At 41.3% G+C, this 115,343-nt stretch carries 117 protein-coding genes (2 of these 117 cut by a window edge); 59 read left to right on the top strand and 58 right to left on the bottom strand.

Features of this window, described 5'->3' with window-relative positions; translation table 11 throughout:
* The 6 genes from thiM to DI077_RS14715 all read right to left on the bottom strand — a co-directional run.
* A protein-coding gene (gene thiM, locus DI077_RS14740) for a hydroxyethylthiazole kinase (protein WP_109021084.1) crosses the window boundary here: on the bottom strand, positions 1–752 show its 5' portion. 49 nt of this gene lie to the left of the window's left edge; the window shows 752 of its 801 coding nt (coding positions 1–752); its start codon is at positions 750–752; its stop codon lies off the left edge, out of view.
* 23 nt (positions 753–775) lie between these two features.
* On the bottom strand, positions 776–1,171 hold the full coding sequence (locus DI077_RS14735) for a response regulator (protein ID WP_109021085.1): 396 nt from the start codon (positions 1,169–1,171) through the stop codon (positions 776–778).
* A 127-nt stretch (positions 1,172–1,298) separates the two neighbouring features.
* On the bottom strand, positions 1,299–1,442 hold the full coding sequence (locus DI077_RS14730) for a hypothetical protein (RefSeq protein ID WP_167837180.1): 144 nt from the start codon (positions 1,440–1,442) through the stop codon (positions 1,299–1,301).
* Between the two features lie 85 nt (positions 1,443–1,527).
* On the bottom strand, positions 1,528–2,283 hold the full coding sequence (map, locus tag DI077_RS14725; RefSeq protein WP_109021086.1) for a type I methionyl aminopeptidase: 756 nt from the start codon (positions 2,281–2,283) through the stop codon (positions 1,528–1,530).
* A 5-nt stretch (positions 2,284–2,288) separates the two neighbouring features.
* Positions 2,289–2,492 carry a hypothetical protein gene (locus DI077_RS14720; protein ID WP_109021087.1) on the bottom strand — a complete coding sequence of 68 codons (204 nt, stop codon included), beginning with the start codon at positions 2,490–2,492 and terminating at the stop codon, positions 2,289–2,291.
* A 17-nt stretch (positions 2,493–2,509) separates the two neighbouring features.
* Positions 2,510–5,752: a SpiroCoCo family coiled-coil protein gene (locus tag DI077_RS14715; protein ID WP_109021088.1), complete on the bottom strand. Its 3,243-nt coding sequence runs from the start codon at positions 5,750–5,752 to the stop codon at positions 2,510–2,512.
* Positions 5,753–5,916: 164 nt separating this feature from the next.
* On the opposite strand from DI077_RS14715, the gene DI077_RS14710 reads away from it, so the two are divergent.
* From DI077_RS14710 to DI077_RS14695, 4 genes are read left to right on the top strand one after another with little or no spacing between them, the layout of a single operon-like run.
* A complete protein-coding gene (locus DI077_RS14710) occupies positions 5,917–6,792 on the top strand; it encodes an ABC transporter ATP-binding protein (RefSeq protein ID WP_167837181.1) in 876 nt (291 codons plus the stop codon).
* A 1-nt stretch (position 6,793) separates the two neighbouring features.
* Positions 6,794–7,519 (top strand): ABC transporter permease, encoded by a 726-nt coding sequence (locus tag DI077_RS14705; protein WP_109021090.1) that lies wholly within the window; start codon positions 6,794–6,796, stop codon positions 7,517–7,519.
* Positions 7,516–9,141, top strand: a complete 1,626-nt coding sequence (locus DI077_RS14700; protein WP_109021091.1) for a GldG family protein — start codon at positions 7,516–7,518, stop codon at positions 9,139–9,141. Before DI077_RS14705 ends, DI077_RS14700 begins: the two co-directional genes overlap by 4 nt.
* Before the next feature lie 2 nt (positions 9,142–9,143).
* Positions 9,144–10,121, top strand: a complete 978-nt coding sequence (locus DI077_RS14695; protein ID WP_109021092.1) for a hypothetical protein — start codon at positions 9,144–9,146, stop codon at positions 10,119–10,121.
* Here the strand turns inward: DI077_RS14695 and DI077_RS14690 are convergent.
* From DI077_RS14690 to DI077_RS14680, 3 genes are read right to left on the bottom strand one after another with little or no spacing between them, the layout of a single operon-like run.
* Complete coding sequence (locus DI077_RS14690; RefSeq protein WP_109021093.1) at positions 10,102–10,737, bottom strand: rubrerythrin; 636 nt, start codon at positions 10,735–10,737, stop codon at positions 10,102–10,104. The genes DI077_RS14695 and DI077_RS14690 overlap by 20 nt on opposite strands.
* Positions 10,738–10,772: 35 nt before the next feature.
* A complete protein-coding gene (locus DI077_RS14685) occupies positions 10,773–11,420 on the bottom strand; it encodes a hypothetical protein (protein WP_109021094.1) in 648 nt (215 codons plus the stop codon).
* The gene (locus tag DI077_RS14680) at positions 11,420–12,676 is read right to left on the bottom strand and encodes a lysophospholipid acyltransferase family protein (protein ID WP_109021095.1); all 1,257 of its coding nucleotides are present in this window, start codon (positions 12,674–12,676) and stop codon (positions 11,420–11,422) included. Before DI077_RS14680 ends, DI077_RS14685 begins: the two co-directional genes overlap by 1 nt.
* Before the next feature lie 46 nt (positions 12,677–12,722).
* Between DI077_RS14680 and lmtA the strand changes: the two genes are divergently transcribed.
* From lmtA to DI077_RS14655, 5 genes are all read left to right on the top strand, one after another.
* On the top strand, positions 12,723–13,484 hold the full coding sequence (lmtA, locus tag DI077_RS14675) for a lipid A Kdo2 1-phosphate O-methyltransferase (RefSeq protein WP_109021096.1): 762 nt from the start codon (positions 12,723–12,725) through the stop codon (positions 13,482–13,484).
* Between the two features lie 216 nt (positions 13,485–13,700).
* Positions 13,701–14,210 carry a DUF1564 family protein gene (locus DI077_RS14670; protein WP_109021097.1) on the top strand — a complete coding sequence of 170 codons (510 nt, stop codon included), beginning with the start codon at positions 13,701–13,703 and terminating at the stop codon, positions 14,208–14,210.
* Between the two features lie 14 nt (positions 14,211–14,224).
* Positions 14,225–15,133 (top strand): DUF1853 family protein, encoded by a 909-nt coding sequence (locus tag DI077_RS14665; protein ID WP_109021098.1) that lies wholly within the window; start codon positions 14,225–14,227, stop codon positions 15,131–15,133.
* Between the two features lie 9 nt (positions 15,134–15,142).
* Positions 15,143–15,400 carry a hypothetical protein gene (locus DI077_RS14660; protein WP_109021099.1) on the top strand — a complete coding sequence of 86 codons (258 nt, stop codon included), beginning with the start codon at positions 15,143–15,145 and terminating at the stop codon, positions 15,398–15,400.
* Positions 15,401–16,297 carry a phytanoyl-CoA dioxygenase family protein gene (locus DI077_RS14655; RefSeq protein WP_109021100.1) on the top strand — a complete coding sequence of 299 codons (897 nt, stop codon included), beginning with the start codon at positions 15,401–15,403 and terminating at the stop codon, positions 16,295–16,297.
* Here DI077_RS14655 and DI077_RS14650 read toward each other — a convergent pair.
* From DI077_RS14650 to DI077_RS14620, 7 genes are read right to left on the bottom strand one after another with little or no spacing between them, the layout of a single operon-like run.
* Positions 16,206–17,261, bottom strand: coding sequence for an AAA family ATPase (locus DI077_RS14650; RefSeq protein WP_109021101.1), 1,056 nt, complete (start codon positions 17,259–17,261; stop codon positions 16,206–16,208). The two genes, DI077_RS14655 and DI077_RS14650, sit on opposite strands and share 92 nt — an antisense overlap.
* 29 nt (positions 17,262–17,290) lie before the next feature.
* Entirely contained in the window at positions 17,291–18,673 is a 1,383-nt protein-coding gene (locus tag DI077_RS14645) for a phenylacetate--CoA ligase family protein (protein WP_242935222.1), read from the bottom strand.
* Positions 18,674–18,677: 4 nt separating this feature from the next.
* The gene (locus DI077_RS14640; RefSeq protein ID WP_109021102.1) at positions 18,678–19,235 is read right to left on the bottom strand and encodes a hypothetical protein; all 558 of its coding nucleotides are present in this window, start codon (positions 19,233–19,235) and stop codon (positions 18,678–18,680) included.
* The gene (locus tag DI077_RS14635) at positions 19,198–20,910 is read right to left on the bottom strand and encodes a vWA domain-containing protein (RefSeq protein ID WP_109021103.1); all 1,713 of its coding nucleotides are present in this window, start codon (positions 20,908–20,910) and stop codon (positions 19,198–19,200) included. The genes DI077_RS14640 and DI077_RS14635 overlap by 38 nt, the downstream gene beginning before the upstream one ends.
* Positions 20,907–21,854, bottom strand: coding sequence for a hypothetical protein (locus tag DI077_RS14630; RefSeq protein WP_109021104.1), 948 nt, complete (start codon positions 21,852–21,854; stop codon positions 20,907–20,909). Before DI077_RS14630 ends, DI077_RS14635 begins: the two co-directional genes overlap by 4 nt.
* Positions 21,851–23,434, bottom strand: coding sequence for a MoxR family ATPase (locus DI077_RS14625; RefSeq protein WP_109021105.1), 1,584 nt, complete (start codon positions 23,432–23,434; stop codon positions 21,851–21,853). The genes DI077_RS14630 and DI077_RS14625 overlap by 4 nt, the downstream gene beginning before the upstream one ends.
* Positions 23,435–23,443: 9 nt before the next feature.
* Positions 23,444–24,031, bottom strand: coding sequence for a hypothetical protein (locus tag DI077_RS14620; protein WP_109021106.1), 588 nt, complete (start codon positions 24,029–24,031; stop codon positions 23,444–23,446).
* Between the two features lie 75 nt (positions 24,032–24,106).
* Here DI077_RS14620 and DI077_RS14615 point away from each other — a divergent pair, with 75 nt between their 5' ends.
* From DI077_RS14615 to DI077_RS14590, 6 genes are all read left to right on the top strand, one after another.
* On the top strand, positions 24,107–25,021 hold the full coding sequence (locus tag DI077_RS14615; RefSeq protein ID WP_109021107.1) for a TIGR01777 family oxidoreductase: 915 nt from the start codon (positions 24,107–24,109) through the stop codon (positions 25,019–25,021).
* 62 nt (positions 25,022–25,083) lie between these two features.
* The gene (locus DI077_RS14610; RefSeq protein ID WP_109021108.1) at positions 25,084–25,491 is read left to right on the top strand and encodes a c-type cytochrome; all 408 of its coding nucleotides are present in this window, start codon (positions 25,084–25,086) and stop codon (positions 25,489–25,491) included.
* Positions 25,492–25,549: 58 nt separating this feature from the next.
* Positions 25,550–25,774: a hypothetical protein gene (locus tag DI077_RS14605; RefSeq protein ID WP_109021110.1), complete on the top strand. Its 225-nt coding sequence runs from the start codon at positions 25,550–25,552 to the stop codon at positions 25,772–25,774.
* Between the two features lie 42 nt (positions 25,775–25,816).
* The gene (locus tag DI077_RS14600) at positions 25,817–26,167 is read left to right on the top strand and encodes an STAS domain-containing protein (protein WP_109021113.1); all 351 of its coding nucleotides are present in this window, start codon (positions 25,817–25,819) and stop codon (positions 26,165–26,167) included.
* A 58-nt stretch (positions 26,168–26,225) separates the two neighbouring features.
* Complete coding sequence (locus DI077_RS14595; RefSeq protein ID WP_109021116.1) at positions 26,226–27,506, top strand: citrate/2-methylcitrate synthase; 1,281 nt, start codon at positions 26,226–26,228, stop codon at positions 27,504–27,506.
* 20 nt (positions 27,507–27,526) lie between these two features.
* Positions 27,527–29,647 (top strand): SpoIIE family protein phosphatase, encoded by a 2,121-nt coding sequence (locus tag DI077_RS14590; RefSeq protein WP_109021118.1) that lies wholly within the window; start codon positions 27,527–27,529, stop codon positions 29,645–29,647.
* Positions 29,648–29,655: 8 nt separating this feature from the next.
* Here DI077_RS14590 and DI077_RS14585 read toward each other — a convergent pair whose 3' ends face one another.
* Genes DI077_RS14585 through DI077_RS14570 form a run of 4 tightly spaced genes read right to left on the bottom strand, consistent with a single transcriptional unit; the run spans position 29,656 to position 32,996 of the window.
* Positions 29,656–30,588 carry a TPM domain-containing protein gene (locus DI077_RS14585; protein ID WP_242935221.1) on the bottom strand — a complete coding sequence of 311 codons (933 nt, stop codon included), beginning with the start codon at positions 30,586–30,588 and terminating at the stop codon, positions 29,656–29,658.
* Positions 30,536–31,201, bottom strand: coding sequence for a TPM domain-containing protein (locus DI077_RS14580; RefSeq protein WP_109021123.1), 666 nt, complete (start codon positions 31,199–31,201; stop codon positions 30,536–30,538). Before DI077_RS14580 ends, DI077_RS14585 begins: the two co-directional genes overlap by 53 nt.
* Before the next feature lie 48 nt (positions 31,202–31,249).
* Entirely contained in the window at positions 31,250–32,104 is an 855-nt protein-coding gene (cyoE, locus tag DI077_RS14575) for a heme o synthase (protein ID WP_109021126.1), read from the bottom strand.
* On the bottom strand, positions 32,097–32,996 hold the full coding sequence (locus DI077_RS14570; RefSeq protein ID WP_109021128.1) for a COX15/CtaA family protein: 900 nt from the start codon (positions 32,994–32,996) through the stop codon (positions 32,097–32,099). The genes cyoE and DI077_RS14570 overlap by 8 nt, the downstream gene beginning before the upstream one ends.
* 303 nt (positions 32,997–33,299) lie before the next feature.
* Here DI077_RS14570 and DI077_RS14565 point away from each other — a divergent pair, with 303 nt between their 5' ends.
* The 6 genes from DI077_RS14565 (at position 33,300) to DI077_RS14540 (ending at position 39,471) form a co-directional block, all read left to right on the top strand.
* A complete protein-coding gene (locus DI077_RS14565; protein ID WP_109021129.1) occupies positions 33,300–34,145 on the top strand; it encodes an SCO family protein in 846 nt (281 codons plus the stop codon).
* Positions 34,146–35,111 carry a cytochrome c oxidase subunit II gene (coxB, locus tag DI077_RS14560; RefSeq protein WP_109021132.1) on the top strand — a complete coding sequence of 322 codons (966 nt, stop codon included), beginning with the start codon at positions 34,146–34,148 and terminating at the stop codon, positions 35,109–35,111.
* Between the two features lie 10 nt (positions 35,112–35,121).
* Positions 35,122–36,738, top strand: coding sequence for a cytochrome c oxidase subunit I (locus tag DI077_RS14555; protein WP_109021134.1), 1,617 nt, complete (start codon positions 35,122–35,124; stop codon positions 36,736–36,738).
* Positions 36,725–37,498, top strand: a complete 774-nt coding sequence (locus tag DI077_RS14550) for a cytochrome c oxidase subunit 3 family protein (RefSeq protein WP_109021136.1) — start codon at positions 36,725–36,727, stop codon at positions 37,496–37,498. Before DI077_RS14555 ends, DI077_RS14550 begins: the two co-directional genes overlap by 14 nt.
* A gap of 13 nt (positions 37,499–37,511) precedes the next feature.
* Complete coding sequence (locus DI077_RS14545; RefSeq protein WP_109021138.1) at positions 37,512–38,105, top strand: cytochrome C oxidase subunit IV family protein; 594 nt, start codon at positions 37,512–37,514, stop codon at positions 38,103–38,105.
* An 82-nt stretch (positions 38,106–38,187) separates the two neighbouring features.
* Positions 38,188–39,471, top strand: a complete 1,284-nt coding sequence (locus DI077_RS14540; RefSeq protein WP_109021141.1) for an SGNH/GDSL hydrolase family protein — start codon at positions 38,188–38,190, stop codon at positions 39,469–39,471.
* Between the two features lie 32 nt (positions 39,472–39,503).
* Here DI077_RS14540 and DI077_RS14535 read toward each other — a convergent pair whose 3' ends face one another.
* The 9 genes from DI077_RS14535 to lsa14 all read right to left on the bottom strand — a co-directional run bounded on the left by DI077_RS14535 (position 39,504) and on the right by lsa14 (position 47,006).
* Positions 39,504–40,151: a class I SAM-dependent methyltransferase gene (locus DI077_RS14535; RefSeq protein WP_109021144.1), complete on the bottom strand. Its 648-nt coding sequence runs from the start codon at positions 40,149–40,151 to the stop codon at positions 39,504–39,506.
* Positions 40,132–41,535, bottom strand: a complete 1,404-nt coding sequence (sthA, locus tag DI077_RS14530; protein ID WP_109021146.1) for a Si-specific NAD(P)(+) transhydrogenase — start codon at positions 41,533–41,535, stop codon at positions 40,132–40,134. Before sthA ends, DI077_RS14535 begins: the two co-directional genes overlap by 20 nt.
* Before the next feature lie 198 nt (positions 41,536–41,733).
* Positions 41,734–43,053: a thiolase family protein gene (locus tag DI077_RS14525; RefSeq protein WP_242935220.1), complete on the bottom strand. Its 1,320-nt coding sequence runs from the start codon at positions 43,051–43,053 to the stop codon at positions 41,734–41,736.
* A gap of 26 nt (positions 43,054–43,079) precedes the next feature.
* Positions 43,080–44,081: a ketol-acid reductoisomerase gene (gene ilvC / locus DI077_RS14520; RefSeq protein ID WP_109020569.1), complete on the bottom strand. Its 1,002-nt coding sequence runs from the start codon at positions 44,079–44,081 to the stop codon at positions 43,080–43,082.
* A gap of 230 nt (positions 44,082–44,311) precedes the next feature.
* Positions 44,312–45,217 (bottom strand): hypothetical protein, encoded by a 906-nt coding sequence (locus DI077_RS14515; protein ID WP_109020568.1) that lies wholly within the window; start codon positions 45,215–45,217, stop codon positions 44,312–44,314.
* A gap of 4 nt (positions 45,218–45,221) precedes the next feature.
* Entirely contained in the window at positions 45,222–45,875 is a 654-nt protein-coding gene (locus DI077_RS14510) for a hypothetical protein (protein ID WP_109020567.1), read from the bottom strand.
* 48 nt (positions 45,876–45,923) lie between these two features.
* Complete coding sequence (locus DI077_RS14505; protein ID WP_167837153.1) at positions 45,924–46,271, bottom strand: TRL domain-containing protein; 348 nt, start codon at positions 46,269–46,271, stop codon at positions 45,924–45,926.
* Positions 46,271–46,579 (bottom strand): TRL domain-containing protein, encoded by a 309-nt coding sequence (locus DI077_RS14500; protein ID WP_167837152.1) that lies wholly within the window; start codon positions 46,577–46,579, stop codon positions 46,271–46,273. Before DI077_RS14500 ends, DI077_RS14505 begins: the two co-directional genes overlap by 1 nt.
* A gap of 13 nt (positions 46,580–46,592) precedes the next feature.
* Complete coding sequence (gene lsa14 / locus DI077_RS14495) at positions 46,593–47,006, bottom strand: adhesin Lsa14 (RefSeq protein WP_109020564.1); 414 nt, start codon at positions 47,004–47,006, stop codon at positions 46,593–46,595.
* A 200-nt stretch (positions 47,007–47,206) separates the two neighbouring features.
* On the opposite strand from lsa14, the gene DI077_RS14490 reads away from it, so the two are divergent.
* A complete protein-coding gene (locus DI077_RS14490; protein ID WP_135354890.1) occupies positions 47,207–47,626 on the top strand; it encodes a hypothetical protein in 420 nt (139 codons plus the stop codon).
* A gap of 49 nt (positions 47,627–47,675) precedes the next feature.
* Here the strand turns inward: DI077_RS14490 and DI077_RS14485 are convergent, their stop codons facing one another.
* Positions 47,676–49,409: a PP2C family protein-serine/threonine phosphatase gene (locus tag DI077_RS14485; RefSeq protein ID WP_109020562.1), complete on the bottom strand. Its 1,734-nt coding sequence runs from the start codon at positions 49,407–49,409 to the stop codon at positions 47,676–47,678.
* 166 nt (positions 49,410–49,575) lie between these two features.
* Here DI077_RS14485 and DI077_RS14480 point away from each other — a divergent pair, with 166 nt between their 5' ends.
* The 5 genes from DI077_RS14480 to epsC all read left to right on the top strand — a co-directional run bounded on the left by DI077_RS14480 (position 49,576) and on the right by epsC (position 54,145).
* Complete coding sequence (locus tag DI077_RS14480) at positions 49,576–50,178, top strand: glutathione S-transferase family protein (RefSeq protein WP_242935219.1); 603 nt, start codon at positions 49,576–49,578, stop codon at positions 50,176–50,178.
* Positions 50,127–51,278, top strand: a complete 1,152-nt coding sequence (locus DI077_RS14475) for a winged helix DNA-binding domain-containing protein (protein WP_242935218.1) — start codon at positions 50,127–50,129, stop codon at positions 51,276–51,278. Before DI077_RS14480 ends, DI077_RS14475 begins: the two co-directional genes overlap by 52 nt.
* Positions 51,279–51,418: 140 nt before the next feature.
* A complete protein-coding gene (locus DI077_RS14470) occupies positions 51,419–51,811 on the top strand; it encodes an STAS/SEC14 domain-containing protein (RefSeq protein WP_109020560.1) in 393 nt (130 codons plus the stop codon).
* A 10-nt stretch (positions 51,812–51,821) separates the two neighbouring features.
* Positions 51,822–53,084 (top strand): methyl-accepting chemotaxis protein, encoded by a 1,263-nt coding sequence (locus DI077_RS14465; RefSeq protein WP_109020559.1) that lies wholly within the window; start codon positions 51,822–51,824, stop codon positions 53,082–53,084.
* 119 nt (positions 53,085–53,203) lie between these two features.
* Positions 53,204–54,145 carry a serine O-acetyltransferase EpsC gene (gene epsC / locus DI077_RS14460; protein ID WP_109020558.1) on the top strand — a complete coding sequence of 314 codons (942 nt, stop codon included), beginning with the start codon at positions 53,204–53,206 and terminating at the stop codon, positions 54,143–54,145.
* On the opposite strand, the gene DI077_RS14455 is transcribed toward epsC, so the two are convergent.
* The 4 genes from DI077_RS14455 to DI077_RS14440 form a co-directional block, all read right to left on the bottom strand.
* Positions 54,142–55,815, bottom strand: a complete 1,674-nt coding sequence (locus DI077_RS14455) for a family 2A encapsulin nanocompartment cargo protein cysteine desulfurase (protein WP_109020557.1) — start codon at positions 55,813–55,815, stop codon at positions 54,142–54,144. The two genes, epsC and DI077_RS14455, sit on opposite strands and share 4 nt — an antisense overlap.
* Positions 55,802–56,737 carry a family 2A encapsulin nanocompartment shell protein gene (locus tag DI077_RS14450; RefSeq protein WP_109020556.1) on the bottom strand — a complete coding sequence of 312 codons (936 nt, stop codon included), beginning with the start codon at positions 56,735–56,737 and terminating at the stop codon, positions 55,802–55,804. The genes DI077_RS14455 and DI077_RS14450 overlap by 14 nt, the downstream gene beginning before the upstream one ends.
* A gap of 410 nt (positions 56,738–57,147) precedes the next feature.
* A complete protein-coding gene (locus tag DI077_RS14445) occupies positions 57,148–59,004 on the bottom strand; it encodes an ABC-F family ATP-binding cassette domain-containing protein (RefSeq protein ID WP_109020555.1) in 1,857 nt (618 codons plus the stop codon).
* A gap of 48 nt (positions 59,005–59,052) precedes the next feature.
* Positions 59,053–63,435, bottom strand: coding sequence for a PAS domain-containing hybrid sensor histidine kinase/response regulator (locus tag DI077_RS14440; RefSeq protein WP_109020554.1), 4,383 nt, complete (start codon positions 63,433–63,435; stop codon positions 59,053–59,055).
* Positions 63,436–63,727: 292 nt separating this feature from the next.
* Between DI077_RS14440 and DI077_RS14435 the strand changes: the two genes are divergently transcribed.
* The 4 genes from DI077_RS14435 (at position 63,728) to DI077_RS14420 (ending at position 69,202) form a co-directional block, all read left to right on the top strand.
* A complete protein-coding gene (locus tag DI077_RS14435) occupies positions 63,728–66,337 on the top strand; it encodes a tetratricopeptide repeat protein (protein ID WP_109020552.1) in 2,610 nt (869 codons plus the stop codon).
* A gap of 248 nt (positions 66,338–66,585) precedes the next feature.
* Entirely contained in the window at positions 66,586–67,962 is a 1,377-nt protein-coding gene (locus DI077_RS14430) for a hemolysin family protein (protein WP_109020551.1), read from the top strand.
* 2 nt (positions 67,963–67,964) lie between these two features.
* Positions 67,965–68,498: a phosphopantothenoylcysteine decarboxylase gene (locus DI077_RS14425; RefSeq protein WP_109020550.1), complete on the top strand. Its 534-nt coding sequence runs from the start codon at positions 67,965–67,967 to the stop codon at positions 68,496–68,498.
* Positions 68,499–68,524: 26 nt separating this feature from the next.
* Positions 68,525–69,202: a phosphopantothenoylcysteine decarboxylase domain-containing protein gene (locus DI077_RS14420; protein ID WP_109020549.1), complete on the top strand. Its 678-nt coding sequence runs from the start codon at positions 68,525–68,527 to the stop codon at positions 69,200–69,202.
* Here the strand turns inward: DI077_RS14420 and DI077_RS14415 are convergent.
* Positions 69,188–69,544, bottom strand: coding sequence for a DMT family protein (locus tag DI077_RS14415; protein WP_109020548.1), 357 nt, complete (start codon positions 69,542–69,544; stop codon positions 69,188–69,190). The genes DI077_RS14420 and DI077_RS14415 overlap by 15 nt on opposite strands.
* Positions 69,545–69,561: 17 nt before the next feature.
* Positions 69,562–70,260, bottom strand: a complete 699-nt coding sequence (locus tag DI077_RS14410) for an SIR2 family NAD-dependent protein deacylase (RefSeq protein ID WP_174705638.1) — start codon at positions 70,258–70,260, stop codon at positions 69,562–69,564.
* Between the two features lie 114 nt (positions 70,261–70,374).
* On the opposite strand from DI077_RS14410, the gene DI077_RS14405 reads away from it, so the two are divergent.
* Complete coding sequence (locus DI077_RS14405) at positions 70,375–71,535, top strand: aminotransferase class I/II-fold pyridoxal phosphate-dependent enzyme (RefSeq protein WP_109020547.1); 1,161 nt, start codon at positions 70,375–70,377, stop codon at positions 71,533–71,535.
* A 161-nt stretch (positions 71,536–71,696) separates the two neighbouring features.
* On the opposite strand, the gene DI077_RS14400 is transcribed toward DI077_RS14405, so the two are convergent.
* The 5 genes from DI077_RS14400 to DI077_RS14380 all read right to left on the bottom strand — a co-directional run bounded on the left by DI077_RS14400 (position 71,697) and on the right by DI077_RS14380 (position 76,542).
* Entirely contained in the window at positions 71,697–72,209 is a 513-nt protein-coding gene (locus DI077_RS14400; protein WP_242935445.1) for a cytochrome c-type biogenesis protein CcmH, read from the bottom strand.
* A gap of 177 nt (positions 72,210–72,386) precedes the next feature.
* Positions 72,387–74,594, bottom strand: a complete 2,208-nt coding sequence (locus DI077_RS14395; RefSeq protein ID WP_109020545.1) for a heme lyase CcmF/NrfE family subunit — start codon at positions 74,592–74,594, stop codon at positions 72,387–72,389.
* Positions 74,591–74,983 (bottom strand): cytochrome c maturation protein CcmE domain-containing protein, encoded by a 393-nt coding sequence (locus DI077_RS14390; protein ID WP_109020544.1) that lies wholly within the window; start codon positions 74,981–74,983, stop codon positions 74,591–74,593. Before DI077_RS14390 ends, DI077_RS14395 begins: the two co-directional genes overlap by 4 nt.
* Positions 74,984–75,310: 327 nt before the next feature.
* A complete protein-coding gene (locus DI077_RS14385) occupies positions 75,311–76,087 on the bottom strand; it encodes a YdcF family protein (RefSeq protein WP_109020543.1) in 777 nt (258 codons plus the stop codon).
* Between the two features lie 74 nt (positions 76,088–76,161).
* Positions 76,162–76,542 (bottom strand): hypothetical protein, encoded by a 381-nt coding sequence (locus tag DI077_RS14380; protein ID WP_109020542.1) that lies wholly within the window; start codon positions 76,540–76,542, stop codon positions 76,162–76,164.
* Positions 76,543–76,711: 169 nt separating this feature from the next.
* On the opposite strand from DI077_RS14380, the gene DI077_RS14375 reads away from it, so the two are divergent.
* Complete coding sequence (locus tag DI077_RS14375) at positions 76,712–77,677, top strand: MBL fold metallo-hydrolase (protein WP_242935217.1); 966 nt, start codon at positions 76,712–76,714, stop codon at positions 77,675–77,677.
* 52 nt (positions 77,678–77,729) lie between these two features.
* Positions 77,730–79,196 carry a sodium:proton antiporter gene (locus DI077_RS14370; RefSeq protein ID WP_109020540.1) on the top strand — a complete coding sequence of 489 codons (1,467 nt, stop codon included), beginning with the start codon at positions 77,730–77,732 and terminating at the stop codon, positions 79,194–79,196.
* An 87-nt stretch (positions 79,197–79,283) separates the two neighbouring features.
* Here the strand turns inward: DI077_RS14370 and DI077_RS14365 are convergent, their stop codons facing one another.
* Together DI077_RS14365 and DI077_RS14360 are read right to left on the bottom strand one after the other, a co-directional pair.
* Complete coding sequence (locus DI077_RS14365) at positions 79,284–80,270, bottom strand: DUF368 domain-containing protein (protein ID WP_109020539.1); 987 nt, start codon at positions 80,268–80,270, stop codon at positions 79,284–79,286.
* A gap of 27 nt (positions 80,271–80,297) precedes the next feature.
* Positions 80,298–81,374, bottom strand: a complete 1,077-nt coding sequence (locus tag DI077_RS14360; RefSeq protein WP_167837151.1) for an MraY family glycosyltransferase — start codon at positions 81,372–81,374, stop codon at positions 80,298–80,300.
* Between the two features lie 78 nt (positions 81,375–81,452).
* Here DI077_RS14360 and dapA point away from each other — a divergent pair, with 78 nt between their 5' ends.
* From dapA to DI077_RS14340, 4 genes are read left to right on the top strand one after another with little or no spacing between them, the layout of a single operon-like run.
* Positions 81,453–82,337 carry a 4-hydroxy-tetrahydrodipicolinate synthase gene (gene dapA, locus DI077_RS14355; protein WP_109020537.1) on the top strand — a complete coding sequence of 295 codons (885 nt, stop codon included), beginning with the start codon at positions 81,453–81,455 and terminating at the stop codon, positions 82,335–82,337.
* Complete coding sequence (dapB, locus tag DI077_RS14350) at positions 82,330–83,133, top strand: 4-hydroxy-tetrahydrodipicolinate reductase (protein ID WP_109020536.1); 804 nt, start codon at positions 82,330–82,332, stop codon at positions 83,131–83,133. Before dapA ends, dapB begins: the two co-directional genes overlap by 8 nt.
* A gap of 2 nt (positions 83,134–83,135) precedes the next feature.
* Positions 83,136–83,957 carry a diadenylate cyclase CdaA gene (cdaA, locus tag DI077_RS14345; protein ID WP_109020535.1) on the top strand — a complete coding sequence of 274 codons (822 nt, stop codon included), beginning with the start codon at positions 83,136–83,138 and terminating at the stop codon, positions 83,955–83,957.
* Between the two features lies 1 nt (position 83,958).
* The gene (locus DI077_RS14340) at positions 83,959–85,020 is read left to right on the top strand and encodes a CdaR family protein (RefSeq protein ID WP_109020534.1); all 1,062 of its coding nucleotides are present in this window, start codon (positions 83,959–83,961) and stop codon (positions 85,018–85,020) included.
* A 1-nt stretch (position 85,021) separates the two neighbouring features.
* Here the strand turns inward: DI077_RS14340 and DI077_RS14335 are convergent, their stop codons facing one another.
* Positions 85,022–85,921 carry an alpha/beta fold hydrolase gene (locus tag DI077_RS14335; RefSeq protein ID WP_109020609.1) on the bottom strand — a complete coding sequence of 300 codons (900 nt, stop codon included), beginning with the start codon at positions 85,919–85,921 and terminating at the stop codon, positions 85,022–85,024.
* 133 nt (positions 85,922–86,054) lie between these two features.
* Here DI077_RS14335 and DI077_RS14330 point away from each other — a divergent pair, with 133 nt between their 5' ends.
* Together DI077_RS14330 and DI077_RS14325 are read left to right on the top strand one after the other, a co-directional pair.
* A complete protein-coding gene (locus DI077_RS14330; protein ID WP_109020533.1) occupies positions 86,055–86,459 on the top strand; it encodes a DUF4332 domain-containing protein in 405 nt (134 codons plus the stop codon).
* A gap of 70 nt (positions 86,460–86,529) precedes the next feature.
* A complete protein-coding gene (locus tag DI077_RS14325) occupies positions 86,530–89,091 on the top strand; it encodes an adenylate/guanylate cyclase domain-containing protein (protein WP_109020532.1) in 2,562 nt (853 codons plus the stop codon).
* A 58-nt stretch (positions 89,092–89,149) separates the two neighbouring features.
* On the opposite strand, the gene fliF is transcribed toward DI077_RS14325, so the two are convergent.
* From fliF to DI077_RS14310, 3 genes are all read right to left on the bottom strand, one after another.
* Positions 89,150–90,850, bottom strand: a complete 1,701-nt coding sequence (gene fliF / locus DI077_RS14320) for a flagellar basal-body MS-ring/collar protein FliF (protein ID WP_109020531.1) — start codon at positions 90,848–90,850, stop codon at positions 89,150–89,152.
* A 91-nt stretch (positions 90,851–90,941) separates the two neighbouring features.
* The gene (locus tag DI077_RS14315; protein ID WP_109020530.1) at positions 90,942–91,172 is read right to left on the bottom strand and encodes a hypothetical protein; all 231 of its coding nucleotides are present in this window, start codon (positions 91,170–91,172) and stop codon (positions 90,942–90,944) included.
* Positions 91,156–92,319 carry an LIC_13076 family protein gene (locus tag DI077_RS14310; protein WP_135354889.1) on the bottom strand — a complete coding sequence of 388 codons (1,164 nt, stop codon included), beginning with the start codon at positions 92,317–92,319 and terminating at the stop codon, positions 91,156–91,158. The genes DI077_RS14315 and DI077_RS14310 overlap by 17 nt, the downstream gene beginning before the upstream one ends.
* A gap of 133 nt (positions 92,320–92,452) precedes the next feature.
* Here DI077_RS14310 and DI077_RS14305 point away from each other — a divergent pair, with 133 nt between their 5' ends.
* Complete coding sequence (locus DI077_RS14305) at positions 92,453–93,382, top strand: MBL fold metallo-hydrolase (protein WP_109020528.1); 930 nt, start codon at positions 92,453–92,455, stop codon at positions 93,380–93,382.
* Entirely contained in the window at positions 93,383–93,886 is a 504-nt protein-coding gene (locus DI077_RS14300; protein ID WP_242935216.1) for a hypothetical protein, read from the top strand.
* Here the strand turns inward: DI077_RS14300 and fliE are convergent.
* Entirely contained in the window at positions 93,879–94,265 is a 387-nt protein-coding gene (fliE, locus tag DI077_RS14295) for a flagellar hook-basal body complex protein FliE (protein WP_109020527.1), read from the bottom strand. The genes DI077_RS14300 and fliE overlap by 8 nt on opposite strands.
* Before the next feature lie 59 nt (positions 94,266–94,324).
* Between fliE and DI077_RS14290 the strand changes: the two genes are divergently transcribed.
* From DI077_RS14290 to DI077_RS14260, 7 genes are all read left to right on the top strand, one after another.
* Complete coding sequence (locus tag DI077_RS14290) at positions 94,325–94,579, top strand: DoxX family protein (protein ID WP_109020526.1); 255 nt, start codon at positions 94,325–94,327, stop codon at positions 94,577–94,579.
* Between the two features lie 65 nt (positions 94,580–94,644).
* Positions 94,645–95,142, top strand: coding sequence for a Spy/CpxP family protein refolding chaperone (locus tag DI077_RS14285; RefSeq protein ID WP_135354888.1), 498 nt, complete (start codon positions 94,645–94,647; stop codon positions 95,140–95,142).
* A complete protein-coding gene (locus tag DI077_RS14280; RefSeq protein WP_167837150.1) occupies positions 95,135–95,653 on the top strand; it encodes an RNA polymerase sigma factor in 519 nt (172 codons plus the stop codon). Before DI077_RS14285 ends, DI077_RS14280 begins: the two co-directional genes overlap by 8 nt.
* Positions 95,622–95,966 carry a hypothetical protein gene (locus DI077_RS14275; protein ID WP_109020523.1) on the top strand — a complete coding sequence of 115 codons (345 nt, stop codon included), beginning with the start codon at positions 95,622–95,624 and terminating at the stop codon, positions 95,964–95,966. The genes DI077_RS14280 and DI077_RS14275 overlap by 32 nt, the downstream gene beginning before the upstream one ends.
* A 47-nt stretch (positions 95,967–96,013) precedes the next feature.
* A complete protein-coding gene (locus DI077_RS14270) occupies positions 96,014–96,502 on the top strand; it encodes a hypothetical protein (protein WP_109020522.1) in 489 nt (162 codons plus the stop codon).
* Positions 96,489–96,812, top strand: a complete 324-nt coding sequence (locus tag DI077_RS14265) for a hypothetical protein (RefSeq protein ID WP_109020521.1) — start codon at positions 96,489–96,491, stop codon at positions 96,810–96,812. The genes DI077_RS14270 and DI077_RS14265 overlap by 14 nt, the downstream gene beginning before the upstream one ends.
* The gene (locus tag DI077_RS14260; RefSeq protein WP_109020520.1) at positions 96,809–97,141 is read left to right on the top strand and encodes a hypothetical protein; all 333 of its coding nucleotides are present in this window, start codon (positions 96,809–96,811) and stop codon (positions 97,139–97,141) included. Before DI077_RS14265 ends, DI077_RS14260 begins: the two co-directional genes overlap by 4 nt.
* 9 nt (positions 97,142–97,150) lie before the next feature.
* Here DI077_RS14260 and DI077_RS14255 read toward each other — a convergent pair whose 3' ends face one another.
* The 5 genes from DI077_RS14255 to DI077_RS14235 all read right to left on the bottom strand — a co-directional run bounded on the left by DI077_RS14255 (position 97,151) and on the right by DI077_RS14235 (position 101,762).
* Positions 97,151–98,662, bottom strand: a complete 1,512-nt coding sequence (locus DI077_RS14255; protein ID WP_109020519.1) for a hypothetical protein — start codon at positions 98,660–98,662, stop codon at positions 97,151–97,153.
* A gap of 83 nt (positions 98,663–98,745) precedes the next feature.
* Positions 98,746–99,207: a flagellar basal body rod protein FlgC gene (gene flgC / locus DI077_RS14250; protein WP_109020518.1), complete on the bottom strand. Its 462-nt coding sequence runs from the start codon at positions 99,205–99,207 to the stop codon at positions 98,746–98,748.
* A gap of 25 nt (positions 99,208–99,232) precedes the next feature.
* Entirely contained in the window at positions 99,233–99,664 is a 432-nt protein-coding gene (gene flgB, locus DI077_RS14245) for a flagellar basal body rod protein FlgB (RefSeq protein WP_109020517.1), read from the bottom strand.
* A gap of 15 nt (positions 99,665–99,679) precedes the next feature.
* Entirely contained in the window at positions 99,680–100,543 is an 864-nt protein-coding gene (locus tag DI077_RS14240) for a sterol desaturase family protein (protein ID WP_109020516.1), read from the bottom strand.
* Positions 100,544–100,667: 124 nt separating this feature from the next.
* Positions 100,668–101,762 (bottom strand): AraC family transcriptional regulator, encoded by a 1,095-nt coding sequence (locus DI077_RS14235; protein WP_242935214.1) that lies wholly within the window; start codon positions 101,760–101,762, stop codon positions 100,668–100,670.
* A 93-nt stretch (positions 101,763–101,855) separates the two neighbouring features.
* Here DI077_RS14235 and DI077_RS14230 point away from each other — a divergent pair, with 93 nt between their 5' ends.
* The 8 genes from DI077_RS14230 (at position 101,856) to DI077_RS14195 (ending at position 108,520) form a co-directional block, all read left to right on the top strand.
* Complete coding sequence (locus tag DI077_RS14230) at positions 101,856–102,980, top strand: MlaE family ABC transporter permease (RefSeq protein WP_109020515.1); 1,125 nt, start codon at positions 101,856–101,858, stop codon at positions 102,978–102,980.
* Entirely contained in the window at positions 102,980–103,744 is a 765-nt protein-coding gene (locus DI077_RS14225) for an ABC transporter ATP-binding protein (protein WP_242935213.1), read from the top strand. The genes DI077_RS14230 and DI077_RS14225 overlap by 1 nt, the downstream gene beginning before the upstream one ends.
* Positions 103,741–104,688, top strand: coding sequence for an MlaD family protein (locus tag DI077_RS14220; protein WP_109020514.1), 948 nt, complete (start codon positions 103,741–103,743; stop codon positions 104,686–104,688). Before DI077_RS14225 ends, DI077_RS14220 begins: the two co-directional genes overlap by 4 nt.
* 17 nt (positions 104,689–104,705) lie before the next feature.
* Positions 104,706–105,323, top strand: coding sequence for an ABC-type transport auxiliary lipoprotein, LBF_0736 family (locus DI077_RS14215; RefSeq protein ID WP_109020605.1), 618 nt, complete (start codon positions 104,706–104,708; stop codon positions 105,321–105,323).
* A gap of 100 nt (positions 105,324–105,423) precedes the next feature.
* Positions 105,424–105,723 carry a hypothetical protein gene (locus DI077_RS14210; RefSeq protein WP_109020513.1) on the top strand — a complete coding sequence of 100 codons (300 nt, stop codon included), beginning with the start codon at positions 105,424–105,426 and terminating at the stop codon, positions 105,721–105,723.
* An 84-nt stretch (positions 105,724–105,807) separates the two neighbouring features.
* Entirely contained in the window at positions 105,808–106,446 is a 639-nt protein-coding gene (locus DI077_RS14205; RefSeq protein WP_109020512.1) for a GNAT family N-acetyltransferase, read from the top strand.
* A gap of 112 nt (positions 106,447–106,558) precedes the next feature.
* Positions 106,559–107,326 (top strand): hypothetical protein, encoded by a 768-nt coding sequence (locus DI077_RS14200; protein WP_109020511.1) that lies wholly within the window; start codon positions 106,559–106,561, stop codon positions 107,324–107,326.
* 48 nt (positions 107,327–107,374) lie between these two features.
* Positions 107,375–108,520 carry a sterol desaturase family protein gene (locus DI077_RS14195; RefSeq protein WP_109020510.1) on the top strand — a complete coding sequence of 382 codons (1,146 nt, stop codon included), beginning with the start codon at positions 107,375–107,377 and terminating at the stop codon, positions 108,518–108,520.
* 183 nt (positions 108,521–108,703) lie between these two features.
* Here the strand turns inward: DI077_RS14195 and DI077_RS14190 are convergent, their stop codons facing one another.
* A complete protein-coding gene (locus DI077_RS14190; protein ID WP_217351559.1) occupies positions 108,704–109,402 on the bottom strand; it encodes an aquaporin in 699 nt (232 codons plus the stop codon).
* Positions 109,403–109,437: 35 nt separating this feature from the next.
* The gene (locus DI077_RS14185) at positions 109,438–110,556 is read right to left on the bottom strand and encodes a methyltransferase domain-containing protein (protein ID WP_242935212.1); all 1,119 of its coding nucleotides are present in this window, start codon (positions 110,554–110,556) and stop codon (positions 109,438–109,440) included.
* A gap of 306 nt (positions 110,557–110,862) precedes the next feature.
* On the opposite strand from DI077_RS14185, the gene DI077_RS14180 reads away from it, so the two are divergent.
* On the top strand, positions 110,863–111,285 hold the full coding sequence (locus DI077_RS14180; protein WP_109020508.1) for a VOC family protein: 423 nt from the start codon (positions 110,863–110,865) through the stop codon (positions 111,283–111,285).
* A gap of 21 nt (positions 111,286–111,306) precedes the next feature.
* Here the strand turns inward: DI077_RS14180 and chrA are convergent, their stop codons facing one another.
* Positions 111,307–112,524: a chromate efflux transporter gene (chrA, locus tag DI077_RS14175; RefSeq protein WP_109020507.1), complete on the bottom strand. Its 1,218-nt coding sequence runs from the start codon at positions 112,522–112,524 to the stop codon at positions 111,307–111,309.
* 109 nt (positions 112,525–112,633) lie between these two features.
* On the opposite strand from chrA, the gene DI077_RS14170 reads away from it, so the two are divergent.
* Positions 112,634–113,863, top strand: coding sequence for a BaiN/RdsA family NAD(P)/FAD-dependent oxidoreductase (locus tag DI077_RS14170; protein ID WP_109020603.1), 1,230 nt, complete (start codon positions 112,634–112,636; stop codon positions 113,861–113,863).
* Here the strand turns inward: DI077_RS14170 and DI077_RS14165 are convergent.
* Both DI077_RS14165 and pyk read right to left on the bottom strand, forming a co-directional pair.
* Entirely contained in the window at positions 113,856–114,320 is a 465-nt protein-coding gene (locus tag DI077_RS14165; protein WP_109020506.1) for a MaoC family dehydratase, read from the bottom strand. The genes DI077_RS14170 and DI077_RS14165 overlap by 8 nt on opposite strands.
* Positions 114,321–114,341: 21 nt before the next feature.
* Positions 114,342–115,343, bottom strand: the 3' portion of a protein-coding gene (gene pyk / locus DI077_RS14160) for a pyruvate kinase (protein ID WP_109020505.1). Its footprint extends 432 nt past the window's final position; the window shows 1,002 of its 1,434 coding nt (coding positions 433–1,434); its start codon lies beyond the right edge, outside the window; its stop codon occupies positions 114,342–114,344.

Here is a 115,343-nt window from a genome sequence, read left to right as displayed (position 1 = left end):
AGAGCATCCAAAAAATGAAGTTGGAAACTGCCTGGGCCTGAAGATTTTACTTTTGCCATTTCTCCGGCAATCCCCATGACAGCCATCGCGGAAAAGGCAGCTCTTTGGTAGTCTTTTTGAACGGCCGCAAATGCGCCGCAAATCGCCGTCGCAGTGCAACCCATCCCGGTTACCTTTGTCATAATGGGATCTCCATTCAGGGTTTTTCGGATATCGGTATCTTTTACGATATAATCTGTCGCACCGGAAATAACTACGACTCCTTTGGTGACCCGGCTCAGCGATTGCGCGGAACCGATTGCCGATTCGGAGGAATCGGTTGATTCTACCCCTTTCGTTTTTCCCGAAGAGGATAATGTTGCCAAAATTTCAGAAGCATTTCCTCTAATAATGCTCGGGGAACCTGCATCCAGTATTCGCCGAATCGCTGTATTGCGGTAAGCGCTTGCTCCTGCCCCCACCGGATCGAATACGATCGGTTTTGACAGAGTGCTTGCCTTTGCAATTGCTTTTTCCATGGACTGGACCCAAGGTTCGGATAAGGTTCCCATGTTGATTACCAAAACGCCGGAGATAGTTACCATATCTTCCACTTCATCAATGGAGTGTGCCATAATAGGGGAGGCGCCTACGGCTAACAAGGCGTTAGCTGTATTGTTCATGACTACATAGTTTGTGATATTGTGAACGAGAGGAGAACTTTTCCGAATGAGTGAGAGATCTTCTATTATTTGTTGAGTGAGGTTTGACATTTTCTAAGCTTCTAGAGGGAAACTTAGGCAATTTTTGCTATAGCGTCTTCCACTTTTTTAATCAGATCCGTCTCGGACCAAGGTTTGTTTAAAAAACTATGTAAATTTACCTCGCCTTTGAGTTTATTCAAAGAATTTTCATCAATATGTCCGGAGATAATGATCTTTTTGATCTCAGGATGTTTTTTATGTACATCCCGGAGAAACTCATCTCCTCTTTGGTTCGGCATGAGCCAATCGGAAATAATAATAAGTATATAAATTCCTTCCTCGACTAACTCCTCTATGATGGACCAGGCTTCTTCCGTATTTTGAGCAGTTTCGTATCTATATTCGTTTCCGAAATGTTTTTTCAACTGAGACTTTAAACTCATTAATATAATTTGTTCATCATCTACAAATAAAATCGCTTTTGACATGGCTTATTAAATCCCCAAATAGAAAATCTGATAATAGGAAGGAATCAAGAAAAATTTATAGGAAACTAACAAAGAAACTGAATCGAAGTGATAAGAATTCTTTAAAAGAAGAGCGCGAAGAAAAAAATTATTTTCCGTCACCTGGACAGAATTCTACGTACTTATCTTTTCCCGGACAGGATTCGCTGCGTTTTTCTTTTCCCGGGCAAATGGCGGAAACAGACGCGAAACTAAATCCAACGAGTAAAATGCTGAGCAATACCTTTTTCATAATAAGCCTCTATTGATAGTTAGACTTAGTTTTTTCTAATTTTCCAGCCGTTTTTTAAGGGGGAGAGATTTTGTTTTTGAGAAATCTACGATTCTTGGGTAAGAATTTCGTAACCTTTGTCAGTTACAAGAACTGTGTGCTCAAACTGAGCCGACCATTTTCCGTCTTTGGTTCGGACAGTCCATTTGTCTTGTTTGTCAAAATTGACTTCCCAGGTTCCTAGGTTTACCATCGGTTCCACAGTGAAAATCATTCCCGGTTCGATTTTGGCGAGTTTGCGGTGCATTCGAAAATGTGGTACCTGCGGCTCTTCATGGAAGTTCCTTCCCACTCCATGCCCCATTAAATCGCGTACAATCCCATAACCGAGAGGAGTCAGGTAATCATCGATCGCATTTCCGATATCGTCGATCCGATTTCCCGGTTTGATTTGCTCAATTCCGATCCACATGGATTTTTCAGTATCTTCTACTAGCTTGGCTATCTCAGGAGCAACATTTCCTACAAGGAAAGTGCGGGAAGTATCTCCAATGTATCCGTCTACGATGGGAGAAACATCCAAATTGATGATGTCGCCTTCCTTCAGGACTTCCTCTTTTTTGGGAATTCCGTGGCAGACGACCTGATTGATGGAAGAACAAATCGACTTAGGAAAACCTTTGTAACCCAAAGGAGCGGAGCGGTGTCCGTGTTTTTTGGTAAAAGCTTCGGCTAAATCGTTCAACTCCAGGGTATTCACCCCTGGTTTTACAAATTGACCTAAGTAGTTAAGGAGTTTGGCGGCAAAAGCGCCAGCCAACCTCATTTTCTCTATTTCAGACTTGTTCTTAATGTAAATCACGAAAATTAGAAGTCTGTAGACCTTGCAGTTGTACGTTTATTGGAACCGGTTCTTTCTAATGCTTTGTCGATCAAACGGTAAACTTCTTCATTTAAACCTTCAATTGCGTCTCCCGCTGTCATAAATCCTTTGGATTTGATGTAAGCTTTGACTTTGGATGCGACGATTAGGGTTTCTTTCGACGTAGATTCATTTTGTTCTTCTGACATGGTGTCCTCGGAGGATTTTATTTCTTTCTAGCTCCGAGGATTGTATCCACAAGGGATTTTTCAATATTTAATTTTTCGCTAATTGCCTCAGGAGTCCATTGGTAGTTGTCGTGGAGGCTTAAAATCGTCGATTTTTTTCGCTCTATTAGAGAATTTTGCCCCGATTTGGAACCGGAATTCTGGGTTTTTACCGTTTCTCTTGGGGAAACTACCATCGCTCCCTGGACTATGTCCAAAAACTGAGATAGTTTTTCAAAAGTTTCATCCGCTTCACCCAGTAAGGATTCCATATCTTCTTTGGTTTCCGAAGAGGATTCTCGTAATTCTTCCAATCGTTTTTGGAGAGTGAGGATTTGTTTGTGGCGATCGGAAAGATCTCCCATAAGTTCTTCGATTTTGTCGAATTTTCGCTCTACGGAATCGATCTGAGCTTCTCTTTCCGCGAGGAAGGAAGTTCTGTTTTCCGCAAGTCGGATGGTTTCCGAAAGTTCCTTCTCTCTTGCTTCGACCACTTCGATTTCCCTCTCCATGACATCGAGTCTGGCTTGTAGTTCGCGGGAATTGTGTTTTTGGGCTTCCAGTCCGGAGGAAAGGTGTAAGACGGAATCTTGGGATTCGGAAAGGGATTCCAAAAAGTTTTCGATTTTGGATTGTTCTTCCGCAATCTTCGAAAGTTTGGATTCGATTCCTTCCACTTCCGGCAACAGATCACCGAAGGAGGACAATCTTTCTGTTACATATGTTAGGTTGGAGGCGAGAATCTGAACTTGTTTGTCGATGTCGGATGTCCGGTCTTGATTTTGGATCAAATTCTCCAATTCTTCCGCGATCTGAGTTTGCAATTCTCTGAAAGTTTCGACTGAGTTCTGGTATGCAACCAGGTTCGGTTTTTCGTCTTCTAATTGTTGTAATGCGGAAGAGATTTCTTCCATGGCTTTTTCCGCTTGTTTGGAAATTTCATTTGCCGATTGGAAAAGATCCGTGTGTTCCTTTACTGTTTCCAGTTGTTCCGTCAGATTGGAAATGGATTCACCGAGAGAAGATATTTCTTCCTGGAATTCCGCAAGGCTTTCCCGTTTGATGTCCCTCGCATCACTGAGTCCTGTTTCGATATCCTCTTTTAAGTCGATAAATTGAATGCGGGTTTCTTTTAAAAAGTCCTGACTGTCTTTTGCAATCTCTTTGAAGGATTTTTCATAATCACGTTGATAGGTTTCGATTTGTCTTTTGGAATCTTCTTTGGAACGTTTGATGCTTTCTTCCAGGTTTTTGCGAACGGTATTGAGATGAGTCGTGATTTTTTCTTCTAGCTGACCCAATTGCAAATTTCCTTTGTCTAAAAGTTTTGCCAATTGATAGGAGATTTTCGAATCGATGGTTTCATTGAGTCTATCCATCTTTTCTTCTTGTCTGCTGAAAAAGGATTCTCCTGATTCTTCCAGATTCCCGAGAATTCGCTCCACTTCTTCGCGGGCGAATTTGGTTTCCGTTTCGATTTTGGAAATGATTTCTGCTGATTTTTTTTCGGCAGTTTCGTCTAACTTTGATTTTATGGAGCTGTATTCTTCCTGGAATCGGGTGAGTAGTTCCCGACCTTCCACATGGATTTCTTTCAAACGATCTTGTAATGTATCGATTGAATCGGTTTGATCGTCTTTGAGGCGGGAAAGTTCATCTTCCCATTTCACTACGAATTGTTCCAGGTTGGCATTTGCGATTCTGATTTTTTCAGAGACGATTTCTTCGGAAGATTTCGCTTTTTCCTCTACCGTCTCAAAGATTTCGGAAGCTGTTTCTCTGAGAGCCGATTTCAAGTCTTCTACATAAATATCAACGTCTTTGGTATGGGAAGAAATGGTTTCGTTCAATTCCCCCACTTGGTCTTCGATACCTCGGATTTGAGAAAGGATTTCGCTCTCTTTGTTTCCGAAGTCGGTTCTCATCTTTTCTTCCAATTCGGACTTCAAAGAAAGGAGGGAGGTTTTGATGAGATTTTCCTGATTTTCTCGGACAAGTTCCAGATCCTTATCAAATTCTTTTAATTCTTGTAAGGCGCTCTTTTTCAAAGTGGAAGCTTCTTCTTTCAGGTCTTCCGAAATTCTATGGAATTCGTCGCTGAATGCTTCGATTTCACGAATTAACTCTTGTTTGCGGGTGTCGGCTTGGCGAAGCAGTTTGTTTTCCGCTTCCACATATTTTTCCTGGAAGGTAATGATGGTTTGGTTGATTCCGTCCGCTTGCCTTCTGGTTTCGTTTATGATTTCGTCCCGTTTGGAAAGTGTTTCGAGAGAAAGACCTTCTATCTCGCGTTTGATCGTTTCCGTTTCCTGGCTTAGACCCCTCATAAAGGAATCTTTCGTATGGCTGACTTGTTCGAAAATTGCGTCGAATCTTTCCTGGATCTTCTTTTCGAGCAAATTTACTTTTTCATCTAACTTTTGTGAGACGCGAATGTATTTGTCTTCGATCTTTTCGTCAAACTTGTCCACTTTATCCGAAAGTAAGGAAGAAGTATCTTCGAACTTGGTCAATTTTAAGTCGATATCGTTTTGTGCGTCTTTCATGGACTCAAGTAAAGAATCCATTTCCTTTCGGGCATGATCCAATCTACCTGTAGTTTCCTGTACCATCACATCTGCGTGGTTCAGCAATTTGTCTTTTGCAGACTCCGCGATATGGCGGATGGACTCGTCTAACGAATCCGATTTGACTTCAAGTAATCCTTCCAATTCCACCATCTTGTGAGCAACTGATTGTAAAATTTCATCGGAGCGCAGATTCAATTTGGATTGAAAGGCATCAAGTAGAGAGCTGCTTTCTTCATGCAAACGATCCATATCTTCAGCTACATGTTGCAGTTCTCTTTTATGAGAATGGATTTGATTCAGGCTGGCTTCCATATTGGAAGTTTCCCGCCTAACTTCCATTCCCAGTTGGCTGACTTGAGACATCTCTCCCGAAAGTGAGGAAAGATATTCTCTGCTTGCTTTGATTTTTTCGAACAGGTCGCGGGATTCGGAACTTAAGGACTGGATCTCTTCCGCAACTTTGCGGGATTGTTTTACCAGGATGTCCAGGTCTATGCCTGCATCCTTAACCACTTGCATTTTTTGAAGTGCCGAATTATGGATTTCGTCCGTTAATTTGGACGCATAACGTTTGAGTTGCGATAGTTTTGCATTGGATTTGTCAAGACGGCGTAGTCCGATTGTGACTGCGATACTCGCTAAAAAGGGGAGGAGAATGATTTCTAGGCCCATCGTGGGAATGATCCAATCATGGAATTATGTCTCATGAAGTATGGGGAGAAAATTGCCTTCTAGTAGAATTTCGGCAAGCCATTTTTTATACTTGGAATTCCTGTGAGGTAAGAGTTCTTACATTTATGCAGGCAGTTCGCCTTTTTAAACAATTTCCGGGGAAAATGGCAGTCAGTGACCTCAATTTTTCCCTGGTTCCGGGCAGATTGACCGCTCTCCTCGGCCCCAATGGTGCCGGAAAGACCACAACCATGAGGCTTTTGAGTGGTTTTTTGGATCCTAGTTCCGGAGAGGTGAGAATGGGTGGGGTGAATCTTTCCACTTCCCGAAAGAGTTTGCTGAAAAAAATCGGTTACCTTCCTGAAAACGGACCTTCTTATAAAGATTTAACCGTGCTTGAGTTTTTGCATTTTTTGGCACGGGTTCGTGGATTCGATTTGAACAAATCCACAAAGGTGATTCATTCCGTAGTCGAAGAGCTTGTATTAGGTGATGTTCGTAATTCGATCATAGGAAATTTATCGAAAGGTTACAGGCAAAGGGTAGCGCTTGCGGGGGTACTACTCGGAGATCCCGACTATCTGATTTTGGATGAACCGAGTTACGGATTGGATCCGAAACAAATGACCCAAATCCGAAATTTGATCCGTTCTTTGTCCAAACAAAAAACGGTTCTGATTTCCACTCATAGTTTGGAAGAGGTGGAAGAAGTTTGCGATCATGTGATCATTCTTGCCAACGGCAAAATCGTTGCGGATAGTTCGGTTGAAACTTTGCGGAAAAAAGACAAGCTGTACATAGAAGTGAAAGCGGATTATCAGGTGATCGATTCCCTATTTCAAAAATACGGGTTTGCCGGTTTAACATCGATTCAAACTCCGAAAGACGGGTTTGGTAAATACGAACTATCTTTAGGTGAAAAAAGTCCCGAAGAAGTATTTCGAATTTTGGCGACCACAAATCTTTCCGTGCGGGAGATGAGAAGATCGGAAGATTCCCTGAAAACCATCTTTGATTCCATCACGAGTGGAAAAGGCTGATATGCAAAAAATCAAAGCATTATTCCGAAAGGAAATTCTTCAGAATTTCAATACACCAATAGGATATACTTTTATCATCTTATTTTTGTTAATCGAAAGCTTTGTTTTTTTCTACGGATTTAAAAATGCTTCCTTTTGGGATCGAAACAGTTCCGAGATGGAAATCTTTTTTATGTCTGCACCCGTTCTGTTTCTGGTATTCATTCCTTCCATCGGAATGCGTATTTGGTCGGATGAAAAAGAAACGGGAACCTGGGAGCTGCTATTTACTCTTCCTCTTACCGAATGGGAAATCGTGATCGGAAAATTTTTGGCTACATGTTTTTCATTTGCTGCGGCACTGGCTTGCACGATCTTTATTCCTTTGACCATCTCAGTATTGGGAGATCCCGACTGGGGGATCATTTTTTCCGGTTATGTGGGCATGATTTTACTCGGACTTACATTTACTTCCATGGTTTTGTATATTTCTCTTTTTGCAAAAAGTCAGATCACTTCCTTTCTTGTCGGATTTGTTTTTTTGGGGATCATCTATTTGCTCGGGATTCAAAAACTCATCGATCTTTTAGGTTCGGAATATTTCGGTTGGCTCGGGATTTTTTCGATTTCCAAACATTATGAAACATTCCGGTTGGGGATCTTCGATCCCAGATCTTTTTATTTCTTTCTATCGTTGACTGCTACTTTTCTCTATCTCTCGGTTATCCATTTGCAAAAGAAAAGATGAGACTACAGATTTTACATAAATGGAAAAGATCGGGAAGATTTCTTGTCTTTCAGGTTATCTTGTTTTTTGTTCTCTCCAATGTTCTATTGGATCGTTTTGTCATTCGGGCGGATATTTCCGCATCCAGTAGATTGAGCTTCTCCAAATATACCGAATCGATTTTGCGTTCCATTAACAAACCGTTGGTGATAGATGCTTATTATTCTTCCGACCTTCCTTCGGAGTACCAAGTTCGTTTGGATGTGATTCAGGAATATTTGATGGAATTATCCAAACGAAATTCCGCACAAATCAAATTGAACTTTTATGATCCCGATAGTTCTCCGGAGGCCAAACAAAAGGTAAAAGATTCGGGACTCATTCCGAATGAGATTCGTAAGGCGGGAGTGAGTTCTCCTTTATTCTATGAAGCTTATATGGGGATTGTCATTCATTATGACGGTGAATCCGAAGTTGTTCCCGATTTTTTCTTTGTAGAAGAAGCAGAATCCCAATTCGTCCGTGCGATTCGTCGCATCGAAGAAAGAAAACTGGGACAAAGAATCGCAGTCATCTCCGATCCGGGTTGTTTTTATTACCCCAAACCGGGCGAAGGTTCGGGCAAGGATACATGGGGAGTCTTCTTTCACCAAGCACTTGCTAAAGAATACGGTTATCCTAAAGAAATATCTTTAAATAAACAAAAGATAGGCGATGAGGTCAAACTGATACTTGTCATCGGTTCTCCTCAATGGTCGACACAAGGTAAAAGGAATTTGGAAGAATACCTTCTTCGGGGAGGAAGAGCGATTTTTCTTTTGGGTTCGATGGAGTTTCGATTGAATCCGGTTCGCGGTGCAAAAGGACTTAGTTTCGAAAAAGCAAGTCCAGCCATACCGAATGCGAATAATTCCTTTTGGATGGATATTCTTTCCCATTACGGGTTTCAATTGGAAACGGATTTGGTTTTGGATTTTCAGCATCCTGTTCACTTGGCGGAACAAAAAGGAGGAAGACTTCCGGGTTATTATCCGTTTTGGCAAGTGATTACCAAACATGACGGAGATATACATTTGGGAAACGAAATATCCAATCTAACGGATGTTTTGCTGGTTCCTTGGGTTTCCTCTTTTTCCATGGATATTTCCAAACAAAGAACTATGAAATACGAGACTCTTCTTTGGTCCGGGGAAAGGATTTCGCTTGTTCCAAATTTGGTTCCAGTCAATGGAACGAATCTCGCTTCGAAAGGGATTCCCGCAAAAAATAGAGCTCCTATTGCGGTTCTTCTGGAAGGCAGATTAAATCCTTTCTTTAAAGAAAATTCGGAAAAGAAAAAGGAGTTAACAAAAATTATGCTCTTTTCAACACCTTATTTCGTATCGGATATTTTGGCTCTCCCCGAATTTCGAATCTATCTAAGAGACGCGAACGTACCTTTTATGTTAAACGCCATCGATTTTTTTCTGGAGGACAGAAATCATTCTTCCATACGCAAGCAGAATCTGGCGATTTTACCTCTTCGTGCTTTTTCCGTTTATGAAAGGAATCTTTACTCGGCATTCAATACTTTTTTTATACCGATGGCTTTGTTTTTATATGCGTTGCGGCGAATCAAAAAAAGACAATCAGCGCGTGAGTGAAAATGAAAAAAGCGAATAAGACATTTCTTTTTTTGAATCTGACTTTGGGATTGCTGATTTTACTGGCTTACGATGTATTTCATTTTTTTCCTACGACTTATGAAGAAGCTCGGTTATGGTTGGGGGAAAAGGCATTAGGTGCCGATTCCATCGTGGTCAAGGTAAAAGAACCAAGCACAGATCAGAATACCGAATTTTCAATATTCAAAAAATATAATATTTGGTTTGTTTCCGGAAAAGAAGAAGATGGTAGGGCACATTATTTTGCAGATTTGGAAAAAATCCAATCTTTATTGGATGGTATGGCCGTTATTCGCAAATTCGGAAAAACGGCAAAAATAATGAGTGATTCCGAATTTAGAAAAGACGGCAGATCTTTCCGTTTGATTTTAAAGGAGCAAAACAAGGAAATAGCCGATTTAGAGTTAGGCGACTGTTCCTATACCAAGTCGGAATGCCTGATTCGCCATTTGAATACCAAACTTGCCTATTCCGTTTCCACGGACATTGTTTCGCGAACCGGAGAAGGGGGACTTGATTTTTTCTTAACTACAAAACCTTTTTCTTTTTTGTCCATCGGAGATTTGGAATCTTTTGTTTATAAAAAGAAAGATCAGGTTATTTTATCTTTCCGTAAGAAAAATAATATTTGGTTTTCCGAATATCCTATTTCGAAAGCCAAACTCTCCAATAGTAAAATAGATAATTTATTATTGCGTGTGGTTTCTTTGTCCGGGCTTTCTGCCGCAACGGAATCTTCTTTATCTCAATTCAAACTGAAAGATACAAATACCGGAGAGTCTTTGAGTTTAGTGCGGAGAGAGGCTGGCTCTGAAAAAGAATACAGCCTGACGGATAGGGGGAGTTTGAACGGAACAGGGAGGGTTTTGCAATTTTCACCAAACGGGCAATATGTGATCATGCCGTTCTACGTTTGGGACTATTGGCAGAACTTTGATATCAGGCAGCTTGAAGAGTGAGTGCTTTGAAAAACCGATTGAAGATTTTTTGTTCCTGACCCAACATATTTACGAGTCTTGTCTTGTAATCTTTGTCGAGTTTCGCCAGTTCGTTTGACATTTCATCCAAATGACCTTCTTCTTCCATGATCAAATTGTTTAAGTTTAGAGAATGATTTGATTCTTCCAATACGGAATTGTAAATCCTGTAAACAATCATCGCTCTCTCTTCAATCACGGTAGTTGTATAGAGGTATGCCAGATAAGTGAAAGTTTGACCGCTATAGCCCGCATTTTTCAGGTTTTTTCGGACGCTAGCATCCAATTTTGCGAAATAAATTTTGGCGGAACCACCTTGCAGTAGTTCGGTGGCACGGTATCCCGAATCAAAATCGGATTTTATGGAACGCGCCGCTTTTTTGAAAAACAAGGCATGTCTAGCTTCTTCCGTGGCATGACGTAAAATCATTTCCGAAGTTTCTTCACTGGATTGGGTCATTAGAATTTTACGTGAACCGATATGTTCGAGTAGAGATAAAGTATTAAGCCAAAGGGAATGTTTGTCTGTTTGAGGAATGAGTTCTTGAAAGAATGATCTTAATTTTTGTTCTTCTAAAGAATGGGCCGGGGAAATCATAACTTATCCCAGATTTGCAAACCTCCTTAGAATTTCTAGTGTTTCTTTAAGGGGATTTTGACTTTGGCTACTGTTTCCTTGTCTGTACTCATGATTTTGAAATTTTCTACGGGAAGCTTTTCTCCTTTGAGTAAGATCACACAAAGAGCAATTCCGATTCCTTCTCCTTCCGAATTATCACCCCGTTCGATATAGTATTCCATAATATCGTTATAATTTTGAGCATAGGTGAGAGATGTTTTGATTTTTTGCATTTCCCCTTTCACCAAACGATTGTTATTTGTAACTGTCACTTCGATGAAGTCGGAATTGTGCTCGATCCTGGTTTCCACAAAATAGTTTTTTTCCCTGGCTAACTTTTCATAGGTTTCGCTTTTGCCGGAAAGAATGAAACTTTTGTACATCCGAACTCCCAATTCGTAATCGGCGCCGGATTCGATTTCCAGACGGTTTTCCGAAAAGAAGATTCTTTTGAAATTTGCTTTGAATCCGTTTAGAATCAAATCCTTTACGATTGTAAAGAAAACGGAAGAGAAATCGGAAATATTATAAAATGCTGTCAGATTATCAAGTAAGAGTAATAATTTTTCATCGAACAAAGTGGAAGGACCGTATTCGGTGAGTACGATCGGCTCACCTGTTTTGATCTTTTCCAGGAATGGGTTTTCGTGTTTCAGATTCATTAGAATATATAGTTGGAAGGAAAGAGGGGAACGGATTTCTTTTTTTCCGTTTCGAGTAGGGATTCCATTTCTTTACGGAATCTGTCCGTCAATTTATCTACGGTTCCTCGTTTGTCTTTCTTATAATCCTCATAAAAATCATTCATGGAGAAAGGTTTTGCAAAACTAACGATTGCTTTGTGGGGTCTGTTGGAAGATTCCCCGAAAATTTCGGATTCGTATCGGTATAAGAATTCGTATAATCTTTCTGCGGAAGGTAATTCTTTGATATAATTTGTTTGAATGGAAATATAGTCGTATGCTTTGGTTGCGGCTTTGCGGGCCCAATTCGCCATTTCGATGGAAGGCAATTCCCCGTTCGGATCGGAAGCTCCGATGGACACGAGTTCCAAAGTGGTGAGGATCTTTCTTAACTTTTCGATTGCGTTCGCTTCCTTGTCCCAGTTCGGGATCTTTGCCTTGTCGGCGATGTTGTCCAACATAACATGGCGAATGCGACCGATTCTGAAATCGAAATCTTCCGTTTTGTCATCGGGGACGGAAAGATGAAATTCTCTTTCTTCCCTTTCGATCATCCGTTTGCCGATGGATAAAAAACGATGAACTATGTCTTTACCGGTTTTTGCAATTCCGAATTTCTCCTCCATTCTGGTAAGAGAGAGATCAATGTCTTTTTGCATCCATTCGATCGAATTTGTCATCCGGTATTTTACAAAAGAAAGTATCACTGAAATTTTAACATCGGTGCCCTTTTTTAAAGCATCTTCCAAACCCCAAAAACTCAATTGGGAAACTCCCGGTTGGAAGGGGAGTAATGTGTCGTTCATTCCGCTTGTCGGTTCTCCCTCTGGGAATAACACGAGTTTGCCGCCGGGACTCGCGAGAATTTCTCTTGCCGCTTTCACCGACTCTCTGTCCGGAGCACCGGCTAATACGGAAAAGGCGCCAATCGATTGGATGAATTCCCCGACGAACCCTGCAGCCCAATCGAAAACCTCTCGAGCTGCCATATAGAAAAACCGGGAAGACATGATATTTGCGGAATGATAGGCCACGGGAGGTTCTTTCGTCGTGGGATGGTTGGAAATATATAAAATCCTCTCGTTTTTGAAGGATTTTAACATTTTCTGATCTTCGGAGGAAACCTCGATTCCTTCTAAATTATGCGCGAGTTTCAGGATCAGGGGCAAAGAAAGATCGGTAAACCAGAGCGCAGGCAAATTCAATTTAGCGGGAATAAAGGATTTGATTGACATAGACGAAAGCTATAAGCTTTTAGAAAGGAATCAAGTACGATTTCATATGGCACTTATAGAAGAACTCAACCAACAAGGCAATTTTCTCTTTCGCTGGCGCTCCTACATTCCGGGACTGGTTTTAGCGTTGTCGTTTTATTATTTACCCTTTGTTCCTTTTTTGAACGGAAATTACAAACACAATCTATATTGGTTGGGATTTGCGTTTTTAATTAGTTTTTTAGGGCTTGCTGTCCGTTGTTTTACCATCGGATACACTCCGGCGCGCACTTCGGGAAGGAACACCAAACAGCAAGTAGCTGATCTTGTCAATCAAACGGGAATTTATTCCCTTGTACGTCATCCCCTTTATGTCGGAAATTTTTTAATGTATCTGGGACCTGTTTTGATCGTAAGGGATATTGCTTTCACGCTTGTGTATGTAATGTTCTTTTATCTTTATTACGAAAGAATTATATTTACGGAAGAGTTTTTCCTTCGTGGTAAGTTCGCAAACGATTATCTTGCTTGGGCGGACAAGACACCTGCGTTTATCCCCCGCCTTTCCGGTTATGTGAAGCCGGATCTTGCTTTTTCTTTTAAGAATATTCTAAAAAGAGAATATCCTAGTCTTTTCGGAATCATCGTCGTTTTTACGATTCTTGATCTGGTTCAGATTTATTTTCAGGAACCTTACATTCGGATTGGGAATTTTGCCGGGATTTGGAAACCGTTTCATACTTATTTTTTCGGGTTTGGGGCTTTGTTTTATGTGGTAACTCGGACACTCGTAAAAACTACAAAAGTCTTGGATGTGGAGGGGCGTTAGGGCGCCTGAACCGCGCTTTCCGCTTCAATCTGCCTGCGGCAGGATTTTCGCTGCAATCGCTGGCGCGGGTTGGGGTGGGAGGTACCACATTTGTTCTTTTGTCACGGATGTGAGGGGATTATTTTGAACTGTGGTACCTCTTACATCGCTTAAATCCTACCAATCGTTTAAAAAAAAAGAACCAACTGAGTTTTTATTTAACCTATTCAGGTTAATATGGAAAAAAGAGAAATTTTCGTTAACGACTCCTTGGAGTTAACTACCTTATGTCGCATTGGTAAGAGTTCCAATACCTCATTTCTAATTCCGGTAAGGCAAATGAAACAGCTCACTGTTTCGATGAAGTTTTACAGTTCATTTGCAACTAGAATTAGTCGATTATTGACAGAATCCTCCGATTTGATTTATTTTGGATTGATTCCTCGAAAGAGGTGGAAAGTAACTTGTTCTTATCAGGAACAGGGCTTGGAATTACGGAAGGTAAGCTGTCGGGTTTTTAACGATAGTATAGTTGAGATGGATGTAATGGCTAGATCTCTTGGAATTTCCAGATGTAGATTATTTGTTCTACTTTTGGAATTGGAAGCAATCGGTTGGCTTCGACTTATGAAGGAGTTGGGCTTAGTCAGACATACCACACCTTCCACTTCCAAAATCTTTTCGATACACAATCAAACTAGATCCAAAATCCAAGTTTTGAAAATCTGGAAGCTGATTCCAAGTTAGAATACAAAAATATTATGGATAAGGCGTCTCTTCTTCTTGATCTACTTTGGGCACTCGATTCCAGATATTTGATCCAACATGCTTCTAATTTTCCCGATGCGAAAAGAGAAAGTCTTCGTTCCGATCTTATCCCGAACCTAACAAATGGCAATGGAAGTAATTTGGCAAATCTGGAATTCTTCCCTATTTTGGAATCCGGCCGACTTGGTAGGTATTTTGAATCGCTACTTGAATTCATTTTTTTACAAAGCAATCATGTTCAAGTGCTCGGTAAGAATGTTCCGATTCGCAATTCAGAAAGAACGTTAGGTGAATTTGATTTTCTACTAAAATGGGAAGAAGAAAATATCCATTTGGAAGTAGCTTTAAAGTTTTATCTTAAATTGAAAAAAGAGCCCAATCTTTCTTCTTATATTGGACCAAGCGGTGTTGATCGCTTGGATTTAAAATTAGCAAAATTACTCGATAACCAAATGGCCTTATCTCAGAGATCGGAAGGTAAGGAATACTTACGAGTCAAATATGGTAAAACATTCATACCGATGATTTGGTTTGTTGGGTTTTTATTTTATCCTATAGATGAATATCTGTCCGGCGATTACAGAAAATCATTGTTAAATGATATAAATTTCGATCACAGGTCTGGGTTTTGGATTCTCTGGGAAAATCGGTTGCAGGTACCACAAACAAAATCAAATTCTTATTTTTCCATTCCTTCACGTTTGTCATGGCTTATGAGTTATTCTTCGCACTCGGATATTTATACTTACAATGAGTTAATTCAATTTTTGAGAAATTTAGACGATCCCGGTTTTTCCGTCCTTATAGTGGAATGGGAGCAGGTAGGCATTATTCCTAAAGAATTATCTCGAGGATTTTTGGTTTCTCGAAAATTAATTGAATCCGTATCTCTTATAAGCTAATCTTGAAATATGAGTCGATTGAGTAATGGTTGGAAAATTCCAGGAAGTTTGGAAGAAATGCACGAAATGTTAAACTCCTTTCAAAAAACAATCTCAGAGATGGAATCGGAAAATCCTCTGGTCATCTTTCGAGAACATATGGAAAACGGTCTACTTTTCAAAGCTGGCTTACAAGATGCTCTCAATCAAATTAATACTTACGCCAACCTTTATGCCAGTGCAAGTGAACTAAAAGAAGCGATTGTTAAATGGGAGAAAGGACCTTAGTTGGATCTAAAACCTGAGCTTCAGTCGATTTTACTTGGCAAAACGAAGAAGTTTGACGCACCGAAATCATTTCCACCTTTTTTGAAATTGATTCAGTCTATTGTAGCTACCACATTTTCAGAGGCCGACCCCCGCTATTTAGTTTCCCAACTTTCTCAAAAAGAATTTCTTTCTCGGATGATTCACCTACGGTCGCAGGTGAAAGATAATATTGTGGTACCTACCGCATTCTTTCCCGTCTGGCAAGAACTAGGTCTAAATCCTCAAGAAATCTACTTGGACGCTATTCGAATTCGGTGTGTTCCGGATCGGTTCCAGGAAATTGAAGAAGCAGGTCCGGTTGCTTTTATACATAGGGATCCATGGTACGCCAATCCCCAATGCCAGTTCAATTTATGGATTCCTGTTTATTCAGTTCCCAAGGAAGCGGGCTTTAGGATCTATCCATCTTATTTTGATAAACCAATTCTTAATAATTCGAACCGTTTTGATTATAAAGAATGGCTGGACGCAGGGGGATTTCAATCAACTAGCAAAAATAGTGTGGTACCTCAAACATTCCCTTCACCCCAAACCAACCCCATCGAACCCAGCCCTCTGGACGTATTTGCTGATGAAGGGGAAATGTTCCTTTTTTCTTCTCACCATCTACATGGAACCTCTCCCAACACCTCGGGCCTCGCCAGGTTCAGCCTGGAAATCCGTTTTGTATTGGAGAGTCATTTGGTAGACGGGCTCGGTCCCCCGAAAATCGACAATCAATCGAAAGGTAGCACTTTACTACATATGTGTCGCCTAACGGACTCTAAACCTGTTTCAGATCAATTGATAAAACATTACGAAGGGAAATTTGTTTCGGATCGAAGTAAATCGGATTCATCGGCTCCTTCAGGATAGATTCGATTTTTTCCATCGCATTCTTTTCCCGGTCGACAAAACTTCCGCGAATCATATGAAATTTTCTTTTTGCGGATTTCATTTCGTTTATAAATTTATTTTTCATTTCCGAACGAATGTGGCCAAGATCCCGTAACGGATCTTCTTCCCAAGGAACATCGATATCTAAAAATAGAGAATCGTCATATTGCAACTGATAGGCGCTATCTTTCAGCCATTCGGGACAGAAATCAAAATAATGTTCCGAATAGATTTTGGTAGTGAGTAAGTCCGTATCTAAAAATAAAATCCGATTGGCATTCTTTGCAAATTCGATTTCCGATTTCAAATGACCGAAAGCGATATAAGGAATATCTTCCCGGATCACAAATCTTTTTTTTTCCTCCAGATACTCTCTTGCATACTCGGGAACCCAATTGGTTTGAAATTGTTCGGCTAGTTTTTCGGAAAGAGTCGTTTTTCCTACAGACTCACTTCCTGTGATTACAATTCGTTTTAAAAAATATGGTCTTTCTATCTCAGGGATAAAATCCCAGTAGAGGGACGGTGCATTTCTTATCTTGGAAGCGGAAATAGGAAAGGTCTTTCTTTCTATATCAATTAATCTATGTTTGGTGTTTAGAATTTCGGCTAAAGGGTCTCCGTAATGTTCGGAAGTAAATATAATATCAATCTTTGCAGGAGAATGCTTAAGTATTGTTTGTTTCCAAATATTCCAAAAGTCCGGGTGTTCGTGAGGTTCTTGTGGATTTTCATCTTGAACCCAAATCACTTGCGCATCCAGATTTTTCGTTAATTCTTTCATCCATTCCCATCTTAACTTTCCGGGAATGATTTCCCGATTCAAGGTTGCAACTAAAATGGTTAGGTGATTGCATTCCTTTCTAGCTTCTTGAATCAAATGCAAGTGCCCAGCATGGGGTGGGAAAAACTTCCCAAGTATCAATCCGTGATTTGGTTTCATTACTTTCAATTAGAATCCGGTTTTCATACTTACGATTTCAAATCTATGTTTTCGTTAATAAAAACGGTAATCTTTTTCCCATCGTTCGGAAGATCGAAATCAAATAAAATATCCGCACTTTCTCCCAGAAGATTTTGAAAAAGAATTTTTAATTCCTCTCCCCAACTTTTTCCGGGAGGCAGGTAAGTGGAAAGATTTACAATATAGGAACCGTTTTTTTTCTGAATGAATTGATGCCGTAAAACGTTCGTTTGTCTCCTTAAGATGCGGGAGATATCTACTGGATTAATCCTTCTTCCCTTTGTATCCGTAAAAAAAATCGGCTTTCTTCCTTTGAGTAGTTGTACTTTCGGGGAAGCTTCTCCGCACAAACAATTTCCGTATTTGATCCTTCCCCAATCGCCGGTTTTGTATCTAAGTAACGGTAGAAACGGATTTCTTCCTCCCGTGATTACGATTTCTCCCAATTCATCAGGTTCTCCTTCTTCGTTCAGAATTTCCATATGAATATCGTTCGGTAGGATATGCATCCAGTCAGGATCAATAGGACAAGAATAAGCAATCGGTCCCGTTTCATTTAACGAGTAAAAGTTGACAATCGGGCATTGAAAGTATAAGGCTAACTGGTCCCGCAAATTATCTTCCAGCTCCAGTGCTGTGGAATGAAGTGCCTTTGGTTTGAAATTGATTCCGGTCTTCATCGCGGATTCGAAAGAGTAGGGATCTCCCGATAAAAATATCGGATCGGACTCAAATAGAAATGTATTGATATCCGATGGGTTTTGCCATTCCTTTTCTTTTAAATTGATTTTGGCAAACAATGAACCTTCCGCCAAACTATGAGTAGTTGCATAGACGATCGTTTCGTTCTGGTGGCAAATCTGAATTCCCGAAGTAATATTCGATTTATGAGGAACGTCGACTCCGTGTTTTTTCAAAGAATATTCTATCAATGGCACATAACAGCCGATTGCTCTAGGATGATTGGGAGCAAGAATCGGTTTTCCCGTGGTCCCTGATGTAGGATTGACCACCATTCTTGTAAAATCCGTATTGGTCGGTAAAATCTCGGTGATTCTATTTTGCAAATCCTCTCTTGTCATCGGCCGGATTTTAAGAAATTCTCTTTCCAAAGAAATGTTTTTCAACCTTTCATAAAAATAATAAGAACTGAATTTATGTTTTCGAATCCATTCTATGATTTTGGAATTTGGTTCTTGTGAATGGAATTTTCGATCTTCATAGAGCTCTTTTTCATACTCTTTCACAAAAAGATAGTCTTCCTTTGTGATCCGATCTCCTATGATCGAATTCCACTTAGGAGCATACTTCGATTCTATAAGTCTTTGCAAAGATAAGAACCACTCTTCTTTCATCAACGGAGTGGATAAAAAATATTTCTCCCTATCCAATGGGTCACTCTCGATTGTACTTGGACGCGGCTTCTTCTTCCTCCGCGCGTTTCATTCTTTCCAGTATTTCTTTGGCACGTTCTTGCGCTTTCTTCGATTCTTCCAAAATTTTTATTCTTTCAATCGTATCAATCGAGCGAAGTCTGTCTTCGAAATATTTTTTATCTTCTTGGTCAGGTAACAATTCCAAGGCGGAAAATAAAGCCCGGATCAATTCTTCCGACCTCTCGTTATCATGAATCCATTCCGTATAGGGAGAAACCGATTTTGCAAGTTCGGGCAATTTGGTAATAAGAAATTCCATCAATCTGGTAGTGGGGAAGCCGTCCTTTTCCCATTCCTTATCGGAAATAATATAAATAATGACTGTATGTAATCCTTGTAAGTTCTTATCGGAAGGAAGGGATGATTTAAGCCGGCTTAGGTGTTTCGAATTGTTGATCTCGTTTGTAAAACGGATCAAAGCATCATTCCATAAGGCAAGTAGGTCCAGAGTATTCGGATCCGTTTGGAATTTCGGAAACTCAGCGATTCGTTTGACGTAGTATCTTATTTCTTTCATATGTTTTTTTCACAAAAGTTTTACTGAACTCTATCAATTGTTCCCAGTTTGAGATAGGATAAATCTGCCATCCGTCTTCTTGCATTGTTTTGATCGTTCCGTGTAAATTCGGATTGTAAAGATTCAATACCATGGAACCGCCGCCGCCTGCTTTCTCTAACATGGATTTGACGAGAGACCTTGGGTTTTCGGAATACGGTTGGTCGTACATGGTGTCAATTCCTTCGTCGGATATTACCAGAATATGGGATTTCCGTGCGCTCGGCGGTCGGTTGGAATATTCATTCTTTAACAAGTTTAAGGGGAAACATGTTCCTCCTCCTATGAATCCTGTCAAAATTTCCATAATATCTTTTTCGTTTCTGGTAAATGTCTCGGTGGATTTATATTCGTTTTCTCCGGACCAAAGAGTTGTACGAACCGCGGAACCGACTCTCAAGGCGGAAAGTGCAATAATTGCCCCAGCAAGAGTCAGAAAGGAAGTTTCAACGAGAGGATTCGGCATGGAACCGGAACAATCAACAAACAAGTCTAAGTCGATCGGATTGAAATCCGTTTCATAAGAAGGCATTTCACTGAAATAATTCTCAACGGTTGTATAACCCGGAATGACTACCGGACTTTTTATAACCGATTCCACCCAATTGATGTCTTCGATCGGAGAGCCCAAGTCCCATTCGTCACTTCCTTCCAAAACCATTTCAGGCGCACCCGGAGTGAGAAGCTGCGGAAAGGAAACCAGGTGTGGCAAAGCTTTTTCCTTATAAAATTTATAAGCCATTTCCGATTGACTTACTTTTATACCTAACGCCTGACAGATGGAAGAGTATTGTGCGGGGGTTAGGGAAGGCTGTTTCGGTTTCTGATTCGGCTGGGATTTGTCTTCCGTTCTGTTCCCTCCAAGAGAAGGATCTTTGCCGGAGTCGAAGATGGATTCGATTTCCACGTCGGTGATGCCAGAAGGAATCTCTCCGTCTTTTCCGGCATCCGAAGTATCATGAATTACTCCCAAAACCTTAATGGTTTCCGCGCTGTCCTTTCCCATAAAATAAGGATAACAGATATTTCCAAAGTCATAGGCTCCTCTTACCCAATCATTCGGATAATTACGAATGATCCGGTTTACAAGTATGGCGTCCGAGTTCGCAGTTGTTTCCACCTTACTAAAAGTTAACGTTTCTTCCGGTAAGGCCCAAAGAATTTCGTAAGTTCTCATATAGAAATTCCAAAACGGGTCTTTTTGTTTTCCTATCTTTTGATACACTTCTTCCATTCGAAGACGATTGTATCTTTTCAAATGATCGTTGATGAAAAGGTCCGTATATACATTTACAATAAGTCCTGCGATATGTTCGAATCTTGGCATTGCAGTTTGAACCAGATAGATGAGCTTTCCGTGATCGGATAGATCTCCCGGACAATACACATGATGTCCTATTTCATGACCCATAATTTCCAAGGGATAATCTTCCAATCCCAGGTCTTTGATTTTGCGGAGAGACAATAATACTTTATGATCTGTTAGTCGAATTGCCGCAAAGGAAGTAGTGAATCCTTCTTTTCCTTCCATGTCCTTTGTCAGAAGAAAATGAGGTAAGGATAATTTTACGTAGTCACTCCAAAGTGCCAATGCTTCGGGCCATTTTTCTTGCCAAAGCCGAATCACATCATTCATGATGCGACCTTGTAAAAAAGAAATATGGAATAGGAATAACTTACCGTTAATAAAATAAAATTTTCTTCGGCTACGACGGATGTGATTTCGGAAAGGGAGATGGATTTTTCCAAAACAACTTTCCAAAACGGATGATCGATTTTGACAGGACCGGGTTTTTCGGAAATTGATTCGCCGTACAGACTGTCTCCAAACAGATCGAAATAAAGCCGATATTGATTTTTCCCGGAAATCGCATAGTATCCTTCCTTGTCTTTACCTACTAACGGTTGTTCAAAGAAATCTCCTCCCAGAAGAGGATATCCTGAAATCAGCTTGTATTTGATTTTGGAGCCACCGGGTTGAACATTTTCGCCGAAGGGAGATTTTTGAAAGACGGATTGAAATGAAGAAAAATCCCCTCCCCATTCGCTTACCAAAGAGTTTTTCAATTCCGGAGAAAGTTCCTTCATTTCTTCCAATGAAATTTCCCTGTATTCCGGTTTCCCGCCTACCCAAGCCAGGAAAGCCATGATTTTTTTTAAATCCCGAATCGATTTGATTTCAGGACTAATCGTAGTTAATCGGTTCAGGAAAATCGTTTCTTTTTGCTGATTGAACTTTGATGTAACATTTACTAAATAAGATAAGGTAGTTTTTATATCTTCCTGCAAAGGTGACTTTAATCGGGAGATCAACCTGAAAAATCGATTTTCTTTTTCTCCTCCGGGTTCTCTCAGAATTCCCTTTAACAATAGATTTAATAATAATTCAAAGGATGTTAAAATTTGTTCGGAAGTAGGATTGTCTCCTAATGCAGTGCCGAATGCGTTGTAGTAAGGTTCCAATACGGATTTCAAATTCTCTTCTGCAAAGTTTGCATTGGATTGTTTGATCATTCGGACCAATTGATTGCAATTGTCCTTCTCCGCGAGCAGCCCTTTTCTCCAACCTTCCGAAATCATTTACCGGCTTGGATCCAATTCAAATAGTTCGTATATCTTTGATGCAGGTATTTGAGTTTTAAAAGATCGTCGTATACATGTCCGTATAACTTTCTTTGTTTGCTGATCTTTTCCACTTCCAATTCGATTGCGAGAATCCTCTCTTTCGTATCTCCCGGTGATAGACCTTCTAACCCTTGTTCGAAGATTTTGCTCATCTCCGCTACCGGATCGTTTTTATCCATACCGAGACGATCATACTCTGAACAGGAAAGTTCGAATAATTTTCGAATCCAACTGATCCGGTCACTCCGATAGACTTGGAAACCGGGTTCTTCAAAAAAAGGAGAGTCCGAGTTCTGAACCAGTTTATCGTGCAACACGAACGGCAATATATGGGAAAGATCGTCCAAACTCACGGAAGATTCTCCTCTGAAATAAGCAAGCGCCTTCGCATAATTGATGCAGGTGAAGATGGCGCGCACAGACAATCCGTTTTTAGTTTGAGAACCAAGGTCTTTCTTTTTGTCTTTTCCCTGGTCAAGTGCGGAGAGTGTGGAAAAATCGATTCCGGAAAGTTTTACTGTATCTTTGGTTTTGTATTCGATCTGTTCTCCTGCAGGTTCGAAAAATTCAAACTGAGAAGCGAAAAATTCCATCCTTCTTCTCAATGCTTCCGGAAATTCTATGTTACGGATTTCTTCTCCGATGGATTCGATTTCGGTTTCATTGAAAATGATTTCCGGAGGAACCATTGTTTCCGGTCGGAAATTATCCTCCACTCTTTGCAACAGATCTTTGATGAAACGAGTGTTAAAGTGAAGAGCTTTGACTACCACATCGATTCTATCCTTCAATGCTTCTATGACTTGATAAGTTCCTCCTCCCGCGTCGTCGTTTGCAGTCAGATACCACGCCGCATCCGGACATTCGAATACTTGGTCGAATAACTCCGCATAGTTGTCTCCAAGTACGGTGAGAAGTGCTGATTGCGTTCTCGTAGGAATACGGTTGTATTCATCGATGACTTTCACCCGCATTCCGAGCCACTTCCGCCAGGAAATTTTAATATCTTCCATGGACTTTGCATTCATGAGATCCGAAGGAAGAGGGTTGCCTAGTAGATCGGTGATAGTCATTTGAGGTTGACCGTGTTGGATGGAGCGTTTGATTTCTTTAAGCGGATAACCTGCAAGCACCGCCATTAGAATGGCGGAAGCAGTTTTCCCGCGACCCGGTCCACCTACCAGAAGGCATTTTCCTCGCACAACTAATGTTAGGAGGGGCAACAATACGAAACTAGAGTAACTTTGTCCGGATGGTAGGACGATTTGTGTTTTGAAATCGCCGATTGTAAATTTGGCAGGAGGAGTGTTATTGTATTCTATATCGTAAAACGGATTGATGATTGCATAATTGGTAATCCAAAAATAGGCCTTTCTTAGTTTCTCATCAAGTCCCGATGCTTCGCCCCCGGTTCCTTCTACGGAAAGAGGTCCTTCTTCCAAAAGGGAAGCCAGATCAAATTTTTTTTTGTTATCCTTTTTGCCGGGAAGGGTAGGGGACTGCGAAACTTTTTTAGCCGCAATTTTTAAATCCATCGGATCTCCTTATTTTTCAGAGAGAATGATTTCCGAAAAACAGTTGTTAGCTGACTTGTCGTCGGTTAGTTTTACTTCAACCGTTAAAATCGAAATACCGACCGGATATTTTTTTTCCGGTTTCAAATTGAGATATTGTCGAATCGGAAAATCGGTTGTAGTTTCGTTTTTTTTATCGAAACGATAGACCGCAATCAGCTTGTCATTCGGCATTCTCAACTCTTTGTCCACGTTGATGCTTTCGCGTAGCAATAGTTTTGCTTCAAAAGGAGGTAAGGTTTGACCTTTGCAGGCTTTCCATTCCAGAGATGTAAAATTTCTGGGAGAAAAAACAACTCCATCCCAAAAATGAGATAACTTCATCTCCAGGAAAAAATCCCAATCGGCGGAGCTCGGTAATTTTTTTACCCAAATCGTTTCGGAATCGTTGTCTAGTAAGTTGCCGAGTCCTCCGGATTTTGTAGCATCTTCAATTCGAAAGGGAGGAAAATTATGATAGCGATCAATGTTTCTCTTTGTACTGGAGAAAAGATAATAATTAGCTGATAAAATCGCAAAAAAACAAACCAAAACGGGAGCAATCGTGGAAACTTTCATGAAATCTAAAAATATTTGCTTCCCCAAAAAAAGTTCTACTTCTTTTTTATGGAAAGGATAAAGTCTAAGTTATAAATGAAAATCGGAATCATTGGCGGAACCGGACTTGTAGGTATGGAATTCATACCTTACGCAATCAAACGCGGTCATACATTTCGTATTTTCACTCGTAAAAAAGAAATTCCTTCCGATTTGAAACAATTGGGTGAGATTGACTTTGTCACCACCACTCTTCCTACTTCGGCCCAACTCGAAGGTATGGACGCCATCATCAATTTAGTCGGTGAACCTATAGCAGGTGTTCGCTGGACTGACGAAAGAAAAACATTAATCCGCACATCCCGTGTTGAATTTACAAGAGGACTTGCCGCGCGTATCCGGGACTGTAAAAGACCTCCGTCCGTTTACATGCAGGCTTCCGCCATAGGCTATTACGGTATGTCCGAGACGGAACATGACCCATATGATGAAAATGCGAAACCTGGGGATGATTTTTTAGCTTCCATTTGCGTGGATTGGGAAAATCAATCAAATCCTATCCGGGATACCGGCATTAGAACAGTCGTTATTCGGACAGGAATCGTGCTTTCTCCCAAAGGAGGAGCATTGGAAAAAATGATCCCTCCTTTCAAAATGGGAGTAGGCGGACCGATCGCTTCCGGCAAACAGGGAATGAGCTGGGTTCATATCGCCGATTTGGTTTCCGCTATGTTGTTTTTACTCGGCAAACAGTCTTCGTCGGGAAGTTATAATATAGTTTCGCCTTATCCTTGCAGTAATGCTTATTTCGCGGAGGAATTGGCGAAAGTGTTGTTTAGACCTGCACTTATGCGTGTTCCCGCTTTCGCGATACAAATGTTATATGGTGAGGGGGCTCAGGTCATTACCCAAGGCCAGTACGTATACCCGAAACGACTTCTGGAAGAAGGTTATGAGTTTCAATATCAATACCTTCGGGATTCATTGACAAATCTCATCAAGGGGAACTGAATTCTTCTTTTCAAATCCCTATCTCATGCTAGTCTGGGAGCATCCTTATCTGGGAGATAGAAATGAATTCTACAAAAATAATCAGTTTAGTTTCTGTTTGCCTTCTTTCACTTGCAATCGTTGCTTGTGGAGGAGACAAACCTCAAGAGACTACGCCACAAGAAGCCGTCGAGGCAGCTGCCCCGGTTGACCCTGAAATTGCAAAAGGGGAAGAACTGTTTTTACAAAATTGTTCCTCTTGCCACGGAGAAAAGGGTTTGGGTGACGGACCTGCAGGAACTGCGCTCAACCCGAAACCTCGTAACTACAAATCACCGGCTAACGAGTGGAAGAATGGTAACACCCTTGCGGGCATTACAAAAACTCTGAAACAAGGAATTAAAAATTCTCCGATGGTGGCCTATACCCATTTGGGAGACGAAAACCTTGCCGTTCTTGCAAAATACGTTGAGTACCTTGCCAAAAACTAATTTTTGAAAATCTCCGATCTTACTCGTTTTTTAAGGGTAGGGTCGGAAATATGTCATCATGAGCACAAATTCCTTAAAAAAAGCAGATCGTCCCAGTTGTGATTGTGGTACCTCCCACGATTCCCCCAATGCTAGGAAGGTAGTGAAGTATTCTTTTTGGGGATTGGTCGCTATGGGACTTGTGGGAATTTCCGCGACCCCCAAAGACGTGTATTACGTTTGCCGTGTTTGCAAACAACCCTTTGGCCGGGTGCCCAAAGCGGAAAGAAAAGGAGCACGTTAATTTTGATTGACCCATCTCTCCGTATGATTTCCCTGGAAGCAAATGATCGAGGAATTTAAGATTCGGCTGGGCTTTGAGAACGGTGGCGCCTTGCCAGTGATTCACATTGCAGGTGAAATTACCTCGGAAGCCGAAGAGGAAATCGTTCAATCTTACGATTCCATCCCTACGGACAAAAAAAATAGAGTGATCCTCAATTTTACTGAGACTTCCTATATCAATTCCGCAGGCATTGCCACTTTGATCAGCCTGATTACAAAATCCTCCGAAACGCAAGGAAAAATCGAATTTGCCGGGCTAAATACTCATTTCCGCAAAGTGATGGATATTGTCGGGCTTACGGATTTTGTTTTAATTCACGACTCTTTACAATCTGCACTCACTCAATCTTAAATTATTCTAGATTCCTAACTTCCCTTCCCGAGTATAGGAAGGGAGAGAGGCTTTCTGAATGAACCAAGTGGAAATCCACATAAAAGGCAAAACATATCAATTCCCCACCATCATCGGAACGGATGGAAAAGAGGGTATAGATCTTTCTGATTTTTATCGTAAGACCGGACTTGTCACTGTAGACCCGGGCTTATTTAATACAGCGCTCGGTCTTTCCAAAGTTTCCAGACGTGATCCCGAAAAAGGAGAATTGTCCTATCGCGGTTATGATATTGCGGAGCTTGCACACCAATCTACATTCGTAGAAACTTCCTATTTATTGATTTACGGAGACCTTCCGAATAAACAAGAGTTAGCTGATTTTTCCAAAAGACTTTCAAAACACTCGATGATTCACGAAGATATGTTGAATCTGTTTGACGGATTTCCGGGAGTAGCGAATCCTTTGGCGGTTTTGTCCGTTATGGTAACTTCTTTATCCAGTTATTATTTGGAAGACTACGAAGAAAAACTGGATATGGGAGTCGATTTGATCACTCGTTTGCTTGCAAAGATCAGAACCATTGCCGCATTTACTTACAAACATTCGGTGGGTCATCCTTTCGTATATCCTTTGGACAAAAATCCTTATTGTACAAACTTTTTATATATGATGCATTCCGTTCCTGCCGGGGCTTATAATGTTCCCGAAGAATTCGATCGTATCTTAAATCAACTTTGGATTTTACATGCGGATCACGAACAAAACGTATCCAACACCGCAGTACAAGCAGTAGGTTCCACTCAGGCAAATATATTCGCTTCTATCTCCGCAGGCATTATGGCACAGTGGGGAGCGAGAGAAGGCGGAAGGCCGACTGCTGCGATTGCACTAATCGAAGATATCATCAAATCCAAAACGGATGTGAAACATTACTTCGAAAGATTCAAAACAGGCGAAGCAAAACTTCACTCCAACGGATTCGGACAAAAAGCTTATGATACCGTAAGTCCGCGTGCCAAAGTGGTTCGTGGTATTGTTCAGGAATTTTATAAAAACCGCAAACTCAATGCTGTGGAAGAAACAGCTCTGAAAATCGATGAACTTGTTTGGAATGATTCCTACTTCATTGAAAATCTATTGTATCCGAACTTGGAGTTTTATTCGGGAGTTGTTTTCCAGACTTTGGAAATTCCAAAGGAAATGTTCTCGGTTATGCAAGTGATCGGAAGATTGCCCGGATGGCTTGCCCATTGGAAAGAACAAAGAAAAAAAGGCGACTTCAGTAAGTTTCGTCCGAAACAAATTTATGTCGGAGAAAACCAACGTAAATACGTTCCGGTGCAAAGCCGAATCTAGTTCTAGTTCCCAAAGAGAAAATGAAAAACAAATTCCGGTTCTGTCTTCATTTTCTCTTTGTATGCATCACCCTTCTCGCTGCTTCCTGCGGTAAAGCCGCTCCGGCACCTGTTGCCAAATCGGGAGTCTTGGAAGCAGCAAAGTTTCTGGAAGATGATTCTCATATTCTAAAATTAGTTGGTGATTGGCAATACTATCCATGGTTGCTAGTTAGCCCGACCGATTTGCCTACTCTGGACACCCAACTAAATAAGGAATATTTCACAGTGCCGGGGATCTGGTCCGAAAGTTTTTGGAATAGGGGTTTTCTGGCAGGGGATGGATATGCCAGTTTTCGTATTCTCATCAAACACAATCTGAAGAACCAAGCTCTCTCTTTGAAAATTCCCGAAATGGAAACCGCTTATGTTTTGTTTGCTGACGGAAAAAAATTGGCTAATAACGGAATTGTTTCCAGTTCCGAATTGAATTCCAGACCTGAATACCGTCCTTTGATTGCGGACTTCGTACCTTCTTCGGATCAAACCGAAATCATATTACAGATATCCAACTATCATCATAGGAAAGGGGGCCCCGGACAAATCATCAGTTTGGGACATGCAAAAGCAATTCACTCTCAGTTTGATACGGAAATTCTCAAGGATATGCTCCTCGTCGGTAGTATTTTGTTTATGGGAATCTATCATCTTCTTTTGTACTTTAATAGAAAGAAAGACCGTCATACTTATTGGTTTGCCCTGGCTTGTTTGCTGATTTGCCTGAGAGTCTTTATTACAGGAAACAAATACATTACTTTGTTTTTTCCCAATTTGCCTTGGGAGTTGCACTTAAAACTCAGTTATCTTTCTTTCTTTTTGATTCCTCCCGTTTTTTGCCGTTATATATTTCTGCTTTTCAGACCTCAGTTTTCAAAGATCGGTTATAGTATTATCTTTAACGTCGGTTTGTTGTTTTCACTGCTCGTTTTATTGACAAGATCTTCTTTTTACACCTATTTGATGATTCCTTATCAGGTATTTACTTTGATAGGTGCTCTCTATGTAATGATTGTAATTTTTAAGGTGATACGGGATAAACAAGTCGGATCGGTTCTATTTCTGTTCAGTTTTCTAGTCTTTCTCACGACGTTTCTAAACGATATTATGGTGAACAATATCATCATTACTACTCCTCTTATGGTGCACTACGGAATTTTCATGATGTTCTTATTTCAATCTTTGTTTATTGCACGCGGATTTTCCAAGGGATTTCAAGATGCGGAAAATCTTGCCAATGAGCTCATTGATAAGAACAAAGACTTGGAAACAGTCAGATCACAACTCACCAATCTGAATGAAAAACTGGAAGATAAAGTGAATGAAAAGACCAAAGAGCTTCAATCCAAACTGGATCAAATCGGAAAGGACTTAAAACTTGCAAAAAGCATTGTCAATAGTCTAACAACGATTCCCAACTTATCTCCTTATTTGAATGCGCAAATCCTCTACCAACCTCTCTCCGAAGTCGGCGGGGATATTTTTTCAGTCAAAAAGATGCAAGATACTTACTTCCGGTTTTTCCTCGTGGATGCAACCGGCCATGGTTTGCAGGCTGCCCTCTATACTATGATGATTCAATCCGAATTCGAGAGATTGAATGAAATCGCACTGAAACCGAACGATTTGCTTTTTTATCTGAACCAACATTTTTACGATAAAAACGCCGATCTTCAGATTTATTTTCCGGCTGTTGTTTTGGATTTTGATTTTGCCCAGTCTACTCTTCGTTTTGCCTGTGCCGGAATGCAAAACCATCTTCTTCAGAAAAAAAACGGGGATGTAATTTTTCTCGAAAACACAGGGCCTATCATCGGCATTTTGGAAAATTACCGGTTTGGAATGGTGGAACATAAAGTGGAAGTAGGAGATCGGATTTTTATCTATACGGATGGAATCTTTGAAGAACTCAATGAAATGGATGGTAGCGCCGCCTTGCGCGAGTTTACCGATGCATTGAAAAATACAACTCATCTTCCCATCGAAGAAGTGATATCCGATCTTACCGAAAACCTTTTCGATAAAATGAAAAAATCAAAATGGAAAGATGATGTATCTATGATCGCTTTGGAAGTAGGTTTGAAGTTCAAATCATCGGAGAGTTAAACAAAACACTACCAATCTCCACTGGATCCACCACCACCGGAATCACCTCCGCCTCCGGACCAACTGTCGTCCGAACTAGAAGAAGACCAGGAATCATCCGACGAAGAATACCCTCCTCCGTAAAAGCCCCCTCCCGAGCCACCGCCACTACTAGGCCAAATCAACTTTAACAAAAGATAGCCGACCCCGATCGCCACGGTGATAAAAACCGCGACAGCCGATTCGAAAAACCCGAGTAAACCCTGGTACCAAATGCTTACCGTAAATAGATAAGTGACGATTCCTGCCATCAAAGAAGGCATAAAAAGTCCCACAAACAGGATAACAGCTGCTACAATCAGATAAACGATATGATTTTCCGCTCCGCTGCCCGTTGTGGAAACATCATCTTCGCTTGGCGAATACTCACCCGAGATCGTACCGATGATTGCATCCACTCCGGCTTCAACGCCGGCATTCATATCCCCCGCTTTGAATTTGGGTTTGATTTCTTTTTGAATGATGCGGTAAGCTTGAACGTCCGTAAGTGCTCCTTCCAACCCGCGACCCACTTCGATTCTCATCTTTCTTTCCGTAGGTGCGATTAAAAACAATACTCCGTTGTTTTTCGATTTTTGACCCAATTTCCACTTATCAAAAACTTGAATGGCAACTTCTTCGATCGCTTCTCCTTCCAAGCTGGGAAGGGTGAGTATTGCAATTTGATTGGAAGTGGATGCTTCCTGAGCTTTTAATTTTGTTTCCAGATTGACGATGGTTTCTTCGGAAAGAATGCCTGCTTTGTCCGTGACTCGTTTGGACAACTCAGGAACGTCTATCGCTTGTAAGCTGGTAAAATAAGAAAGTCCTAATATAAAAACTAAACTGTAAATTTTCACTTCTTTTTTCCTAAAGTTGAGTTCCGCCATCTCTGATTTCATCGGAGATTTCGTTTTTATCATCTTTTTGGATTTGAAGTCCGTACTTAACAAGCAAATTGCCGCAAAAAAGTATGGAGGCAACGATTCCTTCTTTTTTGCGTTTTGATTTCATTCCTTCCACAATCAAACGAACCGCTTCTTCCCAATCGGACTGGGGAACGATTTTTGCGATGGCAGTGTCCGGAAGCACGCGTACCATTTTTTCCCGCAAAGAAATATAAATCAAAATACCGGTTCTGTTGTTTGTGCGAAACACTTCTTCTTCCAAAAAAGCTTCTTTTGCTTTCAGGTTTACAAAGAATTTTTTTGCACCGAACGGAACAATTGCTAAACGTAGGGAAGAAAGAAAATAAGGAAGAATGAATCCGGCAAAAGCACCTAACCATACGAATACGATTGAATCCAATGCGCCGTAGTCCCATCCTTTGAAACCGAATCTGTCTAAAAAGAAAAGTGCCGATCCTCCCAATCCGCCTCCGATAAAAGAGCCGAACCAATTCCATTCTTTGTAATGGTGAGAGGCTTCCGCAAAATAAGGAACGATTTCTCCGGAAGTTTTTTTCTCCGCTTCTTGGACAGCGAGTTTGATTTCTGTTAGATCAGTTGTGGAAAAGTAACGAGATAAAATACCCATGGGGCAAAGTTTGGGTATTTTTATATCTCTCTGCAATCAAAAAATTATCTAAATTCTGGAATCGACTACAATGGCAATGCTCACAAGGAAAAGGTGAAGTATGCTGAAAAAGAAAAACTTTTTAGCAAAAACCGCTTCTTTGATCTGCAATAATTTATAGGCGAAGCTCAAAAACAAAATAGTCAGCAGTATCGCCGAAGTAAGATAAATCATTCCCATTCTATCTTCTGCAAAATAGAATCCCAGAACCGTAACCGAATAGGCGATGGAATATAAGAAAATCTGCTTCACTGTTTTATCTACGCCGGAAACCACAGGCATCATGGGAATCCCAGCGAATTCATAATCTTTTTTAAGGAAAATCGCCAAAGCCCAGAAATGCGCAGGTGTCCAGAGAAAGATCATTAAAAATAAAACCCATGCAGGTAATGGAAGAGAATTTGAGACCGCCGCATAACCGATCAAAGGTCCTATGCAGCCGGAAATTCCCCCGATCACAACATTTTGTTCCGTCCTGGGTTTCAACCAAAGAGTGTAAAGAAATACATAAAGTAATAATGCGGCCCAAGCACAAATGGCTGTGAGAAGATTTACATAATAATGCAATATCCCGAAAGCAAGAAGCATAATCACTGTTCCCAAAAAGAGTGCCGTCTTGGGAGTGATGATTCCTTCCGGGATCGGTCTTTTTTTCGTTCTGTACATCACGGCGTCTTTTTCCCATTCGATGTATTGATTGAATATGAAGGATGCGGAACTCATCAGATAGGTTCCGAGCATTGTGACTAGTGTCAAGGAAAGGGAAGGTGTTCCCTCCGTTCCCAGATAAAGGCCCGGAAAAACAGTTGCGAGCACAAGGATCGTGACCCTTGGTTTGGTGAGTTGGTTCCAGGTTTTAAGCATGATAGTCTACTTTCTCAGATCCGGTTTCGCTTTTTCGAAACTGGTGGAAACTGGCGATATAACATGCGGTAAAAACAAAAACTCCGTTTAATGTATGAAACCCGGTCAGAAGCTTTGGCAGCTGATAAAGAACGTTTAGCGCACCAACTAATATCTGTAAAATGATCAGATAGGACGCTGCTTTCAGATAAAACTTCACTTTTGTATCTTCCAATCGGAAGATGGAATAGGCGGTCGTTCCCAGGATCAGAAGTGCAGTGATGTATCCGAATATTCTGTGTTCCATTTGGAATCTGATCGTGCCGTGCATCTTGGGAATCCATTCTCCGAAACAGGTAGGAAAATCGGGGCAGGCAAGTCCTGCATAATGGGAACTCACTTTTCCTCCCAGAAAGAGTTGGTATAGAACAAAAGCTAGGATCAGTACGAATAAAAGCCGTGCTTCAGGCTTTGCGTGAAAAACAGATTTACCTTCTTCCTTTGCTTGCAATGCAATCGTCAGGCATGTAGTGAGAAGCAAAACCGCATTGATCAAATGAAGGTTAACCGTAGTTGGGTGAAGAAGTTTTGTTACCGTTAACGCACCCAAAGTCACTTGGGAAATAAGAAAAATAAGGGATAATGTCGCAGGGATCGCATAATTCTTTCTATGTTCTTTGTTTTTGAGAACGAATATCAATGCGGCAAAGATCAGTATCCCTAAAATACCCGAATAATACCGGTGTCCTACTTCCATAAAGATATGAAAAGTCCAGGTAGGTACAAATTGCCCGTTGCACAAAGGCCAATCGGGACAAGCAAGACCTGAATCCGTGGCTCGCACAAGCGGTCCGTAGATCATATTGAAGAGGATTAAGACGGAGAGGGCGGTGTATATTTTTTGTATTTTCATCTTCAGTCTGTTTCCTCCAGGATTGAAGACTGGATTGTCAGGAAAATAAATTTAATCAAAGTAAATCTAAAAATTGTTGGAGATTTAAACCGATTTCATTTATAGTCTTAGACAGGAACTATTTATATGAACAACCAAGACCTCTATAACAGAAGTGGATACTTGACTTTTCTTGTGACACTCGTTTTTAACCTTGTTTTCTTTGCCTATATCTCCTTTGTTCACCCGGGCACTCCTGATAACCCAGGACAAGGGACACCTTCGAGCCATTCCAAATAACACCGGAATTCAGCAAAAACACTCGTGTTATTTTCCAAATCCGCACTTTATCTTCTCTACTTTGCCTGGGTTTTGCCTACGGTTTTGTGGGCCTATGACCCTCATTCCAATCTGACAAAAGAGAACAAACTTCCCAAAGAACTTTCTGAAATTGGGATTTCGGATGTAACCGGAAAACAAATCGATTTCCACATTCCATTTATAAACGAAGAAGGAAAAGAAGTCCTTTTGTCCGATTATTTCAAAAAAGGCAAACCGGTTCTTTTTTCTCCTGTTTATTTCAAATGTCCTACACTTTGCAATCATCATATGAACGGAGTGATGAAGGGCTTGAAACGTTTGGATTGGACTGCGGGAAAAGAGTTCCAATACATCGCAGTGTCGATTGATCCCAGAGAAACGGAAGAGATTTCCGCGCCGAAAAAACGAGCATATGTTCAAGAATATGATCGTCCCGGGGTGGAGACAGGCTTTCATCTGTTAACTGGCAAAAGCGAATCCATCGCCGCATTAATGAAACAATTAGAATTTCGCTATACTTGGGATGAAACAGCCAAACAGTTCATTCATGCAAGCGGAGTATATGTATTTACACCCGAGGGAAAGGTTTCTCGTATCTTCCAAGGCATCCAGCTTTCGGAAAGAGACCTGAAGTTAGCCTTTCTTGAGGCAGCTGATGGTAAGATTGGGAGTTTTGCAGACAAGTTTGCTTTATTTTGCTTTCAATTTGACCCATACAAAAATAAATATACGATATACGCTTACAGGATAATGCAAATGGGCGGGGGTGTTACACTCCTGATCTTGGGCTCGTTTTTATTCATAAACTGGCGAAAAACAAAAAATAATCACCGTCAAGGAGTCATGTAAATGTCTTGGTTTACCGCCTTCCCAGCGACCTCGTCGTTCATGCCAATACAGGCTACGGAAATCGCAAAAGAAGTAGATCTTCTTTACGCGTTTCTGCTCGTATCGAGTCTCGTTTCTTTTGTGATCTTGGTGGGAGGAATGACTTGGTTCCTCATCAAGTTCAAACGCACCTCTGTCGACCAAAAGTCTGCCTACATTACTCATAATAATTTTGCAGAATTTTTATGGTCTTTTATCCCTCTCGTGATCATGGTCGGGATATTTTACTGGGGTATGGTCATCTTCGAAAAACTTCGCACTCCGCCTGAGGATATCGCAACGGAGATCCATGTAACTGCAGAGCAGTGGGCATGGACTTACCGTTACGCAAACGGTAAAGAATTCTACAGTTCTGCGAATGATCCTCTGATTGTACCTGCGGGAAAAGCCACAAAGATCATTCTCACTTCTAAAGATGTCATTCATAGTTTCTTTGTTCCTGCTTTCCGCGTGAAACAAGATGCTGTTCCGGGAAAGTACACTCAAATATGGTTTGAACCAAAAGAACCGGGAACTTTCGTTGTTTTCTGTACTGAGTATTGCGGAACCAAACACTCCGGAATGTTGATTACGATCAAAGCACTTCCTGCGGATGAGTTTGCTGCTTGGTTCCATGCCGAGAAAAAAGGCGCAGACACTCCGGCTGACAAAGGTAAAACTTTGTTTGCACAGAAAGCTTGCGCTAGTTGCCATTCCTTAGACGGAAGCAGAATCGTGGGTCCATCCATGAAAGGTCTTTTCGGAAGTTCTAAAAAGTTTGCAGACGGATCCGGTGCTAAGGCGGACGAAACTTACCTTCGTGAATCTATTCTTGTATCTACTGCAAAAATCGTAGAGGGCTATGCTCCAGCGATGCCGGTATTTCAAGGGCAACTTTCCGATGAAGACGTCGAAAATTTAATCGAATACATCAAAACTATAAAATAAGGAGACGGATATGAGCTCAGCACATACAAACACAGCACATGATCACTCCACTGATCATCATTATCTGAACCATCAATCAGGAATCTGGTCTTGGCTCACTACGAAAGACCATAAACGAATCGGTTTGATGTATTTCATCACTATCATTGTTACTTTCGCATTGGGTGGTTTTTTCGCTTTGGGAATTCGTTTGCACCTCGCAAAATTCGGTGCAACTCCTCTTTTGGATCCTGATACTTATAATAAGTTCATGACCTTCCACGGTGCCATCATGGTATTCATGGTAATTATTCCCGGAATTCCCGCCTTTCTAGGAAACTTCGTTCTACCCATCCAATTGGGCGCAAAAGACGTTGCCTTCCCTAGATTAAACCTTGCTTCTTATTATATTTTCCTAGCGGGAGCGGCACTTGCTGCAACTTCTATGATTTATAATCAAGTGGATACCGGTTGGACGTTTTACACTCCGTACTCGACATCGAAAACATCTAGCGGTGTGATCTTTTTGGTAATGGGTGCTTTCACGATGGGATTTTCTTCCATTTTGACCGGACTCAATTTCATTGTTACTACCCACAAGCTAAGAGCTCCGGGGATGACAATGGATCGCATTCCACTTATGGTTTGGGCACTTTATTCCACTTCTATCATCCAAATTCTTGCAACACCAATCCTTGCGATCACTCTTATGTTGATTGCTGCGGAAAAAGTGATAGGAATCGGGATTTTTGATCCGGACTTAGGCGGAGATCCTGTTTTATTCCAACACTTCTTCTGGTTCTACTCTCACCCTGCGGTTTATATCATGATTCTTCCGGCGATGGGTATCATTTCCGAACTAGTAACTGCATTTTCCAAAAAGACGATTTTCGGATACCGTGCGATTGCTTATTCTTCCGTTGCGATCGCTGCAGTATCCTTTTTGGTTTGGGGACATCATATGTTTGTTTCCGGTCAGTCTACTTTGGCAGGGATCATATTCTCCATCATCACTATGTTTGTCGGGGTTCCGACGGCGATCAAACTTTTCAACTGGCTTTCCACGATGTATCGCGGAACGATCAGTTTTGAAGCTCCAATGCTTTATGCAATCGGGTTTATGTTCTTATTTACCATCGGCGGTTTGACGGGAGTTTTCCTTGCTTCTACCGGTATGGACGTTCACTTTCACGATACTTACTTCGTGGTAGCTCACTTCCACTATGTGATGGTGGGGGGAACTTTGATGGCATTAAACGGTGGGATTCTTTACTGGTTCCCTAAGATGTTTGGAAAAATGACATCCGATTTAGGCGGAAGGATTTCCTGGGTTTTGATCTTCACCGGATTCAACGTAACATTCTTCCCTCAATTCGTATTGGGTGCAATGGGAATGCCAAGACGTTATTTTGACTATCTTCCCGAATACACAAACCTAAACCAAATTTCTACAGTTGGTTCTTGGTTGATCGGAAGCGGATTCGTTGTGATTCTAATCACATTGATTCACGGTCTTCTAAAAGGACCAAAATCCGGAGACAATCCTTGGGGAGCAAAAACTCTCGAATGGCAAACTTCTTCTCCTCCTCCACACGAAAATTTTATTGAAACACCAACAGTAACTGCAGGGCCATATGACTTCCGTTAGTTCAACAAGTGAATTCCATCATCAGCACCACTTTAAGAGTGCTGAGCACCAATACGCTTCCTCTAAGCAAGGTATTTGGTTGTTCTTATGCACAGAGATTCTTATGTTCGGTGGTCTATTCGTAGGCTACCTGATCTACCATTCTCTTTATCCGGCCGTCTTTAAAAACGGTTCTCATACCCTCGATTGGAAAATGGGTGCGGTCAACACGGTTGTCCTTCTCATCAGTTCCTTTACGATGGCTGCGGCAATCAACTTCGTACAACGGGGATTGCATAAGATCGCATCGATTATGCTGATTCTTACAATCGCTTGTGCAGCAGCGTTCATGGTAATCAAATACTTTGAATACACTCACAAGTTTCATGTAGGAACCGTTCCAGGCAAATTTTCGCTTGTAGATCCTACTTGCGGAACCGGTGGTAACAGAGCGGATTGCGAAACAAAGATCGGAGCTCTTCTGAAATCGGAAAAACTTCGTCATGAAAATCATGTTTCCGAAGAAGAAGCTGCTCGCTTGCAAGCTGTGATCTCCCGCCCGAAATGGGAAATGTTTTACGGATTTTATTTTATCATGACCGGTCTTCACGGGGTTCACGTTGTTGTGGGAGCTCTTATGATTTTCTGGATTTTGATCAAAACTCTTCGAAGAAAAGTAGGTCCTGAATACTACACTCCAGTGGAAGGCGTCGGTCTTTTCTGGCACGTTGTGGATTTGGTATGGATTTACCTCTTCCCATTACTCTACTTAGTCGGATAAAGGACGAAACAGAATGGAATACGTAATTAATTATAGCCTTTGGTTCATCGCATTTGCTGCGGTGGCCACTCCACTTTTAGGATTTGGTGTATTTGCTCCGGTGATTGCAAAGACAACCGTGCTTGCTTTCATCGTGAATTGGTTTTCTCAATTTTTTCAAACGGATCGAGTTACAAAATTCAAAGAAGAAAATAAAGATAACAAACTTCTTAAATTTGTAACCGGAGAAGAAGCACACCAGGAAGATCACGCTTCCGCATCCATGTGGGTGGAAGACGGAGACGGTGGTGAAGAAGAAGAACACGAACATCATGTGATTTCTATCAAGACATATATTTATGTTCTACTCGCTTTGTTTTTGGGAACATTCATCACTGTTTGGGTGGCTCAATACGATTTGGGCAAATTGAACATGATCGTTGCTATGGGCGTGGCTACTTGCAAAGCTTTCTTTGTATTGGCTTACTTTATGCACTTAAAGTATGATAACATGCTCAACCGTGTGATCTTTCTTTCCGCATTTGCTTTCTTGGCATTACTCTTCGCTTTTACTGCAGGAGATATCGCTTCCCGATTGCTTCCTGTCTTCGGTTTCGAAGGAAAGTAAAACAAACTCTAATAGATTATTTTCTCGCGTTTATGCGGGAAAATAAAAACAATGAACCTCACTCTTCGGTGGGGTTTTTTTTATGAAAAAAACATTCTTCTATTTTGTTTTAATCTTAATTCTATTTTTCTCTTTTCGAGCTTTGGACTTTTTCGCTTTTTGGATATTGGATCTTACCAAGAAGGAAAATGTAGTCAAACTTCCGGTGAATACCGAGTTTATCTCCGTCAGCTCCGATTATGTATATCTAACCAAATCCAATTCTCTTGGAATTCGAAATCCGGAACTTCCCGCTAAAAAGAAAAAACGGGTTCTTATGCTCGGAGATTCCTTTGTTTTCGGGATTGGGGTGGAAGAGAAGGACTCTATGGTTCGCCTTGTGGAAGAAAAACTTCGTTCACAAGGTTATGATTATGAATTGGTAAATGCGGGCATCATCGGTTATGCACCCAAAGACAGTCTGAATTTATTTCGTCAATTGAAGGACAGGATTCAACCTGATGTTGTCGTACTATGTGTTTTTACAAATGATGTTTTTGAATCGGGAAAGTCCATTGTTTGGATTAAAACCAGAGAAAGAATTTATCGTAAAACTTGGGTTAGGGTGGCTGGTTTTGTATTCCCCAAAACAACTGAATATCTTGTGCAGTGGCAGATGGCTTCCAAAGCAAAAGCATTACAAACGGATGCGGATGCTACTTTTACCGCAAAGGTTGAGTATGAGCTAAAGAACAAAAGCAAATATAAAAATAAAAATCATTCGGAAGAAGAAACGAAAGCTTTGGTGGATGGATTTCTGTTGCAACTGAAAGATTTCGGGAAATTTGCGGGTTTTCGCGATGAAAACTTCGAGAAATGGTATACTAACATCGATAAGAATATTATAAAGAATGCCGCATCCGGAATGGTGAATTCTTTTTACGTATTGTACGGACTGATTGAACCGAATTATTTCAAACAATCCTTGGATCTTACGGGGGAAGGCGAGATACGGTATCAGAAACTCATCGAAGATATCGGGACTCTTCGCGAAGAATCGAAACAGCATGCGAATGAGTTTCTGCTTGTTTATGTTCCCAGCGAATTTCAATTTTCCAGAGAGAAATTGGAGTTGGGAAAAAATGTAGGGTATTCGGTCGAAAAACGTTGGTTAACCGGAGTTTCGAATTTGGAAAAGTCTTTGGGTGATTTTTCCAAAACAAATTCGATCCCTTTTCTTTCGTTAACGGAAACTTTCAGAAGTAAACCGAAAGAAAAGTTGGTATTTGATTTTGATCTTCATTGGAATGAAAAGGGCAATATTCTTGCTGCGGAAGAAATTTCCTCTTTTCTCATTAGAAATACGAAACAATCAACTTCGGAGTGAACGGATTGGATCGTATTTTACGTGTTATCTTTTTATAACGAAAATTGAATCAGCCTTCCCTTTTTTTCGTAAGAGTGAAATTGAAACCGGCTTGAAATATATTCCAAGGCTTTTTCATGGTAGAAAAATATATGGGTTAAATCTCGTCTATAATGCCAGTTGGGAAAGTCGATGGATTCGGAGAAAGTATCCGTCATACACAAGAGTTTCCCTTTTGGATTTAAAAGGTTTTTTAATAATTCGAATTCTTTTTTCGGATTTTGGAAATGTTCCATGACTTCCGTGCAGATGATAAAATCATATTGAGTTTGTAAGGTGGTCGGGTCGTTCCAAAAGAAAAGATCATATAAGTTTACGGAGTATCCTTTTTGTCTTAAATGATTAGCTAAGATGGGGCCGGGTCCCGCTCCGAAATCGAGTCCGAGTTTATCCTTTGTAAAATTTGCCTCAACGGCCTCCACGACCGGTGTCAAAAAATTCAAGTATCTTGGATCATTTATGTCGTTGTTGTGTAAAAGATACCTTTCTTTTTCGGCTTCTTTTGTTATGTGGTAATCTTTGTTCAGATAAACCGAATGGCAATTTTCGCATTGAAAGTAGTTTCCTCTTTTTTCATCTTTCCAAAAAGGTACCGCGGAAGAATCGCAAAGAGGGCAGGAGTCATTTGATTTTGTGTCCACTTAGATTTCCCAATCCGTCATAAGCTGCATATTTGTATAAATCATGCAAAGTCGGGAAGTTGAAAGCGATCGAGATAACATCATTTAATGTTTTTTTAGATTCTACCAAACTTAATCCGAAATGAATGAGTTCCGTTGCCTGGATACCGATGATATGAACACCGAGGATGATTTGAGTTTGTTTCTCGAAAACCAATTTTAAGAAACCATCCTGCGCTCCCAATATCTTTCCTCTGGGCATATCGGAGTAATGAGCTTTTCCCGTTAGGTGGGGAATGTTCTTTTCTTTCGCTTCCTTTTCGGAAAGCCCAACCATGGAAACCTCGGGAATAGTATAAATTCCATAAGGGAAAACCCTCGCCAACTTATCAAATCCGTCTGTTGCGAACATATGTGTCACCGCGATTCTTCCTTGGTCCATACTCGTGCTGGCAAGAGCCGGAAAACCGATCACATCTCCTACGGCATAGATGGATTCTATATTGGTTTGATAGTGCTCATTCACTTCCACAGCTTCTCTCTTTCCTACTTTAACACCTAACTCTTCCAGTTTGAGTCCCGCCGTTCTGCCGCTTCTTCCCGCCGCAAATAAAAACATATCTACTTTTAGTTTTTCTCCGGAGGTTAATACGATTTCAAAATCGTCTCCTTCCTTTAAAGGAGAGTTGATTTTATCAAGCCCGGAATTGAAAATAACTTGGATTCCGTCTTTTCGCATTTGTTCTACCAGGCTTGCGGAAAGCTCACTGTCTAAAAAAGGTAAGATTTCATCTCTGGTGTCTACTAAATAAACAGGTATACCCATTGCGCCGAATATAGTAGTGTATTCGCAACCGATTACACCTGCACCTAAAACACAAAGAGATTTGGGAAACCGTTTAAGATTTAAAATCGTATCCGAGTCATGAATCCGTTCTCCATCGAATGGTATGTTAGACGGTCGAAAAGGATAGGAGCCAGTAGCGACTAAAATAAAGTCTCCTCCTATCAGTTCTTCTTTTTCTTTTACCACCTTTATTATGTTAGCGGTTTGGAATTCGGCTTTGCCGTAAAAAAGAGTGATCTTGTGTTTTTCGATGTTCTTGTTGATCGCATCTACTTCGGATTGTTTCACATAATCTCTGCGGTAATAGAAATCTTCGATGGAAGCGTTTCGCCGCAGATCTTTATCTACTCCGAAGATACCTTTATCGTTTTTTCCGGATAGAAAGATGGCAGTTTCTTTTAAGGTTTTGGAAGGAAGTGTTCCTGTATGTACTCCCGCTCCTCCCGGCGCCTCCGCCATTTCAATGAGAGCCACTTTTTTGCCGAAATAAGATGCTTTCGCGGCGGCTTTTTCCCCAGCGGGACCAGCGCCAATGATGATAAGATCGAAGTGTAGCATAGCGCTCCTAGGGAAGGGATGTGAATCTTTAGTATCCCCGCCCTGCTTGGGTGGGGAACTAGACCCGCCACCCAATGCCTTCCTCGTATCATGAGCCGGCTTAATTTACGACCCCGATTTCAAATCTCTAAAAAAATCTTTCGAAAAGTTCACCTTTTTGCCAACAAATAGTATTATCTTTATCGAATAGGAAGAGGGCTAAGCCCTTTCCAGAATCATTGCGCCTGCGGTTCCACCGTGTGCACAAGCAGTCACAAGAACTTTTTTAGCATCTTTGTTCTCTGCAAAGTCCATGATCGCATTGTGAAGTAGTCGAACGCCAGTCGCCCCGAACGGGTGACCGATGGCAATAGAACCACCGTTAGGATTGATCTTCTTTTCATCGAAACGTTTTTCCCAATCAAATCCTGTTCTATTTTTGATCTCTTCCAAAGCAGCGACAGCGGTAGCAGCAAAAGCTTCGTGGATTTCGATGATGTCCATATTTTCGATTTTTTCGCCGAGTTCTTCCAAAAGGGAAGTAGTTGCTTCCGCTTGGCTAAGGCCCATAAGGTTCGGATCAATGCCTTTCATCTTGAAGCCGTTTAGCTGTGCTTCGGATTTCAATCCGAGAGCCTTTGCCGCTTTTTCGGAAGCAACGATAAGACCGGCAGCTCCATCGGAACGAGGGCTAGCATTGAAGATGGAAAGAGTAGGTCCGTGAGTTTTCTTCAAGTAAGAAGCATACTTTTCTTTGAACTGGTCAAACTTCATTTGCGGATTGTCGAAAAGTAGCATAGCGCGTCCCATACGAGTCGGGTTTTTTACAAGACCTTCGCGAAGTAGAACAGCCTCATCCGCTTGTAGAGGATTCCCTTCATCGTCTTTGACTTCCATAATATACGGTTTGTAACGACCTTCCTGAGTCGCTTCAAATGCTCTTTTGAAAGACTCGAATGCTACCTTGTCCTGTATTTCTCTTGATAAAGAATAGTTTTGTGCGAGAATCTCCGCAGTCACTTGCATACCGAAGCTGGTTTCGCCGTCACCTAATCCGTCTTCGAGTGTGTCTCTAACTTCTACACCTTCAGGAAGATCATTCGGAAGAAGTTTTAAAAGTGAATCCAAGCTGTTTGTTTTTTTATTCAATCGTGCATTTTTAACAACGAAAGGCATGGAAGTTTGAGATTCTTCACCGATGACAAGGAATACTTTTCCTTCTCCAAGTAAGATTCTTCTGGTTGCTTCCGCGACTGCTTCCAAACCGGATACGCAGTTGTTTGCAACTGTAAGACAAGGAATGTCCATCGGAAGACCGAGCAGGTTTGCGATGACTCGTGCGGAGTTTGGTGCGTTGGAAAATCCTTCTCCCACGATCACTCCGTCGATATCGGTCGGCTTCAAACCGCTTCTTTTCATTACTTCTTCACCAACGATTTTGCCTAAGTGGTGACCGGTATATTGCGAAAGCGCCTTGCCTATTTGTGCAAAAGGAGTACGAGCAGGTGCTGCAATTACGACTTTTTGATTAACTTTCATGTTGTTCCTCTTGTTTGATTTCTAAATTATTTCGCCAACCACTTCATCATAGAACGTAGTTTTTTACCTACATCTTCGATCGGGTGAGCGGCGTTTTTGTCTCTAAGTTTCTTATATTCAGGATAACCGGCTTTCGTATCTGCCATCCAACGTTTTGCAAAAGCGGCACCTTTGTCTTTTTGGATGTCGTTTAACACTTCTTTCATGCGAGCTTTCACACTTGCGTCGATGATTCTCGGACCACTTACATAATCGCCATACTCTGCTGTATCGGAGATGGAGAAACGCATACGTGCGAGTCCGCCTTCGTAAATCAAGTCAGTGATGAGTTTTACTTCATGTAAACATTCGAAATATGCGATTTCAGGATCGTAACCCGCTTCGGTCAAAGTTTCGAAACCGTTCATGATCAGGTTTGCAACTCCACCGCATAACACAACTTGTTCTCCGAACAAATCCGTTTCCGTTTCTTCACGGAAAGATGTTTCCAAAATTCCCGCTCTTCCCCCGCCTACTCCGGAAGCTTGCGCTAACGCACGTTTTTTTGCGTTGCCTGTTGCATCTTGGTAGATCGCGATGAGACAAGGAACCCCGCCGCCTTCGGTAAATACACGGCGAACCAAATGGCCTGGACCTTTCGGTGCTACCATATAAACGTCAACGTTTTTAGGAGGAGTGATCAGATCGTAATGTATGTTGAATCCGTGGGAAAAAACAAGTGCTTTGCCTTCCGTAAGGTGAGGCTCGATTTCGCTTTTGTACATTTCCGCCTGAATCGTGTCAGGTGCTAAGATTTGAATGATATCCGCTTTTTTTGCAGCTTCGGAAACAGAATAAACTTCAAAGCCTGCTTCTTTCGCTTCTGCGATCGATTTGGATCCGTCTCTAAGACCGATGATCACTTTCAAGCCGCTGTCTTTCATGTTTTGGGCTTGGGCATGTCCTTGGCTTCCGTAGCCAATGACCGCGATGGTTTTTCCTTTTAAGATATTTAGATCGCAGCTGTCGTCGTAATATATATTTGCCATGAAGGGCTCACTTCCTAAGGATAATTTAGATGGTTTTCTCCATTTTTTTGTCCTTGGGGGTGGGAAACAAGAACGAATTAGGGCGCCTTTCCTTGCTACTTCGGACTCCGCGTGCGCTTCGGTCCTTCGGACAGCTTCGCTTCCTGCGTATCAAGGGCGCGTGAATCTTTCCTATTTTCCGGGTCGGTTCCCAGCGACTTGGGATTATGTCCCGAGATCTTAGTTGAAATTTATTTTTGTTTGGTATCCGATCGATTGAGTTCCATTTCGTAAGCTAACTTACACTCTGGAACCTCTTCTCTCAAAAATTTCGAGGCTTTACTTGAGCCAACGATATGACCTGGAACCGCAGATGCTATTCCTAAGATTTGTCCGAACACATAAGTAGAGTAAGCCGGGTACACAGTCTTATAAGCTAATAATTCCACCTTACGATCACATTTGTACCGAAGATATCGAATGGCATCATCAGTTGCTCTTGCTTCCGGATAAAGAGCTCCAAAAAACGGAACACTATATCCTAAAGAATAAAAAGATTTATACTTTCTAGCGGAGAAATCTTTTGCATGTCCTCCTTCGTGGAGAACTACGGTAGGTATGTCACTATAAAGATTAATTGTATTGGAATAAGGATTGTAATGGTCTCCTGAACAAACATAAGGTATCGGACAGCCTGAAAATATTCTGGCAGGGAAAAGTGCGCTAAAGAACCAATTGATCAATCCCAGGCTATACTTGAGAACAGGATTTACGTTATCGGATCTCCAGAGTTGTTTGAGATCTTCGATCGGTGCATATTGATTGAATCGAACTTTTACATCTTTCATATTGTTCTCAATGATGTAATTTTTCAGATATTGTTTTGTTTCTTCGGAAATCTTATGATTCGACATTCTGGAATCGTTGATGATCAATTTGGATAAAAAACCCAAAGCATTTCCAATCCAATCCAGAACAATATAAGGTTCGCCCGATTCGAACTGAGGATTGTCTTCTTCATTGAAAATATTCTGTTGTGGATAATAAGGTTTACCGAATGTATACTTTTTTTCCGTGGCAAAACTGCAGGAAAGAAAAATGGAAACCAACAGGAAAGAAAAAGTTTTAAGCCAAAGGTAAGATTGATTTGTTTGCATTCGGTTATTTTTTAGGAAGACTTTCCCTTAATTTCTCAAAGAATGTAAGGATTGCAATCCTTCCCATTTGGTTCAATTGGTCTTCCCTGTTTCCCCGAAAACTAACATAGGGTAGATAAATCACCCAGCCTAAGAACGCCGGTGCGGTAGCTAATGTGAATGTACAATCCGTTACACGGGATTCCAGCGAGTCGTTGTGATTGAAATCCAGAATTCGTTTCTTTGGCTTTTCCGATTCTACGGTAATATGCAAATCTACTGAAGTAATGTTCTTATAACAGATGTCATTTGCCAATAAGGAAAACTGACGGATTGTAATTTTATGTTTTCCTTTGATCGGATAGAGCCCAGGATTGAGAGCGATTTCTTTTTCAATCAATTGAGGAAGTGTTCCATAATAGTTTTCCAAGTTTCTGGGAGATAAAAAAAACAAAGAAGGAGATCTTCTTCCGAACGTTTCTCCATTCTCCGTTTCGTCTTCCACGGTTACGAATGGAACAGACGGTTTGGATTTTGCCGAAGTATCTTTTGATTCCTCTTCCGTAAATCCTCTCAAAGGATCAGAGGATTCGGGAGAAGAGTGTGGGACGTAGACTCTAATAGCGATACATCCCGAAAAGAGAAGGGTAATTAAAGGTAGAGAAAATTGTTTTTTCATTTAAAATTCAACTCAGATCTACCTTTAAGTAAACCCGTCTTTCTTTCGTTACTCACCCCAAACGATGATACAGTTTCTGTAAAATAAAGGTCCAAGTATATTGAAACTGCTGTGGTCAACTACCGCGATCTTTTGGATTCCGGCAGAGGCAGCAATATCATTGATACTGTTTTTTGGTCCGTGAAAAATCGTATTATAATTCAGGAACCAAGTAGCATAATTGCAACTTTCTCCGCTTTTTACTACTTTCCCGCTTCCTAGATTATTTTGATGGCCCGGACTCGCCAGATGCTCTGTACTTGCAGTAATAATTAAACCCGCTTCACTGATGTGCGTGCAACCTACCAATCCGATGAAAACAAATCCAATGATTGCTAAGATAAATGTATTTTTCATTATTTTTCTCCTGTTAGTACAGTACATTGCATTCTGAAAACACCCACCAGAACGTTTAATGAGCGATAATCGATCGTTGCGATTCTGCTTATTTTATTGTCTTTTGCAATTTGTCCTGCTCCTGAATTTCCAAAACCAAAAAGACCCAATACATTGTAAATGCAATCTTCGGCTTGGGCATTGGATTTAATGTCCGTTCCGTTAGTTGCACCAGGATATTTAATGTTAGAAAAAAGCAATCCTCCTACCGGGCCTGATGCACAGTTTGTGGCGAGAAGTAATGTTAGGCTAAATAATATTAATTTCATTTTGTTTTTCATTTTATTCACCTGCTACCGTTGTGCAAAATCCATGATATAGAACCGCGATGACTGCTATATGTTCATATTCGATATAACCGATTTTTTCGATCTTACCTTGCTTGCGGGCAGTATCGATGCTGGAATCTCCCCATGCCCAAAGACCAAAGAGGGAATGAGAGCAGGACTCTCCTCGTTTAACTCCTTTCGCTAGTCCGGGGTTTGGGCCGGGAGTTGCTTCATGGTGGTAAATCCATCCTCCTTTAAAGTAATTTGCGAAGGAAGCTTCTCCATACACGGGAACCGGGTTTGTGTTCCATGGAATTCCTGTTATAAATCCGGAGTTTCTGATATTTGTTCCCGTGCAATTGAAAAGAGTCAATGCAACTAATAGTGCTAAAGCGAGCGCGTACTTGTTCCTGTGTTTCACATTCATTGTTTGCCTGTGTTTGTTATTTGTTAAAGTTTTGGAAACTAACAGATAACTTTGCTATGTTTGGCGTCAAACTAATTTCTAAAAAATTATCGAAGAATGGAAATTTTCGTATAAATGGTGTTCAATCTGGGATAAGAACTATTCATCTGTTTGCTGAAAACAGGGTTGTTTTTTTAGAGAAATCGAATTTTATTGTTTTTATGCATCTAACGAGCGGAATTTGGCTTTTTTGTCTTGGTTTGGTGGCGGCTACTCATATAAGTGCGGAGCCAACCACCTACCAATATTTAGACGGCAATGGGAATCGATTTTTGATCACCGGTGAATCCAAAAAAACAATTCAATATATTCCCGTTACCGCAGAACAAAGTTCCAGCGGAACTTACAGCGGAGGAGATCCGGTTACAAAAATCATTAATGAAAGGGAATATTCCGTTTTGGTGGATTATTTCCATCGGGCTTTAGATCGTAAAAAAATCAGAATTCAAAATAGAATCAAGGGCTCCGGTTTTGTTTCCGTGGAGGGAAAACAGAAACAAGCGTACGTTTTGGATGGTAGTTCCGTTGAGAAAAAAGAATTGGAATCCTATCTGTTTTTTTTGATCGGAAGGATTCAATAAGACTCGAATATTTTCTTTAGTTAAGTTCTATGATTTCGATAGAAGTTCGTTAATTTCCCCTGTATCTCAATAAAACCAGAGTTAGGTCATCTTGAATCATTTCCATCCCCCCGGAGTGGCCCAGGATGGTATCGAATACGGAATCGATTACGCTGGAAAGAGGTTCATTTCTTTGTGCGGAAATCAGATTCAATAACCTTTCTTCTCCGAACATTTCGATGGCATCGGGTTTGCGGGCTTCCGTCAGTCCGTCCGTCAATAATATGATAAGATCGCCTTTTTTTAATTCGAAACTTTCTTCCTCGGAAAGTGTAGGAAAAAAAGGAGTGATGATCCTTCCCATCGGTTTCAATGTCACAAGACTACCCGACTCTCTGATGATATAGAGAGGGAAATGACCCGCTCTTGCAAACCGAAGCAAGCCCAGTTTCGTATCTATAAATACCATGCTTGCGGTTACAAAATGATCTTTTAGATTGGGAGTGATTTGGGTCCGGATATGTTCCAGACTTTCCGTAAGAGAACTCGGTTCTCTGTTCCAGTGATCCAGGGACATCTTTACCAGTGCGGACAAAAATGCGGCAGGGATACCGTGCCCCGATACATCGCAAATAAATACAGCTAACGAATTCGATTCGGGACTCCATTTGATATCGAATAAATCCCCTCCCACTTTCATCATCGGAACGTTATGAAATGCGATTTCAATCGGCTCGGGAGAAGTCATCTTGTTCGGAAAAAGAGATTCCTGAATGCGTTTGGCGACATCCAGTTGTTTGTCGATCTCCTGCTTTTGCATTTCAATGACTTGGGTTCTTTCGTGAACTTTTCTTTCCAGTTCTTCGTTTGCAATCTCTTTCAGACGATTGATCGTCTCCAAAGATTCCATCGCTTGCGTTTGCGCTCTTTCCCTTTCTTTGGATACCGTCACCAGAAAATAAGAAATACCGTTGATGCTAAATAGAAATGCATCCAGATAAATCAATGAATCATTTACAGAAAGAGTTCCCGCTTGTTTCATCGCAAATACTCCCGATTCCGCCACAGTCTGTGTAACTGCGGTAAACGCGAGTATGGCGCTCGCTAGAGTCGCTCCGAATTGTTGGAACCTAAGGCTTGCTACGATCACAAACGGTATGGGAAGAAAAAGTAGAGGCAGAACATCGGAAAAAGCAATCCTTCCCGAGACATAAATGACGGCACACCAAAAGATGAGTTCGATTTTTTTCTTCCAATCCCCTAAAAATCTTTCTCTCGGATTGATCCATACGAATAGAAGAGGTGCTACGATCAGAAAACCTTGCAATTCTCCGGAGAACCAAGTGAAAAATACATTCCAATACTCTGCCGCAGGCAAAAATCCCCAATAGAGAAGACTAGTTACACCTATCCCTGCACTGAGTGCGGAGCCGGGAATCGTGCATACCGTTAAAAAATACAGAAGTCCTTTTGTGGAATACAAAGGATTTTTTTGTCCCGTTAGGCGATACAGTAAATAATAATTTACTGAAGAGCTTAATGTGTTTCCCACTCCGATAAAAAATGCTGTGGGTAGATGGGGATTATTCAGAAAATTGGCAGTGAAGGCTCCTAAAAAAATTCCGGGGACGGATGTTTTTCCCAAAAACAAGAGGGCTGTTAAGCCCATTCCTTCTGGGGGCCAAACAGGAGAGACTTGGCTGTTTAAAAAAGCGAGTTGGAATCCTATTTTAGAGAATATAATATAACCGACCGTTAGTATGGGGGTCCAAATCAGGAGACGCCAATTTAGGATCGATTTCATAGAGAAATCAAAGTTACCCGGACATTTCGCTTAGTCTAGCGTTTCTTATGAAAATATGAGTTTAATCAATAAAATATTTCTGGGTAACCTTTTCCGGTTTTGCAGGGAGTTTAAAGAATGACAAATGTGAGGATTCCCTCGTACCGTAAAACTACGGAGGAATAAAATGATCAAAATTTACGGAATGAAGGTCTCCGGCAATTGTTATAAAATCCAGTTGATTTGCGAATTATTGAAAATAGAATACGAATGGGTGGAAACGGACGGACGTAAGAATGAAACAAAGACTCCTTCTTTTCTTTTGAAAAACCCGAACGGAAGGGTTCCCATCATCGAATTAGAAAATGGTAATATTTTAAGAGAGTCCAATGCGATATTATATTATCTTGCGGCAGAAAGCATTTATTTCGGTAAAGACAAATGGGAAGAAGCGCAAATCCTGGAATGGATGTTTTTTGAACAGTACAGCCATGAACCTTATATTGCTACCAACCGTTGGATCATTCGTTATCTGAATCAAAAAGAAGAAAAGAAAGACCGAATTGCGGAAAACCATTCCAAAGGATTGCATGCTTTGCAAATCATGGAAAATCATCTGGCAAAAAACTTTTGGTTTGCTTGCAGCCGGTTTACAATCGCAGATTTGGCGCTCTTCGCATACACGCATAAGGCGGAACAAGGCGACTACGATCTGAGTCCTTATCCGGCCATTTTAAATTGGATCTCCAGGATTCAGTCGGTTCCCGGATTCATTCCTATGGAAGATTGATCTTTCGGTCCGAATCAATCGTTGAAACAATGACTGTCGATGAGATTTTACAATTAAGATTATATTCCCAGAATATAACAAATCCGGGAAAAAATCCTACGGATATTTTATCCTCCTTGGTAGCGATCCAAGCCCAGGACCCGGGCCAGTCAAAATTTGCACTCGGCAGTCGTTTGTTAGATGGCAAAGAATCCGAAATCAACCGAATGATCGAAAAAAGAAAAATCATTCGGACTTGGCTTTTGCGTGGGACATTGCATTTTGTTTCCGCGAAAGATATCCATTGGATTTTGGATTTGATTTCGGAAAGAATTTTTGCCAAACTCGCAACCTATCAGAAATCGCTAAATCTGAATTCTAAGATGCTTTCCGAAACGGAGTCCATAATTTTGAAAAGACTTTCGGGAAAAAAAGAACTCACACGAGCGGAGTTGTTTACTTACATCGAAGAAAAAAATATTTCCACAAAGGAAAACAGAGGTTCTATTATTCTAATCAATGCCGCGCTCAAACAAATGATCTGTTTGGGAAAAGACCAAGGCAAACAGGAAACTTACACTCTTCTTTCCGATTGGGTGGAAAAGCCAAAACCGATTTCCAGAGAAAAAGCATTGGGTGACCTGGCGAAAAGATATTTTATCTCAAGAGGACCTGCCGGTTTGCAGGATTTTATCTGGTGGTCCGGTTTAACTCTAACGGAAGCAAGGCTTGGTTTGGAAAAGGCAAAACCTTTTTTACGGGAAGAAACCGTGTCGGGCCAAACTTATTGGATGTCCAAAAAAGAAAACAAGACGGCCGGTCGAACAGACTCGAATGAGTATCTGTTTTTAGCGGGGTTCGATGAATATATCATTGGTTATGCGGATAGAAATCTTTCTTTGGATCCGAAATACTCCGAACTAGTAATCCAAAAAAATGCTATTTTCAAGCCTACGATTCTAAAGAGAGGAAATGTGATCGGGACTTGGAGCAAAACGGAAACAAAAAACGGGTTGGAAATCAATGTTTCTCCGTTTTTCCAATGGAAAAATTCGGACAAAAAGGAAGTGGACAGGCAAAAATCCGAAATCATTCGATTTTGGTCCGGACGTGGAAAGTAGGCGGCCAGGAAAAAAAAACTTCTGGAAAATTGTTTTCATTTTACTTAAAAGTCAAAAATTTATTAACTATGACATAGATTTGCCTTGTCTTCTTCGTCTCAAATTCGAGAACGTATTTTAAGTTAGAAGGAAATAATCGAATGATCGTTTTTCAATGTCCTACGGCAGTTACCGAATATTTAGAAGATAAAAAAATCGTAGTCCTCACTCAAAATGGCAAAAATACCGGTGAAAGTTTAAAACAAAGTTTAGACAAAGGTGTTGAGGCATTGATTGCTAACAAAGCAGTCAAATGGCTCTCAGACAATCGCAATATGGGAACTCATACCGCAGAAGATGTGGAATGGGTGAACGGAGATTGGACTCCCCGCGCGATCAAAGCCGGTTGGAAAAAATGGGCACTTGTACAACCTCAATCCGCTTTATCCGCTATGTCTGAAAAGAACCTGGTGGATTTTTTTGCGGAAAACGGGATTGAAGTGAAAATCTTTGAAACCCCGGAAGCCGGATTTAAATGGTTAGAATCAGTTTGATTCGGTACTGATGAAAATCAAACTAGAATCTAAAATTGCAATTTTCGCTATTGTATTGATTTTCTCCCAGATCGGCTCCGTTTCTTTTTTATTCGTTGGAAATGTGGCCGTTGTCTGGGGTATCATTCTGCAATCAATCAGCCTCATAACGTCCGTTATTTTTATGCTTTTTCTTTTTTTTGTGCTTCGAAGCAATCAAAGAAAATTGAATCTGGTGAAACAAACATTAACGAATGCGGTAAAAGGGGATTTGCGGTTTGACAGTTCCCTCAAGAACCGATTGAAAAAAACAAATGATGCCGACCAGATTCTATTGTCTGTAATAGAATTATTGAATATCTTTCAAGACATCATCACTCTTTTGAAGGGTGCAACACAAGGTCTGACGTCTTCCATTTCCAACGCCAAATTGGCGGATGAAGCTTTTCATTCCAATTTGCATCAACAACAGATATATTCGCAAAACCTTGATTCTACGGTGAGAAAGATGACGGAAAATATGGCGAATATTGCCGATGCGTCGGGTGATAATTACGACACTTTAACAAGAGTCTCCGAGAGTATAAAAATTCTATCGGAACATATCAATTATGCGGAAGAAAACAGCTCTCATTCCAGAAGTTTGACTTCAGGTATATCCAGTAAAATTGAAAAAGGAAATCTTGCTTTGGAAGAAATGACCAGAGTCATCGATAGCATTGCGGAAAGTTCCGGAAAGATCGAAGGAATGGTCGTTGTCATCAAGGAAATTTCGGACAGAGTCAACTTGCTCGCGTTAAATGCTTCGATCGAGGCTGCACGTGCCGGTGAATACGGAAGCGGGTTTGCCGTAGTAGCGCAGGAGGTTTCAAAACTTGCTTCTCAAACTGCAAAGAGCATTAAGGAAATCGATAGCAATGTGAAAAGAAATAAGGAAGAAGTGATTCTGAATAAACTCAAAATCAATGAAACCAGTCAACTGTATCGGGAAATTATTTCCGAAGTCAATCAGATCATTGAAAGAATCAGCAGCATCTCCGACTCAGTTTCCACTCAGAGCAAAATAAAGGAAACTCTGATCGGCGAATCCAATAAACTCTCACAGATGTTAGCTGAAATTAATCAAACGATTGCAGATCAGAATGTTTCACAAAAATTAATTGCTGATGTCGCTTCCGCGATGGATTCCGCAGTCAATGCAACTTCAGCGGAAGGAGACAATCTTTCGAAATTATTGGAAAAAATCAAAACGACTTCGGACGATATCGGAGGAGTTGTACTTTTATTCAAATAGAGGGAAATGCCATTCAATTCAACATAAAGTTGACTATATTTGACAAAATCTACTGATCATTTCCTTTCTGGGATAAATATATTTGCTATGATGAAGTAAAATTCGTTATAGTAGATAATATGGTTTCCTCTTCTCATCCTTACCCTTCTCACGAATCGTCCCCGGAAAACGGCTCTTATCCTTTCTCCGGAAAAGAAGCGGAATACGACCGGTTTGTCGCTTCCATTTATAAAAAACAATACGAAGACTTGCATCGTTACGGAGGAAGACAGGTTGCCGAAAGTTTCATTCAGGAACTTTTTGATATTCTGTTTGCAGGATATTTTTCAGAGCTAACGTTTCGGGACTTGGCCCAAGTAGAGGACAGTCTCTCTTTCTTTTTTTTGGGAGCTAAGAAAAAATTCGCCCCTTATCTATCTTCCAGAGAAGAAAAGACAACCGAGCATTCATTAGGTGTGAATGAAGTTATCGCCGAATTGAAGAATCAATTGCCCAAAATCTACGACTTGATCTGGGAAGATGCAAATGCAGCTTTTGAAGGGGACCCTGCTGCGGAAAGTGTAAAGGAAGTCGTACTTGCTTATTCCGGTTTTTATGCAATCGCTGTGCATCGTGTGGCACACGCATTACATAATTTAGGCGTTCCTATTTTTCCCAGAATGCTCAGCGGTTATGCGCATGAAAAAACGGGGATCGACATTCATCCCGGTGCCAAGATAGGTAGTTCTTTTTTTATGGATCATGGAACTGGAATTGTAATCGGTGGAACCACCACCATCGCCAATAATGTAAAAGTATACCAAGGAGTGACTCTCGGAGCACTATCGGTTAGCAAAGATATGGCGAAGTTGAAAAGACATCCTACGATCGAAGAGAACGTAGTGATCTATTCAGGTGCTACGATTCTGGGAGGAGATACCGTGATCGGACGAAACAGCGTCATCGGAGGAAATGCCTGGGTGACCCAAAGCATTCCCCCTTTTTCCATCGTGTACCAAAAAAATGAAGTGAGAGTTCGCAACTCTCAGGAAATGAACAACGTGATTGATTTTACAATCTAGGTCGGTCCTGTTTTTCTTCCCCCTGTGATATCAAACAAAGCGTTAATGAGCGCATCCACATCTTCACAAGTATTATAAAGCGCAAGCGAAGGACGAACCGTACTTTCCTGGCCGAATCTACGTAAGATAGGTTGAGCACAATGGTGCCCTGATCTTACCGCGATTCCTTCCTGGCTGAGTGCTTTCCCTATCTCTTCCGTTTTGAATCCGTTTATGACAAAAGATAAAACTCCCGCTTTGTCTTTTGCAGTTCCGATCAACCGGAGGCCCGGTACCCGTAAGAGTTGGCCTGTTGCATATTCCAAAAGAGAATGTTCGTATTCTGCGATGTTTGTCATTCCGTAACGGTTTAAATAATCGATTGCTGCACCGAGTCCGACCGCATCGGCAATATTTCCTGTTCCCGCTTCAAACCGAAACGGTGGCTTTTGATATATTGTCTTTTCAAAGGTAACATCTTCGATCATGTTCCCTCCACCTTGCCAAGGAGGCATGGTTTCCAGAACGTCCGCTTTCCCGAAAACGACTCCGATCCCTGTAGGAGCAAAGACCTTGTGCCCGGAAAAAACATAAAAGTCACAATCTAAAAACTGTACATCCACAGGCATGTGGGAAACCGCTTGGGCTCCGTCAACTAACACCTTTGCGCCGTAACGATGAGCCATATCTACCATTTGTTTGGCGGGCGTAACTGTTCCGAGGGCATTGGAAACTTGAGTCAATGATACGAATTTGGTTTTAGGACCGAGAAGTCTTTCATATTCACTTAGGATGATCTGACCTGTTTCATCCACGGGGACTACTTTCAGTTTCGCACCTTTCTTGGAGCACAACATTTGCCAAGGAACTATATTGGCATGGTGCTCCAGCCAAGTGATGATGATCTCATCATCTTTTCCTATGTTTTTTTCACCCCAGGTATTTGCGACCAAGTTGATTGCTTCGGTAGCACCTCGAACAAAAATGATTTCTTCCGATGAGGAAGCATTCAGGAATTGTTTTACTTTGTTTCTCGCACCTTCGTAAGCATCGGTTGATCTTGCGGCAAGAGTATGAGCGGCCCGATGGATGTTCGAATTTTCGTGTTCATAAAAATACGAAAGCCGATCAATCACGGCCTGCGGTTTGTGAGTCGTAGCCGCATTGTCCAACCAAATGAGTTTCCGTCCGTTGACTATTTCGGAAAGAATCGGAAAATCACGACGAACACTTGCTATATCAAAGTTCCCCGAAGAAATTTCTACTGCCGGAACGAGAGTAGGGGAAAAACTGAACGGGTCGGTAATCCGGATATCCGAACTCTTGGAAACATCTCCTCGAATTTCTTCCAAAAAAGGAAATCCGTTCGTAAAACCGGAAGTTTGTCCTCCGAAACCGTTAGGCGTTAAACCGCCGGGAAAAGTAGGAAGCGCACTTCCCGGAAAAAAATCATACGAATTTCGAGGGATTTTCAAATCTCCGGGTAACGAAGGTTCTGCGGGAGCTTGTGGTTTGGAACCGATGGGATCGGCAGGAAGAGAAATGTTCTGTGATAAAACCAATTCTTCCACGCTTGACCCGGTAGGCAAAGGACCGAATAGCTCACTCGCCATACTTTCCAAAGCCTTTGTATCCAAGATTCCATTCCAGCCGCCCGGAATGGCACCTTCGAAAGGATCATTTGTAATCATAATAATTGCCTACGTCCACATTCTCTAATGCGCCGATCGCATCATCAGTCAGAACTGCAGCTGAACAATAGAGAGAAACCAAATAGGATCCGATGGCAGAACGATTGATCCCCATAAAGCGGACAGATAGTCCGGGAGTTTGTTCTCCTGGCAAACCGGGTTGGTAAAGACCTACCACACCTTGTTTTTTTTCACCTACGCGAAGTAGTAAAATGTTTGTTTTGCCTGCTGTGGTTTTAGGATTTGTTTCACCGTCTACCAATAGTTTGTCGGTAGGAATGATAGGAAGTCCTCTCCAAGTTAGGAATTGCGCTCCGAATAAGGAAACTGTAGCCGGTGGAACTCCTCTCTTTGTGCACTCACGGCCGAATGCCGCCACCGCAAGAGGGTGAGCTAAAAAGAAAGAAGGTTCTTTCCATACTTTACCGATAAGCTCATCCAAATCGTCAGGAGTAGGTGCTCCTTTGCGTGTTTGGATTCTTTGGGATTTGGGAACATTCTTCAAAAGTCCGTAGTCTTCATTATTGATCAGTTCCAGTTCTTGTCTTTCTTTCACGCTTTCAATCGTCAAACGAAGTTGTTCTTTGATTTGGTCGTGAGGATTGCTGAAAAGATCCGAAACTCTAGTATGTACATCTAGTACGGTAGAAATCGCACTTAGAGTATATTCTCTCGGTTTTTCTTCGTAGTTTACAAAAGTCTCAGGAAGCGGTTGCTCGTCTTTTTGTCCGCAAAGTACATCAACGGAAGAATTGTCTTTCACTCTGTTGACTCGCAGAGTTCCCGACTCAAGCGGTTTCCAATCCAATAATCGAACCAACCAACGAGGTGTAATCGCGCTATATTGCGGTGCTGTTTTTGTTGTGTTCGCCAGCTTACGTGCGGCGGCATCCCCGAGTGAGTGTTGAAGTTGTTCTGCCATGAAATGATCCTTATATAATCGATGATTTGTATAATATATTAACCAAGATTAATGGTCAGTTATACTATTGAATCTATTGGTATTCAATCCATAAAATAGAATGAAAAAATGAAAATCAAAATTTGAATTTTAGCAAGAAAAATGGACAACGATCATTTCATGTTTGTATCGGCTAACAGCTAATATTCGTCATGCCCTGTGTTTAAATTCTATAATCTTAAAAAATTAATCCGTTATCGTAGAATTTTAATTCTTGCAGGTGCTTTGTTTCGGAGATTTGAGAAAGATATTGTATTTTGTTTTTAAAAGCTGTTTTGCTTCGTGAGGAATAAGGAAAAAAGGTAAGTATAATATATTATCTAAAAATACAGTATATTATGCTAGGGAAAATCATCTGCTTTCGTTCGGGCTTATATGTTTTCCCATTCTTCGTATTTCTTTGCAATTTGGGTTTCTATCTTTCCTATTTCAGTGCCGATCTCTTGCAGTTTTTTATGGTCGGCGGAATGAATTTCCAACGAGGATGAAAGTTCGTTTTTTTGGGATTCCAGGTCTTCTATTTCCTTTTCGATTTTTTTTCGAAGTTTGTCTTCCTTTGTATCTTTTTTAGTGCTTGGATTTTTCTGTTCGATCGTAGATTCGGCTTTAATCGTTTTGGAAGGCGCCTCTTCTTTGCCGTCGATCTGCTTTTCCAAAAAGGAAGAGAAGGTTCCGATATAAGTATCTATTTGGCCACCCTCTTTAAAAACTAACAAAGATTCCGCGACCCGATCGAGAAAATAACGGTCATGAGAAACCGTAACGACAGTGCCCGGAAAACCATTTAAAAAATCTTCCAATATGGAAAGGGTTTGGATGTCCAAATCGTTCGTGGGTTCATCCAGGATTAAAAAATTCGGACCGCACATAAGTATCTGAACCAGATAGAGTCTTCTCTTTTCGCCTCCGGAAAGTTTGGCGATCTGAGAATGTTGTGTTTTCCCATCAAACAAAAACTGTTCCAATATTTTCGAAGCGGTGATCTTTTCACCTTCATCATTTGTGATGTATTCCCCCGCGTACTTTTTAATATAATCCAATACATTCATATCCAAGGGGAGCTCTCTACTGATTTGATCGAAGTATCCGATTTTGGTATTGATACCCGGTTTGATAAAACCGGAATCGGGTTGTAATACTCCTGCAAACAAATTGAGTAAAGTGGATTTGCCCACTCCGTTGGGGCCGATGACTCCCAGTCTTTCTTTCGCTTTAAAATAATAAGTGAAATCTTTGACAATCGCTCTTTCTTGAAAGGACTTCTGTAAAGAATGGATTTCCAAAATGGTTTTACCTTGTCTTTTGGCGGCGACACTCAGTTCCAATTCCTTTTGGAGTTCGAATACTTCTCTGTTTTTCAAAGATTCCGCACGATCGATTCTTGCTTTCTGTTTCGTTGAACGTGCCTTAGGTTGTCTTTTGAGCCATTTGATTTCCTGTTTCAGGAATTGTTTCGCCTTGTCTTCCTGTTTGAGTAAAGTCTCCTCCCTTTCCACTTTTTTTTCCAGGTATTGAGAGTAATTCCCTTCGTAATTGAAAAAATTTCCCCGATCGATTTCCAGAATTTTAGAAACGACTCTGTCTAAAAAATAACGATCGTGAGTGATGAGTAGAATCGCTTTTTCACAATTGATCAGATAATCTTCGAGCCATAAGATCGAATTTACATCCAAATGGTTGGTAGGCTCGTCCAAAATCAACAGATTGCTTTCTTCTATCAGCGATTTTGCGAGTTCTACTTTTTTCAGCATCCCTCCGGAAAGCTCGGACATCTTTCTTTCTAAATGATTGACACCTAACTCAGATAATATGGATTTTATCTGGGCTTCGTAATCCCAAGCCTGCAAACGATCCATTTCCTGCATAAGTCTGGTATAATTTTTTTCGGCTTCTTCCGTGCCTGTTTCCAAAGCATCGCAAGCCGCTTCATAATCATGAATGAGGGAAACCATTTTCCCTCCACCCCGATAGATATGATCCAAAATGATTTCGTCCGGGTCGAAAGTCGGATTTTGTTCCAAAACCGCAATTTTAAGTTGTTTATTGGCAACTATGTTCCCTGCGTCTAACTCTTCTTTGCCGAGAATCGCGCGAAGTAACGTGGACTTTCCCGAACCGTTGATTCCTACGATCGCAACTTTTTCCAATTCGGAAATTCCGAAATCCAAGTTTTTGAATAAAACTTTTTCACCGATGATTTTAGTTAATTTGGAAAGAGAAAGTAACAAAGTCGCACCTCTATGCCATCAGAAGATGCGAAGCTAAAAAAGGTATTATTATTTAACCTTCCAGTTTTCGGTCCATTTATTGATTTTGTTTTTGATTGTCGCCATGACTACCGGTTTGGAAATATAATCGTTCATTCCGGCTTCTCTGCATCTTTCCTCTTCACCTTTGACGGTCCCTGCAGTCAGAGCGAGAATGGGGATGTTTTCTCCTTTGGGAATCTTGCGTATGGCAACGGTTGCATCATAACCGTTCATCTCTGGCATTTGAATGTCCATCAAAATCAGATCAGGTAAATAAAGTTTGAATTTGTCGATGGCCTCTATTCCATTTTCCGCTTCTACGATTTGAGACTGAGGAAGACATTTTTTAACAATGGTTTTTGTTAATAACATATTTACACTGTTATCTTCCACGATCATCACTGTAATGGACCGTTTGTCTTTGGAAATTGCGGGTGAGTCCGTTAGTTTGCCTTTTGTTCGTTTCGGTTTCTCTCTTATTTTTGCAAGGCTTGCAAACAGTTGTTCCATCTTAATCGGCTTAACAATCCTTAATTGAACTTCCAGCCTGGAACATTCTTTTTCCACTTCCAGATCGTTCGACGAACTATGCAGAAAAATAATCGATTGTTCTTCCGCAGAAAGCCCCATCTTGGTTCTGATGTTTCGGATTACTTCCAAACCGTCCATATAAGGCATATGATAATCAACCAGAATCACATCATAATCTCTTTGTCTGTTGATCTTTTCCAAAGCTTCGATTCCATTGGTGGCGAGATCCGCATCAATGTTTTTAATAGCGAGCATTTCGCGAAGAATGATCAAATTGTTCGAGTTATCATCTACTAAGAGTATTTTTTTGATTTTTAATTCTACATTCAGTTCAGGCAATTCTCCGTTTTCCGATTTTAGTTTTAAGGGAAAATAGAAACAGCTTCCCATACCGGGCTCGCTATCTAACTGAAGTTTGGTGTTCATCAGCCCCAAAAGTTGATTGGAAATGGCGAGTCCTAGCCCTGTGCCTCCATATCTTCTTGTTGTGGAAGAATCTTCCTGCTCGAATGCTTCGAATATTTTTTGCCTGTTCGATGCTGAAATTCCGATACCTGTATCTCTTACGGAAAACATAAAGTCTTTCACCGGATTGTCTATCTGCGGATTCAAACATTCGATTTTGATTTCGATTTCCCCCGAGTGGGTGAATTTCACCGCGTTTCCGAGCAGATTCACCATAACCTGCCTTAGGCGAACTGAGTCCGCCCATATAAAACGCGGAGTGTTCGTATGTATGTTGAGTAAAATCTCCAAACCTTTTTCATGAGCTTTGTATTTTACCATGTCTCCGATCTGGCCGGCGAGTTCGAAGATATCCACTTTCTCAATGTGCAGATCCATCTTTCCCGCTTCGATTTTGGAAAAGTCCAATATATCATTGATCAGATCGAGAAGGGAAGTTGCGGATTGGTAAACGGTCTGCATATACTGTTGCTGTGTTTCGTCCAATTCCGTTCTCATAAGGAGATCACTGAACCCGATGACTCCGTTCAAAGGAGTTCTGATTTCGTGACTCATATTTGCCAGAAATTCCGACTTAGACAGGTTAGCTGCTTCCGCTTTCAGTCTTGCGTCGATGACCGCTTTTTCCATTTTCTTTCGTTCTGTTATATCGGTGTGAGTTCCGATAACGCGTTTGGGTTGTTTGTCATTGGTCCAGTGGATTACCTTGCCTCTGTCCAAAACCCATTTATAAGTTCCGTCCTTGCATAACATTCTATGTTCGTTGGAATAGAACGGGGTTTCTCCGTTGAAATGTTGGTTCAGTTTCGCATAACAAACATTTTTATCATCAGGATGGATCCGTTTGTCCCATTCTTCCAGTGTGTTCCCGATTTCATTGTCTTCATAACCGAACATTCGTTTCCATTGGCTGGAATAAAAAACCTTGTCGGTTTGCGCGTCCCAATCCCAGATTCCGTCGCCGGAACCTTCCAAAGCAAACTGCCAACGTTCTTCGCTTTTTCTGAGCTGTTTTTGTGTTTCCTTCAATTGGGAAATATCACTTGCGATTCCCAAATACCCTATGATTTCTCCTTTTTGATCCCTGATCGCGGTAACGATCAGTTGAACGGGAAAACTTGTTCCGTCTTTACGAACATAAGACCATTCACTGGAATCATATTGCCCGAGCCTTGCATTATATACGAACGTTTCAAACCCGGAAATAGGCCTGCCGATTTCTTTGCTTAATTCTTCGGAACGTTTGATGATTTCTTCTTCCTTATGAATCACTACGGGAGTTTGTATTCCGATCATTTCTTCCGCAGTATAACCTAATAATGTTTCGGCGCCTTTGTTGAAACTCGTAAATACTCCGCTCGTATCCGTACTTGTTATGGATACATGAGTGCTTGCATCCATAATGGTTTGCAAATTTCCTAGTGCGTAACTTAGTTTTTGATCCGCAATGACCCGGTCGGTAATGTTCTTTATCTGTGCGACAAAATGATGGGGAGTTCCGTCTAACGAACGAATTATGGATACGCTGAACAATGCATAAAGGATCGATCCGTCTTTTCTATAATACCTTTTTTCCACTTGGTAATTGTCTTTTTTTCCATCCAGAAGTTCTTGTAGCTGGGCGAGATTCATTTTTAAATCATCTTCATGGGTGATTTCCTGAAACGTTTTGTTTTTCATTTCTTCTTTGGAATACCCGAACATTTCGCACAAACTTTGGTTTACTTCTTCGTATCTTCCATCAAGAGATACGATCGCCATTCCCAAAGCGGCCGATTCGAACGCTTTTTTAAACTGTTCTTCCGTGATAGCGCGGTTTATCTCATCTAACTTGAGTTCGTTTATATCCTGGATGGATCCGTGGATTCTTATGCATTTGCCGTCTCTAAATTCCGGATTTCCCCTGGCCCTGGCCCAAAATTCCCTACCTTTCAGGGTCAACAGTTGAACTTCGATATCGTAAGTAGTTCCTTTCGTAATTGCTTCTTCATAAACTTGCAGAAATTTTTCTCGGCTCTTGCCTTCTTTAATCAGTTCCATTGCGGTAACTAGGTTGGGAATATAGGATTCATCCACCTCATACATAATTTTGGTTTCCTTTGACCACCATAATGTATTTGTTCGGAGGTCAATGTCCCATCCTCCTATATGAGCAACAGAATTTGTATCTTCCAATCTTTTGTAGACGCGGCGTATCTCATTTCTTTGTCGCAGAATTTCTTCTTCGAAAATTTTTCTTTCGGAAATGTCCTGTACATATCCGAACATGGCTTTCACTGAATCGTTTTCATCATAAATAGGCGTGGAATAATCAATAACTGTTATGACGGATCCGTCTTTTTTTATGACCCTATATTCTTGAACAAAATAGGTTACTTTCTGTTTAATGTAAAGTTTAACCTCCAGTTTGATTCTTTCCCTATCGTTAGGATGGATCAAATCCATATATTGGTTTTGTTCACCCAAAAGATCCGAAGCGGAATACCCGAGGAGATTCTGGACATTGAGTGAAATATAATCCATAGACCAACCGGGATCAGCCTTCCATTTGAATACTACGGTCGGTCCGTTGATAAAGATTCCTCTTTCTTCTTCAATGGTTTTCTGGAGTTTGTAGTTTTGCGTAATATCCCTGGCAACACAGATAACTTCTGTTACTTTATCGAATTCATTGTATATCGGTGAAATGATCGTATGAAATCTTCTTTCTTCTTTCGCAAAATGGATGGAATAATCCAATTCGGTTTTTTCTCCCGTTTGAATCGTGTGGGTGATGCAATTTTCTATTTTGTCGGCAAGTCCTTCGGGGAAAGGAAGGCTTCTGAGAGAATTCCCCGTAAATTCGTCAGGTGAAATGAAACTGGAATCCGTTGTTTGTTTTTGAAATTCCTGGAATACGAAATTGGAATCCAAAACAAAAATCATATCTCCCACATTATTTAATAAAGAAGTTAGGCGGGATGAGTTTCTTTGAGATATGATTTCATTTTCTTTTAAAGTGGTGATATCGACATGACTTCCAAAGGATCGAATGGGTTTGCCTTCCCGATTTTTGATTACGGTTCCTCTGCATTGCAGCCAAACGGTTCTGCCTGTTTGGTGTTTGAAGCGCAAAACTTCTTCATAGGAGAAAGAATTTTGATGGATATATTTTCTGTAACTTTCCGAGGCTTTTATTTTATCTTCGGGAAAGATAAGATCTTCCCATTGCAGGTTGTTTTCCTCGGCCGATTTCGGGTCATATCCCAGGGTATTCCAGAAAGAATCGGAAAGCCAATTTTGTCCCGGATGTTCCAAGTCGGTAAACCAAATTCCATCGAGGGAGTTTTCCAAGATAAAGCGGAAAAGGGAAGGATCTGACTTCAAATAATCAAAAAACTCTTCTTTCAGATAGTTTGCTTTTTTTGCAGCCATGTTACCGATTCCCCGTAATAATAAAGTAAATTTCTTACTTCGTAAAGTGAAAATAAAGTCTAGCTTGTGTTTATTTTTGGGTGGAAATTTATTTCTCTGTCATCTAACCGAAATTATATTTTCGAGCTTCGAAACCGCACCCGTTTTTTTTTCCGCAGAACAGTCAATTTCCCGATATGGAATCTATATCTTTCCTGAAAACGGGTTTTACCAGGATTTGTACGGGGAAAATCTCCCGAAAACTTATGTCACTTGACCAAAATGCATCGATTTGAGAGGGTGAAGTAGGGTTATGTTCTACAATTATTCATTACTTATCCTCTTAGTTTTGGGAAGCTTCGCGTTTTACCCTTCCGGGCTGCAGAGTCAGGGCAAAAGAAACCAGGGTTGGTCCGTAAACTCCGGTGGAGGAGCTCTGATGATTCAGGGAAACGAAGTCATTTCCTCCAGAGACGGATTTCGTTTTAAATCTCCGCAAAATCTGAACACCAGCCAGGAGATTGACTATTATCTGGCGTTAGGCGAATTCTATTTGAAAAGAAAAGACAAAGTGGGAATTGCAAATATCCTTTATGATCTCAGAACCAAAAAAGGAGAATATTCTTTTGCAGACGCACTCCTTACTTCTTTATGGAAACAAGCGCAAGGTGAAGATACTCAAGCGATTAAGGTTCTGGACACATACATTCAAAAAGAACCGAATACCTATTTTAGAAATTTAGCAAAAAATATGCATGCCAATCTTTTCCAGGGAGGAGAAGACGAAAAAAAATCCATGCTTAAGATGGATTGTCTGAAATCGAAACCGTACTACGCACTTTGCCGGGTCTTTCGATTGCAATATTATATCGACTTGCCGAATGGAAAAGAAAAGGACATGCACAAGCAATACGTAAATATAATGCGTGTAGCATCTCCCTTTTTTGAAGACCCATTGCTTGAATGGATTCCTCTTTTGGATCGAATCGACGAAGATCTTCCCGCCAAACTCGCGTTCCTTGGCTTGATTCGCGAAGCTTTTTATTTCCAAAACATGATTATGGATTTCGAGAGGATTGCTGACGGAGAGGTGAGTGAAAATTCGATCGAAAGGCTTTCTTTCTTCCAAACATTGGGAGGGGATTATGCACTTGCGGAAGAATCATTATTACAATATCTGCAAATTACCAAAAGTAAAAAAACTTCTTATACCAATCGAATCTATTTGAAACTGGGAGTGCTTGCTTTCCTTCAGAAAGATTATAAAAAATCGGTAGAGTATTATTTGAAGTTGGATTTGTCGAATTGGTCTTCCAATATCCTACATCCGGTTTTGAACGAGCCGATTACGATTACGGGAGCCAAGGATTTGATTGCTGTCAGTGTGTGGAAGGCACAAAATGCGGATAATGCGATTCGTGCCCTTCAGAAAATCCAAGACCCGGAAAAACTGAATGAAGACGATATTTGGCCGAAGCTTAGATTGGCGCAGATCATAATGGATCAGAATCCGGAGATTGCTTCCCAGATTGCGGATGAAATCATTTATATGGCTGCGGGAAAGGGATGGCGTCGTTTGGAATACGCCGCAACCATGCTGCAAGGTTACAATCAGATATACAGAAAGGAATTTCGCAAGTCCACAATCGAATTTACCAAGAGCAGAGGAATTCTTGACACTGAGAATTCGTTTTTTTCTACCGAGTTCATCCGCAATTTCGGATTCGTTTTCGCTCACACCGCTTCCGGAAAAAGAGGTCCACTAACAGCTCATATACGGGAAGGAATTTCCGATTACAAAAATTCCGCTGTTTATGAGGATTTGTTTTTGATTAGGAACTACAGACCGGTGTCCTTTTCTACGGATCAATTTTGGGATTATTCCGTTCAGTTTTTAAAAGACGAGTCGGACGGTTGGGGACTTTTGGAATCTCTCTACAATTACGAACTCATTAAAAGAAAGTTAAATGAAAAAGGAAAACCGCAGTCTCTTTTTCAGATTCAGTTTCTGGAATCCCAATTCAAATATCTTTCCGGTTTCCATACACAAAGAGAATCTAAATTTTTCGACTCCACGTATGTGGAGAGTAGGCAAACCGAATCCATGATACTTGCAAAACAGGAAGAAGAGTCTCCCGCGAAAGCTTTGGAAACATCTAAAAATCCTTCTATCATTGTTTTGCCTTATAAGGATTCCATTTTCTTGTTTTTTTACAATCCGAAAGAATCAAAGAAAAACGCTCTCACTTGGAAGGAGATAAGAACCTCCCGCTTTGATTCCTTGGAAGTCACCGAGTCCGTTAAGGATTTTTATTATCTTACTAAGGAATCGGAACGCCATCAGATTTATTTCAACGAACCTGGATTAGTTGCATCTCGCGTTTTGAAAAAAGATTTCAAAGATAAGGATTTTTTTCTTTTTTATTCCATGATACCGAATTCGGACACGGCAAAATCTTTATCGGTTGTTAGTTGGAATTGTCCTTTCCCGAATCCGATGAACGGATTGAAAACGGTTGAAACTTCCTACTTTGAAGGGTCCAGAATTTTAAAGGAAAAAGAAAGGGCGCATCTATGGGATTTTGAGGCACAGTCTAAAAACTCTTCGTTTCGGGATTTGGCCTGGGCTTGCAAAAACGGGGTCGGAAATTTCGAAGAGGTGAGTTTGAATCGTCTTTCCAGAAGGATTGATTACCGAACCGTTCCTCGTGCGATCATTTATTCGGATAAAGTGCTTACCAGGTCTTTGCAGGATTCTTATTCATTGCATTTGTCCTGGCTTCAGTTTTGGTTTAGATCCGGGGTAAAATCGGTATTTTATAAACCGAAATGGTCTTATTCCGACCTGCCGAGTGCCGCTTTCCTTCTGGACCCGACTTTCTTTCGGGAAGAAGGGGTAGTTATCTCGCAAACACCTCATTGAATGGGAAAAACACAATGGGACATAATTCCAAAATTTGGTTCTTTTTTTCGAAAAATATAGGCTGACAGTGTATGAGTAATTCCAATACTTATCAGTTATTCATCTCTCCTTAGGAGGAAGAGTTACACATCCGCGATGGACCCCGATAGTATTTTTATTTTGCCGCTCATTTTGCCATTCTTTCTCAGTTTTGAACTGTCATCCTTCCGACCTTTGCCTTTCCACACTCATCAAAGAAAAGAGTTCTTATGGAACTGATAGGCATTTTTCTTATCTTTCTTCTGGTCTTTATCAACGGGTTTTTCGTAGCCTCCGAGTTTGCTATGGTATCCTTGCGCCCTTCCCGTTTGGAGGAGTTGGTCAAAGAAAATCGTTCCATGGCGCTTTTGACAAAAAAAGCGATTGGAAAAATCGACGATATGCTTTCCGTTTGCCAAGTGGGTATAACGGTTGCTAGTTTACTTCTCGGTTGGATCGGAGAAGAATATTTTGCAAGGATAGTAGGCGGGATCTTTAGTCTGTTTACCATTCCTGCGGAACCGGTTACGATTCATAGTATCTCCATCGGAGTGGCTTTTACTCTGATCACTCTCTTTCACGTGATTTTGGGAGAGCTTGTTCCCAAAACCATTGCGATTCAAAATACCGAAGCTGTCGCTTTGGGTGTTTCCGGACCAATGTGGTTGTTCTATTATTTGTTTTTTCCAGTAACATTCGTGATGAACCGTCTTGCAGGAGGAGTTCTTACTATTTTTCGCCTCCAGCGAACAGGCGATAAATACGTCCACTCTCCCGAAGAGTTGATGATCATCATTGAAGAGCAAAGGAAAAGCGGGCGAATCGACAATGAAGAGATGCGCCTCATCCAAAAGACTTTCGATTTTTCGGAACATACTGCGAAAGATGTAATGACTCATCGTCTGTCCATTGTAGGTATCTCGCAGGATTCGACGATTGATAAGATTCTTCCTTTGATCGCCGAACATAGTTTTTCCAGATATCCGATTTACGACGGAACGTTGGACAAGATAACTGGTGTTATACATGTTCAAAAATATCTCAAATGGCAGGCCGATCATGCCACAAGCAAAGGCAAAAAAGAAAAGATAACAGCGATTATGGAAAGGGATTTTGCCGTTGTTCCCGAATCCATGTCGATCGAAAGAGTGATGTCCAAACTCCGAGAAAAAAAGCAACATATGGCGATCGTAATCGACGAATACGGCGGAGTTGCCGGACTTTTGACATTGGAAGATATCATTGAAGAATTTTTCGGTGAGATCCGGGATGAAACGGATACTGATGAGAAAGACACTCCCGCAGTTACTAAAAAATCAAAACCGATCCTGATCGACGGAGAAACGGAAATCGACAGCCTCACCGGAATTCTGGAAGGGGAAGAGCCTGCGGATATGGAAGAAGTCAGAACCATCGCAGGATACTTTTTGGAAAAAAACGAAGACATGCCCAAAGAAGGAAGTTCCGTTCGAATCAAAAAAGGAATTCTAAAGGTGAAAAAAATGGAGGGAAACAAAATCGTATCCATTTTATTTACACCTAAGGGAGATTTTGCGGACGAATCGGATTCCGAATCGGAGAAGGAACTGGCAGGCGAGGACAGGTAATTTTGAGTTCAAAAGAAATTGTAATCGCTGTTTCCGGTTCCATCGCCGCTTATAAGGCATGTGAACTCGTGCGTAATCTCACCAAAAAAGGATTTCCCGTTCGGGTGATCATGACGGAAAATGCGACACATTTTGTGGGAAAGATCACCTTTGAAGCGTTAACTGGTAAACCGGTGAGAATCAACGAGTTCGATACCGGGATGGCTCATATTGAAATTAAAAATATTGCGTCCGTATTTGCAGTGGTTCCCGCTTCCGCAAATACAATCGGCAAAATGGCAAACGGAATCGCTGACGATTTGGTAACTTCCACTTATCTTGCGGCGACTTGCCCGATACTTGTTGCTCCTTCTATGAATCCCGGAATGTATCTTCATAAAGCCGTTCAGAGAAATTTGTCCCTTCTGGAAAAAGACGGCGTTCATATCGTTTCACCTGACAGAGGAATTGTGGTCTGTGGGGACGAGGGTTATGGGAAATTGGCAACCGTTGAATCCATTGAAGAAAAAATCATAGAGCTTCATTCTAAAATATAAATTAATTTTTCACACCTTCTCCTTTTATGAATTCCAAATACAAAAAAATCATCGTCACATCCGGCCCGACCAGAGAGTGGATTGATCCGGTCCGTTATATCTCGAATGCCTCTTCCGGAAAAATGGGCTTCCATATTGCAAAAGCCTTCATTTCACATAATATTGATGTGGTGTATATTCATGGAAATACATTGGAAAAGTATGCTTATGTGGATCGCGCAAAGAAAATCATTTCGGTCGAAACTACGATTCAATTAAGAGACGCGGTGCTTGAGGAAATGGAAGAGGACACTCTTCTCGTTATGGCGGCCGCTCCTGCCGATTTTCGTCCGATCATGACCGCAGAACATAAGATAAAGAAAGACAATAGGGAAGGTGCCAAAAAAGGATTGCTTCTGGAACTGGAGGAAAATCCCGATATCTTGCAACAAGTGTCCGCCTTTGTGAAAGAGAAGGGTTGGAAAAACGCAGTTCGCATCGGGTTTGCCGCAGAAACAAGAGATCTTGAAAAATACGCCAAAGAAAAATTGGAAAAAAAAGGAATCGACTGGATCATAGGAAACTATGTCAGCCAAACGGAAGGATTTGGTGAAAAAGACTCATCTGTTCGCATATACAACCGTTCCGGGGTAGTGAAGGAAATCGGACCTTCATCAAAAGAAACAATCGCAAAAGAATTGGTTCAGTTCCTAATGTCCCTGTGATCCTTTTCCAAATGCGAATGCAAAATAACCTGCAAGCACGATCAGTCCGAAGCTGATTATATAATTCCATTTTATTTTTTCCCCGAGTACGAATGTCGCAAAACAAATAAATACGACGATGGTTATGATCTCCTGTAGGATTTTCAATTGAAAACCTTCCAGTCTGTATTGAGTGTAACCGATTCTGTTTGCAGGGACCATCAGCATATATTCGAAAAAAGCGATTCCCCAGGAAAATAGGATCACATAAAATACTCCGTTGGACTTAGCATACTTTAGGTGGCCGTACCAGGCGAATGTCATAAAAATATTCGATAAAAATAAGAGTAGAACCGTAATCATATAAAGGTCATTTCATTCTATTTATAAATTTCATCCAGTAATTTTGGTAAAATTTCCCCCGATTTCCCTTGTAATGAATAATCGACCAAATCGGATAATGAAGTCCTTTCCGGATTGATTTCTATGCTGAGAGCACCATTGCGGATTCCTTCCTTTGCCATGCTTGCCGGAACGGAGACATTGGCACTCGTTCCGATGATCAATATCAAATCGGAAGAAGAAGTTGTTTCAAAGCAGGATTCGAGTAAACCTGATTCGTAAGTTTCGCCAAACCAAAGTATATGCGGTCTAAGTTTGGAATGGCAAATGGAACAGGAATCTTCCCTTTGTTTTTTCGGATCGATGTCTGTTAGATTTCCACAGCCAAGACATCTTGCAGTGAATATATTTCCATGGATTTGATATAAATTCCTAGACCCGGCCCGGGAGTGCAATCCGTCCACATTCTGAGTAATCAGGGTAAAATGGGGGACGAGATTCTCCCATTTTGCAAGTGTTAAATGCCCCGGGTTCGGTGAAGCTTCCGCACAAATCCCTCTTCTCCAGTCGTACCATTCCCAAACCAGATCGGGATTTTTGGCAAATGCTTCCGGTGTTGCCAAGTCTTCCGCTCTGTAATTTTTCCACAATCCGCCTTCTCCTCGGAATGTAGGGATCCCGCTTTCGCTCGAAATACCTGCGCCTGTGATGGCAGAGATTTTTTTTGCATTTTTCATGCGTATAAGATCGTTTTCGGAAAAAGGAAAAGAATCCATATCTGAAGAGAAGAATTTATCACTATAGGCAAAAAGAAATCGGAAAAAAAACTTCATCCGGGAATTTAGTAAACTATGTACGATCATTGGAAACAAATCGAAGAGGAAATGAAATCGATTCGCGCGAAGAACCTTTACAGGCAATGTAAGGTAACTGATGGAATTGATTTTTGCTCCAATGACTACTTGGGATTATCCAAAAATAGGGATATTGTCCATGCCTTTAAAGAGGCTCTGGATACGGATACTGTCGGCTCTACGGCAGCTCGTTTGGTGCGTGGTCATAGGCAAACGATGGAAGATTGGGAAAATGAATTTTCTTCCTTTGTGCATTCCGGAGCAAGTCTAACAGTCGCAAACGGCTTTATTGCAAACTTCGGATTGATCGATACGATTGCGGATTCTCGCACTATTATTTTTACGGATCGTTTGAATCATGCATCCATTTTGGATGGGATTCGCATCTCCGGCGCCATCAAAAAATATTACAACCATTTGGACTTGGATCATCTGGAAGAACAATTGATAAAAGCTGCTTCTTCGGAAGATTCCAAATCAAAAAAAAAGATCATTGTATCGGAATCTCTTTTCAGTATGGATGGGGACAAACCAAACTTACAAAGGTTAGTTTTTCTGAAGAAAAAATACAATGCGATTCTGATTTTAGATGAAGCACATTCGTTCGGGATTTTCGGTAAGGGCGGCCGGGGAATGGCATTCGCTGATTTGAATCAGGAAGAAATCGAATCCATTGATTATCGAATCTATACCTTGGGGAAATCTTTGGGTTTGGAAGGCGGGATCATTGCTACTACGAAACTCGGCCGGGAACATCTCGTGAATCGTATGAGATCTTTTATATTCAGCACCGCTTCGTTGCCGGCTATTTACACGGCTGCTTTGAAATCTTTGAGTATATTGCGCGATATGGACGAGGAAAGGATTCATTTGCTTCATATAGCAGATATTTTGCGAAGAAATCTTTTAGAGAACGGATTCAGTATTTCTCCTTCCGTCTCGCATATTGTTCCGATCTTAATGGAATCCGAGGAACAGGCATTATGCTATTCCGAGGAATTGAAGAAAAAGGGGTTGGATGTTCGTGCAATCCGCCCTCCTACCGTGCCTACGCCTAGACTGAGGGTGAGTTTAAATGCCACCATTCGGGAGGAGGACATTCAAAATTTAGTAAGCAGTTTGATTCAGATTCGGGCAGGCAAAAAGGCGAATGTTTAGGGAAAATTTTTCTAGAATTTGAAGTTGCGGTCGCCAGATCTTTGATTGTATGTTAGGTGGTAGACGGCAGCCCACGAGCCACACCCCCCAACCCTAAACAGGGTGGGGGAGAAAGGATCATAATGTGACATAACCCAGTTTCACCCGCGAATCCGGATTTCCTACCCCTCTGAATTCTCCCAATTCTTTATCTTTCGATTGATTTCATCGGTGGTTAAATCTGCCTTCCCGGAAGGCGTTTCTTTCTTTAGATTGGGCTTGAATTTAGTGAAATACAGATAAATCAAACCAAGTCCCAGAACACCTAATCCGAATAATGTGAAATTGATCCAAGTGCTATCGGGAGTCGCTAGAATCTTCGGGCCGAATCCATAGACAAGGGAATCCACCATGCCTTGGTTTCCGCTTTCCACAAAATGTTTTACCACGGAGTCAGTCAGAATTCCTTCTCCAAATCCGTTTTGCATTTTATTTACGATTTCGTCGGAACTCATTCCTTCCCGAATTCGGTTTTCAATAAAGGATTTTAAGTAGCTTGACGCAGAACACATGTTAAACGAACAAGCTTGGATAGGAAGACTTGGCAGACAAATACATCGGATCCGTTCCGTAGCTTCGTGAAAGGATTTGATTTGGGCGGGATCTTTGAGGTTAGTAGTGGTTTTTTGTGCCATTAAACCGGAAGGGGACAAGCTCAAAAAAACGAATAGGAACAACGTGATAAAAGCTTTATAAACTCCGGAAAGTTTGCGAAAGGGATAGAAGCGGAAATCCTGCGAAGCAGATTGGAGCGGATAGCCCGACCCCCGTAAGGGGGATTCGCCCAAACTAACAAGTATAAGTTTGTTCATCTATGTTACCGTTTCCTTTTTTGCGGGTTTTCTTTCTCCTATGGGTAGCAGAAGAAAAATTCCGGTAAGGAAATAAAGTAGAGATCCGATCCAAATCAATTTGACAAGAGGGTTGATCCAAATTTCCAGATTGGCAACGATCTCTTTCGGGAATTGAAGATAGAGCGCGAGTTTTTCATTTTGAGTGGAGCCCGTGAAATAATAATTCATAAACATAAGAGGCAGATCCGGGTTTTCGGAACTCATATCCGCTTTTTCAATAGCACCCAATTGGATGTAAAAATCTTCCTTGGGAAGAGAAAGAATCGCGGGTTCGCTTGTCGGGATATGTGTTTCGAAATCTCCTGTTAGGTGAGAGATCTGGGGATAAAACCTTCTTTCCGTAACAAGATCGGCTTCCTTCGTCGTGCCTCGATAAATACTGAATGTTCCTTCTTGCGATACGATTACATTTTGAATGTTCGGTTTATCGTCGTTATCGGAAACCATGACGGGTTTGATTTTTAAAGTGGAAGCTTCGATTTGATAACCGGAGATTACGCTTTTGTCGATGGAAGTATAAACCACTTCCGGAGAAGTAGGAGGGGAGAGTTGGTAATAAAATTTGACGGAAGTGTTCTGTTTAAATGCATTTCCCGCATAACCGATAAAAATGAGAACCAGCGCGAAATGAACCAGGTAACCGCCATACCGGCGTTTGTTTTTAATCAGAAGGTTGAATGCGCTGGAGAAGTAGGATTCTTCCGGGTTTTGTTCTTTACGGGCTTTGATCCCTCGGTAGTATTCCTGAAAAATTCCTGCAATTGTAAAGATCCCTATTCCGACGGTCAAAACGGAATAAACTTCACTCAAAAGATCTCCGTATTCCGAATCTCCCCGTGTGAAGTTTTGTGAGTAGAATAGAATGTAAAGGCCTGCACCTAACAGTCCTACCAGGAACGGTTTGAACAAAGTCGCCAAAAATACCGAACCTGCCCCTTTCCTCCAAGCGAGTAAGGGAGCCGAACCCATAAGGAGTAATAGAAAAATCCCCGCAGGAACGCCCCAAGAATTGAACCAAGGAGCTTTGAATTCTTTTCCATAGAGAAGTGGAGAAAACACTCCTAGTAGAATGGCTGCCGTGGAAAGAACGAGTAAAAAGTTATTCAGTAGGAAACTACCTTCTTTCGAAGTGATTGCTTCCAGATTTCTTTCCGGTTCCAGGTCTTTTCTTCTGTAGAGAACGAAGCCCGTAAAAAAGACAAAACTTGCAATAATATAACAAATGAAAGGTGTTCCGATTGTGGATTTCGAAAAACTATGAGGTCCTTCCAAAACACCCGAACGGGTGATCCAAGTACCGAGCAAACTGAAATGAAATGCCAGGATCACCAGAATCATATTCCAAAACTTAAGCATGCCTCTTCTTTCCTGAATCACTACGGAATGAACGAAGGCACTTGTCAAAAGCCAAGGCATAAGAGATGCGTTTTCTACCGGGTCCCAGGCCCAATAACCACCCCAACCTAACTCTTCATAGGCCCACTTTGATCCTAAAAGAATTCCGGTTCCCAAAAAAAACCAGGAGAACAAAGTCCATTTGCGAATGAACTTCATCCAATCTTCCGAAAGCTGGCCTGATACGAGAGCAGACATGGCGATCGCAAAAGGGATCGAAATACTCACATAACCGATGTAAAGTATGGGAGGGTGAATGATCATCGCCCAATGTTGCAAAAGAGGATTGAGTCCTCTTCCTGCGGCGGCTTCCGGTTGGAATTCGCGGAAAGGTTGCGCATCGGCGTAAAATACAGCTAAGAAAGAAAAGAATCCAGAAAGAACGGCGAGTATCAGATTCATCACGGGAATTCTATCTTGGATGGATTTTCTGGTTTGCCATAACACGATAAAGGTGAATACGTTCAGGATCAGGTTCCAAAACAAAAGCGATCCGGAAGATCCCGACCAGATGGCGGTCATTTTATAGAATAACGGAAGGTGTTCGCTGGAATGCATCACCACATAATAATTGCTATAGTCGGACCTTACGAGCTGCGTTAATAATACGAGAAAGGTAAGGATGATGATGGCCGGATTTGTCATCAGGGCCAAACGGCCGAGTTCCGTGGCTTTGCGGTCTTTTTTATAAATTCCGTAAGCGGTTTGAATCAGTGAAAAGAATAAAATAGCGAGGGAAGATGCAAGAAGAATGGTTCCTAGATTGTTCATTTTTCTTCCGCATAACCTGCTTCATATTTGGAAGCACATTTTGCTTCCACATGAGTTGCAACTAACACTCCTTTATCGAGTTTCCCATCGACTCTTGCCCGCGCACCTTCTTTGAATGCATCCGGTAGTAGGGTCGCACCCGTAAAATAAACCGGAACCGTTAAGTCATTCAGTTCCAATGTGAATTTTGCCTTTTTGCCTTCCCGGATAAGGCTCCCGGCTTTTACAAACCCGCGTACCCGCAGATTTTGGTCATGGTAGTGAGCTTGGTTTGCCGCAAGTTCGGACGCATCCAAAAGGAGAAAAGAAGTCTCCTTGGAGGAGAAAAAAGCGATACCGGAAAGGGAGAGGCCGATGAGGACAAGGAGTGTGATAAATTTTTTATTCATAACCGATTCATTAGACTCACTTGGTAAGTCTTCTTTCAGGCTCACAGAAACTAAGGATTGAGTCAAGTCGAACGAACCCTTATTTTTCAGGAAAGGACTCGGGTTCTTGGCAAAAAGGCGAACTTTTAGGGAGAATTTTTCTGGAATTCGAAGTTGTGGTCGCCAGAATTTCGATTTTGTGTTAGGTGGTGGACGGCAGCCCACGAGCCACACCCCCAATCCCCTTCTTCGCGCCAATAGAAGCGAAGAAGTATTCGAAGAATCATCAGCGAAGCTGATCTCAGGGCGGGGGATTTCAAGATCGCCCCTTTATTATGTCCCATCTCTCTACAGATACCCTTTCAGCTCATAAATGAGGACTCCCACCCATTCTTTGATAGCAAGTGTGGATAATTCCAAATAACCGGGAGAAGGGACCCATAAATCGAAAGCATTCGAATCCGTGGAAAAGGAGCGGTAATCTGTCGGGTAAGAATAGAAAACAATTCCCTGTTTGGTAAAACAACCAGCAGCCCTCCGGAAATGAAAAGCCGAGGTCACAAGGATGATATCTTTAAATCCGTGCGCATTCAGAATTTTCGCTGATTCCACTGCATTTTCGTAAGTGTTTTTGGACTCTCGTTCCAAAAGAATATCTTCTTTGGGAACACCCAAATCCAATAGAATCTTGTTTGCTAAGTCCGCTTCTCTGTATTTGTCAGCAAAGAGTAAACCCGATCCGCCGGTGAATAGAATTTTTTTTGCCTTCTTCGCTTTGTAAATTCGCACAGCATCTAACAAACGATCGGCGGAATCGGTGAGTTCGGGTCTTTCTTTTACGGAAGAAATCGTTTGGATCATTCCTCCTAAAACTATAACTACATCGGATTTTGGCAAAGACTCGATTGCCACAGGAAGATATGGTTTTTCCAAAGAGCGGATCAAATGGTTCGCTAGGAAAGAAGTGGAAAATATCCCTAAGAAACAAATCAACAAAAAGAAGCCGATCTTTTGTCGAAACCCTTTCAAAACAAAGAGAAATAGAAAAGAGAAAATGAAAAACAAGGGAAGCGGATAAAGGAAGATCGCAAGGATTTTAGAAAAAAGAAAGAAAAAGGAATTCATGGAAAGAAAGTTTTCTCTTTTTTAGAGATGACAAGAAGAATTAAGAGGAGGATTTCTTTGGCGTTCAGGAGTCTTTAGATGATTTCAGCTCCCCAGTATTTGGAAGGGTGAGGGTAACGAACGGTAACACCCAAAAAATTTTTGGAGAATTTCCAATCTCTGGCAGCTTGTCTACGCGCAACCATCGAAGTTTTGGGAATGTTCGCAGGGGCTTCCAATAAGGTTTTATTGATCTCCACCCATTCCTGCAAAGCTTCCGGGCGGGTGGATTTTAAGTCGGAAATGAGGACTCTTAATTCAATTTCCGCGTCTTCTCTTTTGTCACGCAAACGTACCGTATCATCCGAATTGGTTCCCATAAAGTGTTCGCTTCCTTCGGTGGAATCCACACAGTATCTCCAATTAGCATAGGCATTCAATAATTGTTGTGTTTCAATATATTGACAATTTGACATATTCTTCCCGCGCCTAATTGAAAGGATTCGCCGAAACTAAATGTTTGCAAGAATAAAATTTTACACCGTTGTTTCCTTCCGTCTAAGTTGCTAAAGTATGATAAAAATAGGTACCATTGTCCTCTTAATGATTTTTAGTTTTTTAAACGGGTGTTCCACGGATAAGGCAATGACCAAACCTCACCATACAAAGTCCGGGTTCCGCAATCTCAACCCGGACTTCGAAGATCATGGCTTAACGGATGTTCTGAAATGGGTCAGCGGTCGTTGGTCGGGGGAACATAGTCTGGAACCAGAAGATTATCCCCCTTTTCCCGTGGTTTCCAATGATGGAAAAGTTTTAAGAGAAAACGATTCAAAATTGTCGGTAACTTGGATCGGGCATGCGACAACTCTTGTTCAAATAGACGGTGTCAATATTCTCACTGATCCTATTTGGAGTGACCGTTGTTCGCCCGTTAGTTTTGCCGGCCCGAAACGTTACACACCTCCCGGTTTGAGATTGGAAGATCTACCCCGCATTGACGTTGTTATACTGTCGCACAACCATTATGATCATACCGATCTTTCCAGTTTGAAACTTTTGGAAGAAAAACACCATCCTAAGTTTCTAGCTGGCCTTGGCAATAAACCACTTTTAAAAGGCATAGGCCTTTCGGATGTGGAAGAAATGGATTGGTGGGATTCCGTAGAAAGGAAGGGGGTTAAATTTGTTTTTACCCCGACTCAACACTTTAGCGGAAGGGGACTTACCGATAGATACGAAACTCTTTGGGGAAGTTATGCGATACTAGGCAAAAGCCAAAAAGTATATTTCGGAGGAGATACCGGCTATTATACTCACTTTAAAGAGATAGGGAAAAAGTTCGACGGATTTGATGTAGCCATTCTGCCCATAGGTGCATTTGAACCCAGATGGTTTATGTCATCGGTTCATGTCGATCCGGAACAGTCCGTCCGGGCTTTTGCGGACTTACGCGCAAAATTTATGGTTCCCATGCATTATATGACCTTCGTTTTGAGTGATGAAAAGTTGGATTCTCCGGTTCCTCTTGCCAGAAAGGCGTTTGAAGATCTGAAATTGGCCGTGGAAAGACTTGTTCCTCTAAAAATAGGAGAATCTCGGTTTTTTTAGTTCCAGAACCTTTCGATTCTGAGTAAGCTGTCCAAAAAAAAGGATGGTGAGCATGTTTCGAAAGCTTCTCACATTATTTGTATTTCTTGCCTGCATTGGGCTCTTCTCTGTCTCTTTATCGGCAGATGATACTGCTCCAACACCTGCGCAACCGACTGTTCAGGAAGATACGGGCCATTCCTCCCATGCGGCAGAAGCGCATAGTGAATTGCCGTATTGGTCGGTAATTCCGTTTATTGCGATCCTATTGGCGATTGCGATTTTACCCGTTGCTTCTCACAAAACAGAGCATTGGTGGGAGAATAACAACAATAAGTTGATCGTTGCCGGTGTTCTCGGTGCTATTTCCGTGATTGTTCTTTTGAGTTTCGGTCAAGGTCATGCCATCTACCATACTCTTATATTCGACTACGTTCCGTTTATCATTCTGCTAGCCTCCTTGTTTTATATCTCCGGGGGAATCGTAATCAAAGGGGATATCCATGCATCTCCTCTCAACAACTCTATCTTTTTGTTTATCGGAGCTTGCCTTGCTTCCTTTATCGGAACAACAGGAGCTTCCATGCTTCTCATTCGTCCTCTTTTGAAAACAAACAGTGAAAGAAAACATGTAGTTCATACGGTTGTGTTTTTCATCTTCCTTGTTTCCAATATAGGCGGTTCCCTCACTCCACTGGGAGATCCTCCTCTTTTCCTAGGTTATTTGAAAGGAGTTCCTTTCACTTGGACTTTCGGATTGTTGCCTGAGATGGTTTTTGCGGTAGTGATTTTACTTGTTGTGTATTTTATTTGGGATACGATCGCTTACAAAAAAGAATCGAAAGCGGATCTTAAAAAAGACGATAAGAATGCGGTTCCTTTCGATCTCGACGGTCAAGTAAACTTTGTTTGGTTACTCGGTGTTGTACTATCGGTAGCATTTCTCAATAGCAATTATATTCCTGCCATCGCTGAAAATCCTTATCTCGGATTCATTCGTGAAGCAGTATTACTCGGGTTAATCGCTATTTCCAAATTCACATCCAAACCGGAATTCAGAAAGGCAAACAACTTCACTCTCGGTCCTATTCAAGAAGTAGCTTATCTATTCGTTGGAATTTTTATCACAATGATTCCTGCTTTGATTTTACTGGAAGCAAACGGTAAATCACTCGGGATCACGGAAAGATGGCAATTTTTCTGGGCGACAGGAGCTTTCTCTTCCGTTCTGGACAATGCTCCCACCTATTTGACTTTCGGTTCCTTGGCTTCGGGACTACTCACTCCTACAGGTGCTACTCCGCTGACTCTGGGACAGTTCATTGGAAATCCTGCTGCCGAAGAAATTTTGAAAGCGATATCGGTAGGTGCCGTGTTTATGGGTGCGAATACTTATATAGGTAACGCGCCGAATTTCATGGTGAAGTCGGTAGCTGAAGAAAATAAAGTGAAGATGCCGTCTTTCGGTGGTTATGTGCTTTATTCTTTCGGAATTTTGATTCCTTTGTTCATATTGATTACTTTTATCTTTTTCGTTTAGTTCCAATAAAAAAGCCAAGTCTACTTTCGTAGGCTTGGCTTTTCTTCCGATCATAAAGCTTCCGCTTTTATCGAATTACAAAAAGTTTTAATTCTTTTCTTCTTTCAATTTTTCCAATTGGTTCAATCCGAACCCAAGTGCCACACCGATGATAAGAGCGACAAGCGGAATGATGATCTCTTCGAAAGAAGAAGGTAGTATGTTTTCTGCGGTTGCAATTTGGATGTCCCGTTTTACTTCTCCCGATCTGCCTACGATGGTTTGTCCTACCGAGTAATCTTTGAAAGGCCAAAGGATAAAAAAGGAACCTAGGATGAGGCCCAAAAGAAAAGTCATCGTATGTGATTTGTATTTTTTGAATAACCATTTCACAAAATGAGTGAATAATAATAATCCGAGTAGGCACCCGAGTGCGAAAGCGGATAGAAAAACGATCGAGTCCACTGCAAGTATATTGGAAAGTTTTCCGATTACGATTTGGTATTCTCCGAGGACCAACATGATATAAGATCCTGAAATTCCGGGAAGAATCATTGCTGAAATGGCAATAGCTCCGGTAATAAATGCAATGATAGGATTTTCGGAACCTGCAGTCTCACCCATAAAAAAACTTGGGACAACCGTGAGTGCGATCCCCGGAACAAGCCAAAGCCAAATACCGATACTGTGTTTTTCCATCAATTTATAAGGAACGGAAAGAGAAGGAATGATGAGGCCGATAAACAATGCTAAGGTGGGTGCAGGATGATTTTGAAGTAAGAACTGAATCAGCTTTGCTCCCGAGACCACGGACAGAAGGAGCCCGAACCCGAGAAAAGTTAGAAACCAGAAGTCGATTCGTTTCATTTCTTCCGCAAATTTTGCTCTGCTTTCCTTGTTGAAAAATTCGGTCAATAAACCGATGCTTACTTTAATCGTAGTTAGATTTAGGGATGTGATCGCACCGATGAGTCTGTCGTAAAGTCCGAGTATAAGTGCGAATGTTCCGCCGGAAACTCCCGGAATCAGGTTTGCGATTCCAATTAAAAATCCATTCAGGATGCAGAAGAGTATTTCTTTTCTTGTTAGTGGCATAGAGGAAGAATCGAAAGGGACGCTCCTCTAGGCAAGGTTTTTTCTGCCTGTCTTTAAACCCAACCGAATCAAAAGATATACGAATAAGTAACCTGTTAGGGTTCCTAACAGTAGGATCGGATGGGAAATTTTTAAAGATGGATTCAAAAATCGGAAATATATATATATTCCGCCAGCAGGAAGATTGAGTAAAGATAGAACAAAACAAGTTCCGGTCTTCCCTAGGCTAGTGTCTGTTAGATGCTGGTACAGATGTTCCCTGTGTGCCTGGAAAATATGTTTTTTCTGCCAACTGCGAAGTAGAATCGTGAAGATTCCATCCACCCAAAAGATGGGAAATAAGTAAAACAGTAGTGAAATATCGAATTGAGTTTGGTCGGTTTTTGCGGATAAAAGAGGAAGGGATAGTATGATGAATCCGAGCCCTAAAGATCCGCTGTCTCCCATAAACAATTTTGCTTTCGGCGAATTATAAAATATAAATCCGAAGAGTGCCAAAAACAAGCATACCAAGATAACAAAAAATACCGAGTTTGGAAAAAACAATTCCGATAAAATAAATCCGAAAGATAAAGAAGAAAAGAAAAAACTGGTTACCAGATATAAATCAAGGCCGTCCATAAAATTCACAAGATTCACGATAAATACCATAAGGAATATGGAAACCGAAAGGGAAATAACCCTGTTTTCAATCGCATAATGAAAGATTGTCGGAGTTATGTTCAAATGATAAAACCAAAACCCCGCAAATAAAAGTTCCAATCCCAATCTAATGTTAGGTGACAGAGAAATCAAATCGTCCGCAAATCCGAGTAACCCGAAAAATACGACTCCCGAAATCAAAAACGGCAAAATCGAAAGTAGTTGGAAATGAATGCTTTCGAAAGGGCTTCCTTTCGTTTGCCCCGAATAAGTGACCCAAAGCAAAAAACATAGAAACAACGGCAAAAACACCATTCCTCCCGACTTTTTCGTTTTTTCGGTGTGAAGACTTCTTTCATTCGGGATATCTTGTACCCCAATTCCGGAATGTACGTAGAGACTGTGGAAAATCAGGCTGATGAGGCTCGCAAATATCCAAAAAGAAAGGGAAAATGAATCCATTTTCGCTAAGATCGGATACTTAGGCTGTTTTGGCAGTTTTTTATTGCAAAAAAGAGCCAACATTCCACCTTTAAATTTATGTTTCAGGGCGTTTATACTGCTGTCATTACTCCTTTCCGTAAGGGAAAAATTGACTACGATAGTTATTTCAAAATCTTAGAAAACCAGATTTCGTCAGGCGTAGCTGGCGTAGTTCCTTGTGGAACGACGGGTGAGTCACCCACTCTTTCTTATGAAGAACATAAGGAATTGATCCAAAAAACCGTATCGGTGGTGAATCGTCGTATCCAAGTGATTGCAGGAACAGGTTCCAATTCTACAGAGGAAGCGATTGAGCTCACCGAGAAGGCATGCGCTGACGGAGTCGACGGAATTCTTACCGTAAATCCATACTATAACAAACCCACTCAAGAAGGGTTGTACCAGCATTTTTCCAAAATCGCGGAACATTCCACAAAGCCGGTCATGTTGTACAATATCCCCGGTAGAACGAATGTAAATCTTTTGCCTGAGACAGTGAAACGTCTTTCCGGACACAAACAAATAACATCCATTAAAGAAGCAACCGGGGATTTGGGACAGATGGCGAAAGTGATCTCTTTGACCGATCCCGACTTTCATTTGTTATCCGGGGATGACAACCTGACCCTGCCGGTTCTTTCTATCGGCGGGAAAGGTGTAGTATCGGTCGTATCGAATTTATTCCCGCGTGCTTGCGTGGATATGGTTTCTCTCTATATGAGAGGGGATACTTCCGCAAGTCAGAAGATATATTATAAATTGCTTCCCGTGTTCATCAATGCATTTATCGAAACCAATCCGATTCCGATCAAAGCGGCCATGAGTTGGTTCGGGTATTGTGACAACGAACTTCGTTTGCCGATGACTCCTCTTTCGGACGGATCCGCTTCCGACAATTTCAAAAAGATCGTTTTTCAACTGAGAGAGGAAGGAATTGTCTAAAATCAATGTCGGACTCATCGGTGCAAACGGAAGGATGGGTCGTGCCATCATCCAAGTTCTTACTTCTTCCAACAAATCCAGGTTAAGTGCTGCTGTTGTAAAAGAAGGTTCTGTTTATACCGACTTTGATTCCGGCATTCATTCGGGGATCAAAGAAACAGGAATTACGTTTTCTTCCGACTTGGAAGCTGCATGTGAAAATTCGGATATACTAATCGATTTTAGTACTCATACTGGATTCTCCAAAAACCTGAGTGTTGCCGTTTCTAAAAAAAAGCCGATCGTGATCGGAACAACAGGTTTAAATGATTCTGAAAAACAGGAGATCATAGAAGCCTCAACCCATATTCCGATCGTATTTTCTCCCAATATGTCGGTGGGTGTGAACTTACTTTTTAAACTGACTGAGATTGCCGCCAAAGTTCTGCAAGACGACTTTGATGTGGAAGTTCTGGACATCCATCATCGTCATAAAAAGGATTCCCCTTCCGGAACCGCACAACATATCAAAGAAGTTCTCCTGAAAGCCCAAGGGCGAAAGGAAGAGAATGTCATTTACGGAAGACATGGAATGTATCCGGAAAGAGATCCGAAAGAAATAGCCGTGCATACGATGCGAGCGGGCGAAGTGATCGGAGAACACACTGTGTTTTTCTTCAGTCCGGAAGAAAGAATCGAGATCGCACATAAGGCACAAGACCGCAAAACATTCGCAGTCGGTGCCGTAAAAGCCGCAGAGTTTTTATCAGGCAAGTCGAAAGGTCTTTATAATATGTTTGATGTGCTAGGGATCTAAAATTGGATTTTTTACGCGGCTTATATATCATTCCTTGGAGTAAGAATTATATCTCCATCACTTTGGATATACTCATAGTCGCGTATCTGATTTATAAAGCATATACGACTCTTAGGAGAACCAGAGGTATCCAACTTTTACTCGGGGTAGGACTGATCTGGATATCGGGCAGTCTTGCCGAGTTTTTCAATTTCGAATTATTGGAACTCATCCTTACCAACATCCGGCCTGCACTTGTATTTGCGATTATCGTATTACTCCAGCCCGAGCTTCGTAGACTCACCGGAGATTTTGCCCGGATACGACTCCTTCGTTTTTTATTTTTAAAACCTACATTCGATCTGGATCCGATCGTGGAAGCAGTCCGAACGATGGCTTCTCAGAAGATAGGTTCTCTCATCGTGCTTGTAAAGGATATCAGTCTGAAAGATATTTCCGAAACGGCGGTGCCGATTGATGCTGTGGTTTCTTCCGAATTATTGCAGACCATCTTTTTTAAAAATTCACCTCTCCATGACGGAGCGGTAATCATCGAACAAAACAGGATTATCTCTGCGGCCTCTTATCTGCCTATGAGTTCCAGTATGGAGATCACCACTCTGGGAGCGAGACACCGTTCGGCACTCGGACTTTCGGAAGAATCGGATTCGATTGTAGTTGTCACTTCGGAAGAGACGGGAGAGATCACCGTTTGTTACGAAGGAGGGATGTTCCATCCAGTCAAACCTTTGGAGTTAAAAGCTCTCATCAGCCAACTTATGGCGGATGCCCGCAAGTCAAACCGGGACGAAGATAGAAAGAAACCGAAGGAATCCGGTATTTAAAATGTTGCGAAAACTGAGAGCGAATATCTTGCGTAACTGGAAGGCAAAACTCGCATCGTTACTGATTGCATGTGTTTTTTATATCAATCTTCAAAATTCCAAGATACTTATCAAGACGATTAATGTTCCTATCGAATATCCGAAGTTAAGCGGCAATCTTTCCTATAGCAAAAATCCTGAAAAATCGATCCCCGTTCGGGTGGAAGGTTTGAAAGACGTAGTGAATTATTATTCCCAGTTTATGAAAGCGGTTATCGATTCGGAAGATGTCCAGATCGGTGTGACAGAAGTTCCCATCAAAAAGATCGTCGGTGTTCCCAGCGGTGTGAAAGTTACCAAATTGAGAAAAACGGTTCCTGTTGAAATCGAATCCAGGGGTCTGAAGGTAGTCCCTATCGAAGCTGTATTCGAAGGAACACCACCGCCTAATTTTGAAAAGCTGACTCAGATACTGAGTCCTACCCGGATTACGATCAGCGGTAAACCGCAGGATTTGGAAAAAATATCCAAAATCACCCTTCCCGAAATCAGTCTGACGGATAAGAAGGAACCTTTTGCAAGAACGGTGCGTATTCCTGATCTTCCCAAAGGTGTAGGGATTTTAGGCTCGAGAGACGTTACCGTAAATGTAAATATCATTCCTTTGTCTTATAAATCGGGGGAACAGACAGTTGCGGGGATTCCGATCACCTGTTCTGGGTTAGATGGGAGACTTGAGCCCGAATTATCCGAAGAACAAGTGGCAATTCGTTATTTTTCTTTAAAGCCGATTCGTTCGGCGCAAGTGTTGACTGGAATCGTGGCACAAGTTCCTTGCAATTATATTTATGATCCGGTAAAAGACAAAATCATTCCTGAGTTGCAGCCGCAAGTAGCAAAGGTAAGGATCATTAAAAACAAGGATTTAAAGGGAATCGAAGTTCTTCAAATCAATCCTGAAAAAATAGAAATCCGTTATAAAGTGAAAGAGGGTTCTCCGAAAAACGACATTCCTTCCGACCCGGGAGAAGACGGAAGCGAATTGGAAAATACCAAATCCTGGTTGGAAAAAAATCCTTCCTAGTCTACTTATCTTTTTTATTTAAAAAATCATTTATCGCCGTAAAACATTCATTTGGTGCTTCCCAATGAGGATAGTGACCTATGTTTTCCAGCTTCAGAATTTTTGCATTTTTGAGAGGAAGTTTTTCAATCTCATCAATCAAATGTTTTCCGCTTACAGGATCTACCAAACCGTTGATAAAAAAGAGAGGAACATCGGTTTCGAGTAGTGCTTTCTTCCAACGGAATCCGTGTACCTTTCTTTCTTTGATATAAGGAAGAAGCAGATGAGGGATTTTGATATCGGATGGATAAGTAGCAAGCTTCCAAAGAGTTGCAATTTCCTTGTCCGTCGGTTGAGTGTTCGGACCGAAAACCCGGGCAAGTGCTTTTGCGAATGTTTTTTCACTGAAAAAAGGAACAAGTAATCCGCCGAGGATCGGAGTAGCTAATAATTTCTGAACGAAAATCGGTCTATGTAGCTCCGGGAAAAGTCCTCCATTCAAAAAGACAGCACTGTCGATTTCGTATCCTGATCCGTTTCTTTCTTTGTGCCTAGCTAATATTTCCTGACCTATGCTGACTGCATAATCATGAAAAACAAATCGTACTCGTTTGAGTGCGTTCTTTTCAATAAAACTTTCTATGATATCCGTTTGTTCCATCAAACTGTATTGATAGTTTTTCGGTTTGGATGAATAACCGAAGCCTAAAAAATCAATCGCGGTAGTATTGAAATATCTGCTGAAACCGTTGAATATCTTTGCATAATCCCAGGAAGATGTAGGGAAACCATGTAACAAAAGTAAATGATTGCCTTTGCCTTCTTGAATATAGAAAATTTGAAAATTTTTATATTCGAAAAATTTTCCATCTGCCAACCACTCAGTGACAGTTTTAAAGGGAAAGGATGTATCAACCATAGAAATATAAGGATCTTTTTTACCCAGGGAAGTCAATGAAAAACTTGTTAAGAAAAACTTGACAATATCCAAAGATGGAATTCATTAATGGGCACCGGTTGTTTGAAGTTTACTTCAGATAAGGAGTGTTATCATGGCAAAATTAGAAGATATAGAAGGTATTGGCCCCAAGTATGCTAACATCCTAAGGAAGGCAGGGGTGCGTTCTACCGGAGATTTTCTAAAAAAAACCAAAGCTCCTCAAGCTCGCAAGGATCTTGCCAAATCAACAGGGATTTCGGAAAAGTTGATCTTGGAATGGGCCAACCATGTGGATCTATTTCGTATCAAAGGTATCGGAGAAGAATACGCTGATCTTTTGGAAGAGGCGGGCGTGGATACTGTCGTGGAACTTTCCAAAAGAAAACCTGGAAATTTATACGATGCCATTAAAGCGATCAACGAGAAAAAAAAATTAGTTCGTCAGCTTCCTTCCGGTTCTAAAGTAGAAGACTGGGTTCTTCAAGCGAAGAAAACTCCACGCGCACTTACCTACTGATTTCTACCTACTTAAACGAGTGATAAGAAATCCTTGCCCTCTCGTTCCTTTTAATTCTTAGTTCTTAGTAATGCCTTCTTATCCGCTTCAATTTTTCTCAATGCCGGAAGGACCTGTTTCCGACTGGGAGTATTTCTGGTATCAGATTCCTTACGGAGCTCCGGGGATTCTCACATTTCTTGTCGGCATTTTTTTAAGTTATTTCGCCTTTCAGAAATTTCGGGAATCGAAAGAGAATCGTCTCTTCCATGCAAATCTGGCAGTCACATTCGTCAGTTTTGGTTTTGTCGGACTTGTCTTAAGTTTACGCGCATGGATTCAAAACGTAGAACAGCTTGTTTTCTGGAACGACATCCTCTATTTCTTTGTTCCTTCTCTTGCTCCGGCGGCGTTTTATCTGGTATATCATATGACTGGAAAACGGAGCAAGTTGCTTCTTTATTATTCCTATCTATGTTGGCTTACTTGCTTTCTCATCTATTTCGGGATTATCATTGGAAAAGGTTTTGAGACCGATGTGACCGTCTTTCCTTTCGGGAAATATCCGAAAGGAAGTTCATTCATTCGCCCCTGGGGAATCGTCGCCCCCATCGGCTACTTTCTGTTAATCGTTCCTGCATTTATAAAACATTATTCGCAAGTGCGCGCCAATTACCATCCTTCCTTGTTTCATGGCGTGAATCTTTTGTTTTTGCTGATTTGTTCGAATGCTCCCAGCATCCTGGGTTATAAGATTTACCCCGGTGGATTTTTTCTGTTCATCCCTATGTTACTTGTCGCCTACGGGGTATTTCGTTCCGACTTCTTCGACGTAAATCAGCTTCTGTTTCAAAAGAACGGGATGTTTTATTTTTTGTTCGGTCTTTTGTCCTTTGTTTTGATTTTTATCTCCTTCGGTGTTTCCTTCGGGCTTTCTCCCACTTCTTATGAAAGTTCCAATTGGTACCCTTGGGGACTTCCTCCCGTAGTGAGCGTGTTTGCCGCCATCTTTCTGTCCATTATGGTAGCTGGTGCCAATCCTTCGGCGAGGTTGAATCAGTTATGCGCTTTCGCACTCATCCTCACCGGATTTTACGTAATGCAATCGGTTCCTTTGAAGTTGAATCTTTCTTATGTTGTGCAATTGCGTGTTTCTCAAATGGTATTTGTTCCTTTTGCATTTGCTCCGAGCATCATGGTGAGACTCGTATTTGAAGCCGTATCTCAGAAAAATCCGAAGGGCCTACAAGTGATTGATTTTTTATGCGTGGTTGCGGCACTGCTTGCCCCCTCACCGTGGTTATTCGTAGGATATTATGAATATCCTTGGTCTAGAGTTCATCATGGCGGGCCTGTTGAAGTTCTAGTGGGATTCAACGGATTACTTGCTTTGGTTTTCATTTTGTTCACCTTGTTCAAACACAGGGAAATCGTGAACGGCGCTTCCCGTTGGATCATAGGTTCCTTTGTTTTATCGGCGACTTTGCTTTTGTTCGCTCTTCTTCCTTCTCACGGATTTCCTCTTTTTCCTTTGAGTGATTTTCAGTTTGTTCCCGCAGCAATTCTTGGTTATGCGGTGCTTCGCCACGGAGCACTTTCTTTGGAAGGCAGAACGATTCAGCTCAGCCAAAGACTGGCCAATCTAGGACTTGTTACAATAGGTATTGCCGGGATTTTGTATTTTCCTCTGATCCGGGATCATTACGGAGTGGGTGAATCCGCATTCCATCTGATGATGCTTGTTTTGCCACTTATACTTTTCAATTATCTGGTTGTATACATTATGTCCAGGCCTTTGGCGGAAGAACTGGATATCAGTTATTTCCTTTTGGATTTGGAAAAACAAAAAGCGGATGAAGAGAGAGAGAAAGCATTGATCGCTCAGGACAAAGCGGAAGAGGCGATGGAAGAATCGGAAAAATTGCTTTTGAATATTCTGCCGACGAAAGTCGCTCAGGAACTGAAGCTAAAAGGAAGCGTAACTCCTGCTAGGTTTGAGAATGTTACCGTTTTGTTTACCGACTTCAAAGGATTTACCAGAGTAGCCGAAGGAATGGAAGAACATGAATTAGTCCAGGAGCTGGATGCCTGTTTTACTCAATTCGATGAGATTATACTTCGTAACAATCTGGAGAAACTGAAAACAATCGGAGATTCTTATATGTGTGCAGGAGGATTGCCTGTACAAAATCATACGAATGCAATTGATGCCTGTCTTGCCGCGTTGGAAATCCAAAGTTTTATGAATCAATTGAAGGAAATCAAGACTGCCTTGAATTTACCTTTTTGGGAACTTCGATTGGGAATTCACACCGGCCCCGTGGTCGCGGGAGTTGTGGGGAGATTCAAGTTTGCCTATGACATTTGGGGGGATACGGTCAATACCGCTTCCCGAATGGAATCGGGAGGAGAGTCGGGAAAAATCAACGTGTCTTCCGAAACTTACAATTTGGTTAAGTATTTTTTTGTAACCGAATACAGAGGAAAGATCTACGGTAAAAACAAAGGTGAGTTGGATATGTATTTTGTTCATCGCCTAAGACCTCGTTATTCGCAAGATCCTGACGGGAAAGCACCTAATCAATTGTTTCGGGATCTATATGCCAGAATTCATTCCGGTTCCAAGATTCGTTGGAAAAACCAACCTGAGTGATTTCAGGTTGGTAAGTCTTTACGGTAGGTTAGATAAACGTTTTTAGTTTAAATTCTTTTTAAGTTTGTTCTTCTTCAGCGAGCCAAGTGCGGAGTAATTGCGCCACGTCTTCCGGTTTTTCTTTCGCAAGGTTGATTGCGTTTTCCAAAAGTTCCCGGCGTAATTTTTCGTCCAGAGAGAGCTCTACTTCCGCTCCCCCTTCGTCCATCACCCGTAATGCGGCTTCCCGCATCATTTGTTGTTGAGCTGCAAGTTCTTCTTCGCGAAGTCTTCTTCTTCTCGCCATTTCCTTTTTGATCGCTCTATAGACGAGGATTGCAAGTATGAGTAAGATTAGAATGACTAGAGACGCGATCACCATATTTCGGATGGCTCTTTGTTTTTGGAACTCTTCGTCTTCCAGTCTGAATTGTTCCGTTCTATCCTTAGGAATAGTGATTACGCTGATCTGGTCACCTCTGGAACGAGTGTAACCGATCGCAGCTTCCAGGTTTTTACGAATGAGTTTGAGATCGGATTCGGAAACAGGATTGTATTTACGATCGTAACCGAGCCCGTCTTCTCTTTCCTTCTTTTCCCAAACCCCATCCACTACGACGGAAAGTCCCAGTTTATCAATCTTCCAAGGTTGGCGTTTGATATCTTTGACCCGTTTGTTGAATTCGTAGTTATTGATGTTTTCGTCTTTGGAATATTCCGCTTTTTGATAGTCGGTATCTTTATAACCCGGAGGAAGGTTCGGTTCTGTTCCTGCAGGTCCGTCGGGGGTGAATCCTCTCCCTTTGAATGCTTCTTTCGTTTCTTTGGAAGAAACTTTCAATGAATAACCATCGACTAACTGACGTTCGGAGTAAGGCGTATCCGGATTATCTTCGAAAGCCACAACAGGCATCACTTCATTTTCAGTAAGTGATTCCTGATCCCAGTTTAAAATGTATTCGAATCGGGTGATATCGACTCTATCTTCCCCACCCAAATACCAACGAAGTGTGTTTCTAATATCAATTAGGCGTTTGACACGTTCTTCTTCTTCAATCCTGAGTTTTTCCTGGACGATACGTAGTTCCAATCTTTCCTTTTCCAAGTCTTCTTCGAAGTCGGAAATGATTTTACCATCCGGATCGGCAACACTTACGTTTTCCGGTTTCAATTTGGGAACAGCACGTGCTACCAAGTTGACGATACCTTTCACTTCTTTTTTGCTGAGCCCTTCAATGCCGGGGCGGAAGTGTAAGATCACACTTGCTTTCACGGGATATGCATTTGCTTCGAATAAATCCGCTTCCGGAATCGCTATGTTTACGTCCGCTTTTTCAATGGGACGCAAAGTCATAAGTGACTTTTCAATCGCACCCTTTAACGCCCGATATTTTTTGATGTCTTTGTCGAATTGGGTCTCAGTGAATTTTTCTATATCAAAAAGTTCCCAACCTGTAACTCCCGCAGGGATGAGGTTTTCTTGCGCGAGTTTGGTGATGATTTCTTGTCTTTTGTCCGGATCAACTGTGATGAGACTTGTATCGCTCGATCCATAAGCATACCCGAGAGCATCCAGTTTTTTTGTGACTTCGGAAAAGTCTTTCGGGTCCAGATCTTTGAATAAAATGATTCGGTTCTTTGTGGAAGAGACGGAGGAGAGGATTACAATCGCAATCACTACAACCAAAAGAACTCCTCCTAAGATGAGCTTCTTTGTATTGTCTAGTTTTGCTAAAAGTTCCTTAAGATTGTCTAGAATTCGTTGCAGTGCCTCAGGCATAGTTCGGGCCTCATCCCATTAAGAGACATAATTGCAACTTTGTACTGATTTGTACAAGTCTTTTTCGGGGCTTCCCGGAGGATTTTCCGGGTTAGGGTTCCGTGATATTGGCGCTGGAAGTTGTGGTACCTACCTTGGTAGGAGTCGCCATTTCTTGAAACAGATTGTTCAGTCCGATCAGGCTGATGGAAGTAGCGATCGCTTTTTTCCGTTTTTCTTCCTCTCGTTCGGAACGATCCTGAAAAACAGGATTTGTGAAACAATTCCAGAGGAAGGGAAGTGTGAAAATGGAAATATAAAACGGTTTAAAAAGGTTTCCCATCGGTCCTTACCTTGATCTTGGTGTAACGGATCTTTTCGATTTGGTTCTTTTCCAAATTTCTGATTTCACCTTCGACTTCCAAACTTATATTGTCCTGGCTGAATGCTTTGATATCACCTTGAATCGATATACCATTTGTTAGTTGGATCATCGCCACGCGTTTCATATAAAAAGGTTCTTCCGGTCCTTCTTTTGCTTCCGCTTCCGCAACTGCGGATTCTTCCGTTGCCCTTTTGTTTGCAATGATGGTTTTGTAAAGATCTCTTTCTTCCAAAAGTTGTCTGTAATCGGCGAGCAAGGGAGAATCACATACTTCGATCCGAATTGTTTTTTTTGTAATGGAAGTAGCCCATCCGAGAACTACGGATAAAAGTACATCCGAAACTTCCACTTTTTCTTCAAAACGATAAGACTGATTCGGGTCGGGAAACAATTCTTCCAGAGAAACATGATTGAGCCTGTAGGTTCCAAGCAAAATATACCACTGAGAATATTCTCTGGACGAATAACACTTGTCATCCGCTCCGCTTAAAAACAAAGGATGGGTTTCATGGGGGTTATGGATTTTCAGTTTGGTAAGAGAAGAAGAGCCTGCTTTTCGTGTTCCGGGAAAGACTTTTGGAAAAATCTCTTTTGCCCGTTTGATACTGGAAGGAACCTGTTTTACCATATATTGCAATTCTTCGACCGTAAAAACCAATTCGTTTCTAAGTGTTTCTTTGAGATTTTCAGCTTCCGTACTACTCATGGAGACTTGGGCGATATGTTCCAAACCTTTGAGATGAAGTGTTTCCAATCTTGTTTGCAAGATAGGAAGTTCTCTATAAGCAAATAAGAAAGCTTCCTTTTTGTCGCCATAGTCGGTTTTGTTTGTAAGTGATTCTTCCGTCTTTTGAATTGCAAGTTGGGAAAATCGGACAGTGATGATGGTGCGGTAAGAATCTTCGAGAAACTGATCATACACGGGAATTCCAAATACGCTGTGAGAATAAGGAGAAATCAATAAGGGGTTCAGAGAAGTATCTTCATACTTTTCCAATTGGGATGAAGTTTCTTTCAAAGAGTAATTTTTTTTAGGAGTGGCGCATTCGAAAACAAAAAAGGAAACAATAACAAGTGCCAGGGGAACGGAAACAATAGATCGCATATTTTTCTCTTTCAAAAACATTCTCATATTTATAAACAAATACAATTGAAAATTATTGCAAAGGTCCGTGAAATCTCTTCGGAACCCAGAAATTGATCTTGAACGGAAGCGGTTCCCATTTAGTCTGATATTCATGAAGACGATACACACGATTGACTGCCATTACGCAGGATTGGATTTTGTGGCATGTTCCTATCTGATTGTGGAAGGAGATCGGGCGAGTTTTATCGAAACGAATACCACCCACGCTTTGCCTTTTCTCTTGGGCAAATTGGAAGAATTGAAAATCCCCAAGGAAAATGTGGATTATATCATCGTCACTCATGTTCATTTGGATCATGCGGGAGGAGCTTCCGCTCTTCTCGGTGTTTGCCCGAATGCGAAAATTTTAGCTCATCCGAAAACCGCCAAACACCTAATCAATCCGGTCCGACTGATTCAAAGTTCGAAAATGGTTTATGGCGAAGAAAACTTTAGGAAACTATACGGAGAAATTTCTCCCGCTCCGGAAGGAAGAGTGAGAGTGATGTCGGATCGGGAAGTGTTGGAGTGGGGAAAAAGAAAATTCACTTTTTATTATACCAAGGGTCATGCCAATCATCATTTTTGCATTCATGATTCATTATCGAATTCCATCTTTACGGGAGATTCTTTCGGGATTTCCTATCCCCATCTGGAAAACGGAAAAAGATTTATTTTTCCCACCACAACTCCTACTGACTTTGATTACGAGGAAGCCGTTTTATCAATCGATCTCATTGTAAACACAAGAGCTGAGATTGCTTACCTGACTCATTTTGACGGAGTCGATGTTCTTTCTGATAAAGCACAATCTCTCAAACATTCGCTTGCATTATGCGATTCAGCAATCAAAGGGGCCGCGAACAAGAACGAAGAAGATCTGTCCCTTTATTTCGAATCCAAAGTCAAAGAGATGATTGAAAACGCGGCGGTGAAACAAGGAGTTCTTTTGACAAAGAAAGATTGGGATCTTTTGAGCTTGGATGTGAATCTGAATGCACAAGGTTTGAAATTCGTCGCATTAAAAAATAGCACCCGTTAAATGAAAAATCCGATTGCTTTTCTTTCCGTATTCTTGTTGGTCTGCTTTGCCGTTACAGATTGTTCCGGATTCGGTTCGAGGATTTCAAACCGTAAAAAAAATTCGAAACAGGATAGTATTACCAATCAGATTAAGATCCGTGTTTTATGCAGCGAGTTTGAGGAAGAGTTCTATTATCCTATCTTACTGGGTGAGAAAAAAGATCTGCTTCTGATTCTTGCGGAACTTTCCCAGAAGGAAAATCCATCCATTCGTTTTATTTCCACCAATAAAACGGAAGAGATTATGGAGATCAACGGAGCAAGAAATTCCTGGAAGGAAGGTTGGGTGATTTATATAAACGGGGAAACAATCAGCTCTTCGGAACTTAAGTTAGGTGTTCGTGTGGGAAAAGAAGACAAGATCGAAATCAAACTGATTCCTGTGGAGAGGGTATTCGGGCGACCCATGTCCCTGAACGGATCGCCTCGTTATAAAAACCGAAGAAATGTTTTAATTATCTGAGTTGAGTCAATTCTCTGTAAGCTCTGATAAATCCGTCTGACATCGTTTTTGCGAAAGTCAAAGAGATTCTCGCTTTTTCCGCAGCGATCATCACATCATGCAGCTCGACGCTGTTGGGATCGAAAACGATTTTTTGAGTCATTTCGTCCGCTTCTACCTGTTGATCGTTTACCTGCTCAAACGCTTTTTTCATAGCATCTGCAAAAGTTCCCGCGACTTCATCGGGAGATTTGGCTTCATTTGTTTTTCCGTAATGCCTCATATCCGTTCTTTGCACTGCCACTTTGTCTCCGTTAGGTAGAAGGGAGTGGGGTTTGTTTGCGGAAGATAGAATCTGAGAATAGGAATTGGAAATAGAAGAAATAGGATTGATTGCCATGGGACCCTCAATTCTAATATCGCAGGATTTTCCGATTCCTTGAGCAAAAATTATGTCGGATGAGGGTTTTTGTCTGTGGTAGGTACCACATTTTCATCGGATTTGCCAAGATTCCCGGAATGTTTGCTTTATTGGTTCCTGGCTTTCCCCGGCTTAGGGAGTGGGCTTATGCAGGATTTACATTTACTTTGATCGGTGCAGCATACTCTCACTTCGTCATCGGAGAATTCGAAGCGGTTCATATCGTTGCTCTTGGGATTTTATTTGTTTCCTATTTTTTGAATCAGGATTTGGAAAAAGCTAAGAAGGTGTAAATTTTTTATCCATAAGGGAACCTTGCCTCTTCTTTTTGGGTAAACTGATCAAAAGAGGAGAAAAAATGAAACCAACTCTAAAAACTTTGCTCGCCGCTTCCCTTGTGGTAGCTTTTGCATCTGCAGTCAACGCTCATGATGGAGAGCATCATGGAAAAAGTTATTCCAAAGACCATGGAAAGTATTTGGAAAAAATGGCGAAGGAACTTGGCCTGACTCCGGAACAAAAAACGCAAGTCGAGAAAGTTCATTCGGATTCGAAAGCGGCAAAAGAAGGATATGAGAAACAGGAAGATGATCTTCGTAAAGAACTTCACTCCCTTTTGGCGGCGGATAACCTAGACAAGGCGGCAATTCGTTCCAAGATGGAAGAAATTTCCAAACTGAAAGTTGATTCCAAAATGTTATGGATTGACGACAGGATCAAAATCAACGGAATTCTGACTCCGGAACAAAGAACCAAACACAAAGAGATGATGAAAAAATTTCATGAAGATCACGGTCATGAAAAAAAACACAAGATGAAAGACAAACCGGGGAAACGAGATAAAAAACGTGACTGATTTGGATTTCGAAAAAGTAGTCAGCACCACCAAATGGGCGGTGCTGAGTGCCATTCGCAAGTATCTGAACCCAGACCTGGCGGATAACATCGATGATGTGGCACAAGAAACTTACATCAGAATGTATCGTTATCTCAAAAAAAACGGATGGGATGATACAAAAGCCGGTACTCTCGGAAATTGGGCTTATACGATTGCAAAGAACGAATCCATTCGATTCGGCGAGAAATCGAAAAGAGAATGGGAAAAGGAAAAGAAAGTCCTAAGAACAGGTTCCGTTAAGGAAGAAGAAGTTTCTTTTGAAGGAAGTCTTCTCGACCGGATGGAATATGAAGAAGTTTTGAAAAAAATGCCTGCTCAATACAAAGATGTAATTCTTCTTTTGGGAGAAGGAAAATCGGGAGATCAAATTTCAAAGATATTGAAGATTGCTCCGGGAACTGTAAAATCCAGACTTTTTCGGGCAAGGAGGTATATTTATGAAAAATTCCAAATTCAACAAAGAGATTAACGAACGGTTAAACGATCCTTCTTGGGAAAAAAGAATGGTCATGAGGGTTCTGGAAGAAGAATCCGATTCTTTGAAAGCTGCGAATGCGGAAAACCGACAAGTAAATTCAATTTATTTGAAGTTAGTTGCTGCTGTATTTTTACTGGCTGCCGGGATCGGTTTTTGGTTTTACGGAGGAAATTCAAGTCGAACGCCGGAACTTGCCGCAAACCAAAAAAATTTACTTAGTTCGTATGACATCGAATCGGGAGATCTTCTTTGGGAGGATGAGGAAGATTACGATAACAATCTACTCGGAGTTTTGGAAGAATAATTCAATTCTCCGTAAAAGATTTGCGCCAAAACAGAGTCAGGTGTTAGATGGTCAAAATACGGCGGTTTACCGATCCGTTTTATGTTATGAAAAAATCGAAATTCCTTTATCTGTTACTCCCTGTCTTCCTGACAGGATGTGCTGTTTTGCATCATTACTCATTGGGCGATATAGACAATAGATCCTCCGTCAAACCGAAACCGTTTACCATTATGGTAAGTGAAAAAGGGATCAACTTAAACGAAGGACTTGCCTTGGTGCAGGGAGGATTGTATGCAAGCGATTCTTCCGCCAACGCCGACGCCATTAAAGATATCGAGTATGTCAAACTCATCATCACCCTCTCCACGATGGGGCCGCGCACAGGTGCCATGACATTTGTAAAAAATTATACGAACCCGATCCCCGAATTGTTGTATAAAGAATGTCCTTCGGGAAATATTACCGGTCTGCGAAGCATTCGGGAAACTGCACAATACCCTGTGATCACGGGAGAAATTATTAAAATAGAAGGATACTGTCTTGATTCAATCTAAAACGACTTTTTGTAAAACTTTAACTACGATTATGCTATTCTCTTTGGTGGGATGTGCTCAATTGCAAACCGTTTCCATGACACCGCAACCCTTCCCAAAGGATCGCGAAGTTCCTATTCAAGCGGATGTTTCCAAATTGGTTTTTTTGGCATTTAACTTTAATAATGATTTTTTGGAAGAAATCCCCACCAAATTGACGGCACAATGTCCAAATGGAAAGATCACAGGTCTTTTTACAAAATACGAAATCATTCAATATTTCATAGCATATAGAATGAATGTAATCGCAAAAGGATACTGTGTTAAATGAACAAAGTATCTAAGATTTTCGGTTTCATCTTTATTCTGGCTTTTGGAACCGTTGGATGTACGTATTCCATTCATCAGTTTCATGCGGGGGATACGGAAAGACCTGCAAAGATCGAATCGGTAAAACAGATAGTTGCAGAGGCGGAACAATTTACGATCTTGGGAATTGTGAAGAACACGGATTATGTGGATGAAGCTCTCCACAAATTGATCGCTCAGTGTCCGAATGGAATGATTCAATCCATCGGTAGCCGATTTAGCACGGATTTGGGATTTTTATCCTGGACCAATCGAATCCGATTGGAAGGTTCCTGTGTTGTTGCACACTAATTAAATCCATTATCTAAATATAGTTCCGCCGGTGGGAAATAGATAAGGGCGAGGGCGGGGGAAGTCGGTATTTTTTATTTTTTTGATCTTCGTAGCTGCCGGATTCGTCGGATTGGCCGCAATGGATATGTCAAAACTGATGGAAGAAAGCAGATAACCTCCGTCACATGAGTGAATGGTTTGCAGCGGGTAAACATACCTGAGATCATAAGTCGGTATCAGCACATAACGCACAATTTGTCCTTCTGAATTGTATTCCAGGATACCATCGTGACTGAAAGAACCGGGATATTGATTCCCCAGATTCGGATTCATGCTTCCGTAGGAAACAGATGTATAAACGGATCCGTTGGGATAAATATCTATATTGCCGGGAAAAAGATCCAAATCAGTCGTTCCGAAATAACTGATCCATTTTCGATTCAGGTTCGAATCCAGTTGCACCAAAAGAGGGTCGTTCGATGCGGATGGACCTCTGATTTCTCCTCCGATACTTCCCGCCAAAGCCAAGCCCAGGTAGATTAGATTTTTGGAATGATCGTATTGGATGGACGGAGGTACCACATTGATTATATTGCTATCGGTTCCAATAAAGGTATGTTTCAGATTTCTGGTATTTACATTATAATGCAAAATTACATACTGAAAGTTAACGGAGGCACCCGTATACGGGAAGATAGGCGACGAAAAAAAAGCAGGGTCTAGTGCCGCCTTGGATTTGCCGAGTATCAGAATATTGTCGTCGTCTATTTTCTTTAAGGACATTCCTTCCGTTGTTTGGGTACTATTCCCCACGGATAAAAACCAATTGCCTTTTCCGCTCGGAGAAAGGTTGACAAGGATCAAATCGGTGTTTGCTGCTCTACTGGGGAACCTATCTTCTCCGAAACCTTTTGGTTTGGAAGCGGCGGAAGTATAACCTAAAACCAGAATTTCTCCGTTGGATCTGGTTTCCAATGCGGCGGTTTTGAAATTGTTTACCCCTTCATCGTTGATATAAGTATTCCAAATCACATCTCCGTTGCTTGCGACGGAAAAGACAGCTATGTTCGTATTGGAGATTCCCGAATAAGCATGAATCGGAGTTCCTACCGAACTCAGTACATTGGCGGTCGCGATGACTCCGTTATCGGTTAATTTCAAATGGTTGAAACCGTCGTCAGCAATGCCGAGGCTTCTGGACCAAAGTATCTTTCCGCTCGCGTTGAATTTAATCAACATAACATTCAGCGCGTTTGTTCCGGATACTTCATTCAATCGATTTTCAAATGTATCGTATGTTTGGAAGATTGTATAAACTTCTCCGCTTGCATTTTCAACGGTATATAGAAACGGTTTTCCTCCCGCTCTGGATTCAAGATGGTTGAATTCCCATTCCCGTGCTTCACATTGCGGTTTGGCTTCCAAGAGATACTTTGTGAATAGATTGGTAAATGTGAAAGGATCTCCGGTATTATTGAGATGGAGATTGCAAAAGCTGAGACTCGCAAGGAGTAGAAGGAAACCCGGGAAACGATTCATTAGGAAATAAATTAACCATTTCCTAAAAAGAGTCAATAGGATTTCCCTGGTTTTTATTTTGGAAAACGGATTTTGATTCGGGCTTAAGCTCTTCCTATCTCCATCGCTTTGTTATACATCGCTTTTGTGCCCGTGATCATTTGCACATTTGCTTCATAAGAGCGGGATGCTGAAATCATATCCGTCATTTCCGTAACGATATTGATATTCGGCATTTCCACATAACCCTTTTTAGGTCCGATCTGTATGGCATCCGGATGACTCGGATCATAATTCAACCGGAGAGGACTCATATCCTTTTCGATTCTCATTACCTTCACGCCTTTGCCTTCTCCCGGAGCAACTCCGAACGGATAAACGGGGCTTTTCCATTTTGTTCTGAGATTGATTGGAGTAAGTATTACCCTATCGCGACGAAAAGGACCATCCCCGTTCGTATTGCGGGTTGTAGTGGAGTTTGCGATGTTATTTGAGATTACGTCCATGCGAAGACGTTGTGCGGAAAGACCGGTCGCCGATATATTGATTGAATCAAACATGCCCATATGATTTTATTCCTCTTTCTGCCTTTTACGTAGTTCGCATAACAATATTTAACAGACGATTGTTCTGGTTGAGCCTTTCAATCATCAGGTTGTAAGTCATCTGGTTCTGATTGGCTTCCACGATTTCTTTTTCAATGTCCACATTGTTTCCGTCGGGACGCATGGTTGTGAGATAATCCACATTCACTTTCGGTTTTACATCTCTGTAATCGAGAGGTTTGAAAAATTCGATATGTCTTTCGTTTGTGATGAGGGTAGGGACTGCTTTTTCCTTTTCGATTTTTTCGGATTCGAAGGCGCGTTTGAGCATGGACTCGAAATTCACCTCCGAACGTTTGAAATGAGGAACGTCCGCATTGGAGATATTGTCAGTCAGAACCTTTCTTTTGGTCATTGCGGCACCGAGGCCTCTTTCCAAAAGATCTTGCGTTTTCATAAAATGAGTAGATTCGAACATGACTAACCCTCTGGTTTATCCTTCGACCAGATTCTCTACCGGGTTAAGCGATTTATGTCGTTTAGCCTCTCCTTTTTTTATGCGTTCTTCCACGACCTGTTCGAAATAGGTCTCGTAATTGGGAAAATTAGTCCCCATGATCCGGTCCCAAACATTGAAGTAGAGGCTGTAATTGCCCTGGAATTTCTGGTGGTGAAGATTGTGATGGGTGGATGTGTTGATCCATTTGGTAAGTGGTCCCCGCGCCCAGGATTTGGGAAAAAACTCATAACCCAAATGCCACCAAATATTCATCACCATCGCATAGAAGGTGTGAAAGATCACAACGTTGAAATGGATCGGGACAAGCATGATAAAGGGAACAATATAAATTCCTTCGAGAAATGCCTCTGTCGCTTGGAAACGATATGCGGCTAGGGGAGAAGGATTGATCGACATATGATGTTCGGAATGAACATAAGGATATACTTTCCTGTTGTGGGCGAACCTGTGCATCCAGTAGAACCAGGTTTCATGCCAAACGGTAATCAATAGAAAACTAAGTAGAGCATAACCCCAGGCCTCAAGACCGCTGATCGAACCGAAATAAACTTTGTTCGGAATCAATTTCATTTTGGAAAGAGTGATATTGACAGTTGCAATCAAGGTAAACATCACTAGTGTAACGGCTGATTGACGAAACTCCTGCCATACCTTTTCCGCTTTAGGATAAACCTTCTGAATTCTGAATCTTTCAAAATAATTCTTTTTCCAAAGATAAAAAAACAAAAAAGCAACACCTGCAATCGGATAATAACGGATAAAATTCATAATCAGTTGTGCAAAAGAGACTTTTGTTACACAATCTAAAACAAGCTCACATTGAATGGGTCCGAACATCGGCGATCCTCCAAAAAATTTCTGATCTCAGTATACTCCGGTTTTAAAAACCAATCGACCGGATGGATCAATCCGGAAAGAAAAAAGAATCCGGATACATCTATTCGGAATGAATTCGTAGGAATTACGATTTTATTTTCTTTCTGTATTCGGTGGGACTCATTCCTGTTTCTCTGCGAAATGCGTCGTAGAATGTGGATTTTGAGGGAAATCCTACCTCATAAGCAATGGAAAGGATCGTTTTTTCTTTTTGTTCCGCGCAAAGAGTCTTTGCTTCTTCGATCCGATAAAAATTGACAAACTGAAAAAAGTTTTTTCCCAAATGGAGATTCAGATACTCGGAAAGTTGATGAGGTGAGAGGGAAATCCGGGCAGCGAGCTCGGAAAGATTCAATTCATCTTCCCTATAGATTTTTTCCTCTTCCATCAGATGTTTCAATCCTGTGCCGATTTCATCCAGATTGACGGAACTCAATTGAGTGGTTTGGTATTTTTTCGCTTCCTGAACGATCCGTTTGACTTCATGCATCAGCTCCGGATTTCTTTGCCTCATAAAATAGACCCAGATAATCAGGATTCCGAAAATACAGGAAACTATATCCAGTCCGTATCTGGAATTGAAAGAGATTGTGATAAATCCGATCACTCCGGACACTCCCGAAATGGACAATACGATTAGCACCAAACGAAGATGAGCTGATGACTGGATCGTTTCCCAGCGGACGTATCTGAAAATTTGTTTAAACACAAAGTAGATGGAGTAAAAAGTAGGCAACTGGACGATAGCGATCGAGAGTTTGATTAAAAAAGGTATCCCCTGAACAGGGTACCTCAGAAAAAGTTGCCTTTTTGTTTCCACATCACTTGTGTAATACGGAAAAAGCAGAATCAATATGAGACCACTGGGGGCCCATTCCCAAAAGCTGATTTTTTCAAAACCTTTGTCTTCTCTCCATATGGAAGAAAAATATCTTTTGAGCAGTGCACCAAGGAATGCTGCAAGTGGGAGGTGGATTAAATAAAGATGAGGATAAAGGAGAATGGCATCCGTTCCCACAAAAACAGTATGAGTTTGAAAAATCCCTCCTAGTAAAAACAACAAGGCTTGGATATAGGATTGGTAGGACTTTTCCCTGGTTATGATTTCCCCTATGGCGAATAAAAAGGAAAGTCCTCCCGTAAATGCGATGAATCCCTGAATGTAAATGGAGTGGTGCACGTATTTTAATTTTGTCTCCCAAACACTTAGAAAATCAAAATAAAATCACTTGCCATAAATAAGAAACCAGTATTATTTTAGATAGAAAATATCGTGGCAGACAATGCTAGATCAACATCATTTTTATGGGAGGGGAGTACTCTAGAGGTCTATCTTCCCGAAGTATTATTGTCTCACCAAACAGCAGAAACATGGGCTGAGGCGAATTCTCAATTAAAAAACCAATCTCCCCAGTTGATTCGGGTCATCGCAAAAAAGTTGAAAAACACGGATTCTTCCGGGATTTCCTTTTTACATTTTTTGAAAACCTTCCAGGAAAACAAACACAACCGGTTCGAGTTACACGAGTTAAACGAAAAATTCCAATATTCCTATAAAATAGCTACGGAAGAATCGAAGGCTTCCTTTCGTCCTCCCGTGCTCAAATTGGGCAAACCCGAAAAAATCGGAAAGTTCACCATTGATTACATAACCGAGTTATCTTTTCTTATTTCTTTCACGGGCGAATTGACGGTCTCTTTCTGGAAATCTGTATTTCATCCTTCCCGCATTCGTTGGAAAGACGTATTCCGGGTTTCGGAGGCGATGGGAGTGAATGCATTTCCCATCATTGCCATGATCGGATTTTTACTGGGACTCATCATGTCTTTTCAGTCAGCTATCCCGATGCGCAGGTTCGGCGCTGAGATTTTTGTGGCTAACTTGGTCGGTTTGTCTTTATTCAGAGAACTCGGGCCTCTTATGACGGCGTTCATTCTGTCCGGCAGATCGGGTTCCGCTTTTGCCGCAGAGCTTGGAACTATGAAGGTATCGGAAGAGATCGATGCCTTGACTACGATGGGTCTTCCCCCCGTTCAGTTTTTGATTGTTCCAAGGCTTGTGGCTTCGCTTCTTATGACACCTCTCCTAACAGTTGTTTTTAATTTATTCGGCTTGATCGGCGGTGCGATCGTATTACTCAGTTTCGGCTTTCCACTCGTTACTTTTGTCAACCAAGTAAACATCGCGGTCGGTTTTAACGATATTGCCGGCGGACTTTTGAAGTCTTATTTTTTCGGAATGATCATTGCTGCGATAGGATGTTACCGGGGATTGAAAACCACAACGGGTGCCGGTGCCGTAGGAGAATCTACAACGGCGGCAGTAGTCGGTTCCATCATATTGGTTTCGATTTTGGACGGAATATTTTCCATCGTTTACTTTTATCTGGGGATATAATGGAAGACTCGATCATAGAAGTGGAACATTTGAAAACCGGATACGGCCAAAATATCGTTATGAATGATATTTCCTTCTCAGTCAAAAGAGGAGAGATCTTCGGAATCTTAGGCGGCTCGGGTTGCGGCAAATCCACTGTCTTGAAAAATATGATCGGACTTACTCCACCTATCAGCGGTAAGATTTGGATTGAAGAAGACGATATCGTCACCGCCACAGGAAAAGATAAAATCCGCATTTGGAATAAAATCGGGGTGATGTACCAACAAAGTGCTCTTTTCGGTTCCATGACATTATTGCAAAATGTAAAACTTCCTTTGGAAGAATTTACAAATCTTCCCGTCGAAGCTATGGATACCATCGCAAGAATGAAACTGAAGATGGTGGGTTTGGAAGCGTTCGTAGATCTTATGCCGTCCGAACTTTCCGGCGGGATGAAAAAAAGAGCGGCGATTGCCCGGGCAATGGCGATGGACCCGGAGATATTATTTTTAGATGAACCTTCGGCGGGACTCGATCCCATTACGAGTGTGGATTTGGATCACCTAATCATCCGTTTGTCGAGATCCCTTGGAGTTACTTTTGTGATCGTGACACATGAATTGCCGTCTGTTTTTACCATGGCGGATCGGGTGATTGTTTTGGACAAAGAAACAAAGGGAATCATCGCCGAAGGTCGCCCCAAAGATTTAAAAGAAAAAGCAAAAGGGTCTTTTGTGTATAGATTTTTCAACCGACTTCCCGAGGAGAGTACCGGAAAATGAACCAAGTGAATATGAGTTATTTTAAGGTGGGTGTATTCGTACTCGCCAGTTTTTTTGCTCTCATCGGATTTGTAATTACATTCACTGCGGGCGCCTTGTTCCAAAGATCGATCAAATTGGAAACATACTTTGATGAATCGGTTCAAGGTTTGGACATAGGCTCTCCTGTAAAACACCGTGGTGTAAAAGTCGGATCGGTAGAAGCGATTTCATTTGTACAAAACGAATACCCTGACAAGCTGGACGGAGAAATGTCCTATCGTTACGGACGTTATGTGATTATCAAAATGTCTGTTCCCGATTTTGTGCAAGGAGTGAGCGGTAACGAGCTTAAAAAAACGGTAGAAAGGATGATTCATAACGGACTTCGCGTTCGTTTGGCGTCTCAAGGGTTGACCGGAACCGCTTATTTGGAATTGGATTATCTTAATCCGGAAAAGAATCCTCCTTTGGACATCAAATGGGAACCTAAAACCAATTACATTCCTTCCGCGCCTAGTACGATCTCCCGTTTTACCGCATCGGTCGATAAGTTCTTCGACTCGTTGGACAAGGCGGACGTAAATAAAATATTAACAGGTGTTAATGACTTGGTGAATAATCTCAGCCAAACGGTAACCGATGCAAGATTGGGAGATATTTCCAGGGAAGCGGTGGGTCTACTTGCGGAACTTCGTAAAACAAATGCGGAAGTGAAAAATCTGATTGCACAACCGGAGCTTCAAAACACTCCCAAAAAAATCGATCAAACGATCACTCAATTGCAAACAACGATCAAACGACTCGATACTCTGCTTGCATCCAACCAAGGAGATATCTCCGTTTCCATTGAAAATCTTCGGATTGCTTCCGAGGACTTAAGGGAAGTTACCGCAAATGCCAAAAAATATCCGTCTCAGTTCTTATTCGGAGAAGCTCCTAATAAATCCAAAATATGGAAATAACGGGTAAAAGTTCAGTTATGTTATTTAAAAAGAAAATTTTACTTCCTATTGCTTCGATTCTTATCGCCTTTTCTTCGTTTGGTTGTTTCGGGATCTCCAAAACATTTCCCGAAAAAAAGTTTTTTCTGATCGAGACAGGATTTTCCAGCCCGAACCTTTCTCCTTCGAAAGGATCTGCCGTCAAAGTAAGGCGGTTTTCCATTTCACAGAAATTCGAAGGAAAGGAGCTTGTGTATAGAAAAGACGATGTGAGTTACGAATCGGACTATTACAATCTTTTCTTTATTCCTCCGGCAACCAATCTGAAGGAAGAAATCTTAAAAGGTCTGATCCAACTCAAACTGTTCGAATGGGATGCAAGTTCCAATACAAAAATCGAACCTACTCATTATTTGGAAGCTAACGTGCGTTCTTTGTACGGTGATTTTAGAAACTCTCCGAAAGCAGTATTGGAAATCGAATTTCTTTTCTATATTGAAACGGAAGGCAATACCAAGATTCTACTTCGAAAAACGTATGAAAAAGCGGCTCCTATCGGCAAAAAAGAACCGGAAGCTTTGGTTTTGGGTTGGAATGAAGCTTTGGGGCAAATCGCAAAGGAGCTTGAAACCGACCTCAGAGATAAAATCAGATAAGCAGATCACCGAATGCATAGGTAGTTTCCGCAACTAGTAACTATCCCCTATTGAAGTCGTTTTGTTTTCCTATAAAATGATTCTTGTTAAGGAGAATCATATGAAATCGAATCGGAATCGGAAATGGAAGTTGGGAATATTTGGAATTTTGAATCTGTCTTTGTTTTTATTTGTAGGATGTGCTTCCGGCAATTACTACGAAAGAGATTGTTACAATGAACCGTCTTGTAGAAACAATCAGCACTACAACGGAAATTCGGGAAATTACAACTACAACCGGATGTACTATTATCAACAACCTTCCTATAACCGCGGGGGCGGTGGCTCACATCACAACCCATTCCATGTTCCTGCGGGAAGATTTCATAACGCAGGCAATCCGGGTAAGTGGAGGTTGTAGTTCTAACCTGAAAAAATGAGAAGGATCTGAAATTTAGAATTGAAAATATGAGGAAAGCTTCATATTTTAGATTCAGATTTTCCTATGGCAAATGTAACAAACAAAGATTTCTCCATTCGTCCCGCGCTCCCAAAAGATGTAGAGGGAGCAGTTCCTTTGATTTATTCTTCAGGTCCCAAGGCATGGTCTTTTGTGTTTCAGGAAGGGGCCACAAGCCCATTTGATTTTTTACAAAAATCCTTTGTGGAACGGGGAAATACGATTTCCTATTCCAATCATTTTGTAGCTACCCAAGGAGATTCGGTAGTGGGTAGTCTGATTGTTTACAAGCAGCCCGTGTTCTTATTATTAACCGTCGGTACCGCAATCAGAATTCTTTCCATTTACGGAAGCAAAGCATTGAGAGTAATCACGCGCGGACTCAAAGCGGAGGCGATGATTCAACCTCCCAAATCCGATTGTTTGTACTTAGGTCATATTGCGGTGTCCGAATCGGAAAGAAAAAAAGGAATTGCAAAAGAAATGATGCGTTATGCGATCAGTGCCAATCCGAAATCGAAAAAAATATCCTTAGATGTATCCGTAGAGAACGAGCCCGCCATTTCTCTCTATAAAAGTTTGGGTTTCCAAGTGATCGCTACCAGGAATCTCCCCGGCGCTTCGGGTATTGTGCCTGATCATCATTATATGGAAGTGGAAAGAAAGGATTTTAAATTTTCATAAGATCCAAATCATAGGTTTAATGTTTATTATTCACCGGTCGTTTTCATTAAGATATTTTATATATTTTAACTTACTTATTTTTGTATTTTCCTGTTCTTCGCAGAAATCCCATTTGCCTCTTAAAAATTTGAAATCGGAAACAAAACCTCCCGAGTTTGTAGATTCGCTCGTGTTTGGAAAATGGTTTGAACCTCAGTTTGGAAATCCCATTGAGAGACCGGAAGGAGAAGGAAAAAGATTTTACGTATTATTTAAGGAGAAAGATTCGAATAGGGTTTTGCGTTCCGTAACAATACAACTGGACAACAAGGAATTCAAATTGAAACCCAAAGAATATTTCTATTATCCTATATCTTACGCGGCTTATGCGGCAAAGAGATCGCTTCTTGTCCCGGATTTAAGTTCGATGGTTCGGAATATAAGAAATCGTCCTTGGGAACAACAACCTTATTATGCAGCCGACGCCGGGTTTGTAGTAATCATCATGGGTGGTGTCTTCGTACTAGGAACAACGGGAGGGTTCATTGCCGGCCTTGGAAAAGGATCGTATGAATTAACAGATGATATATGGAAGGGATTCACTCTTACCGGACAGGAAGTAGTTTTAGAGTATACCGATTATTCGTATGATGAAAAAGGAAAATTGATTTTAGTATCTTCCTACTTGCCCTATCGGGCAGTTACTAAATCGGTGATTCCTATTTATGATCCGAAAGGAAAGAAGGAAGTCGCTACCTTTTACCCTTCCGCAAATCCTGCTTTGTTATCCGAGATTCAATATAAATACGGAAATCGCTCGGATGTTCCCGTCTTTGCCGTCTATAAGGAGTTTCTGCCGAAAGAAAACAAAAAAATAATACGACTACCGCTATCGAAATAAATGAATCTAAGTTCTTGACTCTTTTTTTTAGAAAATTAGAATGCGACGGTGCGCCTGATAGAATCCATAGCACCTTTCTACTTTGTTCTGATCTTAGCAGAGATTTTATATACTTATAAATACAAACTTACTTTTTACAGCTTTAGGGATTCGATAACGGATTTGAGTTTGGGGACTCTTAGCCGGATTGCGGACGGGGTCATTCTTTTAGGAATTGTTTTTGTTTATCAAGTTTTACAAAATTCATTTTCTTTTGGAAATTTTCTTCCTTTGTCTTTGGTAAGTTCAAAGTCACCTATCAGTTGGGTGATTCTTTTTGTTTTGGTGGATTTTTTATTCTATTGGGCGCATAGGTTTGCCCATGAAATCAACTTGTTCTGGGCATCACACGTCGTTCATCATTCGAGCGAAGAGTTCAATTTGTCCGTGGCACTTCGGCAATCCTTTGTTCGGAATCTTTTTATAGGAATTTTCTATCTTCCTTTGGCGGTTTTCGGATTTTCTGCGGAAGCTTATCTGATCACCGATGCTTTGAATCGCACTTATCAATTTTGGGTGCACACTCGGATCATTGATAGGCTTCCGTTTTGGTATGAGCTGATATTCGTAACACCTTCTCATCATAGGGTGCATCATGCGGTAAATCCGCGTTATATTGATAAAAATTACGGAGGAGTGTTCATTTTTTGGGACAGATTGTTCGGAACGTTTGAAGAGGAAAAAGAAGAGCCGGTGTACGGTGTAGTCAAACCTTTGGGAACATTTCAACCGATTTGGGCGGAAGTACATGTGTTTTCGGATTTGTTCCGGGATTTTCGCCTGACAAAGAATAAATGGGAAGGCTTCCTTGGATTTTTCAAACCTCCCGGATTTCGACCTTCCGATTTGCCCGCTTACCCGAAACCGAAGCCGGTGAGTCCTTATAGTTTTATAAAGTTTTACCCGAAGGGAAAGGAAACAAACGGATTTCGGTTTTATATAATTTCCCAGTTTATTATCACTGCGTTGTCTTCCCTGATTTTCATCAAAACATACGGTAAGTGGTCGCATTTTGAAATTTTTGTTTTCACTTATGTGATTGTTTTTTCGTTTTATTCTTTGGGCAAAGCATTGAATAGTCAAACAGATGTAAAACGGTATGAAACGGCCAAATGGATTTTCTGGATTCTGATCGCCGGATATCTTTTTATTTGAAATTTCGAATCCAATGACGTGACATAATGTCCGCGGGGATCTTTAAGCCCCCGCCCTGAATTGGGTGGAGGAGGCGGGCTCGTGGGCTTTCCTTACCTTCCCTTTATCACAAAACCCTTTTGAGCGCGAACCCATTTCGCATTTCTTTAAAATTTCTTTTTAAAAGTTCGTCTTTTTGACCTGCTAAGGTCGGTTTGTTTCTTTTACTTTCGGTTCAAAAAAACGAAGGAGGAAAATGCCGAGTCCAAGGCCGATCGATTGTGCTAGGATAAAATGGATTACGTCTTCCGGACGAATGCCTGCAAATGTATCGGAAAACGATCTGGCAATTGTTACCGCCGGGTTAGCAAAAGAAGTGGAGGAAGTAAACCAATAAGCGGCTGTTATATAAGATCCTACTAGTACCGGAACTTGGTTTCCCGCATGTCTTGTTCCTAAAACAATTGTAAGCAAAAGTCCGGTGGTTGCTAAAATTTCGGATGCCCATTGCGGGAAGCCGGTTCTTACGTGGGTAGAGAATTGGAAAACAGGAAGCTCGAAAATGAAATGAGAGAACCAGACTCCCAATAGACCACCTAATATTTGTACTCCGATATAGCCGTAAGCCAAACGATTCGGAATGTCTTTTTGGGTTTGAAAGAAGACAGTAACGATCGGATTGAAATGTGCACCTGAAATAGATCCGAAAATAGAAATCAAAAAATATAAGCCTGTTCCTGTCGCGATCGCATTTGACAGGAGTGCAATGGCGATGTTACCCGAAGCAAGATTGTTTCCCATAATTCCTGAACCGATGATAATGAGCAAAAGCATAAAGGTTCCGAAAAATTCAGATCCCAATTTTTGTAAATCATTATAGATTGGAGTGATATTCTTGTTCAAATTTGATCCCCGTGTTCTTTGTTTTTCAGTCATAATCAACAGCAAGCTCCCGAAGGTGCCTCTCCGGAAGAAGCGGAGGCTACTGGGCTCGGGCCGCAATCGAAAAGACCCATATGTTTTGATTTGTCCCCTACGATCCTGAAATGTTCCTTGTATTGGGTTTTAGATAACATGTCCGCGGTATTTCCGCAAACTAACATAGGTTTATCCGTATAAAGAATGTGATGATCGTCGAGTAGAAAACTATGGGGATGCTCTTCTATTGTTCCTTTGTAAAAAGCAACTTGTCCGAAATCTTCGCAGCGATCTTCCAGAGGTATCTTAAAAGCTCTGAATGTGATTGAATGAAAATTTACATTTCCTATCTTTTTTTCTATTTCGGGGTTTTGTAAGTTCAATTTTGATTGGGATACGACTCGAAAATCATTGATCCCTAAATGAAATAGAAGTCTTCGGAAATCTTCCGTATACAAGGCTCCCCCCAAACATTCCCCCAATAAAACAGGGTCTTTGCTCAATTCTTCCGGGATTCTGCGATCTGCGAAAACGTCGCTGAAGTATAATTCTCCGCCTGGTTTCAGAACTCTGAAAATTTCAGAGAAAACCAATTTTTTGTTAGGTGATAAATTCGTGACGCAATTGGACACTACCAAGTCGATTGAATTGTCTTCGATTCCTGCGGATTTTAGATCCTCAATGTATCCTTTTTTAAAGGATACATTCGATTTTTGATATCCGAATTGGTTTTTATGATAATCCAGGTATGAGTTTGCAACATTCAGTTGCTCTTCGGTCATATCGACTCCTACGACAGATCCGTTTTCTCCCACGAGCTTGGAGAGAAGATAAACATCTCTTCCGGATCCGCATCCTAAATCAAGAACGGTTCTGCCGGCAAGCGAAGGCGGGAAAGGAGAGCCACAGCCGTAAAATTTTTCTTTTACTTCGGGATGGATTTTGCTAAGAATCGGTTGGTAAGAAGATGGTAATGTTTCGATACTGCAACAAGCCGAAGTTTTCAAATCTTTATTCGTTTGTAAGACCTTACCGTAATAATTTTGAACTGCATGTAAAGTTTCCAATTCATCTGCTGTAGGCATATTTTCTCCCGAATCCATAATAATGATCTCTATTACATCAGATTTTCTTTTCATGTCTTCTCTACAAGCAGATTCGCTTTGTTATGACGGTTCGGTTGTCGATAATTCCAATTTATTGTTCTTTTTTAGGACTCCTAAAGTGTTTTCTTTTTCTGTTGAGAATTATTTTATGTATGATAAATAGTTTAGAATATTATAATAAATTATTTATTTGATTTCAGCTTATGAATTATTTTTTGGACGAACCGGGTTTCGTCGTCATAAAATGATTCATTTCCGTTTACGATTCTATAGATAGCTTTCGGAAAATCTTTTATTGACAGAGCGATTTCCGGAGATAAGCTATAACAGGTACCAATAATGAAATATTTACATTCCATGATCCGGGTGAGAGACTTGGACAAAGCATTGCATTTTTTTATTCAAGTGTTGGGTTTGAAAGAGACCCGCAAGTCGGAACACCCTGAAGGAAAATACACATTGGTGTTTCTTTCGACGGGAGAACCGGATGCGCCGGAAGTGGAACTAACTTTCAATTGGGGTCAGGAAGAGCCTTATACCGGAGGAAGAAATTTCGGTCATCTTGCTTATGAAGTGGATGATATTTACGCTACTTGCGAAAGGATTCAATCTCTGGGAGTTCTGATCAACCGTCCTCCCCGGGACGGAAGGATGGCTTTTATCCGTTCTCCTGATTTGATTTCGATTGAGTTATTGCAGAAAGGGAAACCTCTTCCTCCGAAAGAGCCATGGTTGTCTATGGCAAACACCGGCGAATGGTAAATCTGCATCGCTATACTTCGCTCAATAGTGAGCGAGATAAAATCCATAGGAAGTAACTACCGATAGTAAAACAATCGCCCAGGAAGGGATTTCCCAGAATAGAATGAGTAAAAAGCCGATGAGCACGATGGAAAAGTCCTGTACATTTTGTACGGAACTTGTCCAAATCGGATGATAGAATGCGGCAAGCAAAATCCCCACGACTGAGGAATTGATTCCGGACATAGCGTTCTGCATGTTTCGATTGGAGCGAACCGATTCCCAGAAAGGAAGAACCCCCAGGATTAATAAGAACGAAGGAAGAAAAATCGCTATCAAAGCAATTCCCGATTTCCACCAAATAGGACTTAGTATATCTGAGGCCGCACCCAAATAGGCCGCAAATGCAAACAAAGGACCGGGTATCGCTTGCGCGGCTCCATATCCGTTCATAAATACTTCGTTTGTAGTCCAATGATTCGATACCATTTCATTTTGCAATAACGGCAAAACAACATGGCCTCCCCCGAATACCAGTGAACCAACCCGATAAAAACTATCGAATAACCGGATTTCCGGGTGAGGGAAGTAAAATGATACCAATGGCAATAGAATTAACAATACAAAGAATAAGATGAGAAACAAAGATCGGATTGAATTTCCTGATTGTCGAATTTCTTTTGAAACTGTTGCAGGGTTTTCCTTCCCAAATAAAAAAGATCCGATCATGCCTGACGCGAAGATCAAAATGATTTGAATAAAGGAAAAAGGAATCAGTAAACAGCTAATACATGTTAATACGGTTATACTTGCTCTCGGTTTGTCATAGGAGAATTTTGTCCCCATTGACCGGATTGCATGCGCAACAATTACAACTGCGGATAGTTTCAATCCATGTAGAATAGGTTGGAATGAAGAAGAGGCAAAAGATGTAATTCCATAGTAAAATCCTACAAGCAAAAATGCGGAAGGCAAAGTGAATCCGATCCAAGCAAGGATTGCTCCGATCACTCCCGCCCGATTGTATCCTAGCGCCATCCCGATTTGACTACTGGCAGGCCCCGGTAAAAATTGACAAAGCGCCACTAGATCCGAAAAATTTTTATCACTGATCCATTTCTTTTTCAAAACGAATTCGTGATGAAAATATCCTATGTGTGCGATGGGCCCTCCGAAGGAAGTAGAACCCAACCTGAGAAATGTGAAGAGAATCTCCGGATAGGAATGAAAATTTTCTTTTATCGTTTTCACTTCGTTCATGCATCCATCCTTCTACTTTAAAGATGGAAAACCAGATTTTTTCTCTTTTTCCTTTGGAAAATTCCATTAAAGAATATTCTTTATACTGATTTTTTTCAATATGTAATTGATGGTCCGTTTGGCAGTATTAGGTGGTGGTGCGGCAGGTTGTTTTGCAGCAATCCAATCGAAAGAATTGGGAAAAGAAAATATCCAAGTCACTATTTATGAAAAATCAAAAGAACCTCTCTCCAAAGTCAGGATTTCCGGAGGAGGAAGGTGCAATGTAACTCATCATCTTTTCCTACCCGAGGCATTGTCCAAACGTTATCCTAGAGGAGAGAAGGAGCTTCGCTGGGCCTTCGAAAGTTTCGGGCCTGAGGATACGATCAATTGGTTCCGAAAAAGAGGAGTGGATTTGAAAATCGAATCCGACGGAAGAATGTTTCCCGTTACGGATGATTCCTCGACGATCATAGATTGTTTTTTGGAAGAGATTAAAAAGAAAAATATACATTTGAATCTGGAGTTAGGTGTTAGTTCCGTTTTCCTGGAAACTGATCCTAACAAAGGCAGATTCAGATTGCTTTTGGAAAATGAAAAGGAAGTGTATTATGATTCCATTCTGATCGCCACAGGTTCCAACAGAAAGGTTTGGGGTTGGATGGAAGCATTGGGTCATCGGATCATTCCTCCTGTGCCTTCTCTTTTCACATTGGCATTGGAAAATACTAACATTATGGATCTCACGGGGCTTTCCGTTCCCGAAGCAAACATTCGTATTTTGCCAAAAGGAAAGCCGCAATCGGGACCTCTTCTCATCACCCACTGGGGACTCAGCGGACCCGCAGCACTTCGGTTGTCCGCCTGGGAGGCGAGAACGTTTGCCGATACGGATTACAAAGCGAACTTGGAAGTGAATTGGATCGGGTCTATGAGCTTCATGGAGATGGAAGAACTCTTTCTAAATTATAAATCCGTTCATAAGGCTGTGAAAATTATAAACAAAAGATTGGATTCAATTCCGGGTAGGCTTTGGGAATGGTTTTTACTTCAAACAAAAATTTCCGCTGACAAACGTTGGTCCGATATTTCAAAACAGGAAATCCGTTCCTTATCTGAAATCATCACTCGTTCCAAATTTCAAATGAAAGCCAAAGGGGTTTTCAAGGAAGAATTCGTAACTGCGGGAGGAATCTCCCGTAAGGACATCGATTTTTCAACTATGCAAAGTAAGGTGGTAAAAGGACTTTACTTTGCGGGAGAAGCGATCGATGTGGACGGGATTACGGGAGGGTTTAACTTTCAGAATGCTTGGACGACCGCAACGATTGCCGCAAGATCCATTTCCGTCAGTTGAACTGATAAAGGTAGACTACTTCTCCTACCATCGCGGCTTTGCTCGCACCTTCCACTTCGAAACTCAACTTCAATGTCATACGCGCAGTGCCTCTCAGATCTTTTAGTTCCACTAGCTCCGCGCGCAGTTTCAATTTGGAACCTACTTTCACTGGATCTAAAAATCTTAGTTTTTCAATTCCGTAATTGATTCCCATTTTGATGTTTTTCAGTTCAAGGATTTGAGACAATAAAAAGGGAGCCATGGACAAAGTGAGGTATCCGTGAGCAATCGTTGTGCCGAATGGAGATTCTTTTGCAGCACGATCCGGATCGGTATGAATCCACTGGTGGTCTAAGGTAGCGTTTGCGAAAAGATTGATTTGTTCCTGAGTGATTTCATGAACCTCGGAGACTCCCAACTCCTTTCCTACATACGATTCCAATTCGGAATAACTGGAGAGAACTAATTTTGCCATATCTATATCCTTGTGTTTTTACTATTTGATTTTATGTATCTGAATGAAGTCTACTGTTTGCGCTACGCTTCCCGGTGCTCCCGATAGAATTACAACAGTATCACCTGATTCTAGTTTGCCTTCCTGCTTCAATGTTTTACTCATAAAAGCAATCATGTCGGGAAATTTATCCATCATAGGCATCACATAAGGTTCCACTCCCCAATAGAGTTTCATTTTGCGGGAAGTTCCGAGAAACGGAGTGAAGGAGTAAATCGGTTTGATCGGGCGAAACTCGGAGGAGAGTAGGGAGGAATAACCGGAGCGTGTGAAGTTGATGATTGCTTTTGCGTTGATGGAACGTGCAATGGATTCGGCGGCATTTCCCAGTGCTGTTCTTTCCACTTCGATCAATGAACGGTCCATCTGGCGCAAATGAATCAAATGGATATGGGAATCTTCCGCAGCCTGTATGATTCTTGTCATAGTAGCCACAGCTTCGACGGGATATTTTCCCGAAGCAGTCTCACCGGATAACATCACTGCGTCGGTTCCGTCCATCACCGCATTGGCGACATCGCTCGCTTCCGCGCGGGTTGGTCTGGGATTGTCGATCATAGTCTCTAACATTTGTGTGGCGGTGATGACAGGTTTTCCTTTTTGGTTCATCTTTGTGATCGTTTCTTTTTGGATGATGGGAACATATTGGCTGTCCAATTCCACTCCCAAATCTCCCCGGGCGATCATCACTCCGTCGCAAATATCTATGATTTCTTCTATGTTTTGGATGGCTTCGGGTCTTTCCAGTTTTGCAATCAATCCCGCAAAACTATCTTTCATAAATTGACGTGCAAATTCCAAATCGGAAGCCCGTCTAACAAAAGAAAGTGCTATATAGTCCACACCTAAGCTCAAAGCGAATTGTAGATCTTCTATATCCTTTTCGGAAAGTGCCGGAGCGGAAATAGGCGTTCCAGGAAGGTTGATTCCTTTATTATCTTTGAGAATTCCGCCGATTACCGTTTCCAAAACCGCCTTTTCCTT

Source organism: Leptospira kobayashii (assembly GCF_003114835.2).
Classification (GTDB): domain Bacteria; phylum Spirochaetota; class Leptospiria; order Leptospirales; family Leptospiraceae; genus Leptospira_A; species Leptospira_A kobayashii.
The sequence above is the reverse complement of the archived record's forward strand: the minus strand, read 5'-3'. Positions and strand labels throughout refer to the sequence as shown.

What these genes read in the sequence shown, in the direction of transcription:
- DI077_RS14735 (WP_109021085.1), bottom strand. Translation starts at nt 1,171, where the DNA reads ATGTCAAAAGCGATTTTATTTGTAGATGATGAACAAATTATATTAATG.
- DI077_RS14730 (WP_167837180.1), bottom strand. Translation starts at nt 1,442, where the DNA reads ATGAAAAAGGTATTGCTCAGCATTTTACTCGTTGGATTTAGTTTCGCG.
- DI077_RS14720 (WP_109021087.1), bottom strand. Translation starts at nt 2,492, where the DNA reads ATGTCAGAAGAACAAAATGAATCTACGTCGAAAGAAACCCTAATCGTC.
- DI077_RS14715 (WP_109021088.1), bottom strand. Translation starts at nt 5,752, where the DNA reads ATGGGCCTAGAAATCATTCTCCTCCCCTTTTTAGCGAGTATCGCAGTC.
- DI077_RS14710 (WP_167837181.1), top strand. Translation starts at nt 5,917, where the DNA reads ATGGCAGTCAGTGACCTCAATTTTTCCCTGGTTCCGGGCAGATTGACC.
- DI077_RS14705 (WP_109021090.1), top strand. Translation starts at nt 6,794, where the DNA reads ATGCAAAAAATCAAAGCATTATTCCGAAAGGAAATTCTTCAGAATTTC.
- DI077_RS14700 (WP_109021091.1), top strand. Translation starts at nt 7,516, where the DNA reads ATGAGACTACAGATTTTACATAAATGGAAAAGATCGGGAAGATTTCTT.
- DI077_RS14695 (WP_109021092.1), top strand. Translation starts at nt 9,144, where the DNA reads ATGAAAAAAGCGAATAAGACATTTCTTTTTTTGAATCTGACTTTGGGA.
- DI077_RS14690 (WP_109021093.1), bottom strand. Translation starts at nt 10,737, where the DNA reads ATGATTTCCCCGGCCCATTCTTTAGAAGAACAAAAATTAAGATCATTC.
- DI077_RS14685 (WP_109021094.1), bottom strand. Translation starts at nt 11,420, where the DNA reads ATGAATCTGAAACACGAAAACCCATTCCTGGAAAAGATCAAAACAGGT.
- DI077_RS14680 (WP_109021095.1), bottom strand. Translation starts at nt 12,676, where the DNA reads ATGTCAATCAAATCCTTTATTCCCGCTAAATTGAATTTGCCTGCGCTC.
- lmtA (WP_109021096.1), top strand. Translation starts at nt 12,723, where the DNA reads ATGGCACTTATAGAAGAACTCAACCAACAAGGCAATTTTCTCTTTCGC.
- DI077_RS14670 (WP_109021097.1), top strand. Translation starts at nt 13,701, where the DNA reads ATGGAAAAAAGAGAAATTTTCGTTAACGACTCCTTGGAGTTAACTACC.
- DI077_RS14665 (WP_109021098.1), top strand. Translation starts at nt 14,225, where the DNA reads ATGGATAAGGCGTCTCTTCTTCTTGATCTACTTTGGGCACTCGATTCC.
- DI077_RS14660 (WP_109021099.1), top strand. Translation starts at nt 15,143, where the DNA reads ATGAGTCGATTGAGTAATGGTTGGAAAATTCCAGGAAGTTTGGAAGAA.
- DI077_RS14650 (WP_109021101.1), bottom strand. Translation starts at nt 17,261, where the DNA reads ATGAAACCAAATCACGGATTGATACTTGGGAAGTTTTTCCCACCCCAT.
- DI077_RS14640 (WP_109021102.1), bottom strand. Translation starts at nt 19,235, where the DNA reads ATGAAAGAAATAAGATACTACGTCAAACGAATCGCTGAGTTTCCGAAA.
- DI077_RS14635 (WP_109021103.1), bottom strand. Translation starts at nt 20,910, where the DNA reads ATGAATGATGTGATTCGGCTTTGGCAAGAAAAATGGCCCGAAGCATTG.
- DI077_RS14630 (WP_109021104.1), bottom strand. Translation starts at nt 21,854, where the DNA reads ATGATTTCGGAAGGTTGGAGAAAAGGGCTGCTCGCGGAGAAGGACAAT.
- DI077_RS14625 (WP_109021105.1), bottom strand. Translation starts at nt 23,434, where the DNA reads ATGGATTTAAAAATTGCGGCTAAAAAAGTTTCGCAGTCCCCTACCCTT.
- DI077_RS14620 (WP_109021106.1), bottom strand. Translation starts at nt 24,031, where the DNA reads ATGAAAGTTTCCACGATTGCTCCCGTTTTGGTTTGTTTTTTTGCGATT.
- DI077_RS14615 (WP_109021107.1), top strand. Translation starts at nt 24,107, where the DNA reads ATGAAAATCGGAATCATTGGCGGAACCGGACTTGTAGGTATGGAATTC.
- DI077_RS14610 (WP_109021108.1), top strand. Translation starts at nt 25,084, where the DNA reads ATGAATTCTACAAAAATAATCAGTTTAGTTTCTGTTTGCCTTCTTTCA.
- DI077_RS14605 (WP_109021110.1), top strand. Translation starts at nt 25,550, where the DNA reads ATGAGCACAAATTCCTTAAAAAAAGCAGATCGTCCCAGTTGTGATTGT.
- DI077_RS14600 (WP_109021113.1), top strand. Translation starts at nt 25,817, where the DNA reads ATGATCGAGGAATTTAAGATTCGGCTGGGCTTTGAGAACGGTGGCGCC.
- DI077_RS14595 (WP_109021116.1), top strand. Translation starts at nt 26,226, where the DNA reads ATGAACCAAGTGGAAATCCACATAAAAGGCAAAACATATCAATTCCCC.
- DI077_RS14590 (WP_109021118.1), top strand. Translation starts at nt 27,527, where the DNA reads ATGAAAAACAAATTCCGGTTCTGTCTTCATTTTCTCTTTGTATGCATC.
- DI077_RS14585 (WP_242935221.1), bottom strand. Translation starts at nt 30,588, where the DNA reads ATGATAAAAACGAAATCTCCGATGAAATCAGAGATGGCGGAACTCAAC.
- DI077_RS14580 (WP_109021123.1), bottom strand. Translation starts at nt 31,201, where the DNA reads ATGGGTATTTTATCTCGTTACTTTTCCACAACTGATCTAACAGAAATC.
- cyoE (WP_109021126.1), bottom strand. Translation starts at nt 32,104, where the DNA reads ATGCTTAAAACCTGGAACCAACTCACCAAACCAAGGGTCACGATCCTT.
- DI077_RS14570 (WP_109021128.1), bottom strand. Translation starts at nt 32,996, where the DNA reads ATGAAAATACAAAAAATATACACCGCCCTCTCCGTCTTAATCCTCTTC.
- coxB (WP_109021132.1), top strand. Translation starts at nt 34,146, where the DNA reads ATGTCTTGGTTTACCGCCTTCCCAGCGACCTCGTCGTTCATGCCAATA.
- DI077_RS14555 (WP_109021134.1), top strand. Translation starts at nt 35,122, where the DNA reads ATGAGCTCAGCACATACAAACACAGCACATGATCACTCCACTGATCAT.
- DI077_RS14550 (WP_109021136.1), top strand. Translation starts at nt 36,725, where the DNA reads ATGACTTCCGTTAGTTCAACAAGTGAATTCCATCATCAGCACCACTTT.
- DI077_RS14545 (WP_109021138.1), top strand. Translation starts at nt 37,512, where the DNA reads ATGGAATACGTAATTAATTATAGCCTTTGGTTCATCGCATTTGCTGCG.
- DI077_RS14540 (WP_109021141.1), top strand. Translation starts at nt 38,188, where the DNA reads ATGAAAAAAACATTCTTCTATTTTGTTTTAATCTTAATTCTATTTTTC.
- sthA (WP_109021146.1), bottom strand. Translation starts at nt 41,535, where the DNA reads ATGCTACACTTCGATCTTATCATCATTGGCGCTGGTCCCGCTGGGGAA.
- DI077_RS14525 (WP_242935220.1), bottom strand. Translation starts at nt 43,053, where the DNA reads ATGAAAGTTAATCAAAAAGTCGTAATTGCAGCACCTGCTCGTACTCCT.
- ilvC (WP_109020569.1), bottom strand. Translation starts at nt 44,081, where the DNA reads ATGGCAAATATATATTACGACGACAGCTGCGATCTAAATATCTTAAAA.
- DI077_RS14515 (WP_109020568.1), bottom strand. Translation starts at nt 45,217, where the DNA reads ATGCAAACAAATCAATCTTACCTTTGGCTTAAAACTTTTTCTTTCCTG.
- DI077_RS14510 (WP_109020567.1), bottom strand. Translation starts at nt 45,875, where the DNA reads ATGAAAAAACAATTTTCTCTACCTTTAATTACCCTTCTCTTTTCGGGA.
- DI077_RS14505 (WP_167837153.1), bottom strand. Translation starts at nt 46,271, where the DNA reads ATGAAAAATACATTTATCTTAGCAATCATTGGATTTGTTTTCATCGGA.
- DI077_RS14500 (WP_167837152.1), bottom strand. Translation starts at nt 46,579, where the DNA reads ATGAAATTAATATTATTTAGCCTAACATTACTTCTCGCCACAAACTGT.
- lsa14 (WP_109020564.1), bottom strand. Translation starts at nt 47,006, where the DNA reads ATGAATGTGAAACACAGGAACAAGTACGCGCTCGCTTTAGCACTATTA.
- DI077_RS14490 (WP_135354890.1), top strand. Translation starts at nt 47,207, where the DNA reads ATGCATCTAACGAGCGGAATTTGGCTTTTTTGTCTTGGTTTGGTGGCG.
- DI077_RS14485 (WP_109020562.1), bottom strand. Translation starts at nt 49,409, where the DNA reads ATGAAATCGATCCTAAATTGGCGTCTCCTGATTTGGACCCCCATACTA.
- DI077_RS14480 (WP_242935219.1), top strand. Translation starts at nt 49,576, where the DNA reads ATGATCAAAATTTACGGAATGAAGGTCTCCGGCAATTGTTATAAAATC.
- DI077_RS14470 (WP_109020560.1), top strand. Translation starts at nt 51,419, where the DNA reads ATGATCGTTTTTCAATGTCCTACGGCAGTTACCGAATATTTAGAAGAT.
- DI077_RS14465 (WP_109020559.1), top strand. Translation starts at nt 51,822, where the DNA reads ATGAAAATCAAACTAGAATCTAAAATTGCAATTTTCGCTATTGTATTG.
- epsC (WP_109020558.1), top strand. Translation starts at nt 53,204, where the DNA reads ATGGTTTCCTCTTCTCATCCTTACCCTTCTCACGAATCGTCCCCGGAA.
- DI077_RS14455 (WP_109020557.1), bottom strand. Translation starts at nt 55,815, where the DNA reads ATGATTACAAATGATCCTTTCGAAGGTGCCATTCCGGGCGGCTGGAAT.
- DI077_RS14450 (WP_109020556.1), bottom strand. Translation starts at nt 56,737, where the DNA reads ATGGCAGAACAACTTCAACACTCACTCGGGGATGCCGCCGCACGTAAG.
- DI077_RS14440 (WP_109020554.1), bottom strand. Translation starts at nt 63,435, where the DNA reads ATGGCTGCAAAAAAAGCAAACTATCTGAAAGAAGAGTTTTTTGATTAT.
- DI077_RS14435 (WP_109020552.1), top strand. Translation starts at nt 63,728, where the DNA reads ATGTTCTACAATTATTCATTACTTATCCTCTTAGTTTTGGGAAGCTTC.
- DI077_RS14430 (WP_109020551.1), top strand. Translation starts at nt 66,586, where the DNA reads ATGGAACTGATAGGCATTTTTCTTATCTTTCTTCTGGTCTTTATCAAC.
- DI077_RS14420 (WP_109020549.1), top strand. Translation starts at nt 68,525, where the DNA reads ATGAATTCCAAATACAAAAAAATCATCGTCACATCCGGCCCGACCAGA.
- DI077_RS14415 (WP_109020548.1), bottom strand. Translation starts at nt 69,544, where the DNA reads ATGATTACGGTTCTACTCTTATTTTTATCGAATATTTTTATGACATTC.
- DI077_RS14410 (WP_174705638.1), bottom strand. Translation starts at nt 70,260, where the DNA reads ATGAAAAATGCAAAAAAAATCTCTGCCATCACAGGCGCAGGTATTTCG.
- DI077_RS14405 (WP_109020547.1), top strand. Translation starts at nt 70,375, where the DNA reads ATGTACGATCATTGGAAACAAATCGAAGAGGAAATGAAATCGATTCGC.
- DI077_RS14400 (WP_242935445.1), bottom strand. Translation starts at nt 72,209, where the DNA reads ATGGCACAAAAAACCACTACTAACCTCAAAGATCCCGCCCAAATCAAA.
- DI077_RS14395 (WP_109020545.1), bottom strand. Translation starts at nt 74,594, where the DNA reads ATGAACAATCTAGGAACCATTCTTCTTGCATCTTCCCTCGCTATTTTA.
- DI077_RS14390 (WP_109020544.1), bottom strand. Translation starts at nt 74,983, where the DNA reads ATGAATAAAAAATTTATCACACTCCTTGTCCTCATCGGCCTCTCCCTT.
- DI077_RS14385 (WP_109020543.1), bottom strand. Translation starts at nt 76,087, where the DNA reads ATGAATTCCTTTTTCTTTCTTTTTTCTAAAATCCTTGCGATCTTCCTT.
- DI077_RS14380 (WP_109020542.1), bottom strand. Translation starts at nt 76,542, where the DNA reads ATGTCAAATTGTCAATATATTGAAACACAACAATTATTGAATGCCTAT.
- DI077_RS14375 (WP_242935217.1), top strand. Translation starts at nt 76,712, where the DNA reads ATGACCAAACCTCACCATACAAAGTCCGGGTTCCGCAATCTCAACCCG.
- DI077_RS14370 (WP_109020540.1), top strand. Translation starts at nt 77,730, where the DNA reads ATGTTTCGAAAGCTTCTCACATTATTTGTATTTCTTGCCTGCATTGGG.
- DI077_RS14365 (WP_109020539.1), bottom strand. Translation starts at nt 80,270, where the DNA reads ATGCCACTAACAAGAAAAGAAATACTCTTCTGCATCCTGAATGGATTT.
- DI077_RS14360 (WP_167837151.1), bottom strand. Translation starts at nt 81,374, where the DNA reads ATGGATTCATTTTCCCTTTCTTTTTGGATATTTGCGAGCCTCATCAGC.
- dapA (WP_109020537.1), top strand. Translation starts at nt 81,453, where the DNA reads ATGTTTCAGGGCGTTTATACTGCTGTCATTACTCCTTTCCGTAAGGGA.
- DI077_RS14340 (WP_109020534.1), top strand. Translation starts at nt 83,959, where the DNA reads ATGTTGCGAAAACTGAGAGCGAATATCTTGCGTAACTGGAAGGCAAAA.
- DI077_RS14335 (WP_109020609.1), bottom strand. Translation starts at nt 85,921, where the DNA reads ATGGTTGATACATCCTTTCCCTTTAAAACTGTCACTGAGTGGTTGGCA.
- DI077_RS14330 (WP_109020533.1), top strand. Translation starts at nt 86,055, where the DNA reads ATGGCAAAATTAGAAGATATAGAAGGTATTGGCCCCAAGTATGCTAAC.
- DI077_RS14325 (WP_109020532.1), top strand. Translation starts at nt 86,530, where the DNA reads ATGCCTTCTTATCCGCTTCAATTTTTCTCAATGCCGGAAGGACCTGTT.
- fliF (WP_109020531.1), bottom strand. Translation starts at nt 90,850, where the DNA reads ATGCCTGAGGCACTGCAACGAATTCTAGACAATCTTAAGGAACTTTTA.
- DI077_RS14315 (WP_109020530.1), bottom strand. Translation starts at nt 91,172, where the DNA reads ATGGGAAACCTTTTTAAACCGTTTTATATTTCCATTTTCACACTTCCC.
- DI077_RS14310 (WP_135354889.1), bottom strand. Translation starts at nt 92,319, where the DNA reads ATGCGATCTATTGTTTCCGTTCCCCTGGCACTTGTTATTGTTTCCTTT.
- DI077_RS14305 (WP_109020528.1), top strand. Translation starts at nt 92,453, where the DNA reads ATGAAGACGATACACACGATTGACTGCCATTACGCAGGATTGGATTTT.
- DI077_RS14300 (WP_242935216.1), top strand. Translation starts at nt 93,383, where the DNA reads ATGAAAAATCCGATTGCTTTTCTTTCCGTATTCTTGTTGGTCTGCTTT.
- fliE (WP_109020527.1), bottom strand. Translation starts at nt 94,265, where the DNA reads ATGGCAATCAATCCTATTTCTTCTATTTCCAATTCCTATTCTCAGATT.
- DI077_RS14290 (WP_109020526.1), top strand. Translation starts at nt 94,325, where the DNA reads ATGAGGGTTTTTGTCTGTGGTAGGTACCACATTTTCATCGGATTTGCC.
- DI077_RS14285 (WP_135354888.1), top strand. Translation starts at nt 94,645, where the DNA reads ATGAAACCAACTCTAAAAACTTTGCTCGCCGCTTCCCTTGTGGTAGCT.
- DI077_RS14275 (WP_109020523.1), top strand. Translation starts at nt 95,622, where the DNA reads ATGAAAAATTCCAAATTCAACAAAGAGATTAACGAACGGTTAAACGAT.
- DI077_RS14270 (WP_109020522.1), top strand. Translation starts at nt 96,014, where the DNA reads ATGGTCAAAATACGGCGGTTTACCGATCCGTTTTATGTTATGAAAAAA.
- DI077_RS14260 (WP_109020520.1), top strand. Translation starts at nt 96,809, where the DNA reads ATGAACAAAGTATCTAAGATTTTCGGTTTCATCTTTATTCTGGCTTTT.
- DI077_RS14255 (WP_109020519.1), bottom strand. Translation starts at nt 98,662, where the DNA reads ATGAATCGTTTCCCGGGTTTCCTTCTACTCCTTGCGAGTCTCAGCTTT.
- flgC (WP_109020518.1), bottom strand. Translation starts at nt 99,207, where the DNA reads ATGGGCATGTTTGATTCAATCAATATATCGGCGACCGGTCTTTCCGCA.
- flgB (WP_109020517.1), bottom strand. Translation starts at nt 99,664, where the DNA reads ATGTTCGAATCTACTCATTTTATGAAAACGCAAGATCTTTTGGAAAGA.
- DI077_RS14240 (WP_109020516.1), bottom strand. Translation starts at nt 100,543, where the DNA reads ATGTTCGGACCCATTCAATGTGAGCTTGTTTTAGATTGTGTAACAAAA.
- DI077_RS14225 (WP_242935213.1), top strand. Translation starts at nt 102,980, where the DNA reads ATGGAAGACTCGATCATAGAAGTGGAACATTTGAAAACCGGATACGGC.
- DI077_RS14220 (WP_109020514.1), top strand. Translation starts at nt 103,741, where the DNA reads ATGAACCAAGTGAATATGAGTTATTTTAAGGTGGGTGTATTCGTACTC.
- DI077_RS14215 (WP_109020605.1), top strand. Translation starts at nt 104,706, where the DNA reads ATGTTATTTAAAAAGAAAATTTTACTTCCTATTGCTTCGATTCTTATC.
- DI077_RS14210 (WP_109020513.1), top strand. Translation starts at nt 105,424, where the DNA reads ATGAAATCGAATCGGAATCGGAAATGGAAGTTGGGAATATTTGGAATT.
- DI077_RS14205 (WP_109020512.1), top strand. Translation starts at nt 105,808, where the DNA reads ATGGCAAATGTAACAAACAAAGATTTCTCCATTCGTCCCGCGCTCCCA.
- DI077_RS14185 (WP_242935212.1), bottom strand. Translation starts at nt 110,556, where the DNA reads ATGAAAAGAAAATCTGATGTAATAGAGATCATTATTATGGATTCGGGA.
- DI077_RS14180 (WP_109020508.1), top strand. Translation starts at nt 110,863, where the DNA reads ATGAAATATTTACATTCCATGATCCGGGTGAGAGACTTGGACAAAGCA.
- chrA (WP_109020507.1), bottom strand. Translation starts at nt 112,524, where the DNA reads ATGAACGAAGTGAAAACGATAAAAGAAAATTTTCATTCCTATCCGGAG.
- DI077_RS14170 (WP_109020603.1), top strand. Translation starts at nt 112,634, where the DNA reads ATGGTCCGTTTGGCAGTATTAGGTGGTGGTGCGGCAGGTTGTTTTGCA.
- DI077_RS14165 (WP_109020506.1), bottom strand. Translation starts at nt 114,320, where the DNA reads ATGGCAAAATTAGTTCTCTCCAGTTATTCCGAATTGGAATCGTATGTA.